107 protein-coding genes (1 of these 107 running past the window's edge) are annotated in these 115,343 nt (G+C 40.7%); 37 read left to right on the forward strand and 70 right to left on the reverse strand.

Features of this window, described 5'->3' with window-relative positions; all coding sequences use genetic code 11:
* The first annotated feature begins 406 nt into the window (after window positions 1–406).
* The 7 genes from FTV27_RS07195 to FTV27_RS07225 all read left to right on the forward strand — a co-directional run bounded on the left by FTV27_RS07195 (window position 407) and on the right by FTV27_RS07225 (window position 5,557).
* A complete protein-coding gene (locus tag FTV27_RS07195; RefSeq protein WP_180077762.1) occupies window positions 407–1,363 on the forward strand; it encodes a VacJ family lipoprotein in 957 nt (318 codons plus the stop codon).
* 98 nt (window positions 1,364–1,461) lie between these two features.
* The gene (gigA, locus tag FTV27_RS07200; protein WP_078192616.1) at window positions 1,462–2,430 is read left to right on the forward strand and encodes an RsbU family protein phosphatase GigA; all 969 of its coding nucleotides are present in this window, start codon (window positions 1,462–1,464) and stop codon (window positions 2,428–2,430) included.
* Between the two features lie 112 nt (window positions 2,431–2,542).
* Window positions 2,543–3,061, forward strand: a complete 519-nt coding sequence (gene gigB, locus FTV27_RS07205; RefSeq protein WP_078189558.1) for an anti-anti-sigma factor GigB — start codon at window positions 2,543–2,545, stop codon at window positions 3,059–3,061.
* A 32-nt stretch (window positions 3,062–3,093) separates the two neighbouring features.
* Entirely contained in the window at window positions 3,094–3,918 is an 825-nt protein-coding gene (locus FTV27_RS07210) for a carbon-nitrogen hydrolase family protein (RefSeq protein ID WP_180077764.1), read from the forward strand.
* A 95-nt stretch (window positions 3,919–4,013) separates the two neighbouring features.
* Window positions 4,014–4,439, forward strand: a complete 426-nt coding sequence (locus tag FTV27_RS07215; protein ID WP_111884709.1) for an organic hydroperoxide resistance protein — start codon at window positions 4,014–4,016, stop codon at window positions 4,437–4,439.
* Window positions 4,440–4,641: 202 nt separating this feature from the next.
* Window positions 4,642–5,034, forward strand: coding sequence for a DUF4951 domain-containing protein (locus FTV27_RS07220; RefSeq protein WP_180077766.1), 393 nt, complete (start codon window positions 4,642–4,644; stop codon window positions 5,032–5,034).
* Between the two features lie 172 nt (window positions 5,035–5,206).
* Complete coding sequence (locus FTV27_RS07225) at window positions 5,207–5,557, forward strand: hypothetical protein (protein ID WP_180007244.1); 351 nt, start codon at window positions 5,207–5,209, stop codon at window positions 5,555–5,557.
* 56 nt (window positions 5,558–5,613) lie between these two features.
* Here the strand turns inward: FTV27_RS07225 and gspE are convergent, their stop codons facing one another.
* The gene (gene gspE, locus FTV27_RS07230) at window positions 5,614–7,101 is read right to left on the reverse strand and encodes a type II secretion system ATPase GspE (protein WP_180077768.1); all 1,488 of its coding nucleotides are present in this window, start codon (window positions 7,099–7,101) and stop codon (window positions 5,614–5,616) included.
* A gap of 100 nt (window positions 7,102–7,201) precedes the next feature.
* Between gspE and FTV27_RS07235 the strand changes: the two genes are divergently transcribed.
* Window positions 7,202–8,023 carry a hypothetical protein gene (locus FTV27_RS07235; RefSeq protein ID WP_078192622.1) on the forward strand — a complete coding sequence of 274 codons (822 nt, stop codon included), beginning with the start codon at window positions 7,202–7,204 and terminating at the stop codon, window positions 8,021–8,023.
* A gap of 9 nt (window positions 8,024–8,032) precedes the next feature.
* Window positions 8,033–8,956 (forward strand): mechanosensitive ion channel family protein, encoded by a 924-nt coding sequence (locus tag FTV27_RS07240; protein ID WP_180024385.1) that lies wholly within the window; start codon window positions 8,033–8,035, stop codon window positions 8,954–8,956.
* A 127-nt stretch (window positions 8,957–9,083) separates the two neighbouring features.
* On the opposite strand, the gene FTV27_RS07245 is transcribed toward FTV27_RS07240, so the two are convergent.
* Window positions 9,084–11,870, reverse strand: a complete 2,787-nt coding sequence (locus FTV27_RS07245; RefSeq protein ID WP_180077943.1) for a DUF2339 domain-containing protein — start codon at window positions 11,868–11,870, stop codon at window positions 9,084–9,086.
* 163 nt (window positions 11,871–12,033) lie between these two features.
* Between FTV27_RS07245 and polA the strand changes: the two genes are divergently transcribed.
* Window positions 12,034–14,799 carry a DNA polymerase I gene (gene polA / locus FTV27_RS07250; protein ID WP_180077770.1) on the forward strand — a complete coding sequence of 922 codons (2,766 nt, stop codon included), beginning with the start codon at window positions 12,034–12,036 and terminating at the stop codon, window positions 14,797–14,799.
* A 171-nt stretch (window positions 14,800–14,970) separates the two neighbouring features.
* On the opposite strand, the gene FTV27_RS07255 is transcribed toward polA, so the two are convergent.
* The 5 genes from FTV27_RS07255 to ppx are packed head-to-tail and all read right to left on the reverse strand — an operon-like array spanning window position 14,971 to window position 20,080.
* Window positions 14,971–15,534 carry a YggT family protein gene (locus tag FTV27_RS07255; RefSeq protein WP_078189567.1) on the reverse strand — a complete coding sequence of 188 codons (564 nt, stop codon included), beginning with the start codon at window positions 15,532–15,534 and terminating at the stop codon, window positions 14,971–14,973.
* 27 nt (window positions 15,535–15,561) lie between these two features.
* Entirely contained in the window at window positions 15,562–16,392 is an 831-nt protein-coding gene (gene proC, locus FTV27_RS07260; protein WP_078192626.1) for a pyrroline-5-carboxylate reductase, read from the reverse strand.
* A complete protein-coding gene (gene tilS / locus FTV27_RS07265) occupies window positions 16,389–17,765 on the reverse strand; it encodes a tRNA lysidine(34) synthetase TilS (protein WP_180077772.1) in 1,377 nt (458 codons plus the stop codon). The genes proC and tilS overlap by 4 nt, the downstream gene beginning before the upstream one ends.
* Window positions 17,702–18,526 (reverse strand): acetyl-CoA carboxylase carboxyltransferase subunit alpha, encoded by an 825-nt coding sequence (locus tag FTV27_RS07270; protein WP_078189570.1) that lies wholly within the window; start codon window positions 18,524–18,526, stop codon window positions 17,702–17,704. Before FTV27_RS07270 ends, tilS begins: the two co-directional genes overlap by 64 nt.
* Window positions 18,527–18,559: 33 nt before the next feature.
* Complete coding sequence (ppx, locus tag FTV27_RS07275; protein ID WP_078192628.1) at window positions 18,560–20,080, reverse strand: exopolyphosphatase; 1,521 nt, start codon at window positions 20,078–20,080, stop codon at window positions 18,560–18,562.
* A 266-nt stretch (window positions 20,081–20,346) separates the two neighbouring features.
* Between ppx and trxA the strand changes: the two genes are divergently transcribed.
* From trxA to FTV27_RS07290, 3 genes are all read left to right on the forward strand, one after another.
* Complete coding sequence (gene trxA, locus FTV27_RS07280) at window positions 20,347–20,673, forward strand: thioredoxin (RefSeq protein WP_078192629.1); 327 nt, start codon at window positions 20,347–20,349, stop codon at window positions 20,671–20,673.
* Window positions 20,674–20,996: 323 nt separating this feature from the next.
* Window positions 20,997–22,265 (forward strand): transcription termination factor Rho, encoded by a 1,269-nt coding sequence (gene rho, locus FTV27_RS07285; RefSeq protein WP_067731074.1) that lies wholly within the window; start codon window positions 20,997–20,999, stop codon window positions 22,263–22,265.
* Window positions 22,266–22,677: 412 nt separating this feature from the next.
* Window positions 22,678–22,929 (forward strand): hypothetical protein, encoded by a 252-nt coding sequence (locus tag FTV27_RS07290; protein ID WP_180005038.1) that lies wholly within the window; start codon window positions 22,678–22,680, stop codon window positions 22,927–22,929.
* Window positions 22,930–23,226: 297 nt separating this feature from the next.
* Here FTV27_RS07290 and FTV27_RS07295 read toward each other — a convergent pair whose 3' ends face one another.
* The 3 genes from FTV27_RS07295 to pheS form a co-directional block, all read right to left on the reverse strand.
* Entirely contained in the window at window positions 23,227–23,523 is a 297-nt protein-coding gene (locus tag FTV27_RS07295; protein ID WP_004783565.1) for an integration host factor subunit alpha, read from the reverse strand.
* Complete coding sequence (gene pheT / locus FTV27_RS07300) at window positions 23,520–25,901, reverse strand: phenylalanine--tRNA ligase subunit beta (RefSeq protein WP_180077774.1); 2,382 nt, start codon at window positions 25,899–25,901, stop codon at window positions 23,520–23,522. Before pheT ends, FTV27_RS07295 begins: the two co-directional genes overlap by 4 nt.
* A 141-nt stretch (window positions 25,902–26,042) precedes the next feature.
* Window positions 26,043–27,023, reverse strand: a complete 981-nt coding sequence (gene pheS, locus FTV27_RS07305; RefSeq protein ID WP_078189575.1) for a phenylalanine--tRNA ligase subunit alpha — start codon at window positions 27,021–27,023, stop codon at window positions 26,043–26,045.
* Window positions 27,024–27,182: 159 nt separating this feature from the next.
* Here pheS and FTV27_RS07310 point away from each other — a divergent pair, with 159 nt between their 5' ends.
* Window positions 27,183–28,211: a hypothetical protein gene (locus tag FTV27_RS07310; protein WP_180077776.1), complete on the forward strand. Its 1,029-nt coding sequence runs from the start codon at window positions 27,183–27,185 to the stop codon at window positions 28,209–28,211.
* 84 nt (window positions 28,212–28,295) lie between these two features.
* Here FTV27_RS07310 and FTV27_RS07315 read toward each other — a convergent pair whose 3' ends face one another.
* The 3 genes from FTV27_RS07315 to FTV27_RS07325 form a co-directional block, all read right to left on the reverse strand.
* Window positions 28,296–28,508 carry a hypothetical protein gene (locus FTV27_RS07315; RefSeq protein WP_180077778.1) on the reverse strand — a complete coding sequence of 71 codons (213 nt, stop codon included), beginning with the start codon at window positions 28,506–28,508 and terminating at the stop codon, window positions 28,296–28,298.
* Between the two features lie 109 nt (window positions 28,509–28,617).
* Window positions 28,618–29,169 (reverse strand): AAA family ATPase, encoded by a 552-nt coding sequence (locus FTV27_RS07320; RefSeq protein WP_180077780.1) that lies wholly within the window; start codon window positions 29,167–29,169, stop codon window positions 28,618–28,620.
* A gap of 70 nt (window positions 29,170–29,239) precedes the next feature.
* Entirely contained in the window at window positions 29,240–29,620 is a 381-nt protein-coding gene (locus tag FTV27_RS07325; protein WP_180077782.1) for a hypothetical protein, read from the reverse strand.
* Window positions 29,621–29,877: 257 nt separating this feature from the next.
* Here FTV27_RS07325 and FTV27_RS07330 point away from each other — a divergent pair, with 257 nt between their 5' ends.
* Window positions 29,878–30,843, forward strand: a complete 966-nt coding sequence (locus FTV27_RS07330) for a hypothetical protein (protein WP_180077784.1) — start codon at window positions 29,878–29,880, stop codon at window positions 30,841–30,843.
* Window positions 30,844–30,910: 67 nt separating this feature from the next.
* Here FTV27_RS07330 and rplT read toward each other — a convergent pair whose 3' ends face one another.
* Both rplT and rpmI read right to left on the reverse strand, forming a co-directional pair.
* Window positions 30,911–31,270, reverse strand: coding sequence for a 50S ribosomal protein L20 (rplT, locus tag FTV27_RS07335; RefSeq protein WP_004647525.1), 360 nt, complete (start codon window positions 31,268–31,270; stop codon window positions 30,911–30,913).
* Between the two features lie 11 nt (window positions 31,271–31,281).
* Window positions 31,282–31,476: a 50S ribosomal protein L35 gene (gene rpmI, locus FTV27_RS07340; RefSeq protein ID WP_065994397.1), complete on the reverse strand. Its 195-nt coding sequence runs from the start codon at window positions 31,474–31,476 to the stop codon at window positions 31,282–31,284.
* A 223-nt stretch (window positions 31,477–31,699) separates the two neighbouring features.
* Here rpmI and FTV27_RS07345 point away from each other — a divergent pair, with 223 nt between their 5' ends.
* Together FTV27_RS07345 and FTV27_RS07350 are read left to right on the forward strand one after the other, a co-directional pair.
* The gene (locus FTV27_RS07345) at window positions 31,700–32,953 is read left to right on the forward strand and encodes an MFS transporter (protein WP_180077945.1); all 1,254 of its coding nucleotides are present in this window, start codon (window positions 31,700–31,702) and stop codon (window positions 32,951–32,953) included.
* A gap of 104 nt (window positions 32,954–33,057) precedes the next feature.
* Window positions 33,058–33,792, forward strand: coding sequence for an energy transducer TonB (locus tag FTV27_RS07350; protein ID WP_180077786.1), 735 nt, complete (start codon window positions 33,058–33,060; stop codon window positions 33,790–33,792).
* A gap of 55 nt (window positions 33,793–33,847) precedes the next feature.
* On the opposite strand, the gene FTV27_RS07355 is transcribed toward FTV27_RS07350, so the two are convergent.
* Window positions 33,848–34,276, reverse strand: a complete 429-nt coding sequence (locus FTV27_RS07355; protein WP_078192638.1) for a YqaA family protein — start codon at window positions 34,274–34,276, stop codon at window positions 33,848–33,850.
* Window positions 34,277–34,288: 12 nt separating this feature from the next.
* Window positions 34,289–34,573 (reverse strand): hypothetical protein, encoded by a 285-nt coding sequence (locus FTV27_RS07360; protein WP_078192639.1) that lies wholly within the window; start codon window positions 34,571–34,573, stop codon window positions 34,289–34,291.
* 211 nt (window positions 34,574–34,784) lie between these two features.
* Between FTV27_RS07360 and FTV27_RS07365 the strand changes: the two genes are divergently transcribed.
* Window positions 34,785–35,168 (forward strand): energy transducer TonB, encoded by a 384-nt coding sequence (locus tag FTV27_RS07365; RefSeq protein WP_180077787.1) that lies wholly within the window; start codon window positions 34,785–34,787, stop codon window positions 35,166–35,168.
* A gap of 29 nt (window positions 35,169–35,197) precedes the next feature.
* Here the strand turns inward: FTV27_RS07365 and FTV27_RS07370 are convergent, their stop codons facing one another.
* Window positions 35,198–35,815 carry a glutathione S-transferase N-terminal domain-containing protein gene (locus FTV27_RS07370; RefSeq protein ID WP_180077789.1) on the reverse strand — a complete coding sequence of 206 codons (618 nt, stop codon included), beginning with the start codon at window positions 35,813–35,815 and terminating at the stop codon, window positions 35,198–35,200.
* Window positions 35,816–36,130: 315 nt separating this feature from the next.
* Here FTV27_RS07370 and FTV27_RS07375 point away from each other — a divergent pair, with 315 nt between their 5' ends.
* Window positions 36,131–36,592, forward strand: coding sequence for an Hsp20 family protein (locus tag FTV27_RS07375; RefSeq protein ID WP_168378471.1), 462 nt, complete (start codon window positions 36,131–36,133; stop codon window positions 36,590–36,592).
* A 712-nt stretch (window positions 36,593–37,304) separates the two neighbouring features.
* Here the strand turns inward: FTV27_RS07375 and infC are convergent.
* Both infC and thrS read right to left on the reverse strand, forming a co-directional pair.
* On the reverse strand, window positions 37,305–37,853 hold the full coding sequence (gene infC, locus FTV27_RS07380) for a translation initiation factor IF-3 (protein WP_078192643.1): 549 nt from the start codon (window positions 37,851–37,853) through the stop codon (window positions 37,305–37,307).
* A gap of 5 nt (window positions 37,854–37,858) precedes the next feature.
* Window positions 37,859–39,781, reverse strand: a complete 1,923-nt coding sequence (gene thrS / locus FTV27_RS07385; protein WP_180007231.1) for a threonine--tRNA ligase — start codon at window positions 39,779–39,781, stop codon at window positions 37,859–37,861.
* A gap of 319 nt (window positions 39,782–40,100) precedes the next feature.
* Here thrS and FTV27_RS07390 point away from each other — a divergent pair, with 319 nt between their 5' ends.
* Complete coding sequence (locus tag FTV27_RS07390) at window positions 40,101–41,720, forward strand: glutamate synthase-related protein (RefSeq protein ID WP_180077792.1); 1,620 nt, start codon at window positions 40,101–40,103, stop codon at window positions 41,718–41,720.
* Window positions 41,721–41,783: 63 nt separating this feature from the next.
* Here FTV27_RS07390 and FTV27_RS07395 read toward each other — a convergent pair whose 3' ends face one another.
* The gene (locus FTV27_RS07395) at window positions 41,784–42,935 is read right to left on the reverse strand and encodes an alanine racemase (protein ID WP_180077794.1); all 1,152 of its coding nucleotides are present in this window, start codon (window positions 42,933–42,935) and stop codon (window positions 41,784–41,786) included.
* A 57-nt stretch (window positions 42,936–42,992) separates the two neighbouring features.
* Window positions 42,993–44,279, reverse strand: a complete 1,287-nt coding sequence (locus FTV27_RS07400) for a D-arabinono-1,4-lactone oxidase (protein WP_180077797.1) — start codon at window positions 44,277–44,279, stop codon at window positions 42,993–42,995.
* A gap of 520 nt (window positions 44,280–44,799) precedes the next feature.
* On the opposite strand from FTV27_RS07400, the gene FTV27_RS07405 reads away from it, so the two are divergent.
* Window positions 44,800–46,440 carry an acyl-CoA synthetase gene (locus tag FTV27_RS07405; RefSeq protein WP_180024398.1) on the forward strand — a complete coding sequence of 547 codons (1,641 nt, stop codon included), beginning with the start codon at window positions 44,800–44,802 and terminating at the stop codon, window positions 46,438–46,440.
* 175 nt (window positions 46,441–46,615) lie between these two features.
* Here the strand turns inward: FTV27_RS07405 and yjgA are convergent, their stop codons facing one another.
* From yjgA to mazG, 9 genes are all read right to left on the reverse strand, one after another.
* Entirely contained in the window at window positions 46,616–47,149 is a 534-nt protein-coding gene (gene yjgA, locus FTV27_RS07410; RefSeq protein ID WP_078189593.1) for a ribosome biogenesis factor YjgA, read from the reverse strand.
* A gap of 2 nt (window positions 47,150–47,151) precedes the next feature.
* Window positions 47,152–47,421 (reverse strand): HPr family phosphocarrier protein, encoded by a 270-nt coding sequence (locus FTV27_RS07415; RefSeq protein ID WP_067763492.1) that lies wholly within the window; start codon window positions 47,419–47,421, stop codon window positions 47,152–47,154.
* Window positions 47,418–48,269 carry an RNase adapter RapZ gene (gene rapZ, locus FTV27_RS07420; protein WP_078189595.1) on the reverse strand — a complete coding sequence of 284 codons (852 nt, stop codon included), beginning with the start codon at window positions 48,267–48,269 and terminating at the stop codon, window positions 47,418–47,420. Before rapZ ends, FTV27_RS07415 begins: the two co-directional genes overlap by 4 nt.
* 22 nt (window positions 48,270–48,291) lie before the next feature.
* A complete protein-coding gene (panC, locus tag FTV27_RS07425) occupies window positions 48,292–49,140 on the reverse strand; it encodes a pantoate--beta-alanine ligase (protein ID WP_078192648.1) in 849 nt (282 codons plus the stop codon).
* Between the two features lie 3 nt (window positions 49,141–49,143).
* The gene (gene panB / locus FTV27_RS07430) at window positions 49,144–49,953 is read right to left on the reverse strand and encodes a 3-methyl-2-oxobutanoate hydroxymethyltransferase (protein WP_180020987.1); all 810 of its coding nucleotides are present in this window, start codon (window positions 49,951–49,953) and stop codon (window positions 49,144–49,146) included.
* A 46-nt stretch (window positions 49,954–49,999) separates the two neighbouring features.
* Complete coding sequence (folK, locus tag FTV27_RS07435) at window positions 50,000–50,485, reverse strand: 2-amino-4-hydroxy-6-hydroxymethyldihydropteridine diphosphokinase (protein ID WP_078192650.1); 486 nt, start codon at window positions 50,483–50,485, stop codon at window positions 50,000–50,002.
* Window positions 50,482–51,951, reverse strand: a complete 1,470-nt coding sequence (gene pcnB / locus FTV27_RS07440) for a polynucleotide adenylyltransferase PcnB (RefSeq protein ID WP_180077799.1) — start codon at window positions 51,949–51,951, stop codon at window positions 50,482–50,484. The genes folK and pcnB overlap by 4 nt, the downstream gene beginning before the upstream one ends.
* Before the next feature lie 134 nt (window positions 51,952–52,085).
* Window positions 52,086–52,517 carry a ComEA family DNA-binding protein gene (locus tag FTV27_RS07445; RefSeq protein WP_180077802.1) on the reverse strand — a complete coding sequence of 144 codons (432 nt, stop codon included), beginning with the start codon at window positions 52,515–52,517 and terminating at the stop codon, window positions 52,086–52,088.
* Window positions 52,495–53,289 carry a nucleoside triphosphate pyrophosphohydrolase gene (mazG, locus tag FTV27_RS07450; RefSeq protein WP_180077804.1) on the reverse strand — a complete coding sequence of 265 codons (795 nt, stop codon included), beginning with the start codon at window positions 53,287–53,289 and terminating at the stop codon, window positions 52,495–52,497. The genes FTV27_RS07445 and mazG overlap by 23 nt, the downstream gene beginning before the upstream one ends.
* 104 nt (window positions 53,290–53,393) lie before the next feature.
* Here mazG and FTV27_RS07455 point away from each other — a divergent pair, with 104 nt between their 5' ends.
* Both FTV27_RS07455 and FTV27_RS07460 read left to right on the forward strand, forming a co-directional pair.
* Window positions 53,394–54,170, forward strand: a complete 777-nt coding sequence (locus FTV27_RS07455; protein ID WP_180077806.1) for an SDR family oxidoreductase — start codon at window positions 53,394–53,396, stop codon at window positions 54,168–54,170.
* A gap of 165 nt (window positions 54,171–54,335) precedes the next feature.
* Window positions 54,336–54,755: a hypothetical protein gene (locus FTV27_RS07460; RefSeq protein WP_180077808.1), complete on the forward strand. Its 420-nt coding sequence runs from the start codon at window positions 54,336–54,338 to the stop codon at window positions 54,753–54,755.
* 85 nt (window positions 54,756–54,840) lie between these two features.
* Here the strand turns inward: FTV27_RS07460 and FTV27_RS07465 are convergent, their stop codons facing one another.
* Window positions 54,841–55,482 carry a 4'-phosphopantetheinyl transferase superfamily protein gene (locus tag FTV27_RS07465; protein WP_180077810.1) on the reverse strand — a complete coding sequence of 214 codons (642 nt, stop codon included), beginning with the start codon at window positions 55,480–55,482 and terminating at the stop codon, window positions 54,841–54,843.
* A 277-nt stretch (window positions 55,483–55,759) separates the two neighbouring features.
* Between FTV27_RS07465 and FTV27_RS07470 the strand changes: the two genes are divergently transcribed.
* Complete coding sequence (locus FTV27_RS07470; protein ID WP_111884741.1) at window positions 55,760–56,329, forward strand: hypothetical protein; 570 nt, start codon at window positions 55,760–55,762, stop codon at window positions 56,327–56,329.
* Between the two features lie 76 nt (window positions 56,330–56,405).
* Here the strand turns inward: FTV27_RS07470 and der are convergent, their stop codons facing one another.
* From der to FTV27_RS07580, 22 genes are all read right to left on the reverse strand, one after another.
* On the reverse strand, window positions 56,406–57,815 hold the full coding sequence (gene der / locus FTV27_RS07475; protein ID WP_078192658.1) for a ribosome biogenesis GTPase Der: 1,410 nt from the start codon (window positions 57,813–57,815) through the stop codon (window positions 56,406–56,408).
* Window positions 57,816–57,988: 173 nt separating this feature from the next.
* The gene (gene bamB, locus FTV27_RS07480; RefSeq protein ID WP_078189607.1) at window positions 57,989–59,134 is read right to left on the reverse strand and encodes an outer membrane protein assembly factor BamB; all 1,146 of its coding nucleotides are present in this window, start codon (window positions 59,132–59,134) and stop codon (window positions 57,989–57,991) included.
* Window positions 59,131–59,829 carry a tetratricopeptide repeat protein gene (locus tag FTV27_RS07485; RefSeq protein ID WP_078192660.1) on the reverse strand — a complete coding sequence of 233 codons (699 nt, stop codon included), beginning with the start codon at window positions 59,827–59,829 and terminating at the stop codon, window positions 59,131–59,133. Before FTV27_RS07485 ends, bamB begins: the two co-directional genes overlap by 4 nt.
* 30 nt (window positions 59,830–59,859) lie before the next feature.
* Window positions 59,860–61,155 (reverse strand): histidine--tRNA ligase, encoded by a 1,296-nt coding sequence (gene hisS / locus FTV27_RS07490; protein ID WP_078189609.1) that lies wholly within the window; start codon window positions 61,153–61,155, stop codon window positions 59,860–59,862.
* A 3-nt stretch (window positions 61,156–61,158) separates the two neighbouring features.
* Window positions 61,159–62,280: a flavodoxin-dependent (E)-4-hydroxy-3-methylbut-2-enyl-diphosphate synthase gene (gene ispG, locus FTV27_RS07495; protein ID WP_180011668.1), complete on the reverse strand. Its 1,122-nt coding sequence runs from the start codon at window positions 62,278–62,280 to the stop codon at window positions 61,159–61,161.
* 23 nt (window positions 62,281–62,303) lie between these two features.
* Window positions 62,304–63,098 carry a RodZ domain-containing protein gene (locus FTV27_RS07500; protein WP_180025979.1) on the reverse strand — a complete coding sequence of 265 codons (795 nt, stop codon included), beginning with the start codon at window positions 63,096–63,098 and terminating at the stop codon, window positions 62,304–62,306.
* Window positions 63,089–63,892: a type IV pilus biogenesis/stability protein PilW gene (gene pilW / locus FTV27_RS07505; RefSeq protein WP_078189612.1), complete on the reverse strand. Its 804-nt coding sequence runs from the start codon at window positions 63,890–63,892 to the stop codon at window positions 63,089–63,091. Before pilW ends, FTV27_RS07500 begins: the two co-directional genes overlap by 10 nt.
* A gap of 15 nt (window positions 63,893–63,907) precedes the next feature.
* The gene (gene rlmN / locus FTV27_RS07510) at window positions 63,908–65,143 is read right to left on the reverse strand and encodes a 23S rRNA (adenine(2503)-C(2))-methyltransferase RlmN (protein WP_180077812.1); all 1,236 of its coding nucleotides are present in this window, start codon (window positions 65,141–65,143) and stop codon (window positions 63,908–63,910) included.
* A 123-nt stretch (window positions 65,144–65,266) separates the two neighbouring features.
* The gene (ndk, locus tag FTV27_RS07515; protein ID WP_078189614.1) at window positions 65,267–65,698 is read right to left on the reverse strand and encodes a nucleoside-diphosphate kinase; all 432 of its coding nucleotides are present in this window, start codon (window positions 65,696–65,698) and stop codon (window positions 65,267–65,269) included.
* A gap of 109 nt (window positions 65,699–65,807) precedes the next feature.
* Complete coding sequence (gene iscX / locus FTV27_RS07520) at window positions 65,808–66,008, reverse strand: Fe-S cluster assembly protein IscX (RefSeq protein WP_180077814.1); 201 nt, start codon at window positions 66,006–66,008, stop codon at window positions 65,808–65,810.
* A 121-nt stretch (window positions 66,009–66,129) separates the two neighbouring features.
* Entirely contained in the window at window positions 66,130–66,681 is a 552-nt protein-coding gene (locus FTV27_RS07525) for a phosphatase PAP2 family protein (RefSeq protein ID WP_180077816.1), read from the reverse strand.
* A 193-nt stretch (window positions 66,682–66,874) separates the two neighbouring features.
* Window positions 66,875–68,152, reverse strand: coding sequence for a glycosyltransferase family 4 protein (locus FTV27_RS07530; protein ID WP_373687147.1), 1,278 nt, complete (start codon window positions 68,150–68,152; stop codon window positions 66,875–66,877).
* Between the two features lie 142 nt (window positions 68,153–68,294).
* Window positions 68,295–68,570 (reverse strand): ATP-binding protein, encoded by a 276-nt coding sequence (locus tag FTV27_RS07535; RefSeq protein WP_180077819.1) that lies wholly within the window; start codon window positions 68,568–68,570, stop codon window positions 68,295–68,297.
* 276 nt (window positions 68,571–68,846) lie between these two features.
* A complete protein-coding gene (locus FTV27_RS07540) occupies window positions 68,847–69,257 on the reverse strand; it encodes a hypothetical protein (RefSeq protein WP_180007213.1) in 411 nt (136 codons plus the stop codon).
* A gap of 13 nt (window positions 69,258–69,270) precedes the next feature.
* The gene (locus FTV27_RS07545; RefSeq protein WP_180077821.1) at window positions 69,271–71,580 is read right to left on the reverse strand and encodes a fimbria/pilus outer membrane usher protein; all 2,310 of its coding nucleotides are present in this window, start codon (window positions 71,578–71,580) and stop codon (window positions 69,271–69,273) included.
* Between the two features lie 5 nt (window positions 71,581–71,585).
* Entirely contained in the window at window positions 71,586–72,314 is a 729-nt protein-coding gene (locus FTV27_RS07550) for a molecular chaperone (protein ID WP_180077823.1), read from the reverse strand.
* A gap of 91 nt (window positions 72,315–72,405) precedes the next feature.
* A complete protein-coding gene (locus tag FTV27_RS07555; RefSeq protein WP_180077825.1) occupies window positions 72,406–72,906 on the reverse strand; it encodes a hypothetical protein in 501 nt (166 codons plus the stop codon).
* 835 nt (window positions 72,907–73,741) lie between these two features.
* Window positions 73,742–74,566, reverse strand: a complete 825-nt coding sequence (locus FTV27_RS07560) for a hypothetical protein (protein ID WP_249683110.1) — start codon at window positions 74,564–74,566, stop codon at window positions 73,742–73,744.
* Window positions 74,567–74,680: 114 nt separating this feature from the next.
* On the reverse strand, window positions 74,681–75,274 hold the full coding sequence (locus FTV27_RS07565; protein ID WP_180077829.1) for a hypothetical protein: 594 nt from the start codon (window positions 75,272–75,274) through the stop codon (window positions 74,681–74,683).
* Window positions 75,275–75,885: 611 nt separating this feature from the next.
* Window positions 75,886–76,902 carry a ketol-acid reductoisomerase gene (gene ilvC / locus FTV27_RS07570; RefSeq protein ID WP_078192867.1) on the reverse strand — a complete coding sequence of 339 codons (1,017 nt, stop codon included), beginning with the start codon at window positions 76,900–76,902 and terminating at the stop codon, window positions 75,886–75,888.
* Between the two features lie 109 nt (window positions 76,903–77,011).
* On the reverse strand, window positions 77,012–77,503 hold the full coding sequence (ilvN, locus tag FTV27_RS07575; protein ID WP_078189625.1) for an acetolactate synthase small subunit: 492 nt from the start codon (window positions 77,501–77,503) through the stop codon (window positions 77,012–77,014).
* Window positions 77,500–79,227, reverse strand: a complete 1,728-nt coding sequence (locus FTV27_RS07580; RefSeq protein WP_078192673.1) for an acetolactate synthase 3 large subunit — start codon at window positions 79,225–79,227, stop codon at window positions 77,500–77,502. The genes ilvN and FTV27_RS07580 overlap by 4 nt, the downstream gene beginning before the upstream one ends.
* 699 nt (window positions 79,228–79,926) lie before the next feature.
* Between FTV27_RS07580 and FTV27_RS07585 the strand changes: the two genes are divergently transcribed.
* The 7 genes from FTV27_RS07585 (at window position 79,927) to FTV27_RS07615 (ending at window position 89,626) form a co-directional block, all read left to right on the forward strand.
* Window positions 79,927–80,268 carry a DUF4124 domain-containing protein gene (locus tag FTV27_RS07585; protein ID WP_249708160.1) on the forward strand — a complete coding sequence of 114 codons (342 nt, stop codon included), beginning with the start codon at window positions 79,927–79,929 and terminating at the stop codon, window positions 80,266–80,268.
* Between the two features lie 127 nt (window positions 80,269–80,395).
* Window positions 80,396–83,017: a leucine--tRNA ligase gene (gene leuS / locus FTV27_RS07590; protein WP_180077831.1), complete on the forward strand. Its 2,622-nt coding sequence runs from the start codon at window positions 80,396–80,398 to the stop codon at window positions 83,015–83,017.
* Between the two features lie 197 nt (window positions 83,018–83,214).
* Complete coding sequence (gene lptE, locus FTV27_RS07595) at window positions 83,215–83,748, forward strand: LPS assembly lipoprotein LptE (protein ID WP_180077833.1); 534 nt, start codon at window positions 83,215–83,217, stop codon at window positions 83,746–83,748.
* Between the two features lie 9 nt (window positions 83,749–83,757).
* On the forward strand, window positions 83,758–84,741 hold the full coding sequence (gene holA, locus FTV27_RS07600; RefSeq protein ID WP_180055669.1) for a DNA polymerase III subunit delta: 984 nt from the start codon (window positions 83,758–83,760) through the stop codon (window positions 84,739–84,741).
* 136 nt (window positions 84,742–84,877) lie between these two features.
* Complete coding sequence (locus tag FTV27_RS07605; RefSeq protein ID WP_180077835.1) at window positions 84,878–86,230, forward strand: MacA family efflux pump subunit; 1,353 nt, start codon at window positions 84,878–84,880, stop codon at window positions 86,228–86,230.
* 2 nt (window positions 86,231–86,232) lie between these two features.
* On the forward strand, window positions 86,233–88,212 hold the full coding sequence (locus tag FTV27_RS07610) for a MacB family efflux pump subunit (protein ID WP_180077837.1): 1,980 nt from the start codon (window positions 86,233–86,235) through the stop codon (window positions 88,210–88,212).
* Between the two features lie 10 nt (window positions 88,213–88,222).
* Entirely contained in the window at window positions 88,223–89,626 is a 1,404-nt protein-coding gene (locus FTV27_RS07615; protein ID WP_180077839.1) for an efflux transporter outer membrane subunit, read from the forward strand.
* 29 nt (window positions 89,627–89,655) lie between these two features.
* Here FTV27_RS07615 and FTV27_RS17165 read toward each other — a convergent pair whose 3' ends face one another.
* The 8 genes from FTV27_RS17165 to FTV27_RS07650 all read right to left on the reverse strand — a co-directional run bounded on the left by FTV27_RS17165 (window position 89,656) and on the right by FTV27_RS07650 (window position 100,897).
* Window positions 89,656–90,159, reverse strand: coding sequence for a hypothetical protein (locus tag FTV27_RS17165; RefSeq protein ID WP_257229989.1), 504 nt, complete (start codon window positions 90,157–90,159; stop codon window positions 89,656–89,658).
* Between the two features lie 29 nt (window positions 90,160–90,188).
* Window positions 90,189–90,641, reverse strand: coding sequence for a hypothetical protein (locus tag FTV27_RS17170; RefSeq protein ID WP_257229990.1), 453 nt, complete (start codon window positions 90,639–90,641; stop codon window positions 90,189–90,191).
* Window positions 90,642–90,798: 157 nt separating this feature from the next.
* The gene (locus FTV27_RS07625; RefSeq protein WP_180077841.1) at window positions 90,799–91,545 is read right to left on the reverse strand and encodes a putative type VI secretion system effector; all 747 of its coding nucleotides are present in this window, start codon (window positions 91,543–91,545) and stop codon (window positions 90,799–90,801) included.
* Window positions 91,546–91,547: 2 nt separating this feature from the next.
* Window positions 91,548–94,400: a T6SS effector BTH_I2691 family protein gene (locus tag FTV27_RS17175; RefSeq protein ID WP_257229991.1), complete on the reverse strand. Its 2,853-nt coding sequence runs from the start codon at window positions 94,398–94,400 to the stop codon at window positions 91,548–91,550.
* The gene (locus FTV27_RS07635; RefSeq protein WP_067763576.1) at window positions 94,393–95,349 is read right to left on the reverse strand and encodes a hypothetical protein; all 957 of its coding nucleotides are present in this window, start codon (window positions 95,347–95,349) and stop codon (window positions 94,393–94,395) included. Before FTV27_RS07635 ends, FTV27_RS17175 begins: the two co-directional genes overlap by 8 nt.
* Window positions 95,346–97,961: a type VI secretion system Vgr family protein gene (locus FTV27_RS07640; protein ID WP_180077843.1), complete on the reverse strand. Its 2,616-nt coding sequence runs from the start codon at window positions 97,959–97,961 to the stop codon at window positions 95,346–95,348. The genes FTV27_RS07635 and FTV27_RS07640 overlap by 4 nt, the downstream gene beginning before the upstream one ends.
* 235 nt (window positions 97,962–98,196) lie before the next feature.
* Window positions 98,197–100,011: a tetratricopeptide repeat protein gene (locus tag FTV27_RS07645; RefSeq protein WP_180077845.1), complete on the reverse strand. Its 1,815-nt coding sequence runs from the start codon at window positions 100,009–100,011 to the stop codon at window positions 98,197–98,199.
* Between the two features lie 115 nt (window positions 100,012–100,126).
* Window positions 100,127–100,897 carry a ThiF family adenylyltransferase gene (locus tag FTV27_RS07650; protein WP_180004537.1) on the reverse strand — a complete coding sequence of 257 codons (771 nt, stop codon included), beginning with the start codon at window positions 100,895–100,897 and terminating at the stop codon, window positions 100,127–100,129.
* Between the two features lie 198 nt (window positions 100,898–101,095).
* On the opposite strand from FTV27_RS07650, the gene FTV27_RS07655 reads away from it, so the two are divergent.
* Entirely contained in the window at window positions 101,096–101,536 is a 441-nt protein-coding gene (locus tag FTV27_RS07655) for a GNAT family N-acetyltransferase (RefSeq protein ID WP_180077847.1), read from the forward strand.
* Window positions 101,537–101,592: 56 nt separating this feature from the next.
* On the opposite strand, the gene orn is transcribed toward FTV27_RS07655, so the two are convergent.
* Window positions 101,593–102,150, reverse strand: coding sequence for an oligoribonuclease (gene orn / locus FTV27_RS07660; RefSeq protein ID WP_180077849.1), 558 nt, complete (start codon window positions 102,148–102,150; stop codon window positions 101,593–101,595).
* 125 nt (window positions 102,151–102,275) lie between these two features.
* On the opposite strand from orn, the gene rsgA reads away from it, so the two are divergent.
* The 4 genes from rsgA to secB all read left to right on the forward strand — a co-directional run bounded on the left by rsgA (window position 102,276) and on the right by secB (window position 104,606).
* A complete protein-coding gene (rsgA, locus tag FTV27_RS07665; RefSeq protein ID WP_078192688.1) occupies window positions 102,276–103,334 on the forward strand; it encodes a ribosome small subunit-dependent GTPase A in 1,059 nt (352 codons plus the stop codon).
* Between the two features lie 93 nt (window positions 103,335–103,427).
* The gene (locus FTV27_RS07670; protein WP_078189639.1) at window positions 103,428–103,835 is read left to right on the forward strand and encodes a rhodanese-like domain-containing protein; all 408 of its coding nucleotides are present in this window, start codon (window positions 103,428–103,430) and stop codon (window positions 103,833–103,835) included.
* Window positions 103,836–103,855: 20 nt separating this feature from the next.
* On the forward strand, window positions 103,856–104,110 hold the full coding sequence (gene grxC / locus FTV27_RS07675) for a glutaredoxin 3 (RefSeq protein ID WP_078189640.1): 255 nt from the start codon (window positions 103,856–103,858) through the stop codon (window positions 104,108–104,110).
* 40 nt (window positions 104,111–104,150) lie between these two features.
* Window positions 104,151–104,606, forward strand: coding sequence for a protein-export chaperone SecB (gene secB, locus FTV27_RS07680; RefSeq protein ID WP_078189641.1), 456 nt, complete (start codon window positions 104,151–104,153; stop codon window positions 104,604–104,606).
* A gap of 151 nt (window positions 104,607–104,757) precedes the next feature.
* On the opposite strand, the gene FTV27_RS07685 is transcribed toward secB, so the two are convergent.
* From FTV27_RS07685 to FTV27_RS07715, 7 genes are all read right to left on the reverse strand, one after another.
* A complete protein-coding gene (locus tag FTV27_RS07685; protein ID WP_180055657.1) occupies window positions 104,758–105,564 on the reverse strand; it encodes an enoyl-ACP reductase in 807 nt (268 codons plus the stop codon).
* 150 nt (window positions 105,565–105,714) lie between these two features.
* Entirely contained in the window at window positions 105,715–106,536 is an 822-nt protein-coding gene (locus FTV27_RS07690) for a TatD family hydrolase (RefSeq protein WP_180077851.1), read from the reverse strand.
* Window positions 106,537–106,544: 8 nt separating this feature from the next.
* Window positions 106,545–107,501, reverse strand: coding sequence for an RsiV family protein (locus FTV27_RS07695; RefSeq protein ID WP_180077853.1), 957 nt, complete (start codon window positions 107,499–107,501; stop codon window positions 106,545–106,547).
* Window positions 107,502–107,575: 74 nt separating this feature from the next.
* On the reverse strand, window positions 107,576–108,403 hold the full coding sequence (locus FTV27_RS07700) for a hypothetical protein (RefSeq protein ID WP_180077855.1): 828 nt from the start codon (window positions 108,401–108,403) through the stop codon (window positions 107,576–107,578).
* Window positions 108,404–108,509: 106 nt separating this feature from the next.
* Window positions 108,510–110,102: a peptide chain release factor 3 gene (locus tag FTV27_RS07705; protein WP_078192693.1), complete on the reverse strand. Its 1,593-nt coding sequence runs from the start codon at window positions 110,100–110,102 to the stop codon at window positions 108,510–108,512.
* Between the two features lie 240 nt (window positions 110,103–110,342).
* Window positions 110,343–112,409: an EAL domain-containing protein gene (locus FTV27_RS07710; protein ID WP_180077857.1), complete on the reverse strand. Its 2,067-nt coding sequence runs from the start codon at window positions 112,407–112,409 to the stop codon at window positions 110,343–110,345.
* Window positions 112,410–112,847: 438 nt separating this feature from the next.
* Window positions 112,848–115,058, reverse strand: a complete 2,211-nt coding sequence (locus FTV27_RS07715; protein WP_180077859.1) for a carboxy terminal-processing peptidase — start codon at window positions 115,056–115,058, stop codon at window positions 112,848–112,850.
* Window positions 115,059–115,258: 200 nt separating this feature from the next.
* Here FTV27_RS07715 and nagZ point away from each other — a divergent pair, with 200 nt between their 5' ends.
* On the forward strand, window positions 115,259–115,343 hold the start of the coding sequence (gene nagZ, locus FTV27_RS07720; RefSeq protein ID WP_180034909.1) for a beta-N-acetylhexosaminidase. Its footprint extends 938 nt past the window's final position; only the first 85 of its 1,023 coding nucleotides appear in the window; it begins with the start codon at window positions 115,259–115,261; its stop codon lies beyond the right edge, outside the window.

The following is a 115,343-nucleotide window of genomic DNA, read 5'->3' on the forward strand; positions in this document are numbered from 1 at the left end:
CCACACAAGTTGTTCTTCATAATCTCTTAATGATCTTCTTGTTGGTTCGTCACCAGCAAGCTAGGTCGGCTATATTACTCTTTATTTCTAAAGAGTCAACTGGTAATTCAAATTATTTTTAAACTTATCAAATAAAACCCAACTTAATCAATTCAACCAAGTCATTGTTTTATCAGAAGTTTTAATCTTCATCACCGCCGATGGATGTGCATTCTACAGCATTTCTGATCCAACGCAACACTTTTTTTAAAATAATTATTTCGAGCGCACATTTTTCGCTCAAATTACATTTTTTCATTCATATTTTGATCAAATTTGGTTTAATAGTAATAAATCAAGATTATTTGAACGTTTTTACTTATTATACGGCAAACATTTTGCCGCGCTAAAAGCGTCAGGACTATATATGCGCCAAACTTCTTTTTTATATGCAGGATTATTGTCACTTGTCGTAACAACACCTGTATTTGCAAATGACGAGGCTTCAGCACCTGTTGCTCAAGACTCAGAAGCTGCCAATAAATCAAAAACACAACAACTTGCGCATGCTGCGATGGTCAAGTCATCTGAAGTTGCAAAAAAATTATCTGTAAATGCCAATGCAGCACAATCAGAAGAAGATAAAGACCCTTTCCAACCGATCAACCGGAAAGTTTACGCATTTAATGATTATTTAGATGTCCATATTGCCCGCCCTGTTGCTGTGCAATATGTAGCAAAAACCCCTAAGGATATACGTGAATCGTATCGTTTATTCCGTAAAAATTTGGGCGAACCTTGGAATGCATTTAACCAACTCATCCAAGGTAGACCGACACGTGCCGCAAAAAGTCTGGGGCGTTTTACTGTTAATACACTGACAACTTTAGGCTTTGCTGACCCTGCAAGCCGTCTAGGTCTAGAAACCGAAGATGAAAACTTTGGCGCGACTTTAGGTTATTACGGTATTCCTTCTGGTCCTTATATTGTTTTACCAGTGCTTGGTCCAAGCACATTGCGCCAAACCGTCGGTCTAGCTGTAGATAGTCAAGGACGTCCACAGAAATATATGCTTGATGGTCATGATGTGGCATATTGGTCTGAGCAAACTTTACGTGGAATTGATACTCGCGCTCAATTACTGGATATTGAAGGTGTATTGCAAGGCGATAAATATGCTCAAATTCGCGACATCTATTTACAACGCCTGAACTATTCTATTGCTGAGAAAAAAGGTATTGCTGAAGAAAACCTATTTATTGATGAAGAAGATGACGATATTGATGAATCTGAAGATAATTCAACAGACGTTTCATCTGATGATTCTACCGATTTCATTGATGATAGCATTTCAGATGATACCGACACGGTATTAACTGAATAAATAAAATTTTTCAATTGGCTGGTGTGGTTTTTCCCTCCAGCCATCATTAGCTTGCTATAGTACACTTATTGTCTATCGAAGGATTCATCTAATTCTTTATGTATTTCATTCAACCTACTCGTGATATTCCATATTTAGATCAGGTACTTGATGCGCTTCCTAGCGTACAAATGATTAACATTGAAGATCTAGACTTGTATGATCCAACAATCATTGCAATTGCTGATGTTGCCGACTTTTTAAATCACCAATGGACACTTCCTACCATTGTGCTCGCTTTTGAGCATGAGGGCGCTGCATTGGCTCAAGCGTGGCAACAAGGCGCTTTAGCAGGATGGGTGTGGGACCATATTCCAACCAACCTTCAGGTGGCACTCACTAAAATTGATGCGCAATACAAACGCAATCAAGACAGCCGTGATCTCCCTTCTGCTGCAGATTTGCAAAAACGTTTACTGCCCAACCCGATTGAACTCCACAACTATAAAATTGAAACATTCTTCCAGCCTTCAGCCTATTTATCCGGTGATTGGTACGATTACTGGAAAATCAGTGATAAAGAAATCATGTTTTATCTCGCAGATGTATCTGGTCATGGGGTGACGAGTAGTTTACTAACCTCATGGATGGCTGCTTTCCACGGTCGTTCAAAAACCCCAAGAGAGTTGATCAAAAAACTCAATGGCATGTTGGTCCAAGAAAATATTGAAAAGCACATTACCATGATTGCGGGGATACTCAATCTCGATACGCATGTCTTGAAATGGTCTAGTGCAGGCCATTATCCGCCGGCCATTTTATTTGAACCCGGTCTTCCCGCACGAATTTTAAATACCAGTAGCTTTCCACTTGGATTAACTGAAGACCTAGAAGTTGAAGAGTTTGAATTTACCTTAAATCGTTATTCGCGCTTTGTAATTTGCTCGGATGGCGCACTTGAACCTTTTGATGGTGGATTGAATGAACAGCTAGGTCAATTGGTTTATCACTTGCAAAATCAATCATTTCAAGCACCAGACCATGTTGCCGACGATATTGCCATCCTAAGTTTACGTCGAATCAATTAGTCACGAAATCAACTACTTAAACCGAATAAGACTTTCTGATCATACTCGGCTACTTGAGTAAGCTGTGCCCCTATGGGATAATTTACTATCCTTCTCTGCAAATGGCATTTATATGTCAACAGGTCATGTTGAATATGCAAGCTTGAACGGAACGCATATTTTTAAGCTTATTGGCGAAGTGCGTGCTCAATCTTGTATTAGTCTAGACAAGTTATTAAACAAAATTGAACAGCAACAAAATGTCGTCGGTGCAATCGTTGATTTAACCCAAACGACATTTATCGATAGTACTGTTCTTGGCATTTTGGCGAAACTGGGTTTGAAGCTCAAACAAGTTCACCATATCCAAGCAGTAATGTTGTCTACAAACTCTGATATCACAACGCTTGCCAATAGCATGGGTTTAGGTCAAGTGTTTGTTATTTTGAATTATTGTGGTGATCCAAGTGTATGCACTCGCGCACTTATGGAAGAACACATTACCCATAGCAATATGCTGAATACGGTTTTAGATGCACACAAAACGCTGATGAAACTGAATGATAGCAACCAAAATATGTTTGAGCCTTTGGTCAAACAACTGCAAAAAGAGCAGGACAATCTAGAGCAACCCAAGCAGCAAAATGTCTAATTTAGGTTAATCACAGCAGAGACCCTCTTCGCATGACTTTACTTTCCGTTGCACAAATGAATTCTCAAAATGACATTGAAGATAACTTCAAAGTGATCGAATCATCGATGCAGCAAAGTCAGGCTCAAGGTGCGAGTCTCATTGTATTTCCTGAAAATTTTGTCTGCTTTGCTGCAGGTAAACAACGCGAAACCGCGGCGCAATTTGAAAGTATTCAGCAGCGACTAGAACAACTCGCACATCGTTATCAACTTTGGATTGTTGCGGGCACACTCCCATGCCCTTATCGTCCAGATGGTTCAATCATTCAAGATGGCCGTGTCCGTACTGTCAGCCTGTGTATCAGCCCTGAACGTACCGAAGCACGTTATGACAAAATTCATTTATTTGATGTGCAAGTTGGTGACGCTGTCGGTGGCTATCAAGAATCAAAATTCTTTGAACCTGGTACTGAAACCGTAATTGCAACAACACCTTTTGGCAATATTGGCATGATGGTGTGCTACGACTTGCGCTTTCCTGAACTGGCTTTGAAACTTAGTAGCCAAGGTGCAAACATTTTAACGGCGCCTGCAGCTTTTACATACACCACGGGTGAAATGCACTGGCAGCTCTTACTGCAAGCTCGTGCCATGGATAGCCAATGTGCTGTACTGGGTGCCGCACAACAAGGTTGGCATGGTGAAAAGCGTCAAACTTGGGGGCATGCTGGAGCAAGCAACAGCCGTGGTCAAATTTTAGCAATCACCGCAGAAGAAGGCGCTCAACTACTCACAGTTCCTTTTGACTTAGACGAACAGCAGCAGATTCGTGCATCAATGCCACTGATGCAGCACCGTGTTTTGGTTCAATATTGATTTTCACTCTGTATAAAATTACAAAAAAACTGAATATTATTTAAACAAAATCCCCCACGATATGATTTTGAACCATCATCTGAGGGATTAGAAAAATGACTTTAGAAAAAGCAGTTTATACAGCCCATGCAAAAGCCACTGGTGGTCGTGATGGTCGTGCAACGACATCCGATGGTCATTTAGATGTTCAATTGGCTGTGCCGAAAATTATGGGGGGTACAGGTAATGGTACGAATCCTGAACAACTCTTCGCCGCTGGTTATTCAGCCTGTTTTTTAGGTGCAATGAAATTTGTGTCTAACCGAGATAAAATTTCGATTACCCCTGCTGCCTACGTCGAGGGTGATGTTGGTATCGGCCCTATTCCAACAGGATTTGGTATCGAAGTGACGCTTAATATTCATCTTGAGGGTATGGATGCAAGCGAGGCGCAGAAATTGGTCGATGCCGCGCATATTGTGTGCCCCTATTCAAATGCGACCCGAAACAATATTAATGTCACTTTAAATGTTTTGACTTAAACCCATTTGTACCTATCTAAACAAAGCACTGTTTTAATTCCTTATAAAATAGTGCTTTGAGTTTTTTGACCTCTACACATCTACAGCTGAGCTCAAAATAAAATCTTACCCATTTCCAATACATTTAAATATTCTTATTCAGCTGCCAAAACCTTGCTAAAATATATAACGATTCTTATTTACATTCATTTGTTGATCTATGATGCTTAAACCTCTCCTTATCAGTACATTACTAATCAGCGCATCCACACTGAGTTTTGCTGAATTAACCCTGTCTGAAAAAGTCCGTCCTCACATTAAATCCTTGGTCAATCCAGAAATTCAACGTCTTGCGCTACCACCAACACCGAACAACATGTCTTTACCTGCTTATGGTCAAGGCATCATTGGTTGGGGTACAGGCCCAGAAGGTGCAGCAGCGCGCTTAGCCAATATCAGTAAAGCCGACGTTGAAAAGCTTAAAACTCAAGATGTCACTTTAGAGATGGTTCAAACTTGGCAAAAGTTTTATGAAAATGAAACGCAGCGCAATGCAGGTAACCCAACCGCGCCCATTCGTGCTGAATTGATGAAGAAAGTTGTCAGTTTGTGGTAAGTGAAAGACCGTACAGCCCATATTTTTTGGGCTGTTTTTGTTCAAATTAAAATAAAAAATTATGAGACATTCGATAGAAAGAATAATGAATAAAATTTAAAAAATGTTTAATATTCAAACTATAATTAACTACATATCCATAAAAAATTAAAATCATTTTCAGGACTTCACAATGAAAACATACTTTTCGATGCTTTTTCTAAGCTTGGCCTTAGCCGCATGTAGCCAAACACCTGCGCCTGATTTTTCAGGGGAATGGAAACAAACACCTGACACGGAGAGCCTACGCAAACTTTCCATTAGCAAACAAGGCGATGACTACCAAATTAAAGACGAATTTTGGCTCGATAAAAATAATACTGAGCGCACTTCTAGTGCTTCATCCGGTATGGCCGAAGTTAATAATGATGTTTTGAAATATAAAGAGAGCAATAGCATTGAAATGAAACTCAGTGATGCAACTCACCTCACTCTGACAGATAAAGCATACGATGCTGTTATTCATTTTGAAAAGATTAACTAAAGCAAAGCCCCGAGTCCTTGCACAGGCTTCGGGGCTTTATTTATATTTTACACTGACTATTCAGCCGCTTCATTCGTCACTCTGAGCACTTCTTCAATGGTGGTTTTACCTGCCAAAACTTTACGCAATCCATCATCACGAATTGAACCCGCATTTGCACGTACATGATTTTCTAACTCAAACTCAGCAGCATTACCATGGATGAGGCGACGTGTTTGCTCATCAATCGGGACGATTTCATAAATTGCGGTACGCCCTGTAAATCCAGTATGCGAGCATTGTTCACAGCCTTTAGGTTGTGGCAATTTTAATTCGGCCGATGCATCGAGATGCTTAAATAAGTCTTTTTCAAAATCATCGGCATCATGCCAAGTCGCACAGTGACGGCACAAGGTTCGAACCAAACGCTGCGCCACCACACCGATCAGAGAGCTTGAAAGTAGAAAGGGTTCAATCCCCATGTCTTTAAGACGGGTCACAGCACCGATTGCTGTATTGGTATGCAGCGTGGAAAGTACCAAGTGGCCTGTTAATGACGCTTGTACTGCAATTTCAGCAGTTTCTAAATCACGAATCTCCCCGACCATCACCACATCTGGATCTTGGCGAAGCATGGCTTTTAATGCACGAGCAAAGGTCATATCCACTTTGGTATTGACCTGCGTCTGCCCGATCCCTTCAAGTTGATACTCAATTGGATCTTCAGCGGTCAAAATATTTTTTGAACCATCATTTAGATCAGACAATGCCGCATATAAGGTTGTAGTTTTACCCGAACCCGTTGGTCCCGTAACCAAAATAATACCATGCGGACGATGTACCAGTTGTTTCAATCGATCATAGTCATGCTGCATCAAGCCCAAATGGGTCATGTTTAAACGCCCAGCTTGTTTATCGAGTAAACGCATCACTACACGTTCACCATACGAAGATGGTAAGGTCGATACACGAACATCAACTTCACGGCCCGCCAAACGTAGTGAAATACGACCATCTTGTGGAATTCGCTTTTCTGCAATATCGAGTTTGGCCATGACTTTGATCCGTGACACCAACAGTGGTGCTAGTTCACGACGTGGCTGCACAATTTCACGTAACTGACCATCGACACGTAAGCGGACAGACAGCTTTTTTTCAAAAGATTCGATATGAATATCGGAGGCTCCAACACGAATTGCTTCAGACAATAAGGCATTGATTAAGCGTACAATCGGTGCATCGTCTTCCTGATCCATCAGATCTTCAGCTTCTGGCACAGAGTCTGCAAGGCTGAGTAAATCAGGATGATCTTCCAGACCCGCTGCCACTTGTTGAGACTCACCGGTGTCTCCGGCAAAGCTTGCACTGAGTAATTGATTAAACTCTTGCTCACTACATAATTGATATTGTGCAGGATACCCTAAAAAGCGACGTGCTTCTTGTAAAGCCAACAGTGGCGTGCTGTCACGACGTACAATAAAAGCTTGATCACCCTCATATCGAAGCAATACGCCATGACGTTTGGCAAAACTATATGGTATTTGTAATTGTTTAAGTACTTGCATCACGCATTATAATGATGAAAAAAGTTGTTTTGAGTGTACTCTAAGCATCTGACAGCGTGAAGTCTGTTTTTAGGATTTATCAGGACAAGGGATATACGCATTGCCATTAGAAAATGATTTGACTGAAAAGGAATCCCCAAAACGTAAATGGTGGGGGGAATATCAATTTGAACTGAATCACCCGCGCAGTTGGCAGTTTGGGTCTTTATTGTTCCGTGTGACGCGCGGCATGCAAGAGTGGCGTATGGAATACCATCGCCCAACCTTTCAGTTTGACTATGAGCAACAATGGCATCCGATACAAGACCCTGAATTTGGTTTTCCACAGCCCATTAAAATGGAACGCTATATGTTCCGCCAAACACATGACAAAATTCAAATCATGCCACGTTTGGCAGATCGGTCTGTGGTGATTAAACCAGTCGATCCGATTTATATTCCAGCTGGACAGCGCGGAACGCTATATATCAGCACACCGCTTTGGATTGCTGGTTTTGTCGAAGGTCTTAGAGAACCTTTGTTTGATATACCTGTGATTCTACCAAAAGATACCTGGTTTGGTCCGAACCATCGAATGGGTGAAATTTGCTATGCCACAGCAGTTGATGGTCGTACAGAACTTAAACAACTCAAACCTCGTGCTTTTCGTGCAGTAACCCCTATTGAGTTTCATAACGTGAGTAATCAACAGATTCGTTTTGACCGTATGAATGTCCCTGTACCGGCTTTGCCATTATTTTATAGTGAAAGTACAGGACGTTTATGGACTTCACAAATTCGAGTCGTGCATGAAGGTCATGACAAACCGCCGCGGGTCAAAATTGAAAACCGTACACCGCCACAAGCAGGTGACGTGATTTATCTGCATCCGCCACGCGAGTCAGCCAATGTGCTGTTCAATATGTTTGATTCATTTTTCTAAGGGCGAGCCATGGCAGATTTAAATATTTCGACAGAAATTACCAGCAGCCTAAAAGGAATGGTCGCCAATCTCAATACTGATCGGCTGACAGAATTATTGGTGGCTGTTTTACTGGCAGTCATCGGCTTTCTGATTGCACGTTTTATCTCGAATACCTTTATTCGTACTGTGGGTATGCGTTTCAATGCTCATCAGCAGTTGGTTTGGCGTCGCGGGATTTTCTATTTCATCTTTTTAATCTTTGTGATGGCAAGTTTAAAAGAAGCCGGCTTTAAACTCAGCGTGTTCTTGGGTGCAGCGGGTATTTTAACGGTCGCACTGGGTTTTGCCTCGCAAACGTCCGCATCCAACCTGATCAGCGGGATGTTCTTGATCGGTGAAGGGTCTTTTGAGGTTGGTGATACCATTCAATTGACACTGATTCGCGGGCATACCATTGAAGGTGAAGTAATCTCGATTGATTTACTGTCGGTCAAATTACTCACGCAGGACAATGTCTATGTCCGTTTGCCGAATGAACAACTGATTCGGGCACCTGTACATAACCTGTCTAAGTTTCCAATACGGCGAATTCCAATTACCCTTGCAATTAACTTTCATGAAGACATCATCAAAGTCCGTGAAGTTTTATTAGATGCCGTTAGTAAATATCCATTGGTCTTGGCCGATCCTAAACCTGCCGTGACCGTCACTGCCTTTCGTGAATCTTCCATTGAGCTGCTTTTTGCTATTTGGTGTCAAAGAGAGAATTTCCTGAAAGTCCGTGATGAAATGCAGGAACGGATTCGAAATGCTTTTGTCGAAAATAAAATTGAAATTCCTGTACCGAAAATGGGTTTTGTTGACCACCCGCTTTCTACGCAAGCAAGCGATGCCGACGTCGATCAATATGCCAATGCACAAGAGATTCAACGAGAGCCTCAACTCAAATAATAGTTTATAGACTTGATATGAAAAGCCCTGCATATCTTTAAATGTGCAGGGCTTTTTTATCATCCACTTTTTATAGCCATCGAATCGACCTATGCGGGTTCGTGATCTCGTACCTTTAAGAACTTCATCATGGTTCAATCTTGTCATTCGGCATGGGCGCAATATAAGCAATTAAAAGCATGGCAAAACCTGCGGCCATGAAGGAAATCACTCGCATGAGAGTGCCGACATGAGATAAATCCAGCAAGACCAATTTCAAAGTGACCAAGACCAAAATACTGCCACCGAGTAGCCAAACTGAACGTAATTGGCGCTGAGTAGCAAAGCGCATACTCACCAAAGCCAATAACACCCACAGCACGGTAAAACTTAGTTGAACGGTCGCATCGCTCCAAATGTCTAAACTGTTATAAGGTGTATCCAGATACATATGTAAGGCACGAAGCACAACATAACTACTTAACCAAAGTAGCCCTAGAACACTCAACACGGCAGCCAAGCTACGATCTAAACCGGCTTTTAACTGTTGATTCAACATCCATAAAAAAGCCGCTAACAACAGCAAACTCACAGCATCAAAAGGATTTAATATGGGCAAGATATATCCCACAAAGGCCTGCTGACTAAATAATTGCGAACTAATGATCCAACTCAAAGCCAAAAACAAACTGCTACGCGCTTGCCAAAACATTTTCCAGACCGGTTGCTGCGCTTGCCAATAACACCATGCACAAAATATCAGCGGCAAAATTACCACACTGATATACGGCATACTGGGAATCAGCGTCAGACTGGTCCACGCCAAGCTGCTCAAAATTCCGAGACTGACCCATTCTTTCTCTTCACGCACACCGAGTAATGGTCGTAGCCAAAGCAACGTCAAGCTCAGCCCAGCGAATGCAAAATAAATCTGCTCCATCGTTGAATGCCAAATTAACTGACCGTTCTCACTCACTGAAATGACTTGGTACAGCCCCATCACATAAACAGGCACTAGACCGGTCCATTTAATGATGGACCAACTCCACGAAGCTTTTCGTTTTAACAAGCCTTCATTCACCACCAGATAGGCCACACTAACAATCAATAGACTCAACGCCAATTGATGGCTAGTCTGCAGCCAATCTAAGAGCAACATGGTGAACATAGTAGTTGCTGAGAGCATTTGCACACATTGAAAGGCAATACTCGAACTTGAAAGCTGTTTATGAAATGCAGGAACCGCGTGCGTCACGATAATGGCCGCCAAATAGCTCAAACACACGCCCCAATACATCTGTGCAGGGAAATGTGGCAGTTGAACCAAATAGTACAGACTTGAACAACCCGCCATTACCAAGAGCGCCATGCCTAAATAACGGCTGATATTGGACTGCTTGTATAGGGCATATATAAATATCAACGCACCTTCAACTGCCCAACCAACCACACTCCACTGCTCTTTCAATACTATAGGTGGAATCAATGCCAAGAAAATTAAGGTCAAACTCAAATAACTTTGTGCAATCAGTGGGATCACAGCACTACGTTTACTGATGCTATACAGCGCGGCAAAAAGCGCCGCGAATAGCAAGCTATACCCCGCCTGCCATACCGTTTCCTCAAAATACATCAAATACAATGCCAGATAAGCAAGCACTGGTGCAGCAAAAATCAGTGCAATATCCAAGGCAGGTTTAAGCTGAAAATGCGCAAGATCCTGTTTCGCCAATAACTGGCTAAAACGAAAACCTAGCCAGATAAAAATCGCAGCGTGGGCTAAAACCAGCACGCTCATCATCTGACGTTCGGTGGTGTATCCGTGGTAAAAAGCATATCCACCACCCATAATCACCGTCATCAAAAAAGCGATTTGATTTAGATATTTCCACGGTCTTAATGTACTCATGACCGCAACAGCAATATTAATAACAAGATAATAGGCGATGAATTCCGTTGCTGTTGCATCTCGAACAGGTAAGGTAAATGGCGCAAGATAGGCGATCAGCATTGCCATAATTGCCAGTTCTACCGACTGTTGTTTCAGACTGAGCCAAATCGTCAATGCCATAAGTGCAGCATACAGTAGACAAGCTATGCCAAAGCCCGGAATCACGGCATTGTAATAGGCAAAAAATAAAGTCAAAAACAGCGCTGCAAGACCTAGACCTTCAAGCGCCAAGGCAAAACTGCGGTTTTTGGTTTGCAGCAAAAAACCCAGTCCGACAACACCTGCACTGCTCAAACTCACGATCAGCAGTTTCATGGCCAAGCTTAGTTGCCAATGCTCTGTGGCAAATCTAAGTAAGAGCACCACGCCAATCACCAAGACCAACACCGCCACTTTTAACACAGGATTGCCTTGAAAAAGCCATTGCTGAATCTGACTAGAAAGATTTGGCGCAGACTTGGATGGTGTATCAGTAGACGATGAATTGAATGGTGTCTGATGTCTAGCTTTACCAATTTCCGTCGCGGGATGTACAGATGGTGTATCGTCAGAATCAAAATTTTCAGGACGGTCTATTGTCGACGCTGATATTGAAGTAGCTGCATGAATCGATTGCGACTGAAGCGCACGTCCTTGCAATAGATGCAGCTGACGTTCTAATCGTTTCAGCCAACGCAGAAAAAAATAGACCCACAGGCCAATCCCGATCGCAACCAAGTATCCCAATTCTGTTAACAGTCCAACGACCGTTAATAACGATGCAATATATAACGGAACCTTTGATGTCACTTGAAATGGTTGTTTTGATGAACTCAGTGCATCAGCGCCGTGCTGTAAATCATCGACATAATTCATCACACTGAGCATAAAACCGATGCCACTGATATAACTCAGGATTCGGACATCTAAGTACCATGCCCCGATCCCTACCAAGATCAGCGTCATCAACCAAATCATCTTGATTTCATTATTCTGTTTCAGCATACCTGCTTCGTCATTTTCCTGAATGTTTTGATGATACATGAGCCTGACCGATGGATTAAAACTATTCATCAGTGATTCGGTAAGTTACATATACAATCTAGACTCTGCGTGCGGGCAAAAAATCACGTACAATAAAACCGTTTTTAGGATTAGGAAATTATCAATGCCACCATTTGTCTTGGTCGATGGCTCATACTTTTTATTTCGTGCCTACCATGCACTGCCACCATTAACCACTTCAACCGGTTTGCATACCAATGCAATCCGAGGTGCCATTTCTGCCATCCAAAAATTAATGCGTCGTATCCAACCGACGCACATGGCCGTTATTTTCGATACACCTGAACCAACCTTCCGTCATGAATTGTCCCCGATCTATAAAGGTGACCGTCCTGCGATGCCGGAAGAATTATCACAACAAATTCCATATCTTCATGCATTAATTCGTGCTCTAGGGATTCCGCTGCATATGTTGCCGGGTGCTGAAGCCGATGACATTATCGGAACTTTAGCCAAACGCGCTGAAGCAGCCGGTCATCAAGTTTTGATCTCCACCGGTGACAAAGACATGGCGCAGCTCGTTACTGAGCGTGTCACTTTAGAAGACAGCTTCAAAGACAAACCTATGGACGTTCAAGGCGTTTTTGAAAAATTTGGGGTGTGGCCGAATCAAATCATTGACTACCTCACGCTGATGGGCGATGCCTCTGATGGTATCCGTGGTGTACCCGGTGTTGGCGCAAAAACGGCAGCGAAACTTTTAACCGAGTACGGCTCGATTGGCGGCATTTTAGAAAATGTCGACAGTATTAAAGGTAAAGTCGGTCAAAACATTAAAGACAATGTCGAAGGGATTGCTCTTGATCACCAACTGGCGAGTATTGTTTGTGACCTCGACATGGGTCTTAAATACGAAGATTTGAAACTTGCCGATCCAAATATTCCAGCACTTCGTGATTTATATACGGAACTAGAATTCCGTAACCAACTGCAGTCTTTAGATCATCCGAACAACCCCAATGGCGCAACCTACAAACAAGCAGCCAAAGCCATTAACACCACGGCGACTGTAGCCAATGCACCTGAAGTTGAAGATCAAGCGGACAAAACCAGTGTTGATGACTTACTTGGTGAAGCACGTTATCACACGGTATTGACTCAAGAAGATTGGGATGTGTTATTCAAGCGTCTAAGCACTGAAAAGCGTTTTGCCTTTGATACCGAAACCACTAGCCTTGACTACCGCGTGGCGCAGATTGTAGGTTTCTCGGTGGCTTTAGATGCACATGATGCCTATTACGTGCCGCTTGCGCATGATTATGAAGGTGCGCCGCAACAACTTGATCGTGACACGATCCTGAATCAACTCAAACCTTTACTTGAAGATAATGACGTACAAAAAATTGGTCATCATCTCAAATATGATGCACATGTCTTAGAAAATCATGGCATTCATTTGGCAGGTTGGTATTTCGATACCATGTTGGCCTCTTATGTCCTTAACTCTGTGGCTACACGTCATGGGATGGATGACGTCGCACGTTTGTATTTAAGTCATCTCACAACGACGTTCGAACAAGTGGCTGGCAAAGGTGCAAAACAAAAGACCTTTAACCAAATTGAGCTTGAAACTGCAGCTCATTATGCCGCAGAAGATGCCCATGTGACCTATCGTCTATATGAAGTACTCGATAAGAAGTTACAAGCTCACCCGGAGCTGATCAATATTTTGCACGATATTGAAATGCCTGTTGCCCGTGTTCTAACCTCTATGGAAGAAAACGGTATTGAGCTAGATATGAACTTCCTCGACCAACTTGGTGTGGAATTTGCCAATACCATTCAAAATTTAGAAACCGAAATTACCGATCTTGCGGGTCAAAGCTTCAATGTCAGCTCGCCAAAACAAGTGGGTGAAATTCTGTTTGATAAATTAGGTTTAAAAGGTGGCAAAAAGACCTCTACTGGTCAGTACAGCACCAGTGAAAGTGTGTTAGAAAAAATCGATCATCCGATTACTGATTTAATTTTGGAATATCGTGGTCTCTCTAAACTGAAAAGCACCTATACCGACGGTTTGTTAAAGCAAGTGAATAATGACACACATCGTGTGCATACCAGTTACCACCAAGCGTTAACGGCTACAGGTCGTTTGTCATCCACAGATCCAAACTTGCAAAACATTCCTGTCCGTGAAGATATTGGACGTCAAATCCGTAAAGCCTTTATTGCACCTGAAGGTCGCATTTTATTGGCAGCCGATTATTCGCAAATCGAATTACGTTTAATGGCGCATTTCTCGCAAGATCATGCATTGGTCGATGCCTTCAATCATGGGCAAGATGTACATAAACGTACTGCGGCAGAAGTTTTGGGTATTCCACTCGACGAAGTGACCAGCAACCAACGTCGTCAAGCAAAAGCGGTGAACTTCGGTCTGCTCTATGGCATGTCTGAATTTGGTTTGACCCGTCAATTAGGTTTCACTCGTGAAGAGTCGCGTAACTATATTGGTAAATACTTCCAACGTTACCCTGGTGTTTTGGAATATATGGAACGTACTCGCCAAGTTGCACGTGAACAAGGTTTTGTGGAAACCATTTTAGGTCGTCGTCTGTATACACCAGACATTATGGCGAGCAACAAAATGGTGAAACAAGGCGCTGAACGTGCAGCGATTAATGCGCCGCTACAAGGTTCTGCGGCGGATATCATTAAACTAGCCATGATTGCAGTCGATAAAATCTTACCGAAAGATCAAGCCAAAATGTTACTGCAAGTACACGATGAATTGGTGTTTGAAGTTGATGCTGCAATTGCCGATGAACTGTCTGCCCAACTGACTGAAGTGATGCAATCTGTGTTGAAAATTTCCGTTCCACTGATTGTGGAAGTGGGTCAAGGCAATAACTGGGACGAAGCACACTAATTCATTCACGTTAATTCACGTTCATTCACACCTTTCTCCTTATAGGAGGAAGGTTGGGATGGAGGTGAGATGTTTCTTAGTTAGTAGAAATATCTTGTTTTACACCACATATTAAATCCACAAAAAAGGACGCCGAGGCGTCCTTTTTAATTTAACTCGTCTTAGCTCAGATTAAAGACCAGTCAATAATGCAATTGCGACTTGCTTCATAATGGTTTCCGCAACCAACAATGCCAAAATCGCAAAAATTGGTGACAAGTCAATCATCCCCATATTTGGAAGAATACGGCGGAATGGCGCAAGTAGCGGTTCTGCCAATTCTTGAACCACTTCAATATAAGGCGAACGTGACTGACTAAACATCACGACCCAACTCAAAATAATCGATGCAAAAATTAAGTAACGACAGAAACGGATTAAATCCTGAATCATGGTCACAAAGGTCATAATAATCAGATGGAATGGACTATTCACCGCCACGCCAGACAAATACATCAAACCAAACATTTTTAACAAATACAGAATCACCACCAACACCAATGCTGCGGTATTCACTCGACCTTTGGCCAAAGTAGGGAAAATTCGGCTAAAGATATCGACAATTTTTGTTGCTTTTGCTGTTGCCAAAACCACAGGGTTATATGGACTCACGGCAGCAAGCTGCATTAAAAAACGGAAAAATACGAGCAAAATTGCAACGTTAATAATGATTCCAAAAATTTGAGCAGAGCCCATACTTGAACTTTCCTAAATCAAATCGAATTATTTGGTGCTTTCGCTTAACTCTTGTGCCAACTCTTGGCTACGCTTTTGCGCTGCGGCTAAAGCGGCCTGAATATTTTGTGAAATTTGAGCATGATCAAATACTTCAATCGCAGCTTGTGTGGTACCGTTTGGAGAGGTTACATTTTTACGCAACTCCGCAGGACTGTTGGCACTGGTAATCGCCATTTGTGCAGCGCCCAATGCAGTTTGCAAGGTTAGCGCTGTAGCTACCTTTTCATCCAAGCCCATGTTTTTACCTGCACGGATCATACTTTCCATCATATAGAAAAAGTATGCAGGACCTGAGCCAGAAACTGCTGTTACCGCATCAATTTGCGCTTCTGAGTTTACCCAAAGTGTTAAACCCGTTGAAGCCAAAACTTGACTTGCAAGATCACGATCTTCAGCTGAAACCGCTTCACCTGCATATAAGCCATGCGCACCGGTTTGAACTAAAGCCGGTGTATTTGGCATGACACGAACAATACGCTCTGTGCCTAATAATTTTGAAATCGTTGCAATTTCTGCACCTGCAACAATTGAAATCACTAACTTCCCTTCTAGCAACCCTTGTAATGGTGCCAAAACTTTTGCTAACACCTGAGGTTTAACGGCAAAAAGAACAATGTCAGCTTCTCGAATTGCTGCAACATTATCATCGGTCACATGCAAATCTTTTTCAGCCAAAAGCTCACGTACTTTTTCTACGGGATCTGAAACTGTAATACGTGTAGTCGGGACACCACGTGCAATCAGGCCACCAATTAAAGCCTGTGCCATGTTGCCGCCACCAATGAAACTGATATTACAATTTAGAATTGCGCTCATGATTGAAGATCCGATATTGCAGATTTAGCGTTAAGAGATAATGTCGGTTGCCAGCCAGCTTGAGTACAAAATTCAGACTGCGCCAACCAAAAGCCCTGAGGCGTAAAGACGCCTAGCATAACATTATCTCGGCTTAATATTTGAATAGTATGACGCTGCCATGGAAAAATTTGCGCCTGCTGAATGGCTTTTTTCAAAGGCCAACTTCCGACACGACCATATAAATGAATTTTTTCGCCGCCAAGGCGTGGGCGTATCTGCAGTTGCTGCCCCAATAATTCAGGTGATAAGCCAACCTCTGAGGGTTGAATCACGAAATGTCCTGCAGGCAACTTGAGGCACTGACCTGCAACACAAGTTACAACCTCAACCTCTTGAATGGGTTCAGTTGGCAGATACTCCGCTTTGGCAATCCGATGAAGTTGCTGTTGAAAGCGCAGATAATAAAATCCATTCCAGTGTAATGCCGCTTGCGAGTCTTCGCGTGAGCCAATCACTTCTGAAAATAAACGCTGTACCATTTCAAAACTTGGACGATATTGCCCCTCACCTTTCATCCAGTGCGATAACAACTGACGCTGACGTGCCTGACTGAGCTGTTGTAAAGCAGCCAAAGATAACATTTGCGATGAACCACAGGCCGCTAAATCTTGCTGCAACACCTCATATAAAATTTCATCAGCATCTTGCATCAAGTAACTGGTTCGGCTCAGAGCTTGCTGCATTTTAGGAAATCGCTCACTGAGTAGTGGCCACAAAATTTCACGACTCCACGCACGGTCATAGTCGGTATCAAAATTGGTGAGGTCTTGAATATTTTGCACATGCAGCTGTGCTGCCCATTGGCAAATTTGCTCACGTGAAAGATCTAATAGCGGACGCCATAATGTAAAATCTTCACGTACATCGAATTTTTTCATGGCAGCAAGGCCATGGACACCGGCACCTGAAAGTAGCCGCAATATCAGTGTCTCGGCTTGATCTTGCTGATGATGCGCAAGTAGCAATATTTCATCTGCTTGTAAATGTTGGGCAAAGGCTTGATAGCGGGCTGAGCGGGCTTGGTTTTCAAGGTTACCTTGCGCAACCTGAACTTTTTGTATAATGAATGGAAGATTTAGCGCTGCACACTGAGCACGTACAAACTCACCCCAAGCGTGACTACACGCTTGTAGTTGGTGATCAATATAAATTACCCGCATTTTTTCAGGGCACAAAAACGACATAAGATGCAGCAGCAACATGGAATCCATGCCACCACTACATCCTATTAAAAATCGGCTTTGTTCAGGCAGCGCCTGAATTTGACTTAAGCAGTCAGCCCTAAATTGTCGCTGCCAAACTTCATTAAACGCTGATAACGCGCTTCGCATCGTTCGTTTGCATCCATTGGTTGCAGTTCTTCTAGAGCTTGCTTCAAGACCACTTTCAAATCCTGCATGACTTTTTCAGGGTTTAAATGTGCGCCCTCCGCTTCGTCCACCACGTATTCCACAATGCCCATCTTCTGCAATTTATCTGCCGTCAATGCCAATGCTTCACTTGCTTGCTCTGCTTTTTCTGCAGTTTTCCACAAAATAGATGCACAGCCTTCCGGTGAAATCACTGAATAAATACTGTGAGATAACATAATCACACGGTCAGCTACGCCGATACCGAGCGCACCACCCGAACCACCTTCACCCAATACCGTTGCCACTACAGGCACTTTAAGTGAAGAAAGCTGAGCTAAGCTAGTTGCAATCGCTTCGGCCTGACCACGCTCTTCTGCACCCACACCTGGGTACGCACCCATGGTATCAATAAAGGTAAAGACTGGCAGATTAAAACGCTCGGCCATATCCAATAAACGCTGTGCTTTACGGTAACCTTCGGGGTTACTCATACCAAAATTATGCTGTAATTTTTCACGTGTACTACGACCACGGTGCTGACCTACGATCATCACAGGCTGACCATCTAAACGAGCCAAACCACCAATCATCGCTCCGTCATCACCAAATAGGCGGTCACCGTGCAAAGCATCGAACTCTGTAAAAATTTCGCCAACATAATCCAAAAACTGCGGACGTTCAGGATGACGTGCGATCTGAACCGTAGTCCAGGCTTTAGATTGAGCTGCTTTATTTTTCATAGGTCGATCATTATCCCTAACTTAACTGGTCTGTTAATTGATAAATTGTTCCGACTGGATATTCAGTTCAATATCCCAATGCTTAAATTGCACCTGCTCATCATGCAAGTCTGCAACCAACAAAGGCCACTGTTTGGCATCACCAGAAACACTAAGTTGCCATTGTTGCGCATTGTCCACGCTTAATTCAATGGCAGGAAGCATCTCATCGCTGCGACTATGATTTAATAAAACTGCTAAACGAAGCAATAGACATAAGTAAACAAGTTTGTTACCACCGACTTTCATCACATCAATGCGCGCGTCACTACGTAACTTACGACGATGATGCGCCACTAAATGCGACAAATGGTTTTGATCAATTTGTGAGAAACCCGGAATATCCGAATGTTGCAGTAAATAAGCACCATGACGATGGTAACCACTATGACTGATCGCTAAGCCAATTTCATGCAAATACGCTGCACGACGCAGTAAATCACTGTCATCACTGGTCAAATTCAGTGCGGTCGCCACACCATTAAACAGTTGTTGAGCGGTATTTACCACACGTTCAGCTTGTTTCATATCTGCGTTGTAGCGCCCCATCAACGCATGTACAGAACGGTCACGAACATCTTCATGTTGGAAACGTCCCAATAGGTCGTACATCACGCCTTCACGTAACGCGCCATCAGAATAAACCAATTTATCGATATTCAGCACATCAAAGACTGCATACAAAATGGCAATGCCGGCTGGCAAAACTGCTCGACGGTCTTCTTTTAGACCATCAAATTCCATTTCATTGACATGCTTATATTTAAGCAATTTATCTTTGAGTTTAAATAAACCGTCACGTGTCAGTTCTTCCTGATCGTTGCTCCAGCCCATATTGACACAAATCTGACGACACGCTTTGATCGTGCCACTTGAACCGACAACAGTATCCCAGCCCGCAGCTTTATAAGTGTTGGCAATGCCTGCGATTTCCTTGCGAGCAGCATTTACCGCTTTATCAAAACTTTTCAGGTTAATTTCACCATCAGCAAAAAACGCTTTGGTAAAAGCGACACAGCCCATTTGCACAGATTCTGTATGAATCGGTTCAAACTCTTCACCAATAATCAACTCTGTTGAACCCCCACCGATATCAATCACAAGGCGGCGACCACTATTTGCCATGGTATGTGAAACCCCCAAATAAATGAGACGGGCTTCTTCACGACCAGCAATGATTTCAATTGGTTTTGGTAAAATTTCAGCGGCTTTTTGAATAAATTCATGACCATTTTTTGCTTGACGCAAGGCATTTGTCGCCACAATACGTAAACGGTTAGCTTGTACAGGATTTAAACGCCCCACAAAACGTGCTAGGCAGGCTAATCCTCGTTGCTGTGCGGCTTCAGTCAAATTTTTATTTTCGTCTAGACCTGCGGCAAGCTGTACTTTTTCTGACATTGATGCAACTTTTTTCACTTCACCATGGTCTACGCGTGCGATAGCCAAGTGGAAGCTGTTCGATCCCATATCGATAGCAGCAAGTAATTCTTCATCAATCAAAAAATCAGACATTATTCAAAAAAACCTGTTCAGAATTGTGCTTAGATTAATTCACATACATGTAATTTAAAAGCCATTTATGAGTAGTTCGGCCGGAACTTATCGATTTTTTATCTGAAGCAATGATAGTCATACACGATCATCGGCATCGTGATCATCCATTAGACAAACTCGCCATTCAGGTCGAAAATTTACATAACCCCCTACATTGTTATAGTTGGCTATGTAATACTTATAAACATAGAGTCAACTTAAAAATTAATTCCGGAGCAAAATCCATGTCTGGCAATATCGTAAATACAACTGATGAAAACTTCCAAGCCGATGTACTAGAGTCTGATACTCCTGTACTTGTAGATTTCTGGGCAGGTTGGTGTGCTCCTTGTAAAGCCATTGCACCTGTACTTGAAGTACTTTCAACTGAGTTTGAAGGCAAAGTTAAAATCGTTAAAGTAGACGTTACTTCTTGCGAACAAACAGCTGTAAACTACAACATCCGTAACATTCCTGCATTATTAATGTTTAAAAACGGCGAAGTTGTAGCAACCCAAGTCGGTGCAGCACCAAAATCTAAATTGACAGCTTTCATCGAAGAAAACATCTAATATTTTTTCGATAAAAACACTCGAAAATACGCTGTTTTACACAGCGTATTTTTTTGGTTGATAAATTGACAAATGCTGTGTTCTCTCTTATATTGTTTACTCAAGAAATTAAGGATCTCAAATCCTGTCATTTTCTTACAACACAACACATAAAATGCCGCTCGGCAACAGAATTGTTTTTCACATCTCTCTTCATATAACGAATCAGATCTCTGAATTGTTTTGTGCAAACCAATTGCTATCGTTTCTTGCATGATCGCGGCACATTTGTTGCTCCCTTTTCCAACCTGTACCTCAGAATTTTAGATTCTATCTGACCACCTATGAACTTAACCGAACTCAAGAAAAAACCGATTGGCGAACTCATCAAGATTGCCGAGTTTATGGGCCTCGAAGGAATGGCTCGTAACCGTAAGCAAGATATTATTTTTGCCATCTTAAAGCGCCACGCAATGAACGGCGAAGAGATTTTTGGTGATGGCGTTCTAGAAATTCTGTCGGACGGCTTTGGTTTCTTACGCTCTGCAGCGGGTTCTTACCTAGCCGGCCCTGACGATATCTATGTGAGCCCATCACAAATCCGTCGCTTCAACCTTCGTACTGGTGACACTATTACAGGTACGATTCGTCCACCTAAAGAAGGCGAACGTTACTTTGCATTATTAAAAGTTAATCAAATTAACTACGACACACCCGAAAACTCACGTAATAAGATTCTTTTCGAAAACTTAACACCTTTATTTCCAACCGAACAATTGGTAATGGAATTAGGTAATGGTACAACAGAAGACTTAACTGCGCGTGTGGTCGACTTGGTTGCTCCGATTGGTAAAGGTCAACGTTCAATTATCGTTGCACCGCCAAAAGCGGGTAAAACCATGTTGTTACAAAACATCGCTCAGTCGATTGTTCGTAACAATCCTGAATGTTTCTTGATTGTCCTTCTGATTGACGAACGTCCTGAAGAAGTAACAGAAATGGAACGTACTGTTCGTGGTGAAGTAGTTGCTTCAACATTCGATGAATCACCAGCTCGTCACGTACAAGTTGCAGAGATGGTAATTGAAAAAGCGAAACGTCTTGTAGAACACAAAAAAGATGTAGTGATTTTGCTTGACTCAATTACTCGTTTAGCACGTGCTTACAACACCGTGATTCCGTCATCTGGTAAAGTTCTTACTGGTGGTGTGGATGCCCATGCTTTAGAACGTCCAAAACGTTTCTTCGGTGCAGCACGTAATATCGAAGAAGGTGGTTCACTGACAATTATCTCAACTGCGTTGATTGAAACTGGCAGTAAGATGGATGAAGTGATCTACGAAGAATTCAAAGGTACAGGTAACCAAGAAATTACCCTAGACCGTCGTATTGCTGAAAAACGCGTGTTCCCTGCGATGAATATCAAAAAATCAGGTACACGTCGTGAAGAGCGTTTGATGTCTGAAGATAACCTACGTAAAGTTTGGATTTTACGTAAATTGCTTCATACACAAGACGAACTTGCAGCGATGGAATTCTTGCTTGATCGTATGAAAGAAACCAAAACCAATGATGATTTCTTCGATCAAATGAAACGTAAAGCATCCAACTAAGTTGAATGTTTGACTGAAAAGGCCATCTATAACGATGGCCTTTTTATTTGGTTGACTTTAGTTACACAAAGAAACATTTGATAGATCTCCATGTAAACTTATTTTCAAGTTTATGATTATAAAAAATATATTTTAAAAAACCCTATTCTTTTTAGTAGTTTATTTGCTATTTCGCCAATATAAAACTTTCTCTTAATTGTTATTTTCTGTTAAAAAATGGCCGTTTTTCACCTATTTTTAACGGTTTTTTCAAAGTCACTAGTAGCATTTCAAAATACTCAGTGATAGCATACACGCAGACCAGTTAGACTGCTCTATGCATTTTTAATACCTATTCAAATTAGGCATAATAAAAGCACACAACAGACTAACGCAGGTTATTTTTTAATCTCATATTTTAGAGAGTGATGCCATGTTATTCAAAAAAATCGCTATTGCTGCTGCAGTTGCTACTACTTTAGCTTTCGTTGGTTGTGCTAAAAAAACTGAAGAAGCTGCTCCTGCTGCTGCATCTGAAGCTGCTGCTTCTGAAGTAGTTGCTGCTTCTGACGCTGCTGCTGTTGAAGCTACTGCTGCTGCTTCTGAAGCTACTGCTGCTGCTTCTGAAGCTACTGCTGCTGCTTCTGAAGCTACTACTGCTGCTTCTGAAGCTGCTGCTCAATAATCTAACCGATTATTCAGCACAAAAAGAGAGCCCTTTGGCTCTCTTTTTTATTGCCTCAAACTTTAAACCCTAGTTCATAAAAAGAGCTAAAATTCAAAATACTAAGCCCATGCTTATTGAAAAATAAAAACTGACAATTTAGCTAAAGGAAAGCCACAATCAACCTCTACGACAATTCAACTCAACTCAACTCAACTCAAGTATATCATCTCACTTTAAAACAAATATTCTTCAACATGAATTGTGCGATAGATGATGAGCACTGCGCCTCCTAAATCAAAGGAAAAAAAAAGCAGATCAATTGATCTGCTCATTTCCAACACGTTGACGGAATTTTTGTCCCGCACGGAAGGTCACTACACGACGGGCAGAAATCGGAATTTCTTCACCCGTTTTCGGGTTACGGCCTGGGCGTTGACGTTTATCACGCAACTCGAAGTTACCGAAACCTGAGAGTTTAACTTGTTCCCCAGAGATTAGCGCTTGGCTAATCTCATCGAAGAATAACTCGACCATTTGTTTTGCTTCACGACGGTTTAAACTCGTGAGCTCACTTAAATGATCAGCCATTTCTGCTTTTGTTAATGCTGTCATGAAGCCCTCAATGTCGCCTGGTAAGTGTTTTCCAACACCTGAAGTATGTTATCCATACCGGTTTTGATTTCAGCATCTTCTAATGTACGTGTTGGATGTTGCCATTGAATTGCAAACGCCAATGAGCGCTTGCCTTCTTCGACACCTTGACCAGTGTACACATCGAATAACCAAACTGCGTCTAAAAGCTCACCGCCGGTTTTTTCGATAAGTTGCTGAATTTCACTAACATTAATCTTATCACTAATTAAAAGAGCAATATCACGTCGAACCGACGGAAAACGTGATAATTCTGTAAAATTAGATACATAAGTTTGCAAAACAGCCGATTGATCTAATTCAGCAACCCAAGTAGTCGCCAAATCCAACTCATCTTCTAAAGATGGGTGTAAACGACCAAAGTAACCAATTGATTGACCATTGACTAAGATTTCAGCAGATTGACCCGGATGTAACCACGTACGCTCTGAACGTACATATTCAACATTTAAACGTGCAGAATTTAAAATCTCCTCTACATCGCCTTTAAAGTCAAAGAAATCCATAGGCTGTGCTTTACCATGCCAAGATTCAGTCGTACGTGAACCTGTTGCAACTAGTGCAAAGGTTGGGATCTGTTTAAGATCATGAATGCTGTTCGCACCTTGATAATCAAAACGTAGACCAAGCTCATAGAAACGAACACGATTTTGCTGACGGTTCACGTTGTATTGCACACATGGGATCAAACTTGATAATAAGGTTGAACGCATCACTGCAAGGTCGCTAGAAATCGGGTTTGCAAGCGCTAGTGGTTGAACCTGTGGATTCAATTGTTTCTCTAGTTTCGCATCTGCAAAGCTAAAGCTAATTGCTTCTTGATAACCCAAAGCCACTGCAGTTTGACGTAACTGAACCAATTCAAATTGGTCTTGGTATTTCGCCAGTTTGACATCAATCACCGGCAAGCTAATTTGAATATTGTCGTAACCGTGAATACGTGCCACTTCTTCGATGAGGTCTTGATAAATCGCCATATCAAAGCGGTGTGATGGCGGTACAACTGTCCACTCACCTTCTGCTTTCACAGTAACATTGCAACCCAAACGCGTTAAAGCATCGGTAATAAATGCAGATTCAACTTTATAACCAAGCAGTTGATCAACTTGTGCTTGATTTAGTTCAATGGCTTCACGTTTTGGTAATAACTCTACTTTTTCAGCAACAGTAATTGGACCAAATTCACCGCCAGCTAAATCAGCAATAAGCTGAGAAGCACGGTGCATTGCTGTCATCGGCAATTCAAAATCTACACCACGTTCATAACGCTGAGAGGCATCGGTATGCAAACCAAAACTACGTGCACGACCTGCGATATAGAGTTGATCAAAGAACGCTGACTCAAGGAAAATTTCAGTGGTATCATCAGAAACCGCTGAACTTAGGCCACCCATGATTCCTGCAATCGCCAAAGCTTTTTGATCATCCGCAATCACCATCACGTTTTCAGATAATTCAACTTCTTGTTCATTCAACAACGTTAATTTTTCTGCTGCTGTTGCTTGGCGTACACGAACAGAACCTTCAACTTTACCGCCATCGAATGCATGTAAAGGTTGACCCAATTCCATTAAAACGTAGTTGGTAATATCGACCAAAATACTGTGCTGACGAATGCCTGCACGAGCTAATGCACGCTCCATCCACTCAGGAGTTGGTGCTTTGGTATTGACGTTTTTGATTACACGGCCTAAATAGCGTGGGCAACCATCCGTAGCAATAACGACATTTTTTTCATCGTTAATGGTTGCAGCAACTTCTGTAATCACTGGTGCAGTCACAGGGAGTTGGTTAATCACACCAATTTCACGTGCAATACCACGAATACTGAAGCAGTCACCACGGTTTGGCGTGATGCTGATATCAATCACATTGTCATCAAGATCTAAATATTCACGAATATTTGTGCCTACAGGAGCATCTGCAGGAAGCTCCAATAGACCGTCGATTTTGTCTTCAAGATCAATTTCAGACGCACCACACAGCATGCCTTGCGATTCAACACCACGAAGCTTGCCTTTTTTGATTTTGAAATCGCCCGGAAGTACGGCACCAATGGTTGCTACAGGAGCTTTCATGCCTGCACGTACGTTTGGAGCACCACAAACGATTTGTAACGGCTCGCCTGAACCAATATTTACGGTAGTGACACGTAAACGGTCAGCATCGGGATGTTGAACCACTGTTAAAACTTCACCGACTACTACACCAGTAAATGGTTTTGCAGCAGGAGATAAATCATCAACTTCTAAACCTAACATGGTCAGTTGGTCAGAAAGTGTATCGCTATCAATGGCTGGGTTAACCCATGTACGCAACCAATTTTCGCTAATTTTCATTTATAAAAACCTATTTATCTAAATTCTTAATCCCCCTCTAACTCCCTCTTCATTTAAAGGGGAGAACTCCTCTACTTCTAATTGATTTCGAGAAGTCCCTCTCCTTTTTAAAGGAGAGGTTAGGGAGAGGTATAAAACTGTTTAAGCAAATTGGCGTAAGAAACGCACATCATTTTGGTAGAACATACGTAGGTCATTAATGCCATAACGCAACATTGCAAAACGTTCTACACCTAAACCGAAGGCAAAGCCTTTGTATTTTTCTGGGTCAATGCCAGCGGCTTGTAAAACGTTTGGATGCACCATACCGCAGCCCAAAACTTCCAACCATTTACCACGTTCATCCATGATATCCACTTCCGCACTTGGCTCTGTAAATGGGAAATAAGATGGACGGAAACGTACTTTCAAATCTTTTTCAAAGAATTCATTTAACAAGTTCACCAACAAACCTTTAAGTTCTGCAAAGCTGGTGTTTTCAGCCACATACAAACCTTCGATTTGATGGAACATTGGCGAATGCGTTTGGTCCGAGTCACAGCGATAAACACGACCAGGACACACAATACGAATTGGTGGCTGACTCGTTTCCATGGTACGAATTTGCACGCCTGAGGTATGCGTACGAAGTAAATGATTCGCATCAAAATAGAAAGTGTCGTGCATCGCACGTGCAGGGTGATGACCCGGAATGTTCAATGCTTCAAAGTTGTGATAATCATCTTCAACTTCTGGACCGGTCGCAACAGTAAAGCCAGCTTTGGTAAAGAATTGGCAAATACGTTCTTGAACTTGAGTCACAGGGTGAATACTACCCACCGTTTGACCACGGCCGGGTAAAGTAATATCAATCGTTTCGCTAGCAAGCTTTTGTTCTAATGCAGCTTTTTGTAATTCAGCTTGACGAGCAGTCAGTGCGCCAGTAATCGATTCACGAACGGCATGAATTTGAGCACCAAAAACTTTACGTTCTTCTGGGTCCATTTTACCGAGCGACTTCGATTGTTCCGCGAGCTGGCTTTTCTTCCCTGTAAATTGCACTCGCACTTGGTCGAGTGTAGCAAGGTCCTCTGCTGCTGCAATCGCAGCGAGCGCTTCAGTGGTCAGGGCTTCCAGTGACATAGTAACTCTCAAAGCAACAATTTAAAAAAATAATATAAACCCCTTATTCTAACAGTTTTTAGCCGTTATGATGAAGCGCATTCACAAGTTAAAATTGCATTAGCATCAAGTTTTAAAAAAAGTATAAGATAAACACAATATCAATAGGATCCAATCTTTATGGCACTCGATCCAATCTGGAAACAACAGCTCACACTCGTCACTTATGGCAATGAATTTCTCAACCAAGGTTTGAGTTTTCAACGTTGGTTGAATCACCACATTTTTGATCAGCACAGTTTCCATTTTCGTGATTTGCTATCACAGCATTTATTGGCTCAACATTTCCAAATTTGGCTAGAAGGCTTAAAAAAACACGGGGTACAACGCTTAAGTCTACATAGCTCCAGCTTGCTGAATGATGAACAAAATCCGAATGCTAACGTTGAACTTCTTCCCTTTGCCCATTTTATTGTAAGCCACGAAAAAAATAAAAAGCAGGCATGGATTTTTGGTAAAGAACTTGCCGAGTGGTATAACGCAGAAAATGACTATGAAGCACCGGCATCCCAACAACTGCAAATTCGTCGAGAAACCTTTTGGCGCTATGAGCTGAACCATAAACTCATTAAACGCATCGAAGCAGATATGCAGTTACCAAAATGGGATGATATTCATAACTTCACTGAAGCAGAATTATTTTTACAAAAACCTGCGGAAGGTTTTATTGAGCCGGAGGTGTTGGGCACACCTTATTATGGTACACAGCCTGATCTAAGCAGCGAATCGAATGAATCTACAAAACTTGCACTCTTGCCAACGGATGCACAAGCGGATTTTGCACATGACAGCTTGTATCGCCTAGAAGCATTAAACCGCCACATTCAATCTAAAATTCAGCATCCCTATCATGCAGATGGCAGCATCTATACACCTGAAGAACAGTTAAATTTGCGCCATTTTGCTCAAAAAACTGAAGATTTAACGGCTAAATTTATTGTAAAAGTCGCCAATCACTATAAAACTGCACGTTTAACTCCTGTGGTCGAAAGCTCTCCTCTGGATGGATTTAAAACTGAGCAAAGAAAATCATATCCTCAACTTGCACACACGCCAAATCCAACCAATAAACCCGGTGCAGGTGGAGTGATTACTTTAATTATTATTACGGTAGTGATTTGCTTATTGGCTTATTACTTCGGACTTTAACTGTATAAATGTAATTGACATTAAAAAGCCCTTCTCATAGAAGGGCTTTTTTATAAACATACTTCTGTATGAAAGACCTCAAAATTATGAGGTCGTTAAATAATTAAACGGACGAATTTCTAATCGAACGCGATGCTGATCGGCATGTTGATTAATATAATGACTGACAGAGACTACTTCCCCCTCAAGCTCTGCGTCTGCACCATACATGATTTTGACTGCCTCACCTTTGCGGGGAATAATTTCGAGCTCTACAGTAATGCTACCTTGACCCATACCAACTATTTCAGCCAACATTTTATTTTCCTTTGTTCTTTTCTATCCATACATTAGGCATGTCGCAAAGCGCGGTATAAAGATTATTTCTGTAACTTAACTGCACTTTTTATTGATAAAACATCAAAACTTAAACATCAAAAACATAAGAGTCCAATTGTTCTAAAAATGCATCAACTGCATTTGCAGACTTTAAACGAATCCATTGAATATGTTGATATTCAGGTGCATTCATCATCTGTAGATATTTTTCACGATTCGTTTTATGGGTTTTAATCATCCACCAGACAATGGAATCTCGACCAAACATCCGCCACAAACTTTCCTGATTATTTGAATCTGGCCAAAGATCTTGTTTGGACTTAGCCCGAGAAATTGCGCGCTTTACAGAGCGGTATAAATTGACTGGAAACGGAAGGTCTAACCATATCACCGTATCTATTTCAGACCATTTAACAGGAATCGCCCGAGTATAATTGCCATCAATAACATAACCATTTTTCGCTTTAGCAATTTCAGCTCCGATACGTGCAAAAAAGATTTCATCAGGACACTCCTGCCAGTCATCCAACCAAAATAGGTTATCTAGCTCAATATAATGCAGCCCTAATTTTTCCGCCAAAGCTCTGGAAAAGGTTGATTTTCCAGTGGCCGATGTACCGACTACGTTTATTCTTTTCATTGTCATGATGATCTACTTGAGCCTGGTGAATCTACTTCAAGATAACAGCATTGGATCTGTAGGTTAACTTTTATTCTTCACGATAATCCAAAAGATCTGCATCGATATTGATAAAGTCAGGCTTTGGGGTTTGTTCAAATTGAACGGCTAATATATGCGACTGACTGGTTATACATGCTTTTGCGACTCGCTGCATACTATCCATCACTCGACCAATGGCACATAAAATAATGGGATAACTTAAGTCCGCAGCATTTACCAATTCCAGATGTTCAATAATTTGCTGTGTGGTCGGTGCAGATTTTGGAAACCAATATGCTTCATTTAACTCTTGAATGTCATTTACAGGGATTTGCTGAATCTTGAAATTCTGACTGAGTTTTAATAAATGATGTACATCCCAAACACACGTATCATCACCTACTTGGCGAAAGTGATACTGTTTGCGCATCAAGCAGTTACCTTTTGAATCAAATTAAAGCTAAGATAGCTAACAATTGAAAAATAAAAAAATGCTTCATTATGATAGATCATTACGAGCAATTTATTCTTGGTTTGCAATATAACGCTCAACGCTTTTTTAACCAGAAAATTTACTATGACGAGATTTTGCACCCATGGTGCCGCCAAGCTTGCGACATTTTCTTGATTCGCGATTTTAAAACCAATGCATTACTACATGATTCAGTTGATCATTTGATCATGTATATGGCTGAAAAGCGGATTAGAACATGCTCACTTTATCCATTTGATCTTCTTTTTGAGCATGCAAAACTTAATCAACATCCTCATTTTGACTTTGTAAAAACCAACTACCCTCTTGCTGTTTTCCACAACAATTTAAATCAAGCCTTTGCACTGGTTCAAATCCAATCAGAAACGAAAATTTTAGATATCAGCCCTATTGGTGATCCTCGGGAGTTTTGGGGTGCAAGTTCCACACAATTTCATGACGCATTCGGGCTGTTTACATTAATTGAGCTCAATCAACAACAGCGTAACGAATGCTTTTGCTTTGATAAAAAATCGAGTTGGAGCAGTTTAGTAAATAGCATTCAACTGGATTTATTTGAACATCCGTTTTCTACCCACATTCAGCCTCAATTTAAACTAATCCATAATTTGTATTATTATGGCCTTCTGGATGACTCACTCCCTCTTTTGGAGAATCCTCAAGCTTCACCTCAAGTTGGATTAAGTCTGCTTGAAATGCTCAATTCAATCGAAGCTGCTATCCAAAATTTAAAACATGTAAAAAACGAAAGCTCACCGATCCATTTATTTACAACCGAAGAATATGCACAACTATTGGATTATGAGTACAAACTGTCAGAACACCATGTAGATGTCACGTGCTATACAGCCAATCATTTCAACCGCGAAAATTTAGTCAATGATGAAGAGAAAGCTGTACTCAAACAACTACAGAAAAAATACCCCAAAGTTAATTATTTCAAGTCAACATCTAATCAAGCTCTTTCCGCCACCAACACTTCAACAGATAAAGAGCCTGAAAAACCATGGGTTGTATTTTTTTCTTTAGTTTTAATTTTTGCCATGCTATTCGCTTTACTTTATGGCTTTTATTTACTTTTTAAACAATTTGAGTTTATAAAATTTGCCGCAATCACAATTGGCATCATTGTGTTTTTAGCCATATGGTCGAAAAAATAAGATGTCTAATCAAATTCGTCCATAAAAAAAGACCGCTAAAAGCGGTCTTTTTTTAAGTCATAAAGACTTATGCAGCTAATGCATCTTTAGCTTTAGAAGCTAAAGCAGCAAACGCAACTGCGTCATGCATAGCGATGTCAGCAAGTACGCGACGGTCGATAATCACTTGAGCTTTTTTCAAGCCAGCGATCATACGGCTGTACGACAAACCATTTTGACGAGCACCAGCATTGATACGCGCAATCCATAGAGCACGGAATTGACGTTTCTTTTGACGACGGTCACGGTAAGCATATTGACCTGCTTTGATTACTGCTTGGAACGCTACGCGATATACGCGTGAACGAGCGCCGTAGTAACCTTTAGCACGAGCAAGAATTTTTTTATGACGGCGATGAGCCTGTACACCACGTTTAACACGAGCCATTTATAATCTCCTTAGATGTATGGGCACATACGGCGAACTGAAGCAACGTCACTTACGTGAACCATTACACAGCCGCGTAATTGACGGATACGCTTAGCAGATTTTTTGGTCAAAATGTGTCGTTTGAACGCTTGGTGACGTTTAAAACCGTTTGCAGTTGGCTTGAAGCGTTTAGCTGCACCACGGCGAGTTTTCATCTTAGGCATAAGAACCTCTTTTGAACACCTGTTCGGCACGTCTGCACCATTGCAAAGACGCCCTGCAGGTAAGGGAGCGAGTATTCTAAAGCATCTTTGCTCAAAACAAAAGCGAATCTTTCTACCAAATATCGATCTTAATTAATTTTCTGATATAGATTTTCCGATGATTTTATAAGCGATGCCCAATAAGGCTTATATAATGTCGGCACGCCAACTATTAATGTCCATTATGAAACCTGTACAGGATGCTTTTGCAGCCCTACGTTATCGGGATTTCTCGATTGTTACGCTTAATCAATTTTGTCTGACCTTAGCCATTTTGATTCAAGAAATTATCGTTGCTTATTCACTATATCAAATCACTAAAGACCCGCTAACACTGGGCTTAATTGGTTTAGCCGAAGCAATTCCTTTTATTGCTCTCTCTTTGTGGGGAGGATACTTTGCAGATCGTTTCAATAAACAGACCATTATGAAAATTTGTCTGTTTTTTTCTGTACCTATGCCACTTATTCTTTGGGGGTTATTTCACCAATATGGTCTCGGCCAAATTGATGTCACCCAACTGTCTTGGGGGATTTATGCGGTCATTTTTGGGCTTGGAACTATCCGTGGTTTCTATAATCCCTCGGCAACGTCGCTTAAACCTTTTTTAATCCCGCGGGAGCTCTATGCCAATGGCGCAACATGGACAACGATTGGTTGGCAAAGTGGGGTGATTATTGGGCCAATGCTTGGCGGTTTTATGTTGGCATTTTTAGGCCGTGAAACCAGCTTACTCAGTGTTGCGGCGCTACTAACGGTCTGCTTCGTTCTCATTAACCTACTCAATAAACGCAGTTTTCCTAAAATTGAATCTGACAATTTAAAAGATAGTTTAAGTGAAGGTTTTCGATTTATCTGGAAAACCAAAATTGTCCTTTGGGCGATTTCACTCGATTTAGTTTCTGTGCTTTTTGGTGGCGTGATTGCCCTCTTACCGATTTTTGCCGAAGATATTTTAAAAGTGGGGCCTGAAGGTTTAGGCTACTTACGGGCAGCACCGTCTATTGGCGCCCTGATCACTATGATTGCATTGACCAAATTCCCTCCAACTCATCATGCATGGCGTAATATGTTATTGGCTGTAGCGGGTTTTGGTGTATTTACCATTTTATTCGCATTTTCAAGCAATCTTTGGTTATCACTCTTTGCACTGGCAATGACTGGGGCATGTGACAGCGTGTCTGTGGTGGTTCGTCAGACCATTTTGCAACTTTATCCACCTGAAAATATGCGGGGTCGTGTTGCTGCGGTGAATGGCATGTTTGTTTCTAGCAGTAATGAACTTGGAGCTTTTGAATCGGGACTTGCAGCAAAATACATGGGCACGATCATGGCGACACTTTTTGGTGGCTGTATGACCATGGCTGTAGTTGCGATCAGTTGGGCAAAAACACGTGATTTGTTTGGGATCGACATTACCCATCAGTCAAAAAAATAATGGCATATTTTCCATTTAAACCTTGCCAGTATTTCCAATACAGGAAATACTGCGCAGCAATATCGACGCATTCATCACTCACATTGTGATCTTAGAATAGACTTATGAAACAATATCTGTGCTTAACCCTTTTGGCCTGCGCTCCATTTTCTACAGCGTTTAGTGCTTCAACCAAAACCCATCAACTTCCGGCACAGAATATTGAAGTTGCTCCTGCGCATTTAACCACGCGTTTAAATTGGTCGGTTTTTCCAAAACCGGTATATGCCAATGAAGACCTCAAGCAACGTGACCGCGCGGCCATTATTCGTGTTACAGCAAATGCAAAAGGCACAATTACCGATGCAAGTGTTGAAGAAAGTACAGGTGTCGATCAACTCGACCGAATCTTAATTTCTGCTGTCAAAAAAGCTAAAGTCAAACCACATTTAGAAAATGGTGAAGCCAAAGCCATTATTGGCTATCAAGCGTTTAATTTGAGAGTTAAAGGCAATACGCCTGAATGTGATTTCAACTTTGATTCAAAAGTTTGGAAGGCACAAAGTGCAGATAAGAAAACGCCATTCCAATATGTATCTCAACCAAAATTAGATCTCACTAGCCATGAGTTGAAACAGCACGATCGTAAAGTCAAATTTAACTTTAAAGTGGATAAACACGGACAAGTAAAAAAGGTCAAGATCAAGCAAGGCTCTGGCATTTATACACTCGATCAGAAAGTCGTTGAAGCACTAAGAAATAGTCAGATCTCGGTTAAACGTACTGCGAGCACCCTTTGGATCTATAAAAAGTCGAACTTTAAAGATGAAATTCAATTTAAAGTAAATGACTGTAAATAAGTAATAGATTCAACATTTCAAGCAGGGATTGAATGTTTCAATGCCCTGTTTTATCTCAGAAGAAACCTAAAAATATAAGATAAATACAGAGATAACGCCCGGTTTTCGCTACGGTCACCATGAACACAAAGCGCCAGAAGTTTTCTTTCATTAAACCCGCAATTAAAGTAATGGGGTCTCCAATCATCGGCAGCCAACTCAGTAGCAAAGACCAATAACCATATTTGTGATAAATACCCTGTGCCTGCTGCATTTTCAGCTCTGACACGGGAAACCATGTTTTATTTTTATAATGTTCTACTTTTAAACCGAGCCACCAATTCACACAAGAACCGAGAATATTACCAATACTGGCCACCACAATCAGTAGCCATGGATTGTGTTGACCATAGCTCAACAAGCCGAGCAATACGGCTTCGGACTGTAAAGGAAGTAAGGTCGCAGCCCCAAATGCCGCGAAGAATAAAACTAAAAACGACCACATCGAAACGAATGCTTAGAGACCTAATTTTTTCTTCGACTTCAAATATTCAAAATTTGACCAAAGCACTGCTGCAACAATTACAACGATTCTCGACCATTTATATTGTGAAGAAATCGGTTCAATCGCAGCCCGCATCAAGTTTTGATCTTTGGTATGTAAATCTGCAAGAATATTTTGAACATGCACAATTTCAGCGACAAATAGCACTAAGCAGCCTGCAATACCAAAAATAATACTCCAATAGATTCTTGGATTATTTTCAACAATACGGGTAAAATTTAAGAAAAAGTCTTTCATCGCAAAATCGTCCAACTAAGCCGTCAACAACGCGTTCTTTTCGGCAGCGCCGCATTCTAACACAGCGTTAGAATTTTCTTCCGTCCTATCTAAAATCTTAAGGTGAGTCTTTCCGCACTTTACTTTTATACATGAGACTTCTAATCTGCCACGCAAATATTGAATAATTTTAACTCACTTTATGAAAAAAATTCTTTGCTTAAGTTTTATCGTGTTATTACAAATTTTGACCGCTTTATATGCACAAAGTCCTTCTGAAGTTGCCAAACAACACGTGATTACACAAGATCAAATGATTTGGCAAAAGCGACCTATCTTTAACTTCAACAATGACGATCTGGGCAATCAAAATCGTGACCTTAGTTTTAAATTGTATGTTTTAGCCACCGGCGAAGTTCAAAAAGCTGAATTAATCAAAAGCTCTGGACTTACACACATTGATAAGCGGGTTGAGCAGTCACTTTTACGTGCCAAGTTCAAACCTTATATCGAAAATGGTGTAGCCTCCCCCTTTGTTGCCTTACAGCCCTTCTCACTCAAGACCCTGAAAGAAAACCAAAGACCTTGGTGGAAAAAGCTTCTATTCATTTCATAAAAAAAAGAGCATGTTTCCATGCTCTTTTTTTAAACGTGTATTGCTAAGGCTTTTTGTACCGCTGGACGGGCCGTCAGTCGATCGATATAGTCTTTCACGTATGGATAATCTTCCAACTGAATTTGCTGCCATTCATGACGCAGCGCCCAAGGCAGAATAGCCATATCTGCAATCGAATACTCTCCAGCCACAAATTTTTGACCAATCAACTGATGGTTCAAAACTTTATATAAGCGTTTAGACTCATTTACATAACGTTCAGTTGCATACGGAATACGTTCAGGTGCAAAACGACTAAAATGATGATTTTGTCCTAACATGGGCCCAAAACCACCCATTTGCCACATCAACCATTGTTCAACTTCAACGCGCTCAAACTCATCTTCTGGATAAAACAAACCTGTTTTACGTCCAAGATATTGCAGAATCGCACCAGACTCAAAAACTGAAATTGACTCTCCTCGTGGGCCATTCTGATCCACGATTGCAGGGATTTTATTGTTCGGAGAAATTCTCAAAAAGTCTGGCTGAAATTGATCATTTTCCAAGATATTAATCGAAAAAATTTGGTATTCCAAACCCATTTCTTCTAAAGCGATGGTAATTTTATGTCCATTGGGTGTACCCCAATAGTAGAGATCAATCATCTATATTCCTTTTTAATTTTCAGTAAGGCAATCTCATTTTGCTTTATGTATAACATGTTTAATCCAGTGAAAGCTTGTCAGTTTTTCTGAAAAGTAATGTTAAAATGTGAATTATCACTTTGCTTTTAAAATCACTTAAGGTACAAAAATTCAAAAAATATAATTTTTTTATAAAAATCCCTTGAAAAAAATCAGCACAGACCGATATTGATACATGTACAAGGATCAAACGATCTTGTTAGTGAACAGTGGATGCCAAGCATCACTGAACATTTCTTATTGTTACAACTTTGCTTATTAAAGAGAGTTCTAATTATGAGTAGTTTAAATCTTAACCCACTTTTCCGTCGTAGCATTGGTTTTGATCGTTTCAACGATTTATTTGATTATGCCATGCAAAGCGACACACCAAATTACCCGCCATACAATATTGAAAAAACGGCTGAAAATAGCTATCGCATTGTGGTGGCAACCGCAGGTTTTACAGAAGATGAACTTTCGCTAAACTTAGAAAATCAAGTGCTAAGCATTTCAGGTAAACCAACTGAAGCGCAAGATACAACTGTGGAATTCCTGCATAAAGGCATTGCGCGTCGTACATTTAAACTGTCTTTACGCTTAGATGAACATATAGAAGTGCAACAAGCCCTATATGAAAATGGTTTATTGACAGTGGACTTACAGCGTATTATTCCTGAAGAAAAACTACCACGCCAAATTCCAATTGGCAAAAAGGCATTGATAGAAAGTCCTGTCCAAGAAAATAGCGCTGAGTAAACTCTCATAAAAAAAAAAGACCCTTCGGGGTCTTTTTTATATTAAGAAAATTAGTTAGATTCAAAACATGACAAACAAGAATAAAAAATCATGCCATCTCAAGAATATAGTGTCTCGATTCCAATTTATATGTTTCGTTTTTTATCTATTCTCAACTTAATCTTACCCATAGGTGTTTTTAATGAATCCTTGGTGGGTCTGGCTTACAAGCTGTTCATCTACTCTTTTTAAATTTTGGCGTATCTTGCAAAAAATAATCCTACTCTGTATTACTATCTATTTATATGAAATGTACTTTGTTCTGATTGCTTTTATAACATGGAATATACGACCTAATATTACCAAGATGAAAATCTATTGGAGGGTACTGAAAATCCCCATCTCACTGCCGGTGTTATGTAAATAGATCTCACATAGTTAGCTCAATAAAAAGCTTTGCTCACTTTATACCTACATTAAAACTAAATTAAAGCATTTCAAAACGTCTGAATCGAAACAACGATTGAATATCAATTAGAATATAATCAAATTTGTCTTTCTTAAAGAAACTTACTTAATACCCTCAGACATAAGTTCGCATTCATGAATTTTGCTCTATTTTCCAATCAATACGCAGCAAAAATTATTGGTGCCCTTGAACATCATTGAGATTAAAAAACCAAAATATAGGCAAAAAAAAGCACTGCAAATGCAGTGCTTCTTTTATGGATACTTACTTTTTCTTTTTAGGACCAAGTAGCATACCCATTTGACGGCCTTCCATTTTCGGGGTTTGTTCAACAACACCATAGTCAACCACGTCAGCTTCAATTTTTTGCAATTGAGCCAAACCCAACTGTTGGTGTGCCATTTCACGACCACGGAAACGAAGCGTGATTTTTACCTTATTGCCTTCTTCAAGGAACTTGATAATGGCACGTAGTTTAACGTTGTAGTCACCAACATCAGTACCAGGGCGTAGCTTGATTTCTTTCACCTGTACTTGATGTTGTTTTTTCTTCGCTTCTTTTTGCTTTTGTTTTAGATCAAACAAATGCTTATTGAAATCCATGATTTTGCAGACTGGTGGCTCAGCATTAGCAACAATCTCAACAAGGTCAAGATCTACTGCTTCTGCAGCACGCAAAGCGTCAGCAAGAGATACAATCCCTTTTTGCTCGCCATTTTCGTCTACTAGACGGACTTCTTTTGCACGAATTTCATCATTCAAGGCAGGACGGTTTGACTTTCCGCCCTGTTGATTACGGTCAGGCTGTTTAATCGCTTTTACTCCACAATGTACCGGCCGCGTTCGGCTACGGCTGCTTTTACTAGGTCAATGAATGCATCAATTGACATAGTACCCAAATTTTTTCCAGAGCGAGTACGGACATTTACAGTACCTTCCTCAACTTCACGGTCTCCAAGAACCAATAAGTAAGGAATACGCTCTAAAGTACGTTCACGAATCTTAAAGCCGATTTTCTCATTTCTCAAGTCTGAAATCGCGCGGATACCGCTTTCTTTAAGTTTAGCGACGACTGACTCACATGCTTCAGCTTGTGAATCGGTAATGTTCATCACACATGCTTGAATTGGAGACAACCAAGGTGGCATGAAACCAGCATAGTGTTCAATAAGTATACCAATAAAACGCTCGAAACTGCCAAGAATTGCACGGTGCAACATTACAGGCTGATCACGGTCGTTATCTTCAGTCACATAAGATGCGTCAAGACGTTCTGGTAAGTTAAAGTCACATTGAATTGTACCGCACTGCCATACACGACCTAAGCAGTCTTTCAATGAGAATTCAATTTTCGGACCGTAGAATGCACCTTCACCCGGTTGAAGTTCCCACTCTAGGCCTGCAGCATCTAAAGCATCTGCTAAAGATTTTTCTGCCATGTCCCAAAGTTTGTCATCACCCACACGTTTTTCTGGACGTGTCGACAACTTCATTTGTACTTCTTCAAAGCCGAAGTCTTTATAAACATCTAATGTCAGTTTAATAAAGTCTGCAACTTCAGTACCGATTTGTTCTTTGGTACAGAAGATATGCGCATCATCTTGTGTAAAGCCACGTACACGCATAATGCCGTGTAATGAACCCGATGGTTCGTTACGGTGACATGAACCAAACTCAGCCAAACGAATTGGAAGATCACGGTAAGATTTCAAACCTTGGTTGAAGACTTGCACGTGACATGGGCAGTTCATTGGTTTTACAGCATAGTTACGGTTCTCTGAGTGAGTCGTAAACATGTTTTCAGCATAGTTTGCTGCGTGACCTGATTTTTCCCAAAGTGTGAAATCAACCACTTGCGGTGTACGGATTTCTTGGTAACCGTTGGCTTGTTGAACTTTACGCATGTATTGTTCAAGCACTTGGTAAATCGTCCAGCCGTTTGGATGCCAGAACACCATACCCGGCGCTTCTTCTTGCATATGGAACAAGTCTAACGCTTTACCAATTTTACGGTGATCGCGTTTTTCAGCTTCTTCAATACGTTTGATATACGCAGCTAACTGTTTTTTGTCAGCCCAAGCTGTACCGTAAATACGTTGCAGCTGTTCGTTTTTCGCATCACCGCGCCAGTAAGCACCAGAGATTTTAGTCAACTTGAACGATTTTAGGAATTTAGTATTTGGAACGTGCGGACCACGACACATATCCAAATAGTCTTGATGGTAATACAAGCCCATTTCAGTTTCTTCAGGCATGTCTTCGATCAGACGCAGTTTGTATTCTTCGCCGCGTGCAGTGAACTCTTTGATCACTTCATCACGTGGAGTCATTTTTTTGATGACATCATAGTCTTGGTCGATGAGCTTTTTCATGCGCTCTTCGATTGCTGCCATGTCATCTAAAGTAAACGGACGTGGCATCCAGATGTCATAGTAGAAACCTTCTTCAATGACAGGACCAATGACCATCTTTGCTTCTGGGAACAATTGCTTAACTGCATGACCCACCAAGTGCGCACAAGAGTGACGAATGATGTGAATACCATCTTCATCTTTAGGCGTGATAATTTGTAGGCTAGCATCTTCTGTAATTAAATCAGACGCATCAACTAAACGATCGTTTACACGACCCGCAACTGTATTTTTTGCTAGACCAGGACCGATGCTTTGAGCAACTTCCATCACAGACACGGCATGATCAAATTCTTTTTGATCGCCATTTGGCAAAGTGATAATTGGCATATAAAAATCCTTAAGGAGTGATGCCCCGTACAATGGAGCATGTCACCGCGAGATTATGATCGAGGGAGACCCTCAAAAGATAAAAACGGTGGATAAATAAAATTCGACCTAAATTTTACACGCCCTGCCAACTTTAATAAACCTCTAATCCCATGGAAGTTGATTTTTCTGCTGCCTTTTACAAGACTCCTGATAATTCAAGCAGATTTCAGCCGAAATACGCTTTATGCTGTCAATATAATAATCACGTTCTAATTCATAAAATTATTCCGAATTTCGAACACCTATACCCACTGAAATCTTTATGTAGGCAGGTATCATGCAAGCACATTCACTTATATCTTGGTCTAGTTTAAAACCGCTCCAACCCGCTTATGCCCTTGCAGCCAATGTCGATCTTGTGGTCTTACGGCTCGAAGATGATGATGTAGAAAAAGTCGTGGTCATGTATGGTCGCTGTCAGCATCGCGGCGCACTCATGGCCGATGCCCATATTCAAGGAGATAAAATCGTCTGTGGGCTGCATGGTTCTCACTATATTTATAAAACTGGCATCAATCCACGTTATCTGAATAAAAATCTGCAAAAATTTAAAGCGTGGGTGGAAGGCGATCAGGTTTTTGTAGATTTAGAAGAAATTACAGCTTGGGAAAAACGCAATCCACAGCAGTATAAACGCGATCAATACCAAGGCCTATATGCTGACTCCGCACCCGCACCAGAAGAACCACATAATAAATTGATCTTGGAACTTGCACGCAATGGCTTAAGTAAATTTGGACATCATGGTCCGACAGCGGCGATGGGCGTGCCTTTTAATCAACTCCCAAAATGGGAGGACATTCAACTGATCACCGCACAACTGTGGAAAATTCCATTGTTAGATGATGCACCCGTAGCAACCGAAGTGGTAATTGGCCCAAATGCTAAAAAACCCTTAAAACTCAAAATCCCCCTATTTGTGTCAGATATGAGTTTTGGTGCGTTATCTCAAGAAGCCAAAGTTGCCCTTGCAATAGGTGCTGAACTTGCAGGTACAGGCATTTGTTCAGGTGAAGGTGGAATGCTTGCTGAGGAACAAGCGGCCAATTCACGTTATTTTTATGAACTTGCATCGGGTCGTTTTGGCTATGACATCGAAAAAGTTAAAAAGTGTCAGGCCTTTCATTTTAAAGGCGGTCAAGCTGCAAAAACAGGTACGGGAGGACATCTGCCAGGCCATAAAGTGGTTGACAAGATTGCAGAAGTGCGCAAATTACCAGAAGGCACCGCAGCCATTTCTCCTGCAACTTTCCCCGACTGGACTCATCTTTCACAATATCGTGAATTTGCAGAATATGTCCGAGCAGAAACCGGCGGCATCCCGATCGGCTACAAGCTCTCCGCACAGCATATTGAACGTGATATCGACGCAGCACTCAGCATTGGTGTGGACTATATTATTTTAGATGGACGTGGCGGTGGAACAGGTGCAGCCCCAACCTTATTCCGTGACAATATCTCTGTACCGACCATTCCTGCACTTGCACGAGCACGTCGTCATTTAGACCGTTTAGGACGGTCAGATATTAGTTTAGTGATCACAGGTGGACTTCGTGTACCCGCTGACTTTATTAAGGCACTCGCTTTAGGTGCAGATGCCATCGCGATTTCAAACTCTGCCATGCAAGCCATTGGCTGTTTAGCTATGCGTGCCTGTCAGACCAATGATTGTTCTGTCGGCATTGCCACACAACAAGATCATTTACGTCGTCGTTTAGAAATAGACAAATCGGCACAACAACTGGCGAATTTTCTAAATGCATCCGTTGAACTGATGCAAGTCATGGCTCGTGCCTGCGGACATCATCATCTGAATCAATTCTGCAAAGATGACCTGACCACATGGAAAAAAGAAATGTCGAACCTCACGGGTATTCACTACAGTGGATTTGAGTAAGCTTCAAATCATGAGCTTTTTTCAAAACAATTGAACCTAAAAAGAGTCCATACGGGCTCTTTTTTATTCTCTGAAGGTCTCAAAGGCCATGAATTGATCGGCTTGGTACAACCAAAGCTGTGCAAATTGAGGGATGATCATTTCACTCTGGGTAGGGCGTAAAAAAATATAATCATCTACATCTATGCTGCTTGTCTGTGGAATTTGCACAAGCTCCTGATTACTACTGCGACCATATAACGCATGGGGCTGACTGCCTTGAGGATAAACATAGTCCCCTCGCCAATAACCTCCATAAATAAATACAGCCTGATATTTTGCCCAACGACTGAGCCATTCTAACTGTGGTAATTCAGTCCGCGGCAACACTTTTAACACAGGCGTGGCGATCCACAAGGCACTTTGGAAAGCTTGTAAATTTTTCAGTTCAAAATCTGCGGGTTTTAATAACATCGAGCCAAACGAGACTTCGTTACAGACACTCTGCTGACAATGAAAACTAAAACTAGGACTACCACCACCATTCCAACAGGTGTGTTCATCACATAAGGTTGGGTAGCGCTGTTGTACATAAGCTTTGAATTGTTGATAACTTTGCTGGGACTGTTGATAAGTCTGTTCAGCAGATTGGATCAGCCGTGGAATCTTCGCCACATGTGCGTCATAGCCCATTAATCCTGAAAATTTTAAATGTTGGGGATGTTGAACGATTTCATCCAAAACAGCCTTTAGCTCATCGATCGTTTTCAGACCACCACGGTGTAGCCCCACATCGATTTCGATATTGATGCGTAGACACAGTTGATGCTGCTCAGCAAATTTGAGGTATTGGGCTAAACGCTGTTCACTATCAATCAGCCATTGCACTTGCGATTGCGTTGCCTGCAAAAACGCCTTGTCTGCATGGTTCAAAGCCTGAATCGGCATCGGTTTTCCAAACAACATATCGGCTTGCGGAATCGATTCAAAAAGTGTTTTTAGATGTGCAAAATGAAATAGCATGAAACGCTGTGTCTTGAGCTGTGTAGCACAGTGTTGAAGCAATGCCATGCAGGCCAAGGATTTCACCACCAAGCGCGGATGCAGACGCTCTGGCATTTGCTGCTGAGTGATCACCAAGTTGTGATTTAATGCATCAACATCCACGATTAACTGGGGCATCCCCGTACCATTTTGTTTTAACAGCGAATTCAACTTTTGAAAATATGCATCCATGCCATCCCCTTTTTCATATCGTTCAATTGGTCTTCAACGTTTAACGTTCCACGATGCTTATTCAATCAGTAATTGCTGTAGCTCTGGACTGAGCCACTTTTGCTTTGGATCTAAATCTTGTCGAATCTTTAAAAAATCCTGCCACTTGGGATACACATTTTGAAGCTGCCGCGCATTTAGGCTATGCAATTTCCCCCAATGTGGTCGCCCGCCATATTTTAAAAAAATCGGCTCCACCAGCTTAAAGATGACTTGATAATCTTGCTTATAGAACTGATGCACCGAAATTGAGGCCGAATCTTGCTGATAAAACGGACTGAGCCAAATATCATCCCCACGTACAAGTCGATACTCTAGCGGAAAAAACATCGGCACCTTATGACGTCGAAGGGTATGCAAAATTTCTTCTAAACAATTCATCCCGTGTTGCAGCGGAATCTGGTATTCCATCTCATTAAATTTTGTATTTCGAGCAGAAGGAAATATTCGACTTGACCAATCTACGCTCATCGAAGGTTTGACAAAAACACCCAATAATTTTTGTAGCCATGGATTCAGTGGTGGAAAGAATCGCGTCAATTCTGCACAAAATTTGAGTAATACGTCGTCATCTAAGCACTGTTCTTTCCGCGGTTGAAGGTCATCTTCCGTCTCATCTAAGGTTTTTAAAATAACCTGATCGGCATGACTAAATGCCCAGAACTCAATATGTCGATGTGCATATTGCCATTGCTGCATATTCTGCATGACATCTTTCAGCGGACATAATCGCGTCTGTTCTTTGAGTTTATACATCGGCCGATTTTGCAGCTGTACATGCGTCAGCACGCCTAAACTCCCGAGTGAAACACGCCCTGCTTGGAAAATTTCGCTGTTCTGTTCAGCACTGCATTGTAGTAATTCGCCCTGCGCGGTTAATAATTCAAACCCCGTAACCAATGCCGATAAACATGGTAATTCGAGTCCGGTACCATGCGTCCCTGTTGCAATCGCTCCAGCCAAACTTTGACGATCAATATCACCTTGATTAATCAGTGCCTGATCAAAAGAGGCGAGCTTCTCCCCCAAATCAAATAATCGTGTGCCAGCTTGGACGGTGCTTTGGCAGCGTTCAGCATCGATATCTAGAATGCCTTTGAGATGATCTAAACGTACTAAGGTATCTGTGGTTTTTGCCAAAGGGCTAAATGAGTGCCCTGCGCCAACCAAGCGAATCTTAGGATGGGATTGCACCACATCCATTAATTGCTCAAGATTTTGCGGTTGTATAAATGACTTCGGGATCGACTTCTGAGCACCTGACCAATTTTCCCATGCAATGTCGTGTTGAATTATCATATTCATCCTTGTCGCCATACTTTTTATTGTATTCAGTTTTATTTTTGATTTCCGCTTTTGCAATGTTAATGCACAAGCCATCTTGATTTTTTACTTAGATTATACGAAGTTCAGCATCTTCTCAAATTTAAGTTTATTGTTAAAAAACAGCAAATAAGCCATGATCAATTAAAGAAAATATCATTCGTTTATATCCCCACAAAGACTATTCAAGGCGCTCCACATTATTCGTTAAGCATCATTCAAACCGAATCAATAAAAAAGATCACACACGGAAATATCTACCAAATCAGTATAAAAACCAACAACACCTATATATTTTTCAACTAAATTATTTATGCTAAAAAATCAATTTTGAGAACCACAGGGTTCATTTTCGTCACTTTACTGTTTTTATTTTATTCAATTTCAATAACTTAAAAATTTAGTATAAATACTCGACTAAAGCATAAATGCAGAGAAGCTACGGACTGAATTATTGTTAAGTCAGATTTAAAACAAATAGACATGGACTTGGAGTACCACGATGGTTAGCGCATACGATGAATTGCCACGGACCCCGGCAAATTTTGTGGCACTTTCGCCTCTACGTTATTTAGAGCGTGCAGCTTATATTTATCCTGATCAGGATGCCATTATCCATGGCAAACGTCATATTTCATGGCGCCAAACGTATAACCGCTGTCGTCAATTTGCACATCAGTTGCAACAATTAGGCATTGGCAAAAATGACACCGTGTCTGTGTTATTACCGAACATTCCGGCTATGGTTGAAGCACACTTTGCCGTACCGATGGCGGGTGCTGTACTAAATACGCTAAATACACGCCTTGATGCGAAAACCATTGCCTTCATGCTGGAACATGCAGAAACCAAAGTCCTGTTGGTTGACCCTGAATTTGCTCAAGTTGCCACCGAAGCTTTGGCTTTGATCGATCAAGACATTTATGTCATTGATGTTGCAGATGCTGAATTTGAAGGCACAGCACAACCGATTGGACAAATTGAATTTGAAGACTGGTTGGCGCAAGGCGATGCCAACTTTGAGTGGCACTTACCTCAAGATGAATGGGATGCGATTAGTTTAAGCTATACCTCGGGTACCACAGGGAATCCAAAAGGCGTGGTGTATCATCACCGCGGCGCATATATCAATGCAGCGAGTAACATCATTGCTTGCGGCATGACGCCACGTGCAACGTATCTGTGGACGCTTCCTCTATTCCACTGTAATGGCTGGTGCTTTGCTTGGACAATGGCAGCCAATGGCGGAACCAATATTTGTCTACGTAAAATTGACCCTGAACTGATTTTCAAATTGATTGCAGAACACAAAGTAGATTATTTCTGCGGTGCGCCAATCGTACTTTCAATGATGATCAATACGCCTGAAGAGAAAAAAGCACAATTTGACCATCGCGTTGAAGTGATGGTTGCTGGTGCAGCGCCACCTGCAGCGATTATTGAAGGGATGCGTAATATTGGTATCAATGTCACACATGTTTACGGTTTGACTGAAACCTATGGTCCATCAGCACTTTGCGCATCGCAAGCTGGTTGGTCTGATCTTTCCATTCAAGAACAAGCACAGTTGCATTCTCGCCAAGGTGTACCATACCCGCTTCAAGACGGCATGAAAGTCATTGACCCTGAAACCATGTTACCTGTTCCGCATGATGGCCAGACTATGGGCGAAATCATGTTCCGTGGCAACATCGTAATGAAGGGTTATTTGAAAAACCCGGAAGCAACGGCTGAAGCCTTTGCCGGTGGTTGGTTCCATACCGGCGACTTAGCAGTCTGCCAACCTGACGGTTATGCCAAAATTACTGACCGCTCTAAAGATGTGATCATTTCAGGGGGTGAAAACATTTCATCGCTCGAAGTAGAAGAAATTCTATATCAACACCCTGCTGTACTGACAGCTGCAGTGGTTGCAAAACCTGACCCTCGTTGGCAAGAAGTGCCTTGTGCCTTTATTGAATTAAAAGCAGGTAAAGAAGCAACGCCTGAAGAACTGATCGAATTCTGTAAGCAGCACCTTGCACGTTTCAAAGTACCTAAAGATGTAGTGATTACCGAAATTCCAAAAACCTCGACAGGTAAACTTCAGAAGTTCGTTCTCCGTGAATGGGCTAAAGAGCGCGCTGTTGGTGAATTTGGTTAATGTTAAAACTCAAAAGCCAAGCATGATTTTTTCAATCATTTAAGCAAAAAAAGCGACCTAATCAGGTCGCTTTTTTGATGTGAAGTCTATAACTTCACGTTTTGCTTCAATGATCAGATCACGTTGAATTCTCTGATCATTGAGCTATCTAAGTACTTGGCTATCTAATCATGCATTAGTTATCAGATAATAAAGCCACTTGTTGAATGTAGTTAAACAATTTCAACTTTGACGCAGTCAGTTCTTCTTCGCTTACATTTTTTGCTATATCACGTTGAATACGCAAAATATGCTGACGAATAGGATGATGTTCAGCAGCATTATGTGCTTTCATGAACTCTTTAATGACGGGATCACCTTGGGCAATCATACGTTCAGTCCAGCGTTGAAGCTGCGCTGTTTTTTTCGCACCTTGCTGCGGGGTTAAGTAAGATAAAATCATGGTTTCATCTTCATTACGCAGTAATTTACCTACACGTTGAAACTGACGGCGTCGCGCTTCATGTGAAGTAATTGTTTGTGCATCTAGTAGTGCTTCGATCAGACGCTCTTCAACAGGAAGATTTTTAATCTGTTTAGGATTCAGTTTTGCAAGTTCCTCGCCCAAAGCAGCCATACGTTGTACAGCTTTCTTTTGCTCAGTTTTACTTGCACGTCCTTCTAAGGATTCAAAGTCTTCTTCGGTATAGCGGTTCGGTCGACGTGCCACGTTTAATCTGCCTCGTAAAATTTTGCCGCAAACAGTGCTTGAATTTCAGATAAAGCTTTTTCTTCATCTGCACCTTCAATCACTAAGCGTAAAGTTGTGCCCTTGCCTGCGCCAAGCATCAGCAAAGACATAATATTTTTGGCATCTACTAATTTTCCACCCTTACCAATTTGAATCGACGAGCGAAATTTGGTCGTGACTTCGATTAGCTTGCCAGATGCACGCGCATGTAAACCCAGTTTATTAATTACGTCAACAGTTGTGTCGATCATGACCAGTGCTTCATTTCTCTATGTAGAACCTGAATAGACCATTTTGCCTCAAGTGCTTTTTTTAGTCTATCTACGATATATACCGAACGGTGTTGCCCACCTGTACAACCGATCGACACCGTCATGTAATGACGATGCCCTTCGGCAAATGCCGGCAGCCATTTATCCAAAAAATTATAAATATCTTGGAACATTTCATTGGTTTGTTCACTTTGTTGTAAAAACTGACGAACTGGCTCATCTAATCCTGAATACTTACGCAATTCCATATCCCAGTGTGGATTGGGCAAATGACGGACGTCAAAAACATAATCTGCATCGAGTGGAATACCATGCTTATAGCCAAAAGACTGTAAGATCAAAATTAAATTATCTGCCTGTCCAAGTTTAGACAGCAAGGTATGTTTTAAATCATGTACACTCTTATCTGTAGTATCAATATGTACTGTCGAGCGTAATTGAATCGGCAACAGTAAAGATTTTTCTTCCTGTATGCACTCATTTAAACTTTTGAAACGACTTGCCAACGGATGGGGACGTCGAGATGAACTGAATCGCGCAATCAATTCCTGATCACGCGTGGTCAAATAAATAATATCGACTGAGCCATGGCGTTGTAGCTGTTGAAAAACCAAATCGAACTCTTGTAAATCTGCACGTGTACTGCGGACATCCACACCCAGCGCTAATTGTTCAAGATTATTTTCTGAATCAAGTTTTTCAACAATTTCGGGGAGTAAGGCCAATGGCAAATTATCGATACAGTAATAACCCAAATCCTCAAGTATCTGTAATGCAGATGACTTTCCAGATCCAGATTGTCCTGTAACAATTAAAATGCGCTTCATCGCTTGCTACCCCATAGCCGTTTTAAACTGCAGTATATTTAACCTGCATATTATCAATAAGACGTGTTGCGCCTAATTTAGCCGCAATAAACAACACCACGTCTTGATCAAATTCTTCAATTTTCTGTAATTCAGGTGTACGTGCTTCAACATAGTCCACAACAAAACCCGCTGCTGTCAATGTTGCTTTAATATTAGCTAACACATCTGCCAGTTGAGTTCCAGCATGTAATTCCGCCTCAGCCGTTTTCAAGCTTTGGTAAATCGTTGGTGCAATCGCACGATTTTCCGCACTTAAATAACCATTGCGTGAGCTCAATGCCAAACCATCTTCAGCACGAGTAATCGGCACACCAATCACTTCTAGTGGAATATTTAAGTCACGTACAAACTGACGAATCACTGCAAGTTGCTGGTAATCTTTTTGCCCAAAGAATGCAAAATTCGGTTGAACAATATTAAAGAGTTTTGTCACAACAACAGCAACACCGTCAAAATGACCCGGACGCTGTTCGCCACACAAATCATTGGTAATGCCGCCCACGCTAATATTGGTTAAGCGCGGTTTGTTGCCATACATTTGTTCAACAGTCGGTGCAAACACGATGTCACAACCCACTTCTGCCAATAAGTGCTGATCTTGTTCCAAAGTACGTGGATAGTTATCAAAGTCTTCATTTGGACCAAACTGAATTGGGTTAACGAAAATACTCACCACCACGACATCACACAGTTTACGTGCTTCACGAACTAAATTAAGGTGACCTTCATGCAAGTTCCCCATCGTTGGTACAAAACCAATGATTTTGCGCGCAGCACGTGCTGGATTTAGCGATGCACTTAAACCTTGAATCGTTGTTTCAGTTTTCATGTCTTACAGCTCAATTTGGAATGTATGTTCTTTGGCAGGGAAACTACCATCAAGTACGGCAGTATGATACGCCTTAAACGCATCCACAATTGCTGTTTCCCCTGCTTGCTCTTTCATAAAGTTGCGAACAAATTTCGCCACGTGACTAAACGTGAGTCCCAACATATCTTGTTGAACCAAGACTTGAGCATCCGTTTCTGCACCGGCACCGATCCCAATCACAGGTGTATTTGGGAATAATTCACTAATTTCTTTACCCACTTGGGCAGGAACACATTCCAAAAGTAAAATTGCTGCACCTGCATCAACCACAGCTTTACAATCTGCAATGAGTTGATCCGCGGTTTCGCGTGTACGTGCTTGCACTTTATAACCGCCAAACACATGAACCGATTGCGGAGTTAACCCTAAATGCACACACACTGGAATACCATTACGGGTCAATACTTCAACTGTTTCTGACAACCATGCACCACCTTCCAATTTGACCATCTGTGCGCCTGCTTGCATCACGGTCTTTGAATTCACCAAAGCGTCATTCAAAGTGGCATAGGTCATAAATGGCAAATCAGTCAAAATAAACGCATGTTTATTGCCACGACGCACTGCTGCAGTGTGATATACCATATCTTCAACAGTAACAGGTAAAGTTGAGTCATTCCCTTGAATGGTCATCCCCAATGAATCGCCAATCAGAATACTATCGACTTCAGCAACTTCCATTGCTTTTGCCATGCTCGCATCATAGCAAGTCAGGCAGGAGAATTTGCGGCCTTCCGCTTTAAATTTTTTCAAGTCACTTAGACTAATCATTTCAATATTCCTCAGATGACGGCTTTCTCAAGTGGTCATACAAAAATTAAAGATGGGCCCAGTTTCCTGCATCCAATACAGTTAAATTTGGATTATTCAAAATAGGTAAATCTTTTAATGGTTGTCCTTTAATCTGTAGATTCTCATCTAAATCCAACAAAGGCTTCAACACAAAATCACGTTCTAAAACACCAACATGAGGCACCGTCAAACGTTCATTTTGAATGTGCTGTTCACCATAAATCAGTAAATCTAAATCCAGTGTACGCTCCCCCCAATGACGTAGGCGTACACGCCCCGACTCTTGTTCAAAGCGTTGCAATTCATCCAACAAGGCCAAAGGTGCTAGATCAGTTTCTAATGCAACCGCTGCATTTAAATAATTCGGCTGATCTTGTGGCCCCATTGGCGGGCTTTGATACAGTTTTGAGACTTTCACTTTTCCGAGTGTTGCAAGTTTATGCACAGCTTCACTGAGGATCTGTAGAGAATCACCTAAATTACTGCCTAAACCAATATATGTCAGCGTCATTGTGTTGGCCCAAAAATAACCTGAGTCAAATCTCGTTTCACACGTTTACGTTTTAAAATCGGATGATCTGCACCAATTTCACCACTGGCTGACGCTGCAACGATTGACACTGTCTCTAGACTATTGGCATGTGATTTAGGCTTACGTTGACGGCGACTTCTGCTTTCTGGTTCATTCACCAGCGGTTCAATTTCAACTTGCTGATGAGTAGAAGTTTTGGCTTCCACATCTTCATGCGCCGCTTTACGACGACTCTTGGCACGTTGACGATTGTATTGGCTAATTGCTCGTTCTTTTTCGTCAGTGCTCATCTGCTGATAAGCATCCCACCACTGCCCCATGCCTTGCGTGCTTGTATCGCCCGATTTTTCACGCAGCAGCAGAAAGTCAAAGCCTGCACGGAAACGTGCATGACCTGAAAGTGCTTCAATTTGCTGTGGTTTTGGACTTAGTAAACGGGTTTGCATTTCCCAAACTTCACGAATAAATGTTTCGGCAAAGCGTGGAATAATGGTTCGTGTAGCCTGACGCTTCAATACATCCAAGCCCGCTTGAGCACGCGCTTCAGCAGGAACAACACCTTTATTTAAATAGAACGTACAACGTTCTTGGAACGGGATCCACAATAACACGGCATAGAAAAATGCAGGGTTAATGGTTTTCCCAATCGAAATACGTTGATCGGTATTTTTTGCAGCCAACTCAATAAATGGCGTTACGACTGGTTTGATATCTGCAAATAATTGATACCAAATACCAAAATCGATCAGCATCGGTAAGACGCGATTGAGATGCCCCATGGTAAAAAGCTTTTGTGACTCATCGTATAAACGATGTGGAGACACATCACGCAGCAATTGAGTAAGTTCTGGAGTAAAGACATCCAGAATTTTTTGATCAATATTAAAGTTTAATTTGGCTGCAAAACGTAAAGTCCGAAGCATCCGCACAGGATCTTCTTCAAAACGTAGTTGTGGATCACCCAATAAACGCAACATTTTATGTTTTATGTCATCTACTGCATGACAAAAATCTAGCACTTCGCCTTTGCGTGGTTGGTAATACATTGCATTGATCGAGAAGTCACGACGTGCAAAGTCTTGCTCAATCGTACCCCAATTATTATCACGTAAAATCATGCCCGCAGCAGAAGTCACGGCTTTTTTAGGCGGCGCACGGAAGGTCGCAACTTCGATCAGTTCACGTCCTGAGTAGACATGCGCCAGCTCAAAACGACGACCAATAATTCGGCAACGTCGCCCGAAGACTTCTTTCACCTGAGCTGGTGTCGCATTAGTTACGGCATCAAAATCTTTAGGTGCATGACCCAACATTAGGTCGCGGACACTGCCACCCACGATATAAGCTTCATAGCCTGCCTTAGTTAAGGCATCAATCACATCTAAAATGGAAGAAGGTAATTGTGCGGTTGATAAACCACATTTGGACGCGCGCAAAGTTTGCAAAAGACGCTGTCTCCTACGTCTGAACGTAAAATTCTTAAGATGTCGCTAATGATATCTCTAACACAATCAAAGGGCAATTTGATTATCTCGATGCTCAAGCTGAGCTTAACCTAATTCTTTTTTTTACACTTCACTTAAAGTGCCAATTTTGCTTTATTTTTAGCAAACAGCGCAGGACCGATTCCCTTAACCTGTTGAATATCATCAATGCTTTTAAATAAGCCATTACTTTTACGATATTGCACAATGGCTTCTGCTTTTTTCTGACCAATCCCATGCAATGTTTGCAGTTCATCAACTGAGGCTGTATTTAAGCGTACTTGATCTGATCGGCTATTTTGCTGAGTGCTGGGTCGTGACAAATAATAGTTGGTATTGCTCGGTGCAGTTGTCGCTTTGGACTTCGAGGCCTCAGATTGCTTTTTTAATTGCTGATCTTGAGCTTGCTGCATGGCTTTCCATTCCGCGTAGCCCGAAGGGATTTGAGCAAAAGTTAAATCTGCCATTAAACCCAAAACCAAGACAAGTAATTGTGTAGAGTATTTATTCTTTAGGATGTGGTACATATTCAGCCTGTTGTTTTAATTGTTGTTTTGCCTGTTCCCACAACTGATCCATCTCAGTTAAGGACAAGTCTTCTACATGTTTTTGTTGTAATGTGGCCTGTGCTTCAATATAAGCAAAGCGGCTTCTAAATTTATGAATGGTACTTAACAGTGCCATCTCACTTGAGATGCCAATCTTACGTCCAACATTCACTAGAGAAAATAAGCAATCACCAAATTCATCAAATATTTCGTCGGATTTTTTGCCTACTAAGGCCTCTTTTAACTCCCCTAGCTCTTCCTCAAGCTTGCCATAAGCCCCTTCAATATCTGGAAAATCAAAGCCAATTTTCGCCACATTTTTTTGGATTTCATCTGCTTGGCTTAATGCAGGAGCATGTTTAACCTCATCTAATCTAGATACTGATTTCCCTACTTTTTCTTGTTGTTTAATCTGTTTCCATAGTGTTGCCACATCATCCGCATTGAGTGCTGAGAATTGCTCTGCCTGAAACACATGGGGATGACGGCGAATTAATTTATCTGTAATGGCTTGCACCACATCTTGAAAATCAAATGCGCCTTGTTCGCTATACATCTGCGACTGAAAAACCACTTGCAGCAACAAATCCCCCAGTTCATCTCGTACATCATCACTCTGACCTGAACGAACTGCCGCTTCAACTTCATAGGCTTCTTCGATGGCATAACGAGTCAAACTTTCTGGGGTTTGCTTTTGATCCCATGGACATTTTTCACGTAATTCTTTCATCACTGCTAATAATTGTTCCATGTGAACTCCAGCTATTTACTCATCAGTACATTGTTTCGATTACAGAATTTGATATGCTCAAAATTTACTCAGGGAATGAGCAACTCAATTTAAGGAAGCATAACATGCAAAGTATTTTTATTAGCGGTGCAGGACAAGGGATTGGCGCAGCAATTGCACGACTATTCATACAACAAGGCTATAAAGTTGGGCTTTACGACATTAACCAATCTCAAGTCACCTCCTTAGCTGCTGAACTCGGTAGCCATGCCAAAGCTGGCCTTTTAGATGTGACACAACCAGAGCAATGGCAAAGCGCTTTAGCTGAATTTGTTGCTTGGGCAGGTCAGTTGAATATCTTAGTCAATAATGCCGGAATTCTGTATTCAGGCAGCTTTGAACATACGGAATTGTCTGCACACCACCGAACGATTGATATCAATGTCAAAGGGGTGGTAAACGGTTGCTATGCGGCATTCCCCTATTTACAACAAAGCAATTTTGCTCGTGTAATTAACCTCTCTTCGGCTTCAGCTATTTATGGACAAGCAGATTTAGCCAGCTATGCCACATCTAAATTTGCTGTACGTGGGCTCACTGAAAGCTTGGATATTGAATGGCAAAAATACAATATTCGCGTTTTAGATGTGATGCCTTTATTTGTTCAAACCGCGATGGTGCAAGACATGGATGCACAAAGTATTAAGAAAATGGGCGTCAATCTTCAACCGAGCGATGTCGCTCAGCAAATTTATGCCTTGGTACAAAAACGGGATTCGGTCTTAATGGCCACACATACACCTGTGGGGATGAAAGCTAAATTTTTATTTAATTTATCGAAGTTTAGCCCGCAATTTGTCAACCGCTTAAGTAATATTTGGATTGCACAAAAACCCAAATAGCAACGTGTTACTAATCATTTAATTTTGCAATCATATTTGTACGCAAATTACACAAAGTTACACAATTGTCACATTTTAACAGGACAAAATTCCTTTTTTTGAATAATATTCACCCGCCCATTACTTTCGGGCGTTTATTTTCTAACAATAAAAGTGAATTATTTCATGAAAAAATTACTTGTTCTTGCAACTGTTACTTCTATTTCAATTTCTGCTTTTGCTACAACTCAATTCGCATCTTCAGAATTAAAAGCGATGGATTGTGCAACTCTTGCTGTTGAAAAAGCGAATGCTAAGCGCTCTTTAGAAGCTGCTGACAAAAACATTGCAAACATCCAAGCATCTGCTCAAGCGCCAGGCAAATCATTGAGCAAATTTGCTGGTTTAGCGGGTGGCGCTCTTGCTGCTTTCGGTGGTAACTCTGAAAAAGCTGCTCGTGCAGGCAACATTGCAAACAGCTTGGCTGGTGAGCAAGATACTTCTGATGCAGGCAACCTTGAACTTCAACAAGCGAAAAAATCTGCTGCTCAAGCAAACATCGACAACATTGGTATCTACCAAGGTTCTAAAAAATGCAAAATCTAATCTAAAGCCAGTTTAGATTGATTTAAAAAAGCCCTGTTCAGCCAGAACAGGGCTTTTTTCATGGTGATTTCTATTTCATACCGATTTATAAGACATTCAACTCAATTTTCGGCAAATGAAAGCCTCGGCAAGATTGTTCACTTTGCCATGCCACCGTCAACATCACATGCGGCAGTTGAATATTCTGATAAGCAAAAGTGCCAATGGTGGGATGGCTACACATCCCACCATTCTGCTCAGGATGACACTGCGTATTCAGTTCATTCAGGTTCACTCGAATCCCTAAACCTGACGCTTTAAGTACCGCCTCTTTGGTGGTCCAAACTTTAAACCAAAAATCAGGATCATGCTCACAGCTCTCCCAATGAAGCAATTCTTCGGGATGAAAACTGTGTTGAGCCATCGCATCAAAACGAACTTTTCGATTTAAATCTTCAATATCCACACCAATATTGGCGATTTTTTCACTGCTGGCCAATACATAATGCTGCTGGCTATGACTATGATTAAAATGAAAATGTGGCAAATCAGGAATAAAAGGCTTACCAAACGCAGACTTTGAAAAATCTGAATTTTCAACTGATCTATTAAGCCGCTGCGCAAGTAATTGATTGCGATATTGGTAAATGGCTTGTTTACGCACGGCAATTACCTCTTGACGACTCAAGCCATGTGGCTCCACAAAGAAGTTAGTAATTGCACTATATTCAAGCTGAATTTTCGCCATAAGTTATTGATCCAATATCTTTTACACTACGTCCATGACGCTATATTTTATGCGACTCTCCGACACAAAATACACCACAATACAGATGAGCGCATCGGTCCTTTGACTCGTCGAGATTTTAAAACTCAGTTTAAAAATATTTTAACCCACTTAAGAAATACTTAATATTATAAATATATTCAAATACTTAAGTATAATAAATATTTTAAATACATCTTTAATTAGATAAAATACTCTAGATTCTTATAACTTTAATTTAAAACTCGGGGTAAATCAGATGCTAAGAAAAATCACGTTAATCAGTTCACTTTGTGTCCTACCATGTTTCGCTCAAGCAGGCTTATTGGATGCAGCTGTTGCAGTAATGGGTGCCAAAAATGGCGCGATTATGGACCAAGCTGAAGCGCGTATGAATCAAAGCCGTCAAGAAGCTGCTAACGCCGTGGCTCAAGCAGACCGTGGCTATGCCTCAAATTTCAATCAAGCTAACCAAACCAACAATAGTGTTTATAGCACCAGTTATTTAAAAACCTTAGATTGCACTGATCTGAGCGTTGAACGTAAAACTTTCGAACGTACATTGGAAGCATCGCAACTGGCATTAAGCCAAGCGTCTGCACAGCAAAATAATCAAGTTTCAAAATGGGCGGGGCTTGCTGGTAACGCGCTATCCGCATTTTCAGGTCAATCTGAAACAGCGGCCCGTATGGGACAATTTGCGACAGCTTTTTCTGGCAATAAAAATACACAACAGGATAGCAGCAGCGCACAGCAAGCCATGGAAATTGCTCAAGCTAATCTGGATAATATTGATATTTACCGCCAAGCTAAAAAGTGTAAAAACTAATTTCTACATCTTTTTAGATAAATAAAGTGAAATAAAAAAGCCTGCATATCTGCAGGCTTTTTTTTCTTATCCAAACTTAGCGTTTGAATTTCTTTTCCGCTTTTTTGAACTTCTGAACATAACGACGTTTACGTGCAGCCGTACGCTCATCGATTTGCGACTTACGACCTTCAAATGGGTTATCAGAGGTTTTAAATTCAATTTTGACTGGCGTACCTTCAAGTTTATAAACTTTACGGAACACGTTTTCTAGGTAACGACGATAGTCATTTGGCGTTTTATCGACCTTGTTACCATGAATCACAATCGTCGGTGGATTTTGTCCGCCAATATGCGCATAACGCATTTTGATACGACGACCTTGAACCATTGGTGGTTGGTGCGCATCAGTTGCATCATTCAAGATCTGAGTGATTTTCGCAGGTGATACTTTCAAATGCGAAGAATCATAAGCACGGTGGATCGATGGATAAAGATCACCAACACCTGTACCGTGAAGTGCAGAAATTAAGTGAATTTTTGCCCATGGAATAAAGTCAAAACGACGTTCAACATCTAATTTACACTGTTTACGGTCATAGTCAGACATGTTGTCCCATTTGTTGATGGCAATCACCATCGCACGGCCTGCTTCAAGCGCATAACCAATCAAATGCAAGTCTTGCTCAACGATCCCTTCACGTGCATCGACAACAATAACCACAACATGCGCATCTTTCATCGCTTGTAAAGTTTTCACAATCGAGAATTTCTCGATCATTTCGTCCACTTTACCTTTACGACGTACACCCGCAGTATCGATTAATGTGTATTTACGGCCATCACGTTCAAATGGGATATATATCGAGTCACGTGTAGTACCTGGTTGGTCAAATGCAACCACACGGTCTTCACCCAACAAACGGTTCACTAGAGTCGATTTACCCACGTTTGGACGACCAATAATCGCTAAACGTAAGCCTGTATCTTTATCGTGTTGTTCTTCACTTTCATCTTCAGGCACTTCAGCCAACACTTCTTCAAGCATTTGCTGAACACCACGACCATGGCTGGCAGCCACTTGAAGTGGTTCACCCATACCCAATTTGAAGAATTCCACTAAAGCTGCTTCGGCATGAACACCATCAACTTTGTTGGCAACAAGATAAACTTTTTTACCTAGCGTACGTAAGTCACGTGCAATTTGCTCATCAGATGCCAATAAGCCTGCGCGAGCATCAACAACGAACACAATAATATCTGCTTCATTAATGGCAGTTTTTGACTGTTCTGCCATGTACGAGTCGATACCACCTTCAGTTTCGCCAATACCCCCAGTATCAACGACAATGAAAGATTTATTTTGATAAGTCGCGTCACCATATTTACGGTCACGAGTCAGACCGGCAAAGTCAGCAACGAGAGCATCACGGCTCTTGGTTATCTGGTTAAACAACGTTGATTTTCCGACGTTCGGACGACCAATGAGCGCAATTACGGGTTTCATAGATTAACCTTTATTCCAGATCAGCCAGTTTGGTCTGGTCTGAACATCAGAAAGCTTAGGAAGAATGGAAATAGGATAAATGCCTAAAATAAATAAAAACACGGGGCATTGATGATTCAATCCCCCGCGTTAAAAATACGGTTTGGCTTATTTTAACATAAGCCGCAGAAAAATTAACGGTTCTGCCAAATGCTTAATGCACCCTTACGTGTCGACACATATAATTGGTTGTCAATTACACGTAGTGAACGTACTTCACCACTGGTTTTAGAACGACCAACCAACTCACCTGTCGCTGGGTTGATTAAGTGAAGTACACCATCCAGATCACCAACCACAAGGTCTTGACCTAACATCACTGGGTTACTCAAATTACGATTAAGCAATTGGTCATTTTCCCACAATGTTTGACCAGTGGTAATTTCATAAGCCACAATTTTACCATCAGTTTGTGTCACAAAAACACCATTGCCCGCAACTTCAGGACGCTGAATGCTGCTCGCATCATTGCTCCAGATCACTTGTTGTGAGGCAAGATCAAGCGCTGTCACTTGGCCTTGGTAACTGGTGGTAATTAAAAATTGACCTGCTACAGTCGGTTCACCGTCAATATCAATGAGACGTTGTACATCTGAACGACCGTCTGACACTGCAACACGACGCTGCATTTTCGGAATACCGCTCAATGCATCAATCACATAGATATAGGCATTTGAAGAAGCGATGAGAACATGACGCGCATCGAGTGATACCGGTGCTGCCATACCACGTAAACTAAACTGCACATTTGGCAAGTTATAGGTCCAAGTTTGTTGGCCCGTTGCCACATCGTTTGCGTATACCGTACCATCATTGGTAACTGAAATAACGCGACCTGCTTGAATCAACGACGGTGAAAGTAACGCGCCGGTTAATTGCGCAGTCCACTTTTGTTCACCTGTTGCCTGATCTAATGCAAATAATTGACCTTTTGCATTACCAACAACCACAATTCCGTCAGCTGCTTCTACACCTGCAGTCAAACCTTGTTTAGAGATTTTCTTCTGCCATAAACGCTCTTTGCCTTTGTAGGCTTGAACTTCACCATTAGGATTTACGCTAAAAACAACGCCATTATCTGCATCCATACGTAAACGCAGTGGATCTGCTTCTTCAGTTGAAGCCACACTGTTTGAAAATACAGGTGCTAAAGTTTTTGCCTGTTCCAATTTTGGTAAAGGATTTGGTTTTACTTTTTCTACTTTTCCTTTATTTGCACAACCAGCCAAAGCAAGTGTTAAAACTGTCAGCGCACAGGTAATTTTGTATTTTCTATTCATTCAGTTGCTTCCACTTGTGTATCTATAATCGGACGTTCAATTTCAGGATCATCAACTAAAACGCCTACACTTTCGAGTTTAATTTGTAAAATTTGACGTTCTTCTTGTCGCTCAACCAAAGCATCCCATGCACTTTGATAAACTTTCTTTGCATTTTCGATATCATTTTTCGCAACATAGACGTCGCCACGGGCTTCATCTGCAGTCGCTTGGAAAGCAGGTTCTTTAACCGCTTCTAAGGTTTTTAATGCTTCATCAAATTTCTTTTGCGCCAATTGTGCATATGCCAAACGTAATTTCACCAATTGAATTAAGCCTGCATCATCAACTTTTGAATTTTCAACTTTTTTCAAAGCTTTTTCAGCGTTGGCATAATCCGCTTTATCATACGCCAATTTTGCCATAAGCAACTGAGTTTGAATGGCTTGTGGCGAATCTGGTGCTTCTTTTACAATTTTATCTGCAGTCGCAGAAAGTTGTGTAAAAGCGTCACCCGTCGCCGACTGAGCATCATCCATTAACTGCTGGACTTTGGCTGTTTGCATTTGTGATTCAGCCAAAGTTTTCTTCTGCCAGTATTCCCATCCGAAAAAGGCAATCAACGCAATTAAAATGCCGCTAACAATGGCAGAGCCATATTTTTTAGCAAACGATTTTAAATTATCAAGTTGTTCTTCTTCACTCAATGCGCTCATGAAATTACCTTTTTCCTTATGTTATAGGGATTATTTTGAAGAAATTTTTTCGATAATGAAGGCAACAAAGTCTGCCACATTCACTTCGTGTTGTTCTGCAATGGCTAGCTCTTTCACCAGCACTTGCCCAGCTGCTTGCTCACGTTCACCGTAAATCACAGCAAATAAAGCGCCCGATTGGTCGGCTTTTTTCATTTGCGATTTCATTGAACCTTGTGAACCAACTTTTAAGCGAATGTTGCTACCCGCTGCTTCAAGTTGATCACGAATTTGTTCAGCAAGTACCAATGCCTTACCTTGAGTTGCAGGATCTGAAACCAAGAATAGCTCACAGTCACGCACTGGGGTATTGTCTTCCACTTGTTCAAGTAGAAGAAGCAAACGCTCCATACCCATTGCAAAACCAACAGCAGGCACCGACTGGTCTGCTTTACCTTTTAGCTGACCCACTAAACCATCATAACGACCACCAGCACATACCGTTCCTTGAGAACCTAAGTGTGTGGTTGTCCATTCAAAGACCGTTTTGTTGTAATAGTCGAGACCACGAACCAATTTTTGATTGATCACAAAGCCAATACCTGCGTCAGTCAAATACTGCTGCAATTGAGCAAAGTGAGCCAACGTTTCTTCACCCATAAAGTCGTGAAGTTTTGGCGCATTTTCCAAAATGCTTTGTGTTTTTGCATCTTTAGAATCCAAAATACGCAGTGGATTCGTAGTTAGACGACGCTGTGAATCTTCATCTAAGTCATTTTTATGTGACTCTAAAAATTCAACCAATGCTGCACGATAGGCAGCACGTTCATCAGACTCACCTAAAGTATTAAGTTCTAATTGAACTTTATCTGCAACGCCCATGCGTTTCCACAAACGCGCAGTCATTAAAATCAATTCTGCATCTTGATCTGGTGTTGCAACACCAAAGGTTTCTACGCCAAATTGATGGAACTGACGGTAGCGACCTTTTTGTGGTTTTTCATAGCGGAACATTGGGCCGACATACCATACACGCGGTGTAGCACCACGAAGTAAGTTATGTTCAAGCATTGCACGTACACACCCTGCTGTTCCTTCTGGACGCAAAGTCAAAGACTCAGGCGGATTACCTTTGTCTAAGAATGTGTACATTTCTTTTTCAACGATATCCGTTGCATCACCAATAGAACGTTTGAACAGATGAGTCTGCTCCACAATCGGCAAGCGAATTTGCTGATAACCATAAGCATCCATCAGGCTAGATAGATGCTGTTCTAGACGTCTCCATGCAGGACTTTGCGTAGGGAGAATGTCATTAAAACCTTTGATTGCGACGATTGAACTCATGATCTACTCAGAAAAACTTGTGCGAATAATCTCTTTAGCTTTAGCGTCTTCAAGATCGCTAACACGTTGACGAACCATCGCTTCGATTTCGTCAACCAACTGATTTGTGTCAATTAAATGGCTCTTTTCGCCATTACGATACACCAGTGAACGCGGACTTGCACCTACTACACCAATATCGGCTTCTTTGGCTTCACCCGGACCATTTACTTTACAACCAATCACCGATACATCCATTGGGGTACGAATATCTTCTAAACGCTCTTCCAATGTTTGCATGACTTTGATGACATTAAATTCTTGGCGCGAACAACTTGGGCATGCAATAAAGTTAATGCCGTTTGAACGTAAGCCCAATGATTTTAAAATATCAAAGCCAATTTTGATTTCTTCTTCAGGCTCTGCTGCTAATGAAATACGCATGGTGTCACCAATGCCTTCCATCAACAAACCGCCTAAAGCGATAGCAGATTTGACTGAACCCGTGCGGTAGACACCTGCTTCAGTCACACCCAAGTGTAATGGGTTATCAATTTGTGCAGAAAGTAATCGGTAAGCATCCATCGTCAGAAAGACATTCGATGCTTTAACTGACACTTTAAATTCATGGAAATTTAAACGGTCTAAAATATCAATATGGCGCATTGCAGATTCAAGCAAAGCCTGACCTGTAGGCTCACCATATTTCTTTTGAATATCTTTTTCCAGTGAACCGGCATTGACACCAATACGCATAGAGATGTCATTATGTTGTGCAGCAGCTACCACTTCACGAATTTTAGCTTCTGAGCCAATATTACCCGGGTTAATACGCAAACAATCTGCACCAAGGTCTGCAACACGTAAAGCAATTTTATAATCAAAGTGAATATCAGCAACCAGTGGCACTTGCACACGTTTACGAATTTCACCAAAAGCTTCAGCAGCTTCCATACTCGGTACAGAAACACGCATGATGTCCGCACCGACGTCTACACAGCGCTGAATCTGTGCCACGGTCGCTTCGACATCACAAGTTTCAGTATTGGTCATACTTTGGATGCTGATCGGCGCATCACCACCGACATACACCGAACCTACTTTAATTTTACGCGTTGGACGGCGCTTAATTGGATTTTCAATCATTGTTCAGTCTGCTCTGTTGTCCCTTAACGTGATAAACGGAAATCTGCTTTGCCGTTTACGGTATATGGTGACAATGAAATATTTTCATTATTTAAGCTTAATGACACTGCTGTTGCATCATCCAAACGAATTTGGAATGGTGTTTCACCGTTTAAGTTGAGCGTCGATGCTTGACGACCTGTCGCCAACACCTTACCCGTCGAATCCACAATATGTACTGAAGTTGGGCTGCTGAAGGTCAATGTCAATTGATCACCGCTGACCGCTGCATTTCCACCATTCATGTCGAGGACTTGAACTTCTGAAGCGACATCACTGGTCACAGCGTCTTCATTATCGCTGCCCGAGGTCATGCCCTGAATCGCTGCCACGATCGCACCAATGACCACCAACACCGCCAATGCAATCAGACCACGTTTGATCCATTTACGATTACGGTCACGGTTAGAACCGGGTAATTTACCCATAATTTTAATCGGTGAATTGTTTAACGCGTGATTTGGCAACAAACCCGTATCGTTAGCATAAATATCATCAAAACGTTGAATGATATTGGTTGCATCAACTTTTAAATATTTGGCATAAGTGCGGTAGTAACCTTTAATAAAGGTCGCTTCAGGCAATGACTTATAATCATCTTGCTCAAGTGCAGTCAGTGTTTTTAATGGAATATTGAGTTCTGATGCGACAGCTTCAAGTTCCAGTTTTTGCGTAATACGTACTTGACGTAAATACTCACCTGGGCGTTGTACATTTCCTAATGCATTTGGAGCTACGCTCGAACCATTCGATTGCGGTGAATTAGGATTTACTTCCATACGGCCTCAGTACTGTACTGTAATTGCAAATAGCGTTGGTATTCAGGACTTTCTGGGAATAAAGCACGTAACTGGTTAACCAGTACTTGCATACCCAAATTGTCGCCATTGGCACGCGCTGTTCGAATGCCAATCCAGAGTGCACGCGCACCCTGATTTTTTTGTCCTACTGCACGTACAAATTGTTCATACATTTGTGTGGCAGCAGGGAACTGCTGATTCAAATAAAAGATTTCAGACAACTCTAACATTGAAACATAGGAATCACGATTAGCCTGCAAAGCTTGTTTGAATGATTTTTCAGCATTCGCCACATCACCCACTTTCAGGTAAATACGACCTAAATTTTCCAATGCTTTGAAACGTTGATCATAACCTAAAGTTGAACCTGCGATGCTGAACTGTTCAATCGCATCATTATAACGCTCAACTTGGTATAAATACGTACCGTAGTTGTTACGTGCTTGAGAATTTTTTGAGTCTGCTGAAATTGCACGCTTAAAATAACTATCTGCTTTTTCTAAGTTGGCTGGACTGCCTTCTCGTTGTAGTAAGACACCCATCATCATATTGGCCTGAGAATCACGAGAATCCACCTCTAAAGCCTGATCTAATGCACGTTTAGCAGAGTCCAAATCCCCTGCTTTCAGGTGTTCAACAGCCAATTGCGTTCTGATTTTTACGGCTTTCTCTGGGTCTTTTTTCCCAATCTCAGGCGTTTGACATGCTGTTAATGCCAAAACCGATGCACATAAAGCTGAAACGAAAGTGAACTTATACGTTAACTTTTTCAATTGGCTGCCTCTTTATTATCCTTGTGAGCGCAGTATCTCATTTTGCTGCGCAACTTTCTTTTTCCATTGCTCCGCACGACGAGTACGGTCAGCAACTTGCCCCACGAGTTGTCCACACGCAGCGTCGATATCATCACCACGTGTCTGACGAATCGTACACACAAAACCGGCATCAGACAAAGTTTTTTGGAAAGAAATAATACGGTTACGGCTTGAACGACCGTATGGCGCATGCGGGAACGGGTTAAACGGAATTAAATTAATTTTGCTTGGGAGGTTTTTCAACAGCTTTAACATTTGCTGTGCATGTTCAGGATGGTCATTTACACCATCTAACATCACGTATTCGATAGTCACGTGTTTACGTGAACTTTCATTACCATCTTTGGCGATATAACGCTGACACGCGGCAATCAACTGTTCCAACGGATACTTTTTATTGATCGGAACAAGTTCGTTACGTAGTTCATCATTTGGCGCATGGAGTGAAATGGCCAAGGCTACATCAATGTCTTGTGCCAATTGGTCAATTTTAGGCACTACACCTGAGGTTGATAAAGTCACACGACGCTTCGACATACCATACGCAAAGTCATCCAACATGATACGCATTGAATTCAATACGGCGTCATAGTTCAACAGCGGCTCACCCATGCCCATCATCACTACGTTGGTCACTGAACGTTCACGATCCGCAACTGGCACATCTTCCATATAAGAGAAGTTCGCCACCCAAAGCTGTCCAATAATTTCAGCTTGACTCAAGTCACGTTGGAAGCCTTGTTTACCAGTTGAACAGAATGAACAGTCCAGAGCACAGCCCACTTGTGATGAAATACACAAGGTCTTACGTGCGCCGGTTTTATCTTCTGCAGGAATGAGCACAGTTTCAACCAATGAGCCTGCACCTTCACCTACACGGAACACCCATTTACGAGTACCGTCTTTTGAGTAATTTTTATGCACCACTTCAGGCGCTTTAATTTCACAAATCTTTTCTAGTTTTTCACGCAATTTGCCTGAAATATTGGTCATTTCAGCAAAATCAGTCACGAAGAACTGATGAATCCATTTCATCACCTGCCCAGCACGGAACTTTTTCTCCCCCATTTCTTCGAAGAATTTTTCCATTTGCGGACGTGACATGCCCAGTAAATTCACTTTCTCCACAGTATTTTGCTGCGTCGGAGCGGATGGAGATTGTTGCTGTGCATCAGAAACAGCTGATGTAGCGACTACTTCAGTACTCATGTGTATTTACCTAAACCATGTCTAAAGATCAAAGGAGAAGCTCAGTTATTGAGCAAAGAATTATTCAGAGAATAAAAAAACCAGACAAGCAGTATACCACTTATCTGGTTTGAATACTTCGAATTAACGAGTACGTGGAGCGATCTCAGTTTGAGCGAAGAAGTAGTTAACTTCACGATCAGCAGATGCTACAGAGTCAGAACCGTGAGCAGCGTTTTCGTCGATGCTTACAGCGAAGTCTGCACGGATAGTACCAGGAGCAGCTTCTTTAGGGTTAGTTGCGCCAAGGATTTCACGGTGAGCAAGAACTGCGTTTTCGCCTTCAAGAACTGAAACTACAACTGGACCAGAAGTCATGAATGCAACTAGGTCACCAAAGAAACCACGTTCTTTGTGCTCAGCGTAGAAGCCTTCAGCTTCAGCTTGAGTCAAGTGTTTCATTTTAGTTGCAACGATTTGAAGACCGGCTTTTTCGAAACGAGCAAAGATGTCGCCGATGTGGTTTTTAGCAACTGCGTCTGGTTTAACGATAGATAAAGTACGTTCAATAGCCATGAGAGGCTCCTTAAGTCAATTTGACGTGAAAAATTTGCCGCATTATACCGAATAATGCGCTATTTTCTGCTTTTGCTATACAAAAAAATTGCTTTTTTCGATGTAGGGATTAACTTGCCTCATCAATCCAGGCCATCTGAATTCCCTCAAGCAGACCTTCAGTCGACTTTTCTGGGTCATCAGTGAAATTTGGCAATGCACATACCCATGCATGTAGGTCAGTAAAGCGAATCCATTGCGGATCAACATCAGGGTGAGCTTCATACAGCTCAATTGCGATATCAATGGTATTTGTCCAGCGTAAACCCATGGGTCTTCCTAACATCGTCTATAGAATGATGGCTTACTTTAACAAATTTCAGCAATTGGACGTGATAAACCCTTTTAATTTTTTTATTACCAGATTTTGCAATTGAGATCTCCACATCAAACTATAAAACCAAACCAAAAAGAGGTGCACAGAGAATAATAACAGCACCGATGGCAGCGCCTATTGCAGCACCGACTGCGACATCACTGGGGTAATGCAAACCTAAGATCATGCGGGATAATGCCACTAATAAGCTAAAGGGCAACATTAAGACCAATAACATGGGTTGAATATAGCCTAGCACTGTTGTCGCCATGACTGCATGTAGAGTATGCCCTGATGGAAAACTAAAATGATCTAGAGGGCGTTCACCTAAGCGAATCACTTGATGCACTTGGTACGGTCTTGGGCGCACAGTTTTCTTTTTGAGGAGTTTATAGATCGTGGTGCCGACGGAACCACCCAGCAACACATAGAGGATTTGTACACTGTAAGACATGCCCTGCACGATCCAAACCGTCGCCAACATAACATACCAAAACACACCATCACCAAGTCGACTCACCATTTTAAATATGTCAGCCACAACTTGTTGATGCGAAAAATGATTGAGATAAATACAGCCTTTTAAATCGAGATGCAGCATTCTTGTTTTTGCATTTTTAAAATTCATCGCTAATCTCCTATCTACAGTCAAAGCCTGACTATGTTGGGGTTGAGCTAGATTTGTGTTGTTATTTTTACAAGTTGAGATCTATGTTTGACTCAGCTTAAGTTATCTTTTTGACAGTGCAATGATGCTTTGATGACAGTTCGATGAATATTAATTTTTGAAGATGCTCAACTTTTCTATACAACCAATAGCGCTAGCTCCATTGGCTCATCATGGCTTGATCCACCACGCGATATAGCGCGTGCTCAAATTGCTGTACGGGATATTGCCATCCAATTTTAGCAGCGTCTTTTGCCGCCTCAATGCCCATGGTTTTTAATTTAGCGCGTTGCGGCAATTGCTGCATGAGACGAATAAATTCATCGGTTCGAGATAAGTGACATAACCATCCCGTTTGCTGATTTCTCACGTGCAGTTGGGCACATGCGGCATTATATGCAATCACAGGCAATCCGCTGGCCATTGCCTCCAAAACCACATTACCAAAGGTCTCAACCTGACTTGCGAATACAAAAACATCCGCACTGGCATAGGCTTCCGATAAAGCCTGACCACTTAAACTTCCCATAAAAATAACATCTAGGGATTTTGCCAGTTGCATTAATCGTTCAAGATCTGGCCCATCCCCCACAATGACCAATTTCGTTCGTGCATCCATGGCCAACATCGAACGATAGGCTGAAATTAAAACATCCACCTCTTTTTCAGGAGATAGCCGACCGACATAGAGCATCACGCGGGTATGTTCATCTACTTGCCACTGTTGTCTCAGTTCTGCTCGATAATGTGAGGGAGAAAATCGACTATGGTCCACACCTCGCCCCACCACCACCAATGGACAGCTAAAACCTAATCGTTGCAAGGCATCCGCAGTATCTTGGCTCGGGACACAGGTGAGTTGAGTATTGTTATGAAACCATCGTAAATAATGTTGTACAGGCTTCATTAAAAACGCTAAATCAAAGAAGCGACTAAAATCATGAAAGGCCGAGTGAAAACCACTAGACACAGGGATGTGTAAAGAACGCGCCAATTGAAGCATGGCAAAACCCAGAGGCCCTTCAGTGACTATATGCACAATGTCGACTTGGGCTTTTTTTAAAGCTTTACTCAGCTTAATTAGTTGCGGCCAGCCAAATTGTAAACCTGAATATTTAGGAATCGACTGCGCTCGAACCAAACACTCTTGATCAGGTTTGAAATCCTGACAACTTTCGGACTGTTCAGGACGTATTAAAAATATTGAGTTGCCTTGTTGCTGCAAGCCTTTACACAACTGCAATAAAGAATGTGCAACACCATTAATTTCTGGCGCCCACGTATCTGTAACAATGGCGACTTTTAGACCTGGACGGATTAAGGTTGAGACCGTTTGCACATCCATTCGTGATTGCATATGCTTAAATTGGAATTGAAAGCGTGCAGGCTCATCCTGCATACGCCCTAAATTGATAGCTGATTCTGTCATGATCTTACATGCTTCTTATAAATGTATAGTCACAGTTTAAGCAGCAGTTTTTTGCATTTTGATGATTATTTGATGACAGTTTATTGAAAAAAATTGACTAATTTCTTCTACAAAATCATGATTTATCCGTAATTTTTAATCAGTTTTAAATCGTCTGACCCGCACGAGAAGTGATTTGCATATCTGCGTTCATCCGCTCTAAACGCCCACTCATACTACGAAGCCCCACACTCAAACCGGCTTGATTGACCAGATCCACATCAACCCCCACGCCATTGTCTTCTACTTCCATTATCAATGCCGAGTTTTCATAATAAATCCGAATCTGCACCACGGTCGCATGACTATGCTTCACAATATTGGTTAATGCTTCTTCGGCTACACGCTGTAAGCTTAGACATTCCAATGGGGTAACATCCACTTCCCATTTTGCAGGAACTGACCATTTAGCGTGTATATCGAGCTCATCAAATAACTGATTAAAACGGTGTCTAAAGTTGTTATCGGGGAAGCATATGCTGAAATCAAATTTCCTTCATTTCTGACTTTATACGCATAGCAGAAAATTAAGCTTCTTAGATTAAAGCCCAAGATTCACCTAAATATCTATCATCAAGCTTCAATCTAGCGGTATGAACGAAATCAGCACTCTGCATATATTCACCTTAGCCATGAAGAAAATCGGTCGCTAAGCATCTCAAAACACCATATTTACAAAGACTGTATCGCGGTAGATTCCTGCAGGTGTCGTTGCATTCACTCGTTCTACCAAACGCACAGCAATCACATAGTTATTTTTGCCAGCGCCTTGCTCGGTAGAAACATTCCACAGATTTTCCATCGCACCTGAAACAGTCATTCGTGTTTTCAGCTTAATCGGGCCATTCGTTACAAAACTACTGCCCGAAGTATCCTGCAAATTTCGACTATTAAAGCGTATGCGGTATTTACCTGAACAATCGACACTAAATGAACTCGCCGCTTGACTATTATAGTAATTCGCCAAGCGCATATTGGTTTCACTGATTCGTCCCATTTCACAACGACTCGGTGCTGCAAATGTCATTGAACTAAATAACGCTGCTGAGATGAGTAAAATACTTTTCATTGGAAATACTCCTTTATTTACACTGCAATGTAATTAATTCAGGAGTTTGGTTTTCTACCTTTTTCGGCACTGTTAATGCTGTTTGGCAAGATCGACCACCACTGGTCCTCACCGTCAACTTGTAGTAGCCTTCAACCAAACCATATAACATCACCGTGCCATCTGAACCCACTGGATAAACATCCGCTTCTGGGGTATCAATTGCAACTTCACTTCCTGCCACAAATTGATGACCTTGTTCATCCAATATTTTGACCAATATTTGTTGTGTATCAAATACTGAAAAATTAATGTTATAACCACGCTGTCTTAATGCGACTAAACGATGTGCAGCATTTGGAACTTTGCTTTCGATCGGCAATTGATTTTCATCAAATGAAATATCGTAATTAATATAAGGAACGATATCGTGTACAAAGGCATAGCCTCTTTTATTGGTTTTTGCGACCGGAGACATTGATCGCATGACATCAATATCTTCACGACCACCAACATTCACTAAAGCAAAAGCATTATCGACAAAACTGGTCAATGCGTATTGACCACCCAACCACACCATAGCGCCACGGTAGCCAACCTGTGTTGTTGAATCATTTTCACTATAGAGATGACTTAGGGTTAAATCACCTACATCAGTGGACAAACCACCATAGGCATTTAATACCGTTTCATCATTACGATAATCCACACCTAGCGCATAATTTGCACCATATTCACCAAATGCATTTTGGATGAAACGTACACCGCCGGATTTATTGGTACCTGCATCAGCCTGAATACGTTTACCACCACCAAAATTATAAGAAAATGTAATAAAGGCACCTGAGTCATCGCTATCACCAAATTCTTTAAAATAATTGGCGGTATACATTAAATTTTGTGTAATTTCGCGACTCACACCCACTGTGAGCATTTTGCGATCCTCTAATTCAAATAAAGGATCATTAGATTCATACTGGGTTTGTTCGATATAGTTCAGGTTTAAATTTTGAAAGAATGGAAAATTAGCAAAACTTAAATACGCCATATTTTCAAATTTTGGAAAAATATGATTATCTTCATAGCCCAACGCCCGATAATCATTTGTAGCGTAGCGTGAACTCACACCAAAATTGAGTTTCCCGAAATTACGACTGATAGCCAAACCTGCAGAATAACCATCGTCATTATCGGTTTTACTGCCTAAAAAAATACTGTCTAAAACAAACCATCGATTGACCGCTTGCGTCCATAGCAGTCCTGCATTTTTTACTTTGTCACTATAGGTAGCACTTGCACCCAAAGTGGTACGACTGGTAACACCTCTACGCCAATAGGCTGAACTGAAAAAATCGCGATAATCGCTATTTTCTTCGTCATAACTGAAGCGTAGTTTCCCTAATGATATGTTGTAATCATTTAAATCTTCTTTAAGCAATTTACTACTAATTAATACCGGGAAGCTTCGAACAGTGGTATTCCCCAATACATCTTGTACAACCATTTGCGCTGTACCGGCACTTTCAATATTGGCACCTGTTTGTAAGTTATAATCTCCAGGTGAAATCTTTTTTTGATAAATATTTACGCCATCAATATATAAATCAACAGTCGAAGGTAAAACCGCACTGCCTTTTAAACTTGGAATATTCCAATACACAAAATCTGGGCGTGACGTATAGTCTGTACCAAAACTCAAACCACCAAATCGCACACCATGAATTAATGCACTATATGCAGAGGTCGTATCACCAATAACCAGTTTGGTCGCACTTTTAGAAAAATCAAACTCAAGACTACTATTTAACCTGACGAATTTTTCTTCACGATAATCATCACCTTTATTATTTCGATAAAAGGCATTATTTCTTAAAATCCAATTGTCTTTAAACACGCCCAGTTCAGGTAGCACACCAAAATTATTATGTTGAGTATTATTTTCAAAATGCATTTCATAATTAAGAAATGCACCAAAATTTGCAGGCATCGGCTGGCTGATTAAGGTATCAGTTTCTAGCCCAAAGAAATATTTTGATGGAAGATTAATTTTGACGGCTTGCAATTGAGGATCAAATCCAGACTGAATATCTTGATCCGTTACCAAACAAAATGAATTTTTAGTTGCATGTCGTTTCAGAATTTCTACTTTGATTTGCAGCTTATCAAGATCTGCGCACTCTATATAAAACTTGTTATTTTCAGTCAGTAATAATACTTCGCTCTTGCGGTCTACTTCGTTTACCCAAATACTGGTTGGAAATAAATCATCAGGAATATCAACGGCTTCTGCATGAGCAGAATTAGCACATAAAATACAATATAGGAGCAATGTAATTCTGTTCATAGCCACTACTCAACTAAATTAAACTCCAAAGGAGTGTCACCTTTATCTGTTTCCACAACGACTTTATAATTACTAGCGCCTTGTAAAGAAACATTCCCGATGTCGTATTGGTTTTTACCTAATGCCAATAAATATTTCATATCGAAAGATTCAGCGACTGTTTTCTTGCTTTTATCGATGACATAAAGTTTTTGGATTTGAATGTGTGATTTTGCTAAATTTTCAACCTGAATAATGGTGCGACCATTCATTTTTTTGGCAATAAATTTTAAATAAGCGGGTTCTTGTTTGCCGACAAAAAATGGCACATTAATACTTAATAACAGTGCAATTTTCGATTCAGAGTTCGTCACTTGAGGTAGCTCAGTATAAATAATACGCCATGCTTCTTCTTGTTGTAGATTCATACTCTCTACAGATTGAGTAAAACCCACACGAACCATTTGTTTTGAGTTTGGTTTTAGAATGAAATTTTTCGGATTGATAATAATATTGGATTCAGGTGAAAGAATATCTTCACCTGCAGCATTTTGAGTCCATTTAAATGCTTTAGCTTCAAAAATACGTGGTGTCTCATCATCCCCTTTCGATTCCAAAGTAAATGTCGCACTGCGTTGTTTAGATTTATCGGTTAAATATAACTGCACAGGGCTAATTGAAATTCCTGCAAATATTTGAGGACTCAATAAGCAAGTCATTAAACTTAATGAAACGACTTTAAATAAACTTTTCATATACCCACCCCAGTACATTTAAATATTATTATCAATTCAAAATAAAAAGAAGTTGACCCTAACTGTGTAGAATCAACTCCCTAAATTTGGATTAGTAAGCTACTTTGATATATAAAGTATCTTTGTATGTACCAGCACGTTGAGTCGCTGAAATTGCAGATTTTGGAGCAACAGATACTGTGAAGTTATCAACACTCATACCAGCTACAGGTGTAGAGCCGATTGGATAATTCACACCACCTTTTGAAGTCGTGATTTTTGTAGCTACTTTATCAGTAGTCGTTTCATGTTTTACAAAAGTATCTGCACTTGTGCCTGCATTCATTGTAGATAAATTCAGTGTATATGGGGTGTTTGTTGTAACTTGAAAGCTACTAGCACCTGTATAACTGTCTTCAACGAGTTTGATGTCTTTACCTACCAAAAGCTCACATGCTTTCAGAATCTGTAACTCGATGTCGATTTCGCCTTCACACGGCGCACCGCCACATTGTTTAGATTCTTTTTTACCACCAGCGATTGCAGATGTTGCTGGAAGTGCTACGAACAATGTTGCAGATAGTACTGCGGTTAAAATTTTAGATGTAGACATTTCACTTCTCCATTCTCATATGAGATTTATTAGTATGTGCATCAAAGGATATTTATTAAGAAAAACTAATTAATCTTACTTTCCCTAGGTGCTGATTCATTCTTAATCATGTTGAGAAAAAAAGAACCTAATATGGAAATTTCACACGAATATTCATGTAATATTATTTTTTACAAATATTTAAATTATGTGTTTGTAATATATTAAATATTTTTAATTTTTATATTTTTATTTAATTTTTCTCTTTATCCCAAATTTTGGGGATTTTTTTCATATCCCTATTTTTTGGTATATTATATCTAATTGTTTTTATTAAATTTAGTAACATTAAAAATAATATAGGCTGTTACATATTTCACCAAATATTTGTGAAATAGTTCAAAATAATTTCCAAACAAAACAATATTACATGAATATTCAACTATATTAATAGTAAAGACCGATTAAATTTAAATTTTAAATAGAATCTTAAATATATAATCACTACTTTCAGGTATGTCTTTTGAAACGCAATACAAGAATTACGTCACTAAATACTGAGCCTTTGTATTAAATTACAGGTTTTGAAACACGTCTTAGTTTCCAATGTTAAGCTTTTGTAAATCATATTTTCTTTCTTGAAATTTCAGTTTTTGTTTTTCAAATTTTTAGAATCTCATTTATTACGTGAATTATCACATATATAGAAATTCCCTCCCTCTCTTTCAACACTCATTTTACTTTGCTTTTTTATTCAAAATACGGACTACCTCTTTTTAAACTGCCTGAATTCTTCTTTAGAAAATTCTATAAATAAAAAAAGCCCCAAGTTATGGGGCTTTTTAAAAAATTTAACTTACTCACTGACTGGATAAAGCAATCCTTGATCGACTCGAAAGATTTGACCTGATCCAAAGTCGATCTGCTGCAGCTCTCCTTTTAATTTTGGGAAGCCAGCAATTTTCTCCAATTGCGGTGAGCGTTGAAAATTCTTCGTTTTAGGATTGTACATCCAATAAATAAATCGCTTATCTTCTATTTTTCGACCATCAGAGGTATCCGAAAGTACAACATCATAGTATCCATCAAAGTTTACATCTAAGAATCCCATACTATTCCCAAAGGCATTAAAGCCTTGTAATGACTGTAGTACCTCGCCATTTGACTTATTTATTACATCTACGCGCTTTAGAGATTTGCCATAAGGCTGATCTGCGGATTGCACTCCATAGAACTTAAACAACAGGATAGGTTTATCTACTGCTTTAAACGCAGGTTCAAACTGTAGATAACTTGTAGATGGTGATGCCGTTTTTTCCATCAGTTCAGCTTTAAACGAGCCTGTATTTGCATTCAAGGTTCCTGCCAATCGATAAGCAGTTGCCGCACTTTGTTCAGTCCCAACATTGACTGAATTCAGATCTATAAAATCAGCTTTTTGAGTCCCTTTAAAGTTAATTTGTTTGGGCTCTTGCAGATCAGTCAAAGTCCCGTGCGGATTCCATATACCAGCATACAAATCTAAGAAATAGCGTCCTTCAGTCGAGCGAAGCATCCGCTGCATGGATATCCGAACATCAGGTAAAGGCTTTAACTCAGGCAGTGTTATATCTGCCTCTTGTGCAAAACTCACCACTGGTAGACAAAGAGCGAGTAAAAGAGAGATTTTTGATATTTTCATTGCAATTACACACTCCATACAGCATGAATAATGCCTACTCTATCACAACCTAAATTCAACACAGATGACACAAATATAGGAGTTTTGAAACCACCTACAACTCAAATCATCAGATTAAATTGGAGTCGCTTTGAAAGCCCAAGTTTCCAAATCTAATGAAATACATTTCAAACCAATATTAAATTGAATACATAGATCTTTCAGCAATTCAAACTGATCTACCTTATGATCAATTACTAGCTTCACAAGCTCTTGCTTTCTTCTAAGATCAATATATGCATTTTTCCCAACATATACTTCAACAAAGGCTTCTTCAGGCAATTTTAACGTATAAATTGGACGCGTTTGCAATTGGACTCTTTGCCAAAGTTGGTCATTGATATATGCATGTGTTTTTGTAGAAAAGTGATACCCGAATTGAGCATCGCTAATATTTTTTACAATACGTACTTCCTCTTTGTATGCCCATTCCTGCATTTTATAAAGCAAACCATGCTTTATTAAAACTTCTTCATTATCCCAATTTAAAATATTTGAATTTCCTACCGACATTAATTTTTCAACACTTGCCACATTGGCCTGCTTCGGCGCTGTTTTTAAATATCTCAACTCCCCTTTTGTTGAAGGAATAATAAATTGATCACCATCTTCAAGGCCTGCTTTGCATGTGTCTATTCCGATCACGACACCTTTTTTAACTATCCCCATAATGTGGCCAGATGAGTAGATTTAAAGCGGTTCTAGTCAAACTTAAAATCACATATTTTCTAGAAAACTGATTTCGGAATGCCCTACTGCTACCGATGTCGGTACATCCAAATCATAAAAACCAAAACCAGTGCATTCAAATAGGTCATTAAAATCTTCTAAATGTGAAAACCTAGAGATTTTGTTTTTAAAATCGTTAAAGCAGCTTCAAAACTCACATATTTATATAAAATCATTATTCTAACCCACGCTAATATTGGGTTCCTTGTAGCATAAAACTCAAAAGATAATTAAATAAATTCTTTTCTTTGCTTACGATTTTGTTCGCTTGGATCCAAGGTACGCAAAAATAGAAAAGTATGCTTTTCTATTTTTAAGGCACGTAACTTTAGATATTAAAAAACCCACTCAAAATGAGTGGGTCTTCATATTCAAATCAATTGATTCAAGAAATTAGTTTTTCTCTTTATCAACGATTTTGTTCGCTTGGATCCAAGGTACGCAAAAATAGAAAAGTATGCTTTTCTATTTTTAAGGCACGTAACTTTAGATATTAAAAAACCCACTCAAAATGAGTGGGTCTTCGTATTCAAATCAATTGATTCAAGAAATTAGTTTTTCTCTTTATCAACGATTTTGTTCGCTTGGATCCAAGGCATCATCGCACGTAACTTGTTACCAGTTACTTCGATACCATGCGCCGCGTTTTGACGACGACGAGCAGTCATAGATGGGTAGTTCAACGCACCTTCTTGGATGAACATCTTCGCGTATTCACCAGATTGAATACGTTTAAGCGCATTACGCATCGCTTCACGAGACTGTTCGTTGATTACTTCAACACCAGTTACGTATTCGCCATATTCAGCATTGTTTGATACTGAGTAATTCATGTCCGCGATACCGCCTTCGAACATTAAGTCAACGATCAATTTAAGTTCGTGTAGACATTCGAAGTAAGCCATTTCTGGTGCATAACCAGCTTCAACAAGAGTTTCGAAGCCCATTTTAACCAATTCAACAGCACCACCACAAAGAACTGCTTGCTCACCGAAAAGGTCAGTTTCAGTTTCTTCACGGAATGAAGTTTCGATAATACCAGTACGACCACCACCCACACCTGAAGCGTAAGAAAGCGCAACGTTACGTGCATTACCAGAAGCATCTTGGTGAACAGCGATAAGATCAGGTACACCTGAACCACGTTGGAATTCTGAACGTACAGTATGACCAGGCGCTTTTGGAGCAACCATGATTACGTCAAGGTCAGCACGTGGAACAACTTGGTTATAAAGAACAGAGAAACCATGAGCAAATGCTAGCGTTGCACCTTGCTTGATGTTTGGCTCAATTACGTCACGGTAAAGTTGTGATTGGAACTCATCTGGAGTCAAAATCATAACTAAGTCAGCTTGAGCTACAGCAGCAGGAACTTCTGAAACTTTAAGACCAGCATTTTCAGCTTTTTTCCAAGAAGTAGAACCAGCACGTAGACCTACAGTTACATCAACGCCTGAATCCTTAAGGTTAAGCGCATGAGCATGGCCTTGTGAACCATAACCAATGATTGCTACTTTTTTGCCTTGGATGATAGATAAGTCTGTGTCTTTATCGTAAAAAATTTGCATTGCTGTCTCCGCTAAAATGCTTTCGTTTCCTTTAACTTGATACCGTGATTCTGTTTGATTATTCACGTTTCAAGTACCTCACCCATAGGAGTGAGGTGAATATATAAAATTAGATAGTTAAAACTTTTTCGCCACGTGCGATACCTGAAACACCTGAACGTACAACTTCTAGAATTGTATTTTCAGCTAAGGCATCAATAAAACCATCAATCTTTTCAGTTGTACCTGCGATTTGAATGGTATATGTCGTTGGCGTTACGTCTACGATTTGTCCACGGAAAATATCCGCAGTACGTTTAATTTCTGCGCGCGCTGAACCAAGTGCTTTGACTTTAATTAACATCAATTCACGTTCAATATGAGCACCTTCAGACAAATCAACAACTTTAACAACTTCGACAAGCTTGTTGAGTTGTTTGGTGATTTGTTCAATTTTATGCTCATCGCCATACGTGGTTAAAGTCAAACGCGAAAGCGTCGGATCTTCTGTTGGCGCTACGTTTAATGTCTCAATGTTATAACCACGCTGAGAGAATAAACCTACCAAACGTGAAAGCGCACCTGCTTCGTTTTCTACAAGTACAGAGATAATATGTCTCATTGTGTGCGCTCTCCTTTGCCTAACCACATATCTTTCATTGACTGGCCAGCAACCAACATTGGATATACATGCTCTGAACGGTCAACCATTACGTTAATAAACACGCACTTGTCATTGATCGCCATCGCTTCAGCAAGCTTCGACTCGAGTTCATCTGCATGGTCAATTTGAATACCTACATGACCATACGCCTCCATTAATTTAGGGAAGTCTGGAAGTGACTCAACATACGAGCTTGAGTGACGACCTTCGTAGTTCATGTCTTGCCATTGCTTAACCATACCTAATGCACGGTTATTCAAGCATAGAATTTTTACATTCAAGCCATATTGCTTACATGTAGATAGTTCTTGGATACACATCTGAATCGATGCTTCGCCAGTAATACACACTACTTGTTGATCTGGGAAGGCAAGTTTAGCTGCCATAGCATATGGCAAACCTACACCCATGGTTCCTAGACCACCTGAGTTGATCCATTGACGTGGACGTGTGTATTTGTAGTAAAGCGCACCAAACATTTGGTGTTGACCAACGTCTGAAGTAATGATGGCTTGACTATTGGTAATTTTATCCAACGCTTCAACAACTTGCTGTGGCTTCATCGAACCATCAGTTGGTTTGTCATAGTTCAAACCATGAACTTGGCGCCATTCATTGATTTGTTTCCACCAAGCACCGATATCTTCAGGATTTGGTTTAGACACATTCAATTGTTTTAATTGCGCCAACATTTCAGTCAATACAGGCTCTACTGCACCCACGATTGGGATGTGCGCCATAATTGTTTTTGAAATCGTTGCTGGGTCAATATCAATATGAATGACTTTTGCATTCGGACAGAATTTCGCTGGATTATTGGTTACACGGTCATCGAAGCGCGCGCCTACACACAAAATCACATCTGCATTGTGCATCGTCATATTGGCTTCATAAGTACCATGCATACCCAACATACCAATGAACTGTTCATCATTGCCTGGATACGCACCAAGCCCCATTAAGGTACTGGTTACTGGATAACCCAATAAATGTGCAAGTTCTGTCAACTGTGCAGAAGCGTTGCCTTGAACCACACCACCGCCTGAATAAATAATTGGGCGTTTAGCATGAATCAATTCATCAATTGCTTTACGAATTTGACCTGAGTGACCACGATGCGGCGGTTGATACGAACGCATTTTCACTTTTTCAGGATATTCGTAAGCAAATTTCTCTGCTGGATTCGTCGCATCCTTTGGAATATCAACAACAACAGGACCCGGACGGCCACTTGAAGCGATATAAAATGCCTTCTTAATAATCGAAGGGATTTCGCTTGCATGACGTACTTGGAAGCTGTGTTTTACGATTGGGCGCGAAATACCGACCATATCCGTTTCTTGGAACGCATCCTCACCGATAAGATGGCTTGCAACCTGACCTGACAAAATCACCATTGGGATTGAGTCCATATAGGCAGTTGCAATTGGAGTTACGGTATTTGTTGCACCAGGACCAGATGTCACCAATACGACACCTGTTTTACCTGTGACACGTGAGTAAGCATCAGCCATATGACCAGCAGCTTGCTCGTGGCGCACTAGGTAATGATTGATTTTTTCTTGTTGAAATAGCGCGTCATAAATATGGAGTACTGCGCCGCCTGGGTATCCAAAAACATGTTCAACGCCTTCGTCCGCTAAAGCGCGAACAAGCATTTCACCACCAGATAAAAGTTCCAACGTGATTCACCCTAATCTTTTTTCACGCACAAATGGAGGGCATTTGTCGTGGTTAATTCATTAACTGTGTGCTCTGTTATAGCACACAAATTTCATAGTTTTCATAGCAATAAGAAAAAAATCTGACCTGCTTGCTGTTTGAGCAATATGGGGTCTAAAACATGTTGGGATAAACATATTTTGTTGGCTTTGTTCAACGTCTCGGCTAGAGAAGAAGTCCATTGCTAAAATGCACTCATTCGAAGGGTGATCGATCTAAGGCATATAAAACTAAAGACAGCATTTTTGTAGTTTCAACCATTAAAGTCAAGTTTAAAAATCGGCTTTTTCCTGATTACCTACAGACCGTTTGTTTTTTAAGCACCCTCTCTTTCTTTGTATTCTTTGTAGTTTGTTTATTTATAACCAGTTAGCATGTATTTAATAAAATACTTTTATAAATCTAATAAATAAATTAAATGAATGGATGTATGTTTTTAATTCAATTGCCTTACATTGAAGTTGCTGCATAGGTTAAATGATAAGAATCCAATATTTTTATTGCTTATAAATCCCCCAATTCATCATTCACAAAGTTATTCATCCCACACGATGTCCCTTTTATCCTTTGTGCTAAAAAATGCATAGATTCTACTGTCAAAAAAGTGCAAAATTTTCAGCATAATTTTGCATGATCACTATAACTTTGGGACTGAATTTATGATGAAGACGACGATTGCTCGCACTGCCTGTATTTTATCTAGCATGGCATTTTGCCTGACCAGTTTGGACCTTTCAGCGAAAGAATATTACAAGTGGGTGGATGCAAAAGGTTCAACGCATTACACCACCACGCCACCGCCAAAAAATGCGCAGCGTAAAGGTAAAGTGAATACCTATGGTGCAACAACGACTACGCAATCAACTCCAGCAAAAAACCAAGAAGAGGTTTCACGTGAAGCCGAACAGTCGAATGAACAAAATGAGCAACTAGCGGAACAACAACGCGAAGCCAATGCAGCGCTCCGCCAAGGTCAAGCCGTAGCCTCCGCACCACAATAATTTACGCCAAAGCCTTCAATTTTGACTTAAATTATTTACATCTACACAGCATCGCAAAATTCACTCTAGGCGTATTTTGCGCTATGCTGTAGCACAAACTTTTTAACCGTTATTTCTATTTACGTTTATGACTACTCACATTGACCCTGAATATCAAGCCAGTGCGATTGAACCTACAGTCCAACAAGACTGGGAAAATCGCAAAGCCTTTAAAGTTGCCGACCAAGTAGAAGGACCACGTCGTTATATCCTCTCTATGTTCCCTTATCCAAGTGGCAAACTGCATATGGGTCATGTGCGTAACTATACGATTGGTGACGTGATCAGCCGTTTCCACCGCTTACAAGGTGAAACTGTGCTACAACCCATGGGTTGGGATGCTTTCGGCCTACCTGCTGAAAATGCGGCGATTGCCCATCAAGTCGCTCCTGCAAAATGGACTTTTGAAAACATTGATTACATGCGTAATCAGCTTAAAAAGTTAGGTCTTTCTGTAGATTGGGATCGTGAATTTGCAACTTGCACACCTGAATACTATCGCTGGGAACAATGGTTATTCGTACAGCTTTATAAAAAAGGTTTAATTTACCGTAAGCTTTCAACAGTGAACTGGGACCCAGTAGACCAAACTGTTTTAGCAAACGAACAAGTTGAAAATGGTCGTGGCTGGCGTTCTGGTGCATTGGTCGAAAAACGTGATATTCCAATGTACTACTTCCGCATCACTGACTATGCGCAAGAATTACTTGACGATTTAGAAAAATTAAAAGACGGCTGGCCACAGCAAGTTTTAACCATGCAACGTAACTGGATTGGTCGCTCACAGGGTATGGAAATTACCTTCCCTTCAGCGAATCCAGACGTTTATGCAGATGGTTTAACTGTATTTACCACTCGTGCTGACACACTCATGGGTGTGACTTATGTTGCGGTTGCAGCAGAACATCCGATGGCACTTAAAGCTGCGGAAAGCAATCCTGAGCTTGCTGCATTTATCGAAGAGTGCCGTATGGGTTCTGTTGCAGAAGCTGATCTTGCGACTGCTGAAAAGAAAGGCATGGCAACTGGTCTTTCTGTGAAGCACCCAGTTACAGGTGAAGAAGTTCCTGTTTGGATCGCAAACTACGTCTTGATGTCTTACGGCTCAGGTGCGGTGATGGCAGTGCCTTCACACGATGAACGTGACTTCGAATTTGCCAACAAATATGGCTTAACCATCAAGCAAGTGATTGATGCCAAAGGTGCAGACGATGCAGACTTTGACGCAACCACTTGGCAAGAATGGTACGGTTCTAAAGAAGGCAAACTGGTGAATTCAGGCGAATTTGACGGTTTAGATTTCCAAGGCGCATTCGATGCATTCCTTGCAAAACTTGAGCCTCAAAAGCTTGCAAATGTAAAAGTTCAATTCCGTTTACGTGACTGGGGTGTTTCTCGTCAGCGTTATTGGGGTTGTCCAATTCCTATGATCAACTGTGAAAAATGTGGTCAGGTTCCAGTACCTGAAGAACAGCTTCCAGTTGTATTGCCAACGGACGTGGTTCCAGACGGTTCAGGCAATCCACTCAACAAAATGCCTGAGTTCTACGAAACAACTTGTCCATGCTGTGGTGGCGATGCTCGTCGTGAAACAGATACGCTAGATACCTTTGTAGAATCGTCTTGGTACTATGCGCGTTACGCATCTCCAGACTTTACGGATGGCATGGTGAAACCTGAAGCGGGTCAAACTTGGCTTCCTGTGAACCAATACATCGGTGGTGTTGAACATGCGATTCTGCACTTACTCTATGCACGCTTCTTCCACAAATTGATGCGTGATGAAGGTGTGGTACAAGGTAACGAACCATTCACTAACTTGCTTACTCAAGGTATGGTGCTTGCGGATACTTACTACCGTGAATCTGAGTCAGGTAAGAAAACATGGTTTAACCCTGCCGACATCGACTTAGAACGTGATGAAAAAGGCCGTATCATTTCTGCGAAATATCAAGGTGATGGTCAAGACGTCGTGGTTGGCGGTCAAGAAAAAATGTCGAAATCAAAAAATAACGGTATCGACCCGCAAGCGATTATTGACCAATACGGTGCAGATACTGCACGTGTATTCATGATGTTCGCTGCACCACCAGATCAATCACTTGAATGGTCTGACGCTGGTGTTGAAGGTGCAAACCGTTTCTTAAAACGTGTATGGCGCCTAGCAACAGGTTTCCTTGAACAAGGCAACTCTGCTGTAAACATCGACAAAGCGACACTTTCTACCGCTGCACAAGACTTACGTCGTAAAACACACGAAACCATTCAAAAAGTGGGTGATGACATTGCACGTCGTCACGCCTTCAACACCGCGATTGCTGCGATGATGGAACTTTTGAATGCAAACAATAAGTTTGAAGCCAAAGATGACAATGACGTTGCCGTTGCACGTGAATCAATCATTACCCTTCTAACTTTACTTGCTCCTTTTGCACCACATTTAAGCCAAACCTTATTGGCTGAGTTTGGTATCGAATTAACATCAGCACGCTTCCCTGCGGTAGATGAATCTGCGCTGACTCGCAATACACAAACGATTGTAGTGCAAGTGAACGGTAAACTTCGTGGCAAATTAGAAGTGTCTGTCGATGCCTCTAAAGATGACATTTTGGCACAAGCAAAAGCATTACCTGAAGTTCAACAATTCTTGACTGGTCCAACCAAGAAAGAAATTGTGGTGCCGAATAAATTAGTGAATTTGGTGGTTTAAATTCCTTATATTTCCTTCTCCCTTTGGGAGAAGGTTGGGATGAGGGTAATTAACCTCTCCCTAACCCTCTCCTATGAGGAGAGGGAACAAAAGGATTTCACAATTCCCAAACAAAGCCCGTTGCGAGTCAACGGGCTTTGACTTTACAATCCACACAGGATTTCAACATTATCCCTTCGGGAAACAGAGGACACTTTATGCACTTGGTTCAACGTGTTGCTGCAATTGTATTAACTATGGGCCTGAGCGCAGGCATGGTCGGTTGTGGTTTTCATTTAAAAGGCACCAACCCTGCTGCTGTACCTGTAGCCTATTCCAATATGCGATTGGCACTTCCTGAAGATACGGATGACTTACATGAAAAGTTAGCGATTTATTTAGGTTCTGCAGGCGTGCAACTGAGTAATAATCAAAATGCCTATGTCTTACATGTGTTGGATTACACTCCACGTCGTTTAGAACTCAATGGTAAATTGGTTGAAACTTTACTGCGCCTGAATGTGACGTTCCAAATTGAAGATGCTCAAGGTAACCCTGTGACAGAACCACGTACATTGATGGCAACACGTAGCTACCAATACGACGTAGCAACCGTGAACACTGATGACCAAGAAGAAAAATATTTAAAACAAGTGATTATTGATGACATTGCACAACAGATCGTGCGCCAAATTTCATCAAACCGCTTACCAAAAGCGAACCCACTAACTGCACCAACCAAAGCTAAGTAATTTTGATTTATGAAACTTGACTATCTTCAGGCATTAAAACGTGTAGACGAAGCGCAAGGTGCCTGGGTGCTGCATGGTCAAGAGCCTTTACTTGAACAAAATCTCCTGGATGCATTTCGTAAGAGTTGGAACACTCGAGAAGTCGAGCGTCAACGGTATGACATTAGCTCTGCTGCTGATTGGAAAAATGTCTTTAATGCTTTAAATAGCTTGTCATTATTTTCCAGTCAACTGGCTATTGAGGCACATGGCAGCATTAAACCCGATGCCAATGGACTAAAATTGTTAAAAAGCTATTTGCAGCAAAATGAAAGTAACTTGCTGCTCGTGGTCATGCCGAAGCAAGACAGTGCGAGTTTAAAGACCAGTTTTTTCCAAACCATTGATGCCAATGGAGTCAATGTTGCACTGACTGCAAACTACCCTAAAGATCGTCAGCAAATTTTGGCCGTTGAAGCACAAAAGCTCGGCATTAAACTCGCCAATGATGCTTGGCAATGGCTAGAACAGCATCATGAGCACAACTTACTGGCTGCAAAAAATAGTTTAATGCGTGTTGCAGATACTTTTCCTGAAGCAGAGATGATTCAGATTGATCATCTGTACTCTTGCTTACAAGATCAGTCACGCTATACCACTTACGATTTAAATGATGCCATGCTGCAAGGCAATTTGGCGCAATCAATTAAAATTTTTCAATACTTAATCGCTTCAGGCGAGCCGATGTCGCTGATTTTATGGAGTATCAGTAAGGAAATGCGTTTGCTGATGCAACTGTTTGAGCAGCCACAAAATGCCTTGCAAATCGGTATTTGGAAAACCAAAGTCGGGCTGTATCAACAAGCGTTACGCCGTTTAAATGCGAACGATTTTTTGACTTGGCCTGCCCTATTACTTCGTTTAGACGCGTCAATAAAAGGTTTAGGTCATGAAAATCCTGAGCACTTGGTACAACAAGCTATTGCCAGCTTGTGTGGGCGCAGACTCTTCTAGTCTAATAAAATGCTGTAATAACTTGCATTCCAGTATAAAAGAATAATTATCATTACTATTTGTTCAAAAAGTTCACAATTTATCCGTATTTAAATCTTATAATTCATTCATCTTTATAAACTTTTAACTGCCAATCATGCCAAAAATAAAACCAGCAAAATTGATCGTAGCCATCATCGTTGCTTTGGCAATCGCTGTCACTGCATGGCATTTCCTAAAACCTAAAGAAACTCAGCCGCAATATATTACTGCTGAAGTGAGTCGTGGTGACATTGAAAACTCTGTGCTTGCAACAGGTGTACTTGAAGCAACCAAAATGGTGAGTGTTGGTGCACAGGTTTCTGGTCAGGTGAAAAAGATGTATGTGCAGCTCGGCGATGAAGTGAAACAAGGTCAACTGATTGCCCGTATTGACTCGGTACGTCAGGAAAATGATTTAAAAACTGCAGAAGCCAGCATCAAAAACCAACAAGCGCAATTGGCAGTTAAACAAGCAAATCTTGCAAAAGTCCAAGCTGAATATAATCGTCAACAAGCAATGTACGCTCAAGACGCGACTAGTCGTGCAGAACTTGAATCTGCGCTAGCAAGTTATAAAACTGCGCAAGCTGATATTGCAGCCATTAATGCACAAATCGAACAATCACGTTTAACTTTAGCGACTGCAAAAGAAGACTTAGGCTATACACAAATTGTTGCACCTATGGATGGAACCATCGTGGCGATTGTGACTGAAGAAGGTCAAACCGTAAATGCCAACCAAAGTGCGCCAACCATTGTGAAATTGGCAAAACTCGACACCATGACCATTAAAGCTGAAATTTCTGAAGCCGATGTGATGAAAGTCCAAGAAGGTCAAAACGTTTATTTTACAACCTTGGGCGACAGTGAAACAAAACACTATGCTACCCTGCGCCAAGTTGAACCTGCGCCGAACTCAATTAACACCGAAAGTAACAACAACACCTCTTCGTCTTCAAGTACTGCGGTTTACTACAATGCATTATTTGATGTCCCAAATGAAGACGGTAAATTGCGTATCGATATGACTGCTCAGGTGTATATCATTTTAGATGAAGCCAAGAATGTCTTGACTGTACCTGCCGCAGCCGTTCAAACCTCGAACCGTCCACAACGTAGCCGTAATAATGCATCTGCACATGGTCAATCTGCTGATAAAAATACCAACGCAGAAGCTAGATCGAACAAAGACAATCCAAACCGTCCTAAACGTTTAGAACTGACTGAAGCTGAAAAAGCATTGGTCAAACAAGGTAAAGCGAGCGTTGCGATGGTTCGTGTACTACAAGCCGATGGTTCAGCTCAACCACAACAGGTATTACTCGGTTTAAATAACCGTGTGACCGCACAAGTGATCCGTGGCTTAAAACAAGGTGACAAAGTCGTGATAGCCGACGGTTCAGATACTTCAAATGATTCAGCGAAACGCAGCAACCGTGGTGGTGCTGGCGGCCCAATGAGAATGTAATCATGAGTCAACATCAAACACCTCTACTCGAGGTCAAGAATCTGACGCGTGAATTCCCTGCCGGTGAAAGCACAGTCCAAATTCTAAAAGGGGTCAATCTTGAGATTTACCCAGGTGAACTGGTGGCGATTGTAGGTCAGTCCGGTTCTGGTAAATCTACCCTCATGAACATTTTGGGGTGCCTTGATAAGCCAACCAATGGCAGTTACAAAGTCAAAGGGCGTGAAACTCGTGAACTTGAACCAGATGAACTGGCACAGTTACGCCGTGAATATTTTGGCTTTATTTTCCAGCGCTATCACTTACTCGGTGATTTGAATGCTGCTGGTAACGTCGAAGTTCCTGCAATCTATGCCGGTGCAGATGCAACCGAACGCAATGCACGTGCCAAGCAACTACTAACCGATCTTGGACTGGGTGAAAAAACCCAAAACCGTCCGAGCCAACTCTCGGGTGGTCAGCAACAACGTGTATCGATTGCGCGTGCCCTCATGAATGGTGGCGATGTTATTCTTGCCGATGAACCCACCGGTGCACTAGATAAGAATAGTGGTATTGAAGTGATGCGGATTTTGCGCGAACTCAATGCCAAAGGTCATACCATTATTTTGGTCACGCACGACCATAATGTTGCAAAAAATGCGACTCGAATTATTGAAATTTCTGACGGTAATATCATCTCAGATCAGCCCAATGTACCTGAAACAGATGATGAACCTTTAGAAAAACAGCAACTCGTTCCAAACACACAGAAAAAAACCTCAAGCTGGCGCTCTGCCGTTGACCGTTTAGGTGAAGCCTTCCGTATGGCGATCCTTGCCATGAATGCTCACCGTATGCGTACATTTTTAACCATGCTCGGGATCATTATTGGTATCGCTTCTGTGGTTTCTGTTGTGGCTCTTGGGAATGGTTCGCAAAAGCAGATTTTAGAAAATATCAGCAGCTTGGGGACCAATACCATCACGGTGTATCAAGGTCGAGGCTTTGGTGATAATTCCAGATCCTCCCAAGTAAAAACATTGGTTCCAGCCGATGCGAAAGCCCTTGCTGAGCAGCCTTATGTCGATGGCGTTAGTCCTTCAGTCAATTCATCTGTCACAGCACGTTTTAAAGATACAGAGGCTTCAACCACAGTGAATGGCGTGAGTGAAGATTTCTTCTATGTCAAAGGAATGAACTTCGCTTCGGGTCAGCCTTTTGATAAAGAAAGCGTGACTGAGCAAGCGCAAGATGTGGTGATTGATAGTAATACTAAAAATACCTTCTTTGCCGATGGCACTAACCCAGTGGGTCAAGTGATTTTATTAGGCAGTGTACCGAGCCGTATCATTGGCGTGATCGAAGAACAAAAAAGCATGATGGGTAACTCAGATAGCCTGAATGTGTATTTGCCCTATTCAACGGTCATGAGTCGTATGTTAGGTCAGTCGAATGTACGCAGCATCATTGTCCGCGTAAAAGATGAATACCCAAGTGCTGCGGCTGAGAACGCCATATTGAACTTGTTGGTGCAACGTCATGGCGCGCAAGATGTCTTTACACAGAACTCCGATAGTATCCGTGAAACCATTCAACAAACCACGGCAACAATGACTTTATTGGTGTCTGCGATTGCGGTGATTTCATTGATCGTCGGTGGTATTGGGGTCATGAACATTATGTTGGTTTCTGTGACTGAGCGTACTCAAGAAATTGGTGTACGTATGGCCGTGGGTGCCCGTCAAAGTGATATTTTACAGCAGTTCCTGATTGAGGCGGTGTTGGTGTGTATCTTAGGCGGTGTGCTTGGGGTTTTATTATCTTTAGGTATTGGACAATTGATTAGTCATTTTGCCGGTGGAACATTCCAAATGGCCTATTCAACGACGTCTATCGTTGCTGCATTTGTCTGCTCAAGTATGATTGGTATTGTGTTTGGCTTTATTCCTGCACGTAATGCCGCACAGCTTAACCCTGTCGATGCGCTTTCTCGCGAATAAGGAAATAATAATGCAAATGACGTTAACTAAACTTGCAAGTGCCTTCATTCTTGGAAGTAGCTTAGTCGGCTGTGCCGCTGTGGTTAAGACGCCTTATGAAGCTCCTGCAACACAAATCCCGACGCAATTTCAAAATGCGAAAGCCATGAGTCAGCAAGTTCATGCAGATACGTATGCTGACCAATGGTGGACATTGTTTAATGATGCTCAATTAAATCAGTTGGTGAATCAAGTTTTAGCGGCCAATACAGACCTCGCTGTTGCAGGTATTAATTTACAGCAAGCTCGACTAAAAGCTGGTTTGGCTGAAAATAAACAAGGGCCACGCGTGAGTTCAAGTGTGTCGACTGGGCACAATATTGATCTGAACTCAGGGGATGATTCTTCTAGGGGACTATCTGCTAGCGCAGGTGTAAGCTATGAACTGGATTTGTTTGGACGTCTGGCAAGTCAAACCGAAGCAGCCAAATGGGAAGCTTTGGCAACTAAGCAAGATTTACAAGCCACTGCACAAAGTTTAATTGCTACGACTGCTAATCTCTATTGGCAGCTCGGTTATTTAAATGAGCGCTATAGCATTGCTCAGCAGAATTTAGCCAGCACGCAAAAGACGTATGATCTAGTCAAAGTTCAGTACAAAGCGGGTGCTGTTTCAGGTTTGGATTTGACGCAAGCCGAACAGTCGGTTCAAAGTCAAAAAGCCACTTTAAGCCAAATTGCTCAGCAAAAGGTTGAAACGCGCACAGCTTTAGCAGTGTTATTACATCAGCCTGTGCAACAGTTAAATATTACTGAACCGCAAAAATTACCTCGTGTCGCTCTGCCGACCATTGCAGCAGGATTGCCCGCGGATTTGTTATCGCGTCGCCCTGATTTAAAAGCCAGTGAATTACGTTTGCGTGAAACTCTGGCAAATAAAGATGCAACGAAAGCGAGTTACTATCCTTCGATTAGTCTGACTGGCAGTTTAGGATCGAGCAGTACCTCTTTGAGTAATTTATTACAAAACCCTGCTTTGGCTTTGGGTGCAAGTTTGAGTTTACCTTTCTTGCAATATAATGATATGAAGAAAGACCTTGCGATTAGTGACTTAGACTATGAAAAAGCCATTATTCAATATCGTCAGACCTTGTATCAGGCTTTTGCCGATGTGGAAAATGCACTGTCTAATCGTACTGAGTTAAGTCAGCAAGTTGCTTTGCAAGAGCGTAATGTGCAGCTTGCAGAAAAGACTGAGCGTTTGACTGAAGTACGCTATCGTAATGGTGCAATTGCGTTGAAAAACTTGCTTGATGCACAGGAGACCACACGTAATGCGCGACTGTCTTTGGTTCAAACCAAACAAAGTCAATATAATGCTTATGTGACTTTGATGCAGGCGTTGGGTGGTAGTCCGATTAAGCAGTTGCCTTGATTTATATTAAAAAAGCCCTGAGGGGCTTTTTATTTATCCATCATTTTAAACATCGTAAATTCAAAATTATCTTTTGCACTGATTTCTTCTGGCCGCTCTAAATTCATTTTATTTTTTCTTATGACATCATCATGCCAAACGGGCAATGGTTTGATATGCAATAAAATTCTTCTCGCCACAAAGTTACACACATCAAAGGGATAAGAAAACAATGCTGGAACCCAATTATAGTGATAAATGATTCGAAATGACTTCCAGGTCTCTTCCCAGCTTTCTTTTGCGCCTTGAACATTTTGACAATAAGTCAGTTGTGTAAAAGGATCAATGGTACCGTACATAGGGTGCGGTTTCGGATAAAGCTCTTCTGGTCCTTTCATCATAAAATGAAAAATAAAAGTCCATAAACCTTGAGTACGGAATATTCCAATCATTGGAAAGCCAATCACAAAGGTATGTTTTAGGATGCCGTCTTCGATGATATGTGCCCGAAGCTCTCGTAATGGAATGCCAGACAACCCAAAACTACTGCCCATAATATAAACTACATCTGTCCATTTCTTTTCTATATATTCTTGATCATTAATATAGAAAAAACTTTACCTGTTTTTCTATTAAAAAGAACAGGCTTACAAATGGCTTGTTTATGGTCGTATTTAAAATATGGGCTAAGAAAAGCGTAGAGAATTAAAAAAATCATAAATACAGCAATTAACACAAATAAAGCTGTTTCAGCAAAATTGATATAATCATCAAAAAATGGAGATATCCCTAAATATAAAGCCAATAAAATAATTGGTAATGAGAGAAATAATGGGCTGATGGACTTTCCAAGTCGTGCATAGGATTGATCAATTAATTCAATAAAATCATCATTCATTTTTAAGATTGACCAATTATGACTTCTTTTAGAATCATTGTCTGTCGTCAGTAAAATATCTTCTTCTAATTGAGAGAAAGGAACATCTTGTTTAAATACATCATAACCAAAGTCATGATTTTTGATTTTATTTTTCATACTAACGAAATACCAACTTTAAACCTAATATTTGTTCTTCAATCGTTTGGAATCTAGATATACTCCGATCTGTAGATAGTAAACATTTACGAATCCATTTTTGGATATCATTATCTTGCTTGGTCAGAATATGTAATTAAAGATAAAATAGACTTTTTCATTTCTTATCAGAATAATCCTCAGGGTAAGGATCATCATCAATCGCTCTACGGTATTCATAAACCGATTCTAATATTAATTTTGCATTATCATCTTGATGTCGTGCCGTCAGCAAATAAATTTCTTCTGGATTTTTAAACCCATACATCTTAAAAACTTGTTCTGACTTTTCATTCATATTTCGTAATGAGTTAAATGCATTTTTAACAATAAACATAAAAATAAAATAAAATATAAATAAACAGCCTCCCCAAAGCAATAAATTTTCAATTGAATAATCATTAGGCACAATAATCCAAACTATAACTATTACTACAAAGCCAATTGCATACCAAACTCTCCCACCTTTCATCATTGACTTGTATGCAGGTTTATCAGCTGCCCCCATTCCGACTTGCATATGCAGTAAACCTGTTTTTGGACTAAGTACTGAATATAACTCATATACATTGGGTTCAATTTGCTTAGCAATACAAATGACATATTCATTTGCTGCTAACAATGCACGGTGAAACTGACCCACACAGACTTTGCCCTCTATGTTCATCACCACAGTTTGGATATGTAAACGGCTTTGCGTGGCTAAAAAAACTGTTTGTGCCCCCAATGAAACACTACCCGCAACTGTACTTAAAATCGCTGAAGACTTAATTAAATTATCTCCTGCCCCTCCCAAAGTATTTAACACACCATTATGGATTTCTAACGCTTCAATACGACCTTCAAACTTCACCAAATCATACATATTCAAAAACTCACTACCGCTTTTACAAACTCTTGATACTCTTCATCTTCATTTTTAAAAGGTGTCTCTTTACTATTTGCTTTCCTAAAAGGTGTTTTTTGACACCAATCTTCAAATGCATTATCCAGCACATAGTTTTTTAGACCATACTCTAAACCCACTAATAACACTGAAAATACAGTCAAACCGGCTACTACACGTGCTCCAGCAAGCGCAGCAACAACAGCATTTGAAGAAAATCTTAACGCTGCCCGATTCAATATACCCTTTCCAATATGTGGAGCAACTGAGCTTACCAACACTCCAGCTTGCCCTACAGTTAAAAATAAGCTCGCAATCCAGCGTAAACTCATCAATATTATCAACGTTTTCGAATTACTTTCTTTAATATTTTTTCCATCGACATACAAACCAATTGCTCCCCCTATTGTTCCCAACATCCCAGCAAAAATTCTAAAGGCTGTCGCAGAAGAGGCAACGGCTTTGCCTTGAGTATGAAAGTTTTCACCCATAGCCTCAAATGCCACAGCAAGTAAAGACATCGAAGAACCAACCAATTGCGCTGCAATTTCTGGTTTATTTTCAACATCTTTTTGCCAAGCACCGTATTGAAAATAAAAATTCAACATCTCAAAAATACCGACAATTGCCAATATACGATTCTTAGTTATATTTGGCGATGATTTGACCGCTAAATTGACCTTTGTTCGAATATCGACGGCAGCAGCCACTGAAAAATTCTGATTTCCAGCAACTACTGCTCTTGCGGCAGAGTTAAATTGAACATTATAAAACAACTGCGTAATTGGAATGTGTTTTGCAAGTGGACCTGACTTTAAATACAAAAGCCTAGAAATATGTATTTGACTCCCTTGAATTGCTATTGCATTAATTTGATTGACCTGCACTGTTCTCATTTTCAAATCTGAGAATTGTTTTAATGCAGAGTTCAATGCTAAAGACATCCAATAAAAAAGTTTATCATTAACTTTAAAATCTCTTGCTTGAATATATTTCTTACTTTCAGCCTGACTCAACCATTCATCAAAACCTGCATCTGCAGCAACAAAAGCAGAAAATCCTTGTTTTGTATAGTCCATCATATTTTTTGCGGTATCGTCACTGCTAAAAATTTGATTATAATTCTGTATCAACTTCGCATTATTAAAACAATATGCACGAAGAAACAAATTACTCGTTTCTACTGTTTTCTTTAATAGCCAAGAGTTTATAAGCTCTTTTCCCTTATCTAAAAAAGTAATCCCATACATTAGATCCATAACGACAGCATGAAAGATAAAACCATTGCTTCCTTCAGGCAACTTGCCACTTTCTAGTACTTCACTCGTATCAAAATATACCAATCCATTTAATAAATTTTGTGAAGTTAACCATTTATAATGATCATCAAAGTAGCTAATTGCATTGTTATATCCTTTTTTCGACTCACTATCGACTTGACTATTAAAATGATCAATTGCGGTTAAATCTAATTGATCTTGGCATTTCTTCCATGCTACTTCTCCCTTAGCAATACCTTTTTTAACAATAACACCTTGCTCACCTTCTTGATTTTTCTCAGAATTATATGAAGTACCAAGATTTTCTTTTCTTTTTTGTTCTGTTTCTGCAATTTGTTTTTCTAAGAGCTTAACCGTTTCCCAATCTTTATTCCGTCTAGCCGCTTCTAATCGATCTTTTCTGCGCTTATCCAATGCGCTATATTTCTCAATATCCTGCGTTCTTTGAATAAATTCTTTTGTCCTTATACCAATATAGTTTTCTTGAACAGTCTTTTGAATATTTTCTATTAAATTAACAGTTTGCATTCTATGGTGGTTAGAAATACCATTTTTCTTTGTGTTAAGAAAAGTATTTAAATCTGCAAATGCTTTTCTATTTCTAGCTTCATTAAGCTTAGCGGTAATTCCTATTGCATCATAAAGTGCAATTGCACAATATTCTTTAGGCTTCGCTTTAAATTCTCTATTAATTGCCGCCCATCTTCCAGCTCCAAAGCTGTTCTCACCAATATGTACTTTATTTAAAGTTTGTGAAGATAAACAATGTTGTTGTGTTAAATTACCTCCTTTCCAGCCTTTAATATCAATTTTTTGCCAATAACCCTTTCCTACATACGAGTCTGCATTATTCTCGAATTCTAAACGTTTTTTTGCGGTCAACGGAGCATGCGTGTAAATAATATAAGTACTATCCACATCATTAGGTGTAATCTCTGGAACAGTAATCAATGAAGCTTTAAATGAATGACCTGATTTTTGACAAGCAAAATTATTCGCTTCTAAGGGTGCTTTTTTTCCAATTATGAATTCTTGATTATAGCCATTTTTTGTAATATAACCCTTCCACTCAGGCTTACCTTTTCTTTTAAAATATAAATATATATAACCATTCTTAATAATAGAAACAGTATATTTGTGATTTGATAATTTTATTCCATCACTTACATTTTTACCTAAATTAGAAGGTAAAGTACTCCCCCCCAGAGATGCTACAGAATACCTTAAAGGTAAAAAACTAAATCCACTTTCTCTACAAAAATTTGAACATTCTTTAGCATTTTGCTTAGCTGTAATATTCTGTTTATTACTATGAATTGATTGAATGGGAATCTTAGAGTTTTTACCAGCTTTTTCCACTTCACTTTTCATTTTTTGCGGATCTAATGAAATTTTTTTTGGTTCTAATGAATTTGGACTACCTAAGCCATATCCTTTTAAGTTTTTCTTCCATTCCTCACTCGTAGCTTTGTTAATTTGTGCTTGTGAACCTTTTAGCATAGGTAGCTTAGAATTTGTAATATTAACGGTTGAATTTTTTTTATCATTACCCATGAGTAATACTCTCTAAATCATTTAAATCATTTTTTATTAACACCCATTGATCTTTATGAAGAAAATTCATAGCTTCATTAAAATCGTATTCATTTTCTGTCTTATTCCAATATTGTTCTAGAATATTTTCAACTTGAGGGTGAATAAAAAAATGTCGACCTAATATTTCAGCGTATAAACCATAACTCAAAAGATCAGAATATTTATGAACTTCGTATTCTTCATGTGCGACAAATAAGTTTAATAATATATTCTTCGGATTTAATTTATCTCGATCTATCTCATCATATTCAAATGCCGATCTAAACACCAAATTACTAATTTCTATTAAATCTAAAGCTAGAGATTGATCATGTGATAATTTATTAATTTTTCGGGATATAAATTTTTTATCTTGTTTTTTTTCCCAGCTAAAATATCCAATAGGATGTACAAAATTCCATATCTCAAATAATCCTAGTAAACTATTCAATTCCATTTCATTAAATATTTGATCCAAATAATTTAATACTCTAGGATCATACCAACGGAATAAGATTTTTGAATTTAGATCTTGAACAACTACACTACTTTTGAATTTTTCATTGATTATGTTATTTTCAAGTACACTTGTGCCAAATCCATGTACTAAATATTTATCATTTTGAACTTCAAAATTATTGGAAATTTTTTTAGCGATTTCTTTCCCAACTTTCTCTAGTACGTCTTTCTTTTTTATTTCCAAAAAAAATAAGTTAGTATTCTTTGGCTTATTGCCCTGAGCTAAAGGCAAATAAATGATATTCTCTTCTTTTAAACAGCTTTTTAACTCACTAAAGCTATCAGCCTCTAAAGTTTCATCAAGTAAAACCAATAATCGACCAGTTCGATCAAGAAGAGCACTCATATCTTCAAAGATTTTATCTGTAGAGTAATTTTTAATTTCATTGACCAAATAAAAACTACTCATAAAATCACCTTGGCAGAACCCAACTCTGCAGCTTGACCTTGCTTCGCTGAGCAATCTGGTAAATTTAAAGCTGGTGGATTTACTGATGTCGGCGAAGTAAACTTATGCTGTCCCGCTTTCGCCTCAAACTTCCCACCCGTAGTCGGAAATATCCCAGACCCATTAAGTTTGATCTGTGAACCACCCGCAGTTAAGTTTATTTCTTTAGGGCTGGTGATATATACCGTATCTTCGGTTGAAATAATCTGAATACCCTTACGTGCTATCAGATCGAGTCCATCACCTTGTGCCTGAATTTCAACTTTCCCTTTCCCAGCAAATGCACGTAAACCATCTTGTGCCGCAAATAAACTGATTTTTTTACCTGCATGGCCAATTAAGGATTTTTGCGCGGAAATATTCAAACTCTCGCCAGCTGTGTGACTCATCAAACCAGCTGCTGAAATGTGTACATCTTCATTGGAACTTAGCGCAATCGAATTTGGAGCTGCTAATAGCATGACAGCCGATTTAAACTCAGCAGCTTTTTGCTGATCATCCTGACTTAATATCTCAATAAAGGCTTGAAGACTCTCCAATACCTCAAGAGGGTCGGTCTTTTGGTTTTTCGCTACATCACTCAGCCCTTTAGCATTATTCAATGCGCTTTCGATTTGTGTATGGGCTTCATGGCTCGCTAAATGCACCCCACCTGCTTGTGCTTGCTGATGTGTCGACACCAATAAGCCTTGCCCAGCCCGTACTGCCCCCCATTGATCGGTCCGCAGCTCAAAACCTTCACCCCGACTTTCACTCTCAACCTTTTCTTTAGGATGACTTAAATGACCTAAATTCAGTTGTGTTGCACCATGGCTACTTTGCAACTGCGTACTAATTTGTCCCGTGGTGTCATCAAAGCGTAATTGACCAAATCCCTCTCCCGCCACTTCTTTAGAACGAATTCCCGCGAGTTTTTTGGTATCTGGTAATTGTCCTTTATTGTCAAATTTAGTAGGACTACGCTGCGCTTCATGAATACGCCCCACGACAAATGGTCGGTCAATGTTGCCATCAAAGAAATCAACGACGACTATTTCACCAATGCGAGGTAAGAAGCGCGCGCCATAACCTTCGCCAGCCCAAGGCGTCAGTACATCAACCCAAGCCGAGTCTGTGTCATTATTATTCGCACCTGCACCGCCATCATGACCATGATCATCGGAACGGGTAAATAGGAAACGGACTTTTATCCGTCCCCATTCATCAACATGGATTTCTTCACCAGCAGGACCCACAACTTTAGCACGCTGTGGATGTGTTACTGGTCGATGTGTAAGTGGATTAAATTCAGGGACGGTCGTAATATTTCGACGTTGCAAAGTCAAGGTATTGGCTTGGCGTTCATCCGCATCGCTTTGTTTGACTTGCCACTGACTTTGATGGATCAGTTGTGTAACTTGATCGGTTAAGTCTTTGGGTAAATTATTTTGGTTATAAAAAGACTTGGATAAAATCAAAAACTCTTGATCTGCACCACGATGCTGGTCAATCTCTGGATGCTCATCCAATTTGAACCAATAACCAACTTGTGTATCACGCACGGTACTTTTAGCAATAAATTGTTTGGCTTGAGCTGCATAATAATCACTAAAATTTTGATTGAGACGTTCAACTTGAGCACTATTAGAGGCAGTTGCAGCATCTTCACCATTCAGATCTTGCATCCATGCAGGGCTCACATGCCATGCCTGCTCTAAGCTTAAGCTCGCATTATCTTGATTTTGACTATGTAGGTGCTTGCTTTGTACTGCACCACCACCCTCGTCCTGTTCAAGCACATCCGCTTGCCATCGTTGTACATGTACCGACGTCGGTTGCAGACTGCGCTGACCGATAAAACTGGTCATACTGTCATTTTTTTCAGTCGCACTACTGCGATGAAAACGGATATTACGTCGCTCCAAAGCTTGATATTGACTATTATCATCAATCAAACGTAGCTTTTGGGCTGCGATGGGTGCCGCAGACGATGTTACAAAAGATTGAGCTTCATCAACCAACCAATGAATACCTTCACTGCGTAGTAAGCGAGTAATAAAATCATAGTCGGTTTCATTACTTTGCATCATGAATGGTCGAACGTCATACTCTTTTTTTAAGCCACTTAAGTCCAAACTTAAGCTCGCTGCAAAAAGTGGGCTCTTTTTTTGCCATTCTTTAAAAATAATCTCGACCACATCTTTGACCGATTTATTCATAAACACACGGCTATTACGACGCTTATGCCACAATGCCGTTGCATCTTCTAAGGTCAACTTATATAGCGTTAATGCACCATCACTTTGGCCTTGAAATGCTTCTGTAATGATCCCGGTAATACGAAAAAGTTGACCCGCATCGGTTACCTGATCGATTGCGACTTGTGTACCAATAAATTGTTTGAGTTCTAAGGTGGCAGAAGTTGAGAGACAGATGAGCTGAACATTCAAACCTTCACTTAAGGCATGTTCCCCATCAATACGTTGCAAGAATACTTGTTCATTCAGCGTGGTATTGGAAAATTGAATATGCAAGGCACGTTTTTGTGGACTAATGCCCAATTTCTCAAGTGCAGAATAAATATTGTTCAGCATCGTTATTATCTAAAATCAGATTTTTATAAAATATGCGGGGTATTTAATCAAAAAAACTCATATTTTTCTAGGCATAAACTGCCTGCTTTGTTGGGTTTTATGTAAGTAAAAATTCAAATTTTCACATCAATTCTTTATGTTATTTTTACTCTATTTATTTCTGCATTAAAAAATATAGAGACCATCAAACTAAACTTCAGGTCTCTTCATACCACCTTACTGCCTTGCATCACGATTAATTAGTATTTAAAAATGCGTGAATATTCTCCAATTGTTCTTGTGCTTCGACATAGCCTTGCAAGGCCGCTTTTTCCAAATATTGCTGTGCAATTTTAAGATCACGCTCTACGCCCATGCCATGAATATATAAATAGCCCAATCGCGTTAACGCCGCAGCACTCATCCCCTGAGCCGCTTGTGCATAATAGCTATGCGCTTGGGTTAAATCTTGCTGTACACCTAAACCATGTTCTGACATTTCACCAAGTTGGTACAAGGCAGTCACATTACCCAATGCTGCCGCTTGCGAGAAATACTGCAATGCTTGTTGGAAATCTTGTGTTCCCCATTGTCCTTTTAAATTAACTAGACCTAGTTGCGTGAGTGCATCAGGATGACCTAATTTTGCCGCTTTCAACAATGCCCGCTGGCTTTGAGCTTCATCAAACTGTAGATCAGGCAATATATTGTCCACGGCTAAACGGTAGAGATACCAAGCAGCATCCTGCGAACCTTGTTCTGCGGCTTTTTCCAGATAACTCAGACACTGATCACGATGTGGTAAAGGATATTCTGGCAATGCATAAAAACGTCCAATCACATAATTCTGATCGGCGACACAAGTAATGGACATATCATTTAAGTGTCTTGCCGCTTCAACTAAAAGTTGCTGCGCTTGCTTGATATTTCGCTCAACACCGACGCCGTGTAGATAGCATAGGGCCAAACCAACTTGGTTAATGAATAATGGTTTGAATTGATACGCTGTTTGATATAACTCAAATGCTTTTTGCGGATCATCACTAACCAAATACTTTTCAAAATACAGCGCTGCAATAAGACTAATTGCATCAGCATCTTTAAGTTGAGCAGCTTCGGTCAGAAAGCGAAAACCTAAAGTTTCCTGCTTCTCCAAATACCAACCATGAAAATGTGCAATGCCTAATAATCGGCTGGCTGCCGCAACTTTGTGCTCTTTGGCCTGCTGCAAAAGGTCATGATAAACCCGCTGACGCTGATCGACGTCGATTTTACCCATCAATACTGCTTGATAATATTCATACAACTGCTGCTGGTGCCCGAGTAGCAATCCTCGCTTTAAATATTGCAATGACTTTTCATCATTTTGCGCAAGATACTTTCCTTGAGCATAGAACTGCTGCAATTGCTGAATAGCCGCCATATGGTCTTGTTGGGCAGCTTTCAGTAAATATTCCAATCCCAGAGTAATATTTGGCGTGGCTTGTTTTAAATAGAACTGTGCCAATTGATACTGTGAATTGGCATGTCCATTGTCCGCATTTTTTTGCAACAAATCTAAATGTTGCTGCTCGGCATGTGTCTGATCTTCTGGGTTTAGTTCGGCGAGTCGATATTGTGCATCCAAATGACCGCGTGAAATCGCATGTCGATACCAGTATTGCGCTTTTTCAAGATTGGGTACACCGCCATAGATACCTTCTTCAACTTGCCCCAATACATATGCAGCATCATCGCTGCCTAAACTATTGGCTTTTTCCAATAAAGCCAGCGCATTTTCCACACTGACTTCTCGGCCTAAACCTTGTAAATGCATCTGTCCCATAGCGACATAGGCCTGTGGAATTTCATGCTGTTTGGCCAAATTTTGATACAACTCATAGGCACGCGCATAGTCGGTTGGTGCATCAAGCATTAAACGTTCTGCGAATTTCAGCTGCGCATCTAATTGGTCTATCCACAAGTCATGCCCAACCGCTTTAGCCTGATCGCGTTTCACTGGATCGGGTCTTTTCCACATCCAAAACGCAAGTGCTCCCATCCCCAAAATTAGTATCAGTAAAAACCACATACTCGCCCCAAAAAAATCAATATTTTAATTATTCCAACATTGTGTCTGATTTTAATTCTATATACAAAAAAAGCACCGAATTCGGTGCTTTATTTTTTTCAAAATGAGATAGCTGTCATGCTTTTGCTCGTTTTGCATCAAGTTTTTTGAGCACCTCTGACACAGCCACCATCGCAAAGCTGGACGTCACCACTACTGCTGAACCATATCCACCACAACGTAAGCCCGCACTTGGACAAACATCAGCACTGGAAAATGGATTATCAATCGAATAAACACAGGTAATCCCAAACTTTTCTTTCGGCTTTTTACAAATGCCTTTGCCGCGTAATTGTGTGCGCAATTTGGCTAACATCGGGTCTTGCTCTGTTCTTGATAAATCTGCGACTCGGATTTTCAGCGGATCAAGTTTACCCCCTGCTCCACCGGAAACGATCAACGGAATTTTATTAAAACGGCAATGTAGCATTAAGGCAAATTTGGCCTTCACATCATCAATACAATCTAAAATTAGGTCAGGAGCACCTGCCAAAATTTCTTTGACATTTTCGGGTGTGAGATAATCATCAATCAAATTTATTTTGATTCGGGGATTGATCGCACGGCATCGCTCTGCCATCACTTCAATTTTTTCATGTCCCAATGTCGTGCTCATGGCAGGCAATTGTCGATTAATATTCGATGCAGCAACCACATCCATATCGACCAAGGTCAGCTCACCAATACCAGTACGCGCTAAAGCTTCGACCGCCCATGAGCCTACACCACCAATCCCTATCACCATGACATGACTTTTTTCATAATGATGAAAACTTTCATCACTATATATTTTGGCTACGCCAGCAAAACGGCGGTCATATTCATCATCTTGGAGCAGTTCAGTCATAGGTTTGGAGGCTGTGTTAAATGAGCCGCCATTTTAGCAAATTCGCTACTTATTTTCTTTGATAAAACGCAATTCAGCATACATCGCAATAGAGCGGCATTCGCATCAGGTCTAAACCATCAAAATAAACATTTACAGCGAACGGAGATCTGCTTTAAAAAGTATAACCATAGATCTAAAACTCAAGTGTGTATTGCCATGGACATCCATCCTCTGCCAAATAATTTAAAAATTACCGATGACAAAAATGAAATGGATTTAGACACCGTGCATCGCTTTTTAAGCCATACCTATTGGTCAAAAGATATTCCAAAACATGTGGTGAAAAAAGCGATTGAAAACTCTTTGGCCGTGGCTCTACTTCTCGATGATGAACTCATCGGTTTTGGTCGTGCTATTACGGATTATGCAACTTTTGCTTATTTAGCCGATATTTATGTCGCCGATGAGCATCGAGGCAAAGGCTATTCAAAATTAATTGTGAGTACTTTATTTGAAAAATGTGGCTCCTCAGATCTAAGACGCATGTTGCTTGCAACGGCAGATGCACATGGTTTATATCGTCAATTTGGCTTTACAGATTTGGCTCAGCCTGCAAATTTTCTCGAGATTCATCAAGCCAACATCTATCAAAGATAGAGAAAATATCTCAGATAAAAAAAAGAGGCTTTCGCCTCTTTTTCGATCTTACAACCTTAGTCTTTATTCATAATAAAGAAATATTCACGGTAGTATTTAAGCTCTGCAATCGAGTCACGGATATCATCCATTGCTAAATGCGAGGCATTTTTCTTCAAGCCCCCCATGATCTCTGGGCGCCAGCGTTTCGCCAATTCTTTCACTGATGATACATCGAGATTACGGTAGTGGAAGTATTGTTCCATTTCAGGCATTAAACGATGCAAGAAACGACGATCTTGGCAAATTGAGTTACCACACATTGGTGATGATTTTGGATTCACCCATTTTTTCAAAAATTCTAAAGTTTCCTGTTCAGCATCTTGTGCTGTTAATTTACTACGACGTACACGTTCGATTAGGCCTGATTGACCATGTTGGCGAGTGTTCCATTCATCCATCGCATTGAGCACACGGTCAGACTGATGTACCGCAAGCACAGGCCCTTCCGCCAGAATATTTAAATTATCATCCGTCACAATTGTTGCAACTTCAATAATCTGGTCGTTATCTGTATCTAGACCTGTCATTTCAAGGTCAATCCAAATCAGGCGTGTATCAGGTGTGCTGCTCATAAATGTGCAATCTTATTAGGCTGTAAAAATGAACATAGTAGCAAATTTATTGGGCTTGCGCTGTAAATAGACCCTGCTTTCATGCTATTTTTGCCATCTAGTTTTCATGGTTTTTTAGGATATGAATGGCTTTAATTCGTAAGCGCCGACTGACTGAACAGCAGCAACGTCGCATTCAGAAGCAACATAAATCTCGTCAGGAAGAAATCGATACTTCTGCAGATTTGGAAGGCTTGGTCGTCCAACATTATGGTCGTCAACTTGAAGTTCAAGCGCTGTCTACACCCGACCAACATCCTGAAAAACCCATTGTGCAAGCAGGTGAACCTGAACCCCATTGGAAACCCATCGAATTAGGCAGTGTTTGGCGCTGCCATACCCGTACCAATCTCGAATTATTGGTGACGGGTGACCGTGTCAAATGGCAAGCTGACCCGATCACAGGTTTAGGGATTATTACCGCGATTCATCCACGCCAATCTTTACTGACACGCCCTGACCGTTATCACAAAGTGAAACCTGTCGCAGCCAATGTCAGCCTGATTGTGATTGTATTTGCACCACTTCCTGAGCCAGCGCCAGGCCTAATTGACCGCTATTTGGTGGCCTGTGCAGATGCCGATATTCCAGCATTATTAGTCTTAAATAAATCCGACTTGCTTAAAGACAACGATCCGATCTTAACGCTATTACAAGAATATCGTGACTTGGGCTATGAGGTCATGCAAACTCAATCTGATGGTGACTTAAGCACACTTTCTGCTCGACTTTCTGGTGAAACTGTCGCATTTGTAGGTCAGTCTGGGGTTGGTAAGAGCACTTTAATTAATGCCATTGTTCCGGATGCTGCGCAAAAAACCAATATTATTTCGGAAAACTCCGCGCTCGGTCAGCACACCACCACGTCTACGCGCTTAATTGCGTTTGGTGAAGGTTCTGCATTGATTGATTCACCAGGAATCCGTGAATTTGGTTTATGGCACCTAGAATTGGAAAAAGTTCAGCAAGGTTTCCCTGAGATCGAATCACATTTGGGTTATTGTCAGTTCCGTAACTGTACGCATAAACATGAAAAGCAATGTGCGCTTAGAATGGCGGCTCAAAATGGCGAAATTTTGCCGCGCCGATTAGACAGTTATTTACGTCTGATCGACGAAATCACGGAAGCGCAGCAAAAAAATTAATTTTTATTCTGTTCATGCCCTTGAAGGGGTGATTTTGATCACCATATTTATGGGCTATACTCTTGGCAATTTAAAATTGTAGTTAGGTGAATTGTGGAACGTTGGTTCGAATTTATGGGGAATCACCCCTTCTTATTTGGAACGCTGGCTGTATTGGTCGTGCTGTTCTTTATTCTTGAAGGCCAGCGTAATGGTCGCAAAATTTCACCTCAATCTTTAGGGATTTTAGTTAAAGCTAAAAATGCTCAATTGATTGACTTACGTGATGCGAAAGACTTCCGCGAAGGTCATATTAGCGGTAGCCGTAATATTCCATATAGCCAAATTACAAAACACATTGAAGAGTTAAAAACTTCTGATCGCCCGTTGGTTTTTGTATGTAACCTTGGTCAAGTGGCAGGTTCTGCATTGCAACAAGTCGGTCATGCAGATGCATACCGTTTAGACGGCGGCATTAGCAACTGGAAAGCTCAAGGCTTACCTTTAGTTAAAAGCAAATAAGCGCTTCTTAGGAGATTAACATGGCTGAAGTTACGATTTATTCAACAACTGTATGTCCTTACTGCATTCGTGCAAAACAGCTCCTAGAGCGTAAAGGCGTGGCTTATAAAGAAATTAATTTATCAAATGAAGCGCCTGAAGTACGTGTTGAATTGATGCAACGCACCAACCACCGTACCGTTCCTCAAATTTTTATTAATGATCAGTTTATTGGCGGTTTTGACCAACTTTATGCTTTAGAGCGTGAAGGCAAACTCGACGGCATGCTATCTTAATTTTAAACATAAATCGTCACCTCATATTAAGGAATAAACAATGAGTGAAGAACAACAAGCTCAACCACAATTGGCATTAGAGCGTATTTATACTAAAGATATTTCTTTCGAAGTACCTGGGGCTCAAGTATTTACTAAAGAATGGCAGCCTGAACTAAATATCAATCTTTCTTCTTCTGCAGAAAAAGTTGATCCAACACACTTCGAAGTTTCACTGAAAGTTGTCGTTCAAGCGAACAATGCGGGTGACACTGCATTTATCGTTGACGTTACTCAAGCAGGTATCTTCCTAATCGATAGCGTTGAAGAAGAACGTCTTCCTTACATTCTTGGTGCTTACTGCCCAAATATCTTGTTCCCATTCCTACGTGAAGCTGTGAACGATATGGTTACTAAAGGCAGCTTCCCACAATTATTGCTTACACCAATTAACTTCGATGCTGAATTCGAAGCGAATTTGCAACGTGCGCAAACTGCTGCTGAAGGCCAAGCTTAATCGCTTATCTTCAAATCTAAAAAAGACCGCTTTTGCGGTCTTTTTTATTGCTTTTTAGCTTCCCCCCCTTTACTAAAAGGGGATATGAGGGGGATTTACTTCTACTTAACAAAATCCCTCCCACCCTCCCTTTTAAAAAGGGAGGAGCAAATTACTCAGCATCCATCATTAAGTCAGCGCTCATACCTACAGTATTAAAGCCTGCATCAACATACAGAATTTCACCTGTAATACCATTTGCCCAAGGTGAGCAAAGGAACAATGCTGCATTACCGACATCTTCAATGGTGACATTGCGTTTAAGTGGTGCGACTTTTTCATTTAGGTCTAACATTTTACGGAAAGATTTAATCCCTGAAGCCGCTAAGGTACGAATCGGACCTGCTGAAATCGCATTTACACGAATACCTTCAGCGCCAAGACTTGTTGCCAAATAACGTACGCCTGCTTCTAGTGACGCTTTTGCCATACCCATAACGTTATAGTTTGGCATTACGCGTTCAGAACCTTGGTAAGTCAGCGTCAATAAGCAACCTTGACGTGCAGCCAATAAAGGTTTTGCTGCACGAGCCATCGCAATAAAACTATATGCGCTGATGTCGTGAGCAATTTTAAAACCTTCACGGTCGGTAATATCAGTGAAATCGCCATCTAAAGTATGTGCCGGTGCAAAACCAATTGAATGCACAACACCATCTAGACCATCCCAATGTTTAGCAAGTTCAGCAAAAGCGGTATCAATTTCAGCGTCCACTGCTACATCACATGGGAAAACTAAAGTTGAACCAAATTGTTCAGCAAAATCATCTACACGTTTTTTTAATTTTTCGTTTGGATAAGTAAAAGCCAGTTCTGCACCTTCGCGATGTAAAGCTTGCGCAATACCAAATGCGATTGATAACTTACTTGCAATACCCGCGATTAAAAAGCGTTTGCCAGCCAATAGTCCTTGTGCCATGTGAAACTCACTCAAAATAATTTAACAGCATAATGCCAAGTCTAAAGCATTTTAGAAATTGCATAATGCACCTTTTTTTAGAAAACCATCATTGCATGCACGATGCGAATGAAACTAGATTCAATCAAGCGGCGTCATATTTATTGGCCCTTAAGCGTCCAGATGCAATGCTTGTAATGAATTACTCCATAAGATCTGTGCAATCTCAGATTCAGTACGGTTTAAGCTCTGAGCTAGCCCCTGCAAGACATAGGGCAAATTGACCGGCGTATTGCGGGTACGCCCTTCCGTCGAATGCTGACAACATAAGGGTGTCATATCGGGACAGTCGGTTTCTAAGACCAAATGATCTAAACCCAAAGTCTGAACCACTTGATGTAATTTTTTTGCATTGGGATTGGTGATTTGCCCTGTTACACCAATTTTAAAACCTAGCTTGGTAAATGCCTTCGCTTCTTCAACACCACCACTAAATGCATGTGCAATACCACCGAGCTTAAATTGATGCTTTTTCAACATCGAAAGCACCTCCGCATGGGATTTGCGAATATGCAGCAATATCGGTTTATCAAACTGCTGTGCTAATTCAAGTTGTGCGGAAAAATACTGCTGCTGCTTTTGAAAAAGTTCGGGCTGTTTATGCTGTTTCAAAAAGGTATCTAAACCTATTTCACCGACAGCAAGACAATCATGCTGCTTTAGCATCTGCTCCACGTCGAGCAAATGTTCTGCACGATGTTGCTCAATATAAAACGGATGTAAGCCGGGAGCTAAATAGCTTTTGGGAGCATTGGATAAACGATCTAAAAACTCTTGGGTTTGCAGCAAATCGTGAAAACGTGACTGTACAAAACCAATTAATACCAAAGCATCGACACCCGCCTGTTTGGCAGCATACGCCAACTGTTCCCGATCAGCGTCAAAATCGGGAACATCAAAATGCGTATGCGTATCAAACAGTGAGTAAGTCATTGAACTAATTAATTTGCTTTTGCGGCTGAGGCTTCAGCAACTTCAACTGGTGGTAGATATTGTTTTCTCAAGACACTTTGCAATTGATCATACGGAATGGTCAAACGTGGTAAACCCACCACATACGGCCCAATTTCATATTCGGCATATTGCAAAATTAAACCTTGCTGGCTCAGATAAAAATTATCAGAAAGTTTAAATTTCCAAATCTGTTCGTATTCTTGAATATTGTCTGCCAACTTGGCATCTTTAACCCAAGTTTTAAAGACTTCATAGCCCCGCTTTTCAAGCTCAGCACGTTGATTTGGCAATAATATGTCGTTGAGCTGCACCAATTTTTGAGTGCTTAAATCGAAGTTATAATATTGCTGTGCAGAAGAACCATGCGCTCCACCTAAATATGAACTGGTATTTAAAACCACTGTTGCCAAGGGTTTTTCAGCATTCAATATTTTAGGTTTAATCATCAAACTGATTTGCTGATTTGCACTTAAAGATTTCAACTCTTTATCTAAATTTAAGAACGCTTGCATATAAGGCTGCGTGGCTTTTTCCAATTTTAATTTGGGCGTTTCAACCTTTGCCAAAGCAGATTTTGCTTCAGACGCTGCAGGAACTTCACTTGCAGCGGGAGCATCAGTACTCAGCGTTTTATCTTCTAAAGGCGAAACAGACAAAATTTCGCCTAACTGTTTTAGAATTTCCGCATCAATAAATTCATCAATAAAGGCTTGATTACTGTTTAAACGTTCAACTGAAATTTCAGGACAGACCCCGCCATCACATTCAGGTAAATTCAGTTGTAATTTTTCCGCATCACCAATCAGTTTTGCACTCAAATCTGCCTGTTCAGTTTTGGCGTGATCCGGCTTTTTTTCAGGTTCAGCTTGTTGTGGCTGACACGCCGTGAATGCAACAGAAACTGCCAATATTGAGCTTGCCCAAATTTTATTTTTTTGCACCATTGCTTCAACCTTTCATTTTGAATAATTGATATTTATTTTGGTAAATATCTTATCAAATTAAATACTTTCGTTGATTAGAACATATGCTGATAAACGTCAGCTTTCAATACTTGTTGTGTTTGCGCTTTGCTGAGATAAATATCCAGTTGTTTACTATCTTTGACAATTTCATCTGTACGATAATGCAAACCAACACCTTCTTGATCAAAGAACCAATCTGCTTGGCCCCAATAGAGTTTTTTCGGTGCCGATTTTTTGACATCTACCTCTTGTTCATCTAACCATTTGCTATAGGCTTGCTGCACAATAGCATCCATATTTTGCTGTTGCTTTGCTTCAATAATATCTAAAGGTTTAAGATTCTTTTTCGCACGGCGGTCAGCCACAAAAAAATAATAACGCTCTTTGACCGTGATATTTTCCTGTTTAGTATCAACACCGATTTGCAGCAACACATATTGATTCCGTTGATATGGAACTCGTGTGTACATGGCCAATTCATAGGCTTTATTGGTTTTAAACTCTGCCTGCCAAGCATCTGATTTTTTCACATACGCATCGACGGCTTGTTGGAGATTCATATTTTGCTTTAATGCAATCTGATCTTGTACGACGCTGGCCTGATTCTTTTCAATCCAGCCATTCAACCATGTATCTACGGTCTGAATGGTTTGTATCTCTAAATCAATACAACTTTTATTTTCACAAAACGGTTTGGCGATTTTTGCGGCTTGCTCTTGGATATTTAAATAAGGCAAAACATCTGGATTAATCACAGTCACTTCAGAAGCGCCATCATCGGCCGGCTTTGTCGCTTTGTTTTCTTTTCCTGAATCACATGCACTGAGCAGCAAAACACTCCCCAAAAGTGCAAAAACTGTAGCATCCTTGAATTTTTTCATGATGTCCTAAACGACCAAATGATTGCGTAATGTATGGATTTAAAAACTCTACCACAAAATAAAACAGCTTCACGAAGAAGCTGTTTTATTTCTGTAAAAGAACAACTTAGTGTTCACGTGTATTGCTGAACACGATATCCGGATAACGTTCTTGCATTAACTGTAAATTCACACGACTTGGTGCAAGATAAGTTAAATGACCACCGCCATCGACAGACAATTGGTCGTGTGCTTTTTTCTTAAATTCGTTGAATTTTTTCTCGTCATCACACGATACCCAACGTACGGTATTGATACTTACAGGCTCGTAAATACAATCAACTTTGTATTCTTCTTTCAGACGATATGCCACCACTTCAAACTGAAGCACACCCACAGCACCCACGATTAAGTCATTACTGTTTTGCGGCATAAAGACCTGAGTTGCACCTTCTTCTGAAAGTTCTTTTAAGCCTTTTTGCAGCTGTTTTGACTTCAACGGATCTTTTAAACGCACGCGACGGAACATTTCAGGGGCGAAGTGAGGAATACCGGTAAAGTGTAAATCTTCACCCGAAGTGAAGGTATCGCCGATCTGAATCGTACCATGGTTATGCAAACCGATAATGTCGCCCGGCCATGCTTCTTCAAGGTGCTGACGGTCACCAGCAAGGAACGTTAAAGCATCACTAATACGCACATCTTTACCTAGACGCACATGTTTCATTTTTAAGCCTTTTTCATACTTACCTGAACAGATACGCATGAATGCAATACGGTCACGGTGTTTTGGATCCATATTGGCTTGAATTTTAAAGACGAAACCAGTGAAGCCTTCTTCAGTCGCTTCAACTTTACGGTCTTGAGTTGGATGTGCTTTAGGTTCAGGCGCATATTGACTAAATGCATCCAAAACATGGTCTACACCAAAGTTACCGAGTGCCGTACCAAACAACACTGGCGTTTGACGACCTGCCAAAAATTCATCACGGTCTAAAGGTTCATTGGCCATTTGAACCAATTCCAATGATTCTTCAAATGCAGCCCAAGCGAGATCACCGACTTTTTCACGCAAATCTGCATAGTCATAGCCATCACGGACTTCAATATCCGTAATTGTTGAACCGAAACCTGCCTTATAAACGTAGAATTTTTCTTCGAGTAGGTTAAATACACCGGCAAAGTCACGACCTGTGCCCAGTGGCCAAGTAATCGGAACACATTTAATTTTTAAAACGTTTTCGATTTCATCAAGAAGTTCTAATGGCTCACGAATTTCACGGTCCATTTTGTTGACGAATGAAATAATCGGCGTGTCGCGCATACGACACACTTCCATCAATTTGATCGTACGGTCTTCGACACCTTTTGCACCATCAATCACCATAAGCGCAGAGTCAACAGCGGTTAATGTACGGTAGGTATCTTCAGAAAAGTCTTCATGCCCTGGGGTGTCGAGCAAGTTAATCATCTTGTCTTTAAACGGGAACTGCATAACAGAAGTGGTGATCGAAATACCACGTTCTTTTTCCATTTCCATCCAGTCAGACGTTGCCGCACGATCAGATTTACGGCTTTTTACCATACCTGCAACCTGAATCGCCTGTCCCCATAACAACAGTTTTTCTGTCATTGTGGTTTTACCGGCATCGGGGTGGGAAATAATAGCGAAAGTACGTCGCTGAGCGACCTGTGTCGCTAATTCTTCTTTAAAACTCATGAAAGACACCTACTGCAAAACTCGCAGTGCAAAAGATCAGATCTGATCAATATGGAAAATTGGCGATATTGTATCAGATTGACCATTAAAAATAATCAACCACATCGGGTTGAGTCAAAATCTTAGCGTGGCATGTCTTGATGTTTTACATTGGATGACGACCTGTTTTTATCGACGATATAACGCATTTCTCTGTCTTTTTTTCTCACTCATTGGCAATGCGATCATACTACGAGGACTTTATTCAACCTTCATTTTCATGCTTTCTTCAAGCTGTGCCACTGGCATCGGCATTCCTAACAAATATCCCTGCAACTGTTGGCAACCTAAACGTTTTAAAATTTCTGCTTGTTGTTCTGTCTCTACACCTTCTGCAGTGACCGTTAAACCCAGTCGAATTGCCAAGTGAATAATACTTTCTAAAATAATTTCTTCTTTAGAACCGACGCTCAAATTGCGGATAAACTCACGGTCAATTTTCAGCTCATCTACAGGCAGTTCTTTTAAATACAAGAAACTTGAATGTCCCGTTCCAAAGTCATCAATCGCAACTTTAATTCCCATCTTTCTCAAATGTTCAAAAGTTACAATACTGGCATCGATATGATGCATCGCTGTTGACTCGGTAATTTCAATAATTAAATGTGACGGGTTGATTTCATACCGTGCAAAAAGCGACTCTAAGGTACTAAATAAATGTTTATGTTCAAACTGAATCGCTGATAAATTGACCGCAATCGGATACAGCGGCATATTCAGCTTTTCCCAGTGCTGAATTTGCTTACAGGCTTCTTCAAGCGCCCAATAGCCCATGGCAATAATCAGTCCAGTTTTTTCTGCACCATTGATAAACTTATTTGGCGTCAACATACCTAGAGTTGGATGATTCCAACGAATTAAGGCCTCAACCCCACAAATTTCACGATCAACGGCATTAAATTTTGGCTGATAAAATAAAATAAATTGCTGTTCTTCTACCGCTTTATATAAATCATTGATCAGTTTCGTCTGACTTTTTTCTTCAAATTGGTCGGCAGTATAATTAAAAAATGAATAGGTATTACGCCCCTGATACTTCGAACTCAGCATTGCGGTGTCTGCATTGATCAGTAGGTCTTGTAAGTTCGCACCATGTTCAGGGTACATCGCAATACCAATACTGCCTGAAATGTTAATTTCCTTACCTGCAATCAAAAAGCTTTCTTGCATCAATTCCAATATTTTTTCAGACATTGCTGTGGCAGAGTCATTGCTTGCCGACTCAAGCACAATCAGAAACTCGTCCCCACCGATTCGTAGCAATTTAGCTTGATCATTAATTAAACGGTGAATGCGTGTGGCAATTTGAATCAGTAGTTGATCACCCACATGGTGTCCAAACACATCATTGACCGCTTTAAAACGGTCGATATCAATATAAATAAAAGCAATTTTATCTTGTCTTAGGCGATGCTCTGTAAAGAGAAAATGTGCGTATTCGACCAAAAATAGTCTATTCGGCAAACGCGTTAAATTGTCCTGTACAGCTTGATTGGCTAGCTCTCTATTTGCGCGCATCAACTGTAAACTACGATGTTCTAAACGTTGTTCTAATACCGCTACACTAAAAGCAGCCATCAATAGTAAACTGGTGACAAATAAAACAATAAACAACAATAAATTATGATTGATCTGAGCCGCTAACAACACATCCATCGAGTTTAGCGGTACAAAATCAACAGCTGCCATACCAATATAATGCATAGCGACAATGCTAAAAGTCAGCATGACCGCAACAAAGGCATTCATGATGTTACGTTTTGGCGAGTATTTATTTTTAAACGTTAGCCAAAATGCCAAACACGAGCCACAGATCGCAACTAAAATTGAACAGATAACAATTAAAGGTTCGTATCGTTGCTCATAACCCTGAACGTCTAAACTCAGCATCCCCGTGTAATGCATTCCGGAAATGCCTAGCCCCATTAAAACTGAGCCTAAAATTAAACGAGGAAATGGTAGCGTCAGTCGTGTGGTTAACCACACGGCAAAAGTGGACGCGACAAAGGCGATAAAATAAGATGTTAGGGTCAGACTAGTATCAAAACTATGATTTGAAGGTAAATGGCTGGCCATCATGCCTACAAAATGCATGCACCAAATCGCAGCACCTAAAATTGCACCGCTGAATAATAAAATGACATTTTCATATCTTGGTCGTGTTCCACGGAACAACATTTGTTCGAGTGAAACAGCTAAGTAACAACTTAATAATGCAACTACGATTGAACCAACGACCAGATTGTAATCATAATGAATATGGGTCATATCAAGCGTTCCGCTTAGGTTATCGTGGCACTTTCTTTAACCGAATTACCCAATCTATCTCTTCCCTTTAACTTGTTACATTTTCAATTACTTACTTATTTCCTCTTAGAATCTATTAGTCTACGATAATGGTCAAGTCTTTCTTTCAAGATTTTAAGCAACTGATTAATTTAAAAAAAATAAAGCTTGATGAAGTTCACTAAAACTTAAACTTTTGATAAAAATTGCATCAGGTGTTTATTATTTTAGAACAGTTTCTAATCATAATAAAATGAATAAGTTAGGATCATTTATAGATTGCTTTCTAGATTTAAATCGAACACCGCCCTACTCACAAAAAAAATAGCGAGCCGTAGCTCGCTATTTCTCAATGGATAAATTCATCTTTTCTATCAAAAACTCAAGCAATCAGCTCAATGTTATTTATGGATGAATTACTTACTTTTTTGCTGTTGTTGTATGCGTTTTGCCTTGTAATTTGGCATAGTCCATTAGCACGTTTGCTGCTTCCGTCACAAAGACTTCTTCTTCAGGCAGTGCTGGACGTTGGTTTGCCTTCATTTTTGCACGTGCCTCCACCAATGCATCCATAGACGCTTGGTAGCTTTCCCAGTTGGCATAAGGTTTTTGACCCACCACTTTACGACGCTGATTTTCAGCATCCAAAGACTTTTGCTCTAGTGCCAACAGCTCGGCTTTACGCTTCGCTAAGTCAAGCACCACACGCTTTTGCTCTTCTGTCTTTTTCGCAATCGCAGTACGTTGCTCTAAATATTTAAATTGCGGATCAATGCTGACACGTTGCTGAGATGACTTAATCAAATCGGGAACATAGGCTTGGATCGAGCCTTCACGTTTAAACGGTGCTGTAGGAATGGTATCCCACTGTAAAGCATTTTTCGCTTTACGTTCACCAAACTCTTCATTGTAAATATCAACCAACTTAATATCAGGCACGACCCCTTTATTTTGGGTACTGCCGCCAGTCACGCGGTAAAATTTACGTTGCGTTAAGGTTGCTTGACCATAGGCTAAAGAGTCAAGTTGTACCTGCGCTGTTCCTTTACCCGTTGTGGTGCTACCAATCACCACACCACGTTCATAGTCTTGAATCGCAGCAGAATAAATTTCACTCGCAGACGCCGAAGCCAAGTTAATCAATACTGCCAATGGACCTGCATAAGTTTGCGCGCCCCCATCATCATCTTCAAACACGCTGACATTGCCATTGCCATCACGGATTTGCACCACTGGACCTGATTTAATCACTTGACCAAGCATACGTGCCACTTCTTCAAGTGAGCCACCAGGGTTGTTACGCAAGTCAATGATGATACCTTCAACATTTTGAGCATCTAAAGTTTTTAAGGCTTTATTGGTATCTTCTGACACAGAACGGTAGTCTGTACCTGCACGACGTGCACGATAGTTCAAGTAAAACGATGGAATTTCAATTACACCGAACTTATGCTTTTTGCCATCACGCTCAATTTCAACGGTACGTGAACGCACGCCTGCATCTTCTTCTTGAATCACATCACGTACAATTGTGACATTTCGCGCTTGATTCATGGACGCACCAGCACCCAATAAACGTAGAGTCACTTTGGTGCCACGTTTACCACGAATCAGTCCGACAATTTCATTGCTCGGCCAACCGATCACATCCACCATTTTGTCGCCATCTTGGGCAACACCAACAATGCGATCACCTGACTTGACTTGTCCTGATTTGCTGGCTGGACCACCTTCTACAATCGTTTCAATTTTAGTGTAGTCTTCGTTGCCACGTTCAGGACGAATCGACACCCCAATCCCTTCCAATTGCAGCGTGGTTTGACGGTTCAATTCCATCGCATCTACAGGTGGGAAATAGTTACTGTGCGGATCATACGTCAGCATCATGGCATTCAGAGTTTTATCAAGCACATCATCGCTTTTTAAACGACTAATCCGCTCTAACTGACGTGTATAACGCTTAGTTAAGGTCTGTTCAGGTGTTAAATCTTCCGGACCAGTTAAATCTTGACCATTTGCCAGTGTTGGGTCATCTTTCAACGCTTTCTGTTTGGCTTTCTCTTCTTCTTTGCTGATGGTTAAATTGATCAGCTGAGAGACCAACATTTTATTCCAATGCGCACGCTGTTCTTCTGTCGATTTAAAGAATGGCGCTTTTTCACGATCAGTTTCGATGTAGTTATTCGGTTGATTTAAATTCTGTGGCTTTTTCAGCTCTTCCAACATATAGGTGTAGAACTGTTTTAAGCGCTCACGATATTGCGCATGAATCGCATACGGCCCTGTTAAATTGCCCGCTTTGAGATTTGCACCAAAAGTTGAGCCATAACGTTTTTTATAATTTTCAATATCTGATGCCAAGAACAACGTATGTTCAGCATCTAAACTATCAATATAAAAATCTAAAATACGATTAGAGGTATTGGCATCTAAACGCTGATTTAAATAGTGTTGACGGTCTACCAATGTTGCAAGCTGACGTGAGACCAAGGCTTGTTCTTGAGTGGGTTGAATAGTACCCGCGCTCACTGCTTCTGTATTATTGGCAGCAATTGCGTCATTCACCACATGAGTGAAAAAGAATCCACCTGTCGCAATCGCAACGGCACAAGCTAATGTTTGAAGTTTCATAAATAATTTGTACTTCCTTGGTATTAAGACCAATATTACCGTGTTGGTTTTCGACCTGAATTGAATAGATTCAAAATCTTAAACAACTTAATATGTTTATGTCGTGTAGTTTTATCATATTCTCTGCTGACAAAGTGTAGCAAATCATTGCAGAATTCAGGTATTGTTTTTCCTTAAAAATTCCAACACGGACACCGAATATGATTGGCGCATTAATGCTCGACATTGCTGGCACAGAACTCACCCAAGAAGATATTGAACTATTACAGGCACCACAAGTTGGCG

The organism is Acinetobacter sp. YH12251, assembly GCF_013417465.1.
GTDB lineage: Bacteria > Pseudomonadota > Gammaproteobacteria > Pseudomonadales > Moraxellaceae > Acinetobacter > Acinetobacter amyesii.

Excerpts from the sequence above, each read along its gene's own strand:
- FTV27_RS07195 (WP_180077762.1), top strand. The coding sequence starts at position 407 with ATGCGCCAAACTTCTTTTTTATATGCAGGATTATTGTCACTTGTCGTA.
- gigA (WP_078192616.1), top strand. The coding sequence starts at position 1,462 with ATGTATTTCATTCAACCTACTCGTGATATTCCATATTTAGATCAGGTA.
- gigB (WP_078189558.1), top strand. The coding sequence starts at position 2,543 with ATGTCAACAGGTCATGTTGAATATGCAAGCTTGAACGGAACGCATATT.
- FTV27_RS07210 (WP_180077764.1), top strand. The coding sequence starts at position 3,094 with ATGACTTTACTTTCCGTTGCACAAATGAATTCTCAAAATGACATTGAA.
- FTV27_RS07215 (WP_111884709.1), top strand. The coding sequence starts at position 4,014 with ATGACTTTAGAAAAAGCAGTTTATACAGCCCATGCAAAAGCCACTGGT.
- FTV27_RS07220 (WP_180077766.1), top strand. The coding sequence starts at position 4,642 with ATGCTTAAACCTCTCCTTATCAGTACATTACTAATCAGCGCATCCACA.
- FTV27_RS07225 (WP_180007244.1), top strand. The coding sequence starts at position 5,207 with ATGAAAACATACTTTTCGATGCTTTTTCTAAGCTTGGCCTTAGCCGCA.
- gspE (WP_180077768.1), bottom strand. The coding sequence starts at position 7,101 with ATGCAAGTACTTAAACAATTACAAATACCATATAGTTTTGCCAAACGT.
- FTV27_RS07240 (WP_180024385.1), top strand. The coding sequence starts at position 8,033 with ATGGCAGATTTAAATATTTCGACAGAAATTACCAGCAGCCTAAAAGGA.
- FTV27_RS07245 (WP_180077943.1), bottom strand. The coding sequence starts at position 11,870 with ATGCTGAAACAGAATAATGAAATCAAGATGATTTGGTTGATGACGCTG.
- polA (WP_180077770.1), top strand. The coding sequence starts at position 12,034 with ATGCCACCATTTGTCTTGGTCGATGGCTCATACTTTTTATTTCGTGCC.
- FTV27_RS07255 (WP_078189567.1), bottom strand. The coding sequence starts at position 15,534 with ATGGGCTCTGCTCAAATTTTTGGAATCATTATTAACGTTGCAATTTTG.
- proC (WP_078192626.1), bottom strand. The coding sequence starts at position 16,392 with ATGAGCGCAATTCTAAATTGTAATATCAGTTTCATTGGTGGCGGCAAC.
- tilS (WP_180077772.1), bottom strand. The coding sequence starts at position 17,765 with ATGCGAAGCGCGTTATCAGCGTTTAATGAAGTTTGGCAGCGACAATTT.
- FTV27_RS07270 (WP_078189570.1), bottom strand. The coding sequence starts at position 18,526 with ATGAAAAATAAAGCAGCTCAATCTAAAGCCTGGACTACGGTTCAGATC.
- ppx (WP_078192628.1), bottom strand. The coding sequence starts at position 20,080 with ATGTCTGATTTTTTGATTGATGAAGAATTACTTGCTGCTATCGATATG.
- trxA (WP_078192629.1), top strand. The coding sequence starts at position 20,347 with ATGTCTGGCAATATCGTAAATACAACTGATGAAAACTTCCAAGCCGAT.
- rho (WP_067731074.1), top strand. The coding sequence starts at position 20,997 with ATGAACTTAACCGAACTCAAGAAAAAACCGATTGGCGAACTCATCAAG.
- FTV27_RS07290 (WP_180005038.1), top strand. The coding sequence starts at position 22,678 with ATGTTATTCAAAAAAATCGCTATTGCTGCTGCAGTTGCTACTACTTTA.
- FTV27_RS07295 (WP_004783565.1), bottom strand. The coding sequence starts at position 23,523 with ATGACAGCATTAACAAAAGCAGAAATGGCTGATCATTTAAGTGAGCTC.
- pheT (WP_180077774.1), bottom strand. The coding sequence starts at position 25,901 with ATGAAAATTAGCGAAAATTGGTTGCGTACATGGGTTAACCCAGCCATT.
- pheS (WP_078189575.1), bottom strand. The coding sequence starts at position 27,023 with ATGTCACTGGAAGCCCTGACCACTGAAGCGCTCGCTGCGATTGCAGCA.
- FTV27_RS07310 (WP_180077776.1), top strand. The coding sequence starts at position 27,183 with ATGGCACTCGATCCAATCTGGAAACAACAGCTCACACTCGTCACTTAT.
- FTV27_RS07315 (WP_180077778.1), bottom strand. The coding sequence starts at position 28,508 with ATGTTGGCTGAAATAGTTGGTATGGGTCAAGGTAGCATTACTGTAGAG.
- FTV27_RS07320 (WP_180077780.1), bottom strand. The coding sequence starts at position 29,169 with ATGAAAAGAATAAACGTAGTCGGTACATCGGCCACTGGAAAATCAACC.
- FTV27_RS07325 (WP_180077782.1), bottom strand. The coding sequence starts at position 29,620 with ATGCGCAAACAGTATCACTTTCGCCAAGTAGGTGATGATACGTGTGTT.
- FTV27_RS07330 (WP_180077784.1), top strand. The coding sequence starts at position 29,878 with ATGGCTGAAAAGCGGATTAGAACATGCTCACTTTATCCATTTGATCTT.
- rplT (WP_004647525.1), bottom strand. The coding sequence starts at position 31,270 with ATGGCTCGTGTTAAACGTGGTGTACAGGCTCATCGCCGTCATAAAAAA.
- rpmI (WP_065994397.1), bottom strand. The coding sequence starts at position 31,476 with ATGCCTAAGATGAAAACTCGCCGTGGTGCAGCTAAACGCTTCAAGCCA.
- FTV27_RS07345 (WP_180077945.1), top strand. The coding sequence starts at position 31,700 with ATGAAACCTGTACAGGATGCTTTTGCAGCCCTACGTTATCGGGATTTC.
- FTV27_RS07350 (WP_180077786.1), top strand. The coding sequence starts at position 33,058 with ATGAAACAATATCTGTGCTTAACCCTTTTGGCCTGCGCTCCATTTTCT.
- FTV27_RS07355 (WP_078192638.1), bottom strand. The coding sequence starts at position 34,276 with ATGTGGTCGTTTTTAGTTTTATTCTTCGCGGCATTTGGGGCTGCGACC.
- FTV27_RS07360 (WP_078192639.1), bottom strand. The coding sequence starts at position 34,573 with ATGAAAGACTTTTTCTTAAATTTTACCCGTATTGTTGAAAATAATCCA.
- FTV27_RS07370 (WP_180077789.1), bottom strand. The coding sequence starts at position 35,815 with ATGATTGATCTCTACTATTGGGGTACACCCAATGGACATAAAATTACC.
- FTV27_RS07375 (WP_168378471.1), top strand. The coding sequence starts at position 36,131 with ATGAGTAGTTTAAATCTTAACCCACTTTTCCGTCGTAGCATTGGTTTT.
- thrS (WP_180007231.1), bottom strand. The coding sequence starts at position 39,781 with ATGCCAATTATCACTTTGCCAAATGGCGATCAAAAAGAATTTGATCAT.
- FTV27_RS07390 (WP_180077792.1), top strand. The coding sequence starts at position 40,101 with ATGCAAGCACATTCACTTATATCTTGGTCTAGTTTAAAACCGCTCCAA.
- FTV27_RS07395 (WP_180077794.1), bottom strand. The coding sequence starts at position 42,935 with ATGGATGCATATTTTCAAAAGTTGAATTCGCTGTTAAAACAAAATGGT.
- FTV27_RS07400 (WP_180077797.1), bottom strand. The coding sequence starts at position 44,279 with ATGAATATGATAATTCAACACGACATTGCATGGGAAAATTGGTCAGGT.
- FTV27_RS07405 (WP_180024398.1), top strand. The coding sequence starts at position 44,800 with ATGGTTAGCGCATACGATGAATTGCCACGGACCCCGGCAAATTTTGTG.
- FTV27_RS07415 (WP_067763492.1), bottom strand. The coding sequence starts at position 47,421 with ATGATCGACACAACTGTTGACGTAATTAATAAACTGGGTTTACATGCG.
- rapZ (WP_078189595.1), bottom strand. The coding sequence starts at position 48,269 with ATGAAGCGCATTTTAATTGTTACAGGACAATCTGGATCTGGAAAGTCA.
- panC (WP_078192648.1), bottom strand. The coding sequence starts at position 49,140 with ATGAAAACTGAAACAACGATTCAAGGTTTAAGTGCATCGCTAAATCCA.
- panB (WP_180020987.1), bottom strand. The coding sequence starts at position 49,953 with ATGATTAGTCTAAGTGACTTGAAAAAATTTAAAGCGGAAGGCCGCAAA.
- folK (WP_078192650.1), bottom strand. The coding sequence starts at position 50,485 with ATGACGCTGACATATATTGGTTTAGGCAGTAATTTAGGTGATTCTCTA.
- FTV27_RS07445 (WP_180077802.1), bottom strand. The coding sequence starts at position 52,517 with ATGTACCACATCCTAAAGAATAAATACTCTACACAATTACTTGTCTTG.
- mazG (WP_180077804.1), bottom strand. The coding sequence starts at position 53,289 with ATGGAACAATTATTAGCAGTGATGAAAGAATTACGTGAAAAATGTCCA.
- FTV27_RS07455 (WP_180077806.1), top strand. The coding sequence starts at position 53,394 with ATGCAAAGTATTTTTATTAGCGGTGCAGGACAAGGGATTGGCGCAGCA.
- FTV27_RS07460 (WP_180077808.1), top strand. The coding sequence starts at position 54,336 with ATGAAAAAATTACTTGTTCTTGCAACTGTTACTTCTATTTCAATTTCT.
- FTV27_RS07465 (WP_180077810.1), bottom strand. The coding sequence starts at position 55,482 with ATGGCGAAAATTCAGCTTGAATATAGTGCAATTACTAACTTCTTTGTG.
- FTV27_RS07470 (WP_111884741.1), top strand. The coding sequence starts at position 55,760 with ATGCTAAGAAAAATCACGTTAATCAGTTCACTTTGTGTCCTACCATGT.
- der (WP_078192658.1), bottom strand. The coding sequence starts at position 57,815 with ATGAAACCCGTAATTGCGCTCATTGGTCGTCCGAACGTCGGAAAATCA.
- bamB (WP_078189607.1), bottom strand. The coding sequence starts at position 59,134 with ATGAATAGAAAATACAAAATTACCTGTGCGCTGACAGTTTTAACACTT.
- FTV27_RS07485 (WP_078192660.1), bottom strand. The coding sequence starts at position 59,829 with ATGAGCGCATTGAGTGAAGAAGAACAACTTGATAATTTAAAATCGTTT.
- hisS (WP_078189609.1), bottom strand. The coding sequence starts at position 61,155 with ATGAGTTCAATCGTCGCAATCAAAGGTTTTAATGACATTCTCCCTACG.
- ispG (WP_180011668.1), bottom strand. The coding sequence starts at position 62,280 with ATGATTGAAAATCCAATTAAGCGCCGTCCAACGCGTAAAATTAAAGTA.
- FTV27_RS07500 (WP_180025979.1), bottom strand. The coding sequence starts at position 63,098 with ATGGAAGTAAATCCTAATTCACCGCAATCGAATGGTTCGAGCGTAGCT.
- rlmN (WP_180077812.1), bottom strand. The coding sequence starts at position 65,143 with ATGAGTACTGAAGTAGTCGCTACATCAGCTGTTTCTGATGCACAGCAA.
- ndk (WP_078189614.1), bottom strand. The coding sequence starts at position 65,698 with ATGGCTATTGAACGTACTTTATCTATCGTTAAACCAGACGCAGTTGCT.
- iscX (WP_180077814.1), bottom strand. The coding sequence starts at position 66,008 with ATGGGTTTACGCTGGACAAATACCATTGATATCGCAATTGAGCTGTAT.
- FTV27_RS07525 (WP_180077816.1), bottom strand. The coding sequence starts at position 66,681 with ATGAATTTTAAAAATGCAAAAACAAGAATGCTGCATCTCGATTTAAAA.
- FTV27_RS07540 (WP_180007213.1), bottom strand. The coding sequence starts at position 69,257 with ATGAAAAGTATTTTACTCATCTCAGCAGCGTTATTTAGTTCAATGACA.
- FTV27_RS07545 (WP_180077821.1), bottom strand. The coding sequence starts at position 71,580 with ATGAACAGAATTACATTGCTCCTATATTGTATTTTATGTGCTAATTCT.
- FTV27_RS07550 (WP_180077823.1), bottom strand. The coding sequence starts at position 72,314 with ATGAAAAGTTTATTTAAAGTCGTTTCATTAAGTTTAATGACTTGCTTA.
- FTV27_RS07555 (WP_180077825.1), bottom strand. The coding sequence starts at position 72,906 with ATGTCTACATCTAAAATTTTAACCGCAGTACTATCTGCAACATTGTTC.
- FTV27_RS07560 (WP_249683110.1), bottom strand. The coding sequence starts at position 74,566 with ATGAAAATATCAAAAATCTCTCTTTTACTCGCTCTTTGTCTACCAGTG.
- FTV27_RS07565 (WP_180077829.1), bottom strand. The coding sequence starts at position 75,274 with ATGGGGATAGTTAAAAAAGGTGTCGTGATCGGAATAGACACATGCAAA.
- ilvC (WP_078192867.1), bottom strand. The coding sequence starts at position 76,902 with ATGCAAATTTTTTACGATAAAGACACAGACTTATCTATCATCCAAGGC.
- ilvN (WP_078189625.1), bottom strand. The coding sequence starts at position 77,503 with ATGAGACATATTATCTCTGTACTTGTAGAAAACGAAGCAGGTGCGCTT.
- FTV27_RS07585 (WP_249708160.1), top strand. The coding sequence starts at position 79,927 with ATGATGAAGACGACGATTGCTCGCACTGCCTGTATTTTATCTAGCATG.
- leuS (WP_180077831.1), top strand. The coding sequence starts at position 80,396 with ATGACTACTCACATTGACCCTGAATATCAAGCCAGTGCGATTGAACCT.
- lptE (WP_180077833.1), top strand. The coding sequence starts at position 83,215 with ATGCACTTGGTTCAACGTGTTGCTGCAATTGTATTAACTATGGGCCTG.
- holA (WP_180055669.1), top strand. The coding sequence starts at position 83,758 with ATGAAACTTGACTATCTTCAGGCATTAAAACGTGTAGACGAAGCGCAA.
- FTV27_RS07605 (WP_180077835.1), top strand. The coding sequence starts at position 84,878 with ATGCCAAAAATAAAACCAGCAAAATTGATCGTAGCCATCATCGTTGCT.
- FTV27_RS07610 (WP_180077837.1), top strand. The coding sequence starts at position 86,233 with ATGAGTCAACATCAAACACCTCTACTCGAGGTCAAGAATCTGACGCGT.
- FTV27_RS07615 (WP_180077839.1), top strand. The coding sequence starts at position 88,223 with ATGCAAATGACGTTAACTAAACTTGCAAGTGCCTTCATTCTTGGAAGT.
- FTV27_RS17165 (WP_257229989.1), bottom strand. The coding sequence starts at position 90,159 with ATGGGCAGTAGTTTTGGGTTGTCTGGCATTCCATTACGAGAGCTTCGG.
- FTV27_RS17170 (WP_257229990.1), bottom strand. The coding sequence starts at position 90,641 with ATGAAAAATAAAATCAAAAATCATGACTTTGGTTATGATGTATTTAAA.
- FTV27_RS07625 (WP_180077841.1), bottom strand. The coding sequence starts at position 91,545 with ATGTATGATTTGGTGAAGTTTGAAGGTCGTATTGAAGCGTTAGAAATC.
- FTV27_RS17175 (WP_257229991.1), bottom strand. The coding sequence starts at position 94,400 with ATGGGTAATGATAAAAAAAATTCAACCGTTAATATTACAAATTCTAAG.
- FTV27_RS07635 (WP_067763576.1), bottom strand. The coding sequence starts at position 95,349 with ATGAGTAGTTTTTATTTGGTCAATGAAATTAAAAATTACTCTACAGAT.
- FTV27_RS07640 (WP_180077843.1), bottom strand. The coding sequence starts at position 97,961 with ATGCTGAACAATATTTATTCTGCACTTGAGAAATTGGGCATTAGTCCA.
- FTV27_RS07645 (WP_180077845.1), bottom strand. The coding sequence starts at position 100,011 with ATGTGGTTTTTACTGATACTAATTTTGGGGATGGGAGCACTTGCGTTT.
- FTV27_RS07650 (WP_180004537.1), bottom strand. The coding sequence starts at position 100,897 with ATGACTGAACTGCTCCAAGATGATGAATATGACCGCCGTTTTGCTGGC.
- FTV27_RS07655 (WP_180077847.1), top strand. The coding sequence starts at position 101,096 with ATGGACATCCATCCTCTGCCAAATAATTTAAAAATTACCGATGACAAA.
- orn (WP_180077849.1), bottom strand. The coding sequence starts at position 102,150 with ATGAGCAGCACACCTGATACACGCCTGATTTGGATTGACCTTGAAATG.
- rsgA (WP_078192688.1), top strand. The coding sequence starts at position 102,276 with ATGGCTTTAATTCGTAAGCGCCGACTGACTGAACAGCAGCAACGTCGC.
- grxC (WP_078189640.1), top strand. The coding sequence starts at position 103,856 with ATGGCTGAAGTTACGATTTATTCAACAACTGTATGTCCTTACTGCATT.
- secB (WP_078189641.1), top strand. The coding sequence starts at position 104,151 with ATGAGTGAAGAACAACAAGCTCAACCACAATTGGCATTAGAGCGTATT.
- FTV27_RS07685 (WP_180055657.1), bottom strand. The coding sequence starts at position 105,564 with ATGGCACAAGGACTATTGGCTGGCAAACGCTTTTTAATCGCGGGTATT.
- FTV27_RS07690 (WP_180077851.1), bottom strand. The coding sequence starts at position 106,536 with ATGACTTACTCACTGTTTGATACGCATACGCATTTTGATGTTCCCGAT.
- FTV27_RS07695 (WP_180077853.1), bottom strand. The coding sequence starts at position 107,501 with ATGGTGCAAAAAAATAAAATTTGGGCAAGCTCAATATTGGCAGTTTCT.
- FTV27_RS07700 (WP_180077855.1), bottom strand. The coding sequence starts at position 108,403 with ATGAAAAAATTCAAGGATGCTACAGTTTTTGCACTTTTGGGGAGTGTT.
- FTV27_RS07705 (WP_078192693.1), bottom strand. The coding sequence starts at position 110,102 with ATGAGTTTTAAAGAAGAATTAGCGACACAGGTCGCTCAGCGACGTACT.
- FTV27_RS07710 (WP_180077857.1), bottom strand. The coding sequence starts at position 112,409 with ATGACCCATATTCATTATGATTACAATCTGGTCGTTGGTTCAATCGTA.
- FTV27_RS07715 (WP_180077859.1), bottom strand. The coding sequence starts at position 115,058 with ATGAAACTTCAAACATTAGCTTGTGCCGTTGCGATTGCGACAGGTGGA.